This window comes from Clostridioides sp. GD02367 (assembly GCF_045900275.1).
In the GTDB taxonomy this organism is placed as follows: domain Bacteria; phylum Bacillota; class Clostridia; order Peptostreptococcales; family Peptostreptococcaceae; genus Clostridioides; species Clostridioides difficile_A.
In genome coordinates this window covers 288,358-403,700 of sequence record NZ_JBJODK010000003.1, presented here as the reverse complement: position 1 = coordinate 403,700, position 115,343 = coordinate 288,358, and the positions used below count along the sequence as shown (strand labels likewise).

Annotated in this window: 102 protein-coding genes, 1 riboswitch and 2 other annotated features (2 of these 105 only partly in view); of the genes, 84 read left to right on the top strand and 18 right to left on the bottom strand. The window is 27.6% G+C overall.

Translation table 11 applies throughout. From position 1 onward, the window contains the following. Positions 1-1,896, top strand: partial view of a cell wall-binding cysteine protease Cwp13 gene (locus tag Q3223_RS06155; RefSeq protein WP_407811775.1) — the 3' portion only. Its footprint begins 492 nt before the window's first position; only the last 1,896 of its 2,388 coding nucleotides appear in the window; its start codon lies beyond the left edge, outside the window; it ends in the stop codon at positions 1,894-1,896. Positions 1,897-2,111: 215 nt separating this feature from the next. On the opposite strand, the gene Q3223_RS06150 is transcribed toward Q3223_RS06155, so the two are convergent. Next, positions 2,112-2,345 (bottom strand): hypothetical protein, encoded by a 234-nt coding sequence (locus Q3223_RS06150; protein ID WP_054270232.1) that lies wholly within the window; start codon positions 2,343-2,345, stop codon positions 2,112-2,114. A gap of 277 nt (positions 2,346-2,622) precedes the next feature. On the opposite strand from Q3223_RS06150, the gene Q3223_RS06145 reads away from it, so the two are divergent. From Q3223_RS06145 to Q3223_RS06085, 13 genes are all read left to right on the top strand, one after another. Continuing rightward, positions 2,623-3,213 carry a TetR/AcrR family transcriptional regulator gene (locus tag Q3223_RS06145; protein ID WP_054276654.1) on the top strand — a complete coding sequence of 197 codons (591 nt, stop codon included), beginning with the start codon at positions 2,623-2,625 and terminating at the stop codon, positions 3,211-3,213. Between the two features lie 113 nt (positions 3,214-3,326). Further along, entirely contained in the window at positions 3,327-4,172 is an 846-nt protein-coding gene (locus Q3223_RS06140) for an ABC transporter ATP-binding protein (protein ID WP_407811774.1), read from the top strand. After that, positions 4,169-4,852, top strand: a complete 684-nt coding sequence (locus Q3223_RS06135) for a hypothetical protein (protein WP_054270235.1) — start codon at positions 4,169-4,171, stop codon at positions 4,850-4,852. Before Q3223_RS06140 ends, Q3223_RS06135 begins: the two co-directional genes overlap by 4 nt. Next, positions 4,849-5,565, top strand: coding sequence for a hypothetical protein (locus Q3223_RS06130; protein ID WP_054270236.1), 717 nt, complete (start codon positions 4,849-4,851; stop codon positions 5,563-5,565). Before Q3223_RS06135 ends, Q3223_RS06130 begins: the two co-directional genes overlap by 4 nt. A 96-nt stretch (positions 5,566-5,661) precedes the next feature. After that, positions 5,662-5,916 carry a helix-turn-helix transcriptional regulator gene (locus Q3223_RS06125; RefSeq protein ID WP_054270237.1) on the top strand — a complete coding sequence of 85 codons (255 nt, stop codon included), beginning with the start codon at positions 5,662-5,664 and terminating at the stop codon, positions 5,914-5,916. Continuing rightward, the gene (gene def / locus Q3223_RS06120) at positions 5,897-6,352 is read left to right on the top strand and encodes a peptide deformylase (protein WP_054270238.1); all 456 of its coding nucleotides are present in this window, start codon (positions 5,897-5,899) and stop codon (positions 6,350-6,352) included. The genes Q3223_RS06125 and def overlap by 20 nt, the downstream gene beginning before the upstream one ends. A 51-nt stretch (positions 6,353-6,403) precedes the next feature. Then, complete coding sequence (locus Q3223_RS06115) at positions 6,404-6,865, top strand: pyrimidine dimer DNA glycosylase/endonuclease V (protein WP_054270239.1); 462 nt, start codon at positions 6,404-6,406, stop codon at positions 6,863-6,865. Positions 6,866-6,918: 53 nt separating this feature from the next. Then, positions 6,919-7,821, top strand: a complete 903-nt coding sequence (locus Q3223_RS06110) for a radical SAM protein (protein WP_054270240.1) — start codon at positions 6,919-6,921, stop codon at positions 7,819-7,821. A gap of 353 nt (positions 7,822-8,174) precedes the next feature. Then, positions 8,175-9,005 (top strand): class I SAM-dependent methyltransferase, encoded by an 831-nt coding sequence (locus tag Q3223_RS06105; protein WP_054270241.1) that lies wholly within the window; start codon positions 8,175-8,177, stop codon positions 9,003-9,005. 249 nt (positions 9,006-9,254) lie between these two features. Beyond that, positions 9,255-10,481, top strand: a complete 1,227-nt coding sequence (locus Q3223_RS06100) for an RtcB family protein (protein WP_167640195.1) — start codon at positions 9,255-9,257, stop codon at positions 10,479-10,481. A gap of 19 nt (positions 10,482-10,500) precedes the next feature. After that, positions 10,501-11,262, top strand: coding sequence for an EFR1 family ferrodoxin (locus Q3223_RS06095; protein ID WP_074179392.1), 762 nt, complete (start codon positions 10,501-10,503; stop codon positions 11,260-11,262). 31 nt (positions 11,263-11,293) lie between these two features. After that, a complete protein-coding gene (locus Q3223_RS06090) occupies positions 11,294-12,076 on the top strand; it encodes a PhzF family phenazine biosynthesis protein (protein ID WP_407811773.1) in 783 nt (260 codons plus the stop codon). Positions 12,077-12,243: 167 nt separating this feature from the next. Beyond that, a complete protein-coding gene (locus Q3223_RS06085) occupies positions 12,244-12,663 on the top strand; it encodes a YjdF family protein (RefSeq protein WP_054270245.1) in 420 nt (139 codons plus the stop codon). Between the two features lie 101 nt (positions 12,664-12,764). Here Q3223_RS06085 and Q3223_RS06080 read toward each other — a convergent pair whose 3' ends face one another. After that, the gene (locus Q3223_RS06080; RefSeq protein ID WP_054270246.1) at positions 12,765-13,031 is read right to left on the bottom strand and encodes a DUF1294 domain-containing protein; all 267 of its coding nucleotides are present in this window, start codon (positions 13,029-13,031) and stop codon (positions 12,765-12,767) included. A gap of 225 nt (positions 13,032-13,256) precedes the next feature. Here Q3223_RS06080 and Q3223_RS06075 point away from each other — a divergent pair, with 225 nt between their 5' ends. The 23 genes from Q3223_RS06075 (at position 13,257) to Q3223_RS05965 (ending at position 41,833) form a co-directional block, all read left to right on the top strand. Further along, on the top strand, positions 13,257-13,958 hold the full coding sequence (locus tag Q3223_RS06075; RefSeq protein ID WP_054270247.1) for a B3/4 domain-containing protein: 702 nt from the start codon (positions 13,257-13,259) through the stop codon (positions 13,956-13,958). Between the two features lie 73 nt (positions 13,959-14,031). Beyond that, positions 14,032-14,640, top strand: a complete 609-nt coding sequence (locus Q3223_RS06070) for an NUDIX hydrolase (protein WP_243193745.1) — start codon at positions 14,032-14,034, stop codon at positions 14,638-14,640. A gap of 437 nt (positions 14,641-15,077) precedes the next feature. After that, positions 15,078-16,094, top strand: coding sequence for a type I glyceraldehyde-3-phosphate dehydrogenase (gene gap / locus Q3223_RS06065; protein WP_021384519.1), 1,017 nt, complete (start codon positions 15,078-15,080; stop codon positions 16,092-16,094). A gap of 385 nt (positions 16,095-16,479) precedes the next feature. Next, positions 16,480-17,649, top strand: coding sequence for a hypothetical protein (locus tag Q3223_RS06060; RefSeq protein ID WP_054270249.1), 1,170 nt, complete (start codon positions 16,480-16,482; stop codon positions 17,647-17,649). Positions 17,650-18,016: 367 nt separating this feature from the next. Continuing rightward, a complete protein-coding gene (locus tag Q3223_RS06055) occupies positions 18,017-22,270 on the top strand; it encodes an acyl-CoA dehydratase activase-related protein (protein WP_407811772.1) in 4,254 nt (1,417 codons plus the stop codon). A gap of 147 nt (positions 22,271-22,417) precedes the next feature. After that, a complete protein-coding gene (locus Q3223_RS06050) occupies positions 22,418-22,912 on the top strand; it encodes a methylated-DNA--[protein]-cysteine S-methyltransferase (RefSeq protein ID WP_407811771.1) in 495 nt (164 codons plus the stop codon). Positions 22,913-23,024: 112 nt separating this feature from the next. Next, a complete protein-coding gene (locus Q3223_RS06045) occupies positions 23,025-23,402 on the top strand; it encodes a C-GCAxxG-C-C family (seleno)protein (protein WP_054270252.1) in 378 nt (125 codons plus the stop codon). A 216-nt stretch (positions 23,403-23,618) separates the two neighbouring features. Continuing rightward, positions 23,619-24,062, top strand: coding sequence for a SufBD protein (locus Q3223_RS06040; protein ID WP_407811770.1), 444 nt, complete (start codon positions 23,619-23,621; stop codon positions 24,060-24,062). A gap of 560 nt (positions 24,063-24,622) precedes the next feature. Further along, complete coding sequence (locus Q3223_RS06035; RefSeq protein WP_054270254.1) at positions 24,623-25,930, top strand: hypothetical protein; 1,308 nt, start codon at positions 24,623-24,625, stop codon at positions 25,928-25,930. Positions 25,931-26,015: 85 nt separating this feature from the next. Next, positions 26,016-26,278: a binding site (T-box leader), on the top strand. A gap of 126 nt (positions 26,279-26,404) precedes the next feature. Beyond that, the gene (locus tag Q3223_RS06030) at positions 26,405-27,208 is read left to right on the top strand and encodes an amino acid ABC transporter substrate-binding protein (RefSeq protein ID WP_054270255.1); all 804 of its coding nucleotides are present in this window, start codon (positions 26,405-26,407) and stop codon (positions 27,206-27,208) included. Between the two features lie 37 nt (positions 27,209-27,245). Beyond that, positions 27,246-27,857, top strand: coding sequence for an amino acid ABC transporter permease (locus Q3223_RS06025; RefSeq protein WP_021384590.1), 612 nt, complete (start codon positions 27,246-27,248; stop codon positions 27,855-27,857). A 31-nt stretch (positions 27,858-27,888) separates the two neighbouring features. Then, positions 27,889-28,560, top strand: coding sequence for an amino acid ABC transporter ATP-binding protein (locus Q3223_RS06020; RefSeq protein ID WP_054270256.1), 672 nt, complete (start codon positions 27,889-27,891; stop codon positions 28,558-28,560). Between the two features lie 284 nt (positions 28,561-28,844). Next, positions 28,845-29,207 (top strand): arsenate reductase family protein, encoded by a 363-nt coding sequence (locus Q3223_RS06015; RefSeq protein ID WP_074179406.1) that lies wholly within the window; start codon positions 28,845-28,847, stop codon positions 29,205-29,207. A gap of 632 nt (positions 29,208-29,839) precedes the next feature. After that, the gene (locus tag Q3223_RS06010) at positions 29,840-30,541 is read left to right on the top strand and encodes a DUF4253 domain-containing protein (protein ID WP_231300889.1); all 702 of its coding nucleotides are present in this window, start codon (positions 29,840-29,842) and stop codon (positions 30,539-30,541) included. A 384-nt stretch (positions 30,542-30,925) separates the two neighbouring features. Next, positions 30,926-31,729 (top strand): ATP-dependent sacrificial sulfur transferase LarE, encoded by an 804-nt coding sequence (larE, locus tag Q3223_RS06005; RefSeq protein ID WP_407811769.1) that lies wholly within the window; start codon positions 30,926-30,928, stop codon positions 31,727-31,729. A gap of 53 nt (positions 31,730-31,782) precedes the next feature. Further along, a complete protein-coding gene (locus Q3223_RS06000; RefSeq protein ID WP_054270260.1) occupies positions 31,783-32,931 on the top strand; it encodes a class I SAM-dependent RNA methyltransferase in 1,149 nt (382 codons plus the stop codon). A 159-nt stretch (positions 32,932-33,090) separates the two neighbouring features. Continuing rightward, complete coding sequence (locus Q3223_RS05995; protein ID WP_054270261.1) at positions 33,091-34,470, top strand: hypothetical protein; 1,380 nt, start codon at positions 33,091-33,093, stop codon at positions 34,468-34,470. Between the two features lie 28 nt (positions 34,471-34,498). Beyond that, positions 34,499-35,197: a cell wall metabolism DNA-binding response regulator WalR gene (gene walR, locus Q3223_RS05990; RefSeq protein WP_054270262.1), complete on the top strand. Its 699-nt coding sequence runs from the start codon at positions 34,499-34,501 to the stop codon at positions 35,195-35,197. Positions 35,198-35,199: 2 nt separating this feature from the next. Beyond that, on the top strand, positions 35,200-36,633 hold the full coding sequence (gene walK / locus Q3223_RS05985) for a cell wall metabolism sensor histidine kinase WalK (protein ID WP_074179386.1): 1,434 nt from the start codon (positions 35,200-35,202) through the stop codon (positions 36,631-36,633). Positions 36,634-36,654: 21 nt separating this feature from the next. Then, positions 36,655-37,392 (top strand): tRNA pseudouridine(38-40) synthase TruA, encoded by a 738-nt coding sequence (truA, locus tag Q3223_RS05980; protein ID WP_054270264.1) that lies wholly within the window; start codon positions 36,655-36,657, stop codon positions 37,390-37,392. A 113-nt stretch (positions 37,393-37,505) separates the two neighbouring features. Continuing rightward, positions 37,506-37,713 (top strand) — a binding site (T-box leader). Positions 37,714-37,972: 259 nt separating this feature from the next. Continuing rightward, a complete protein-coding gene (locus tag Q3223_RS05975) occupies positions 37,973-39,172 on the top strand; it encodes an argininosuccinate synthase (protein ID WP_054270265.1) in 1,200 nt (399 codons plus the stop codon). 238 nt (positions 39,173-39,410) lie between these two features. Beyond that, positions 39,411-40,463 carry a BtrH N-terminal domain-containing protein gene (locus Q3223_RS05970; protein ID WP_407811768.1) on the top strand — a complete coding sequence of 351 codons (1,053 nt, stop codon included), beginning with the start codon at positions 39,411-39,413 and terminating at the stop codon, positions 40,461-40,463. A 206-nt stretch (positions 40,464-40,669) separates the two neighbouring features. Then, entirely contained in the window at positions 40,670-41,833 is a 1,164-nt protein-coding gene (locus tag Q3223_RS05965; RefSeq protein WP_074179384.1) for a MerR family transcriptional regulator, read from the top strand. 124 nt (positions 41,834-41,957) lie between these two features. On the opposite strand, the gene Q3223_RS05960 is transcribed toward Q3223_RS05965, so the two are convergent. The 5 genes from Q3223_RS05960 to Q3223_RS05940 all read right to left on the bottom strand — a co-directional run bounded on the left by Q3223_RS05960 (position 41,958) and on the right by Q3223_RS05940 (position 45,720). Then, complete coding sequence (locus Q3223_RS05960; protein ID WP_407811767.1) at positions 41,958-42,338, bottom strand: DUF4363 family protein; 381 nt, start codon at positions 42,336-42,338, stop codon at positions 41,958-41,960. Positions 42,339-42,340: 2 nt separating this feature from the next. After that, positions 42,341-43,000 carry a DUF421 domain-containing protein gene (locus Q3223_RS05955; RefSeq protein ID WP_054276677.1) on the bottom strand — a complete coding sequence of 220 codons (660 nt, stop codon included), beginning with the start codon at positions 42,998-43,000 and terminating at the stop codon, positions 42,341-42,343. A 107-nt stretch (positions 43,001-43,107) separates the two neighbouring features. Next, complete coding sequence (locus Q3223_RS05950) at positions 43,108-44,079, bottom strand: 3'-5' exonuclease (protein WP_243193748.1); 972 nt, start codon at positions 44,077-44,079, stop codon at positions 43,108-43,110. Positions 44,080-44,118: 39 nt separating this feature from the next. After that, positions 44,119-44,466 carry a hypothetical protein gene (locus tag Q3223_RS05945; RefSeq protein ID WP_054270271.1) on the bottom strand — a complete coding sequence of 116 codons (348 nt, stop codon included), beginning with the start codon at positions 44,464-44,466 and terminating at the stop codon, positions 44,119-44,121. Positions 44,467-44,763: 297 nt separating this feature from the next. Continuing rightward, positions 44,764-45,720 carry an L-threonine 3-dehydrogenase gene (locus Q3223_RS05940; RefSeq protein ID WP_407811766.1) on the bottom strand — a complete coding sequence of 319 codons (957 nt, stop codon included), beginning with the start codon at positions 45,718-45,720 and terminating at the stop codon, positions 44,764-44,766. A gap of 445 nt (positions 45,721-46,165) precedes the next feature. Here Q3223_RS05940 and Q3223_RS05935 point away from each other — a divergent pair, with 445 nt between their 5' ends. The 3 genes from Q3223_RS05935 to Q3223_RS05925 all read left to right on the top strand — a co-directional run bounded on the left by Q3223_RS05935 (position 46,166) and on the right by Q3223_RS05925 (position 47,556). Beyond that, positions 46,166-46,534, top strand: a complete 369-nt coding sequence (locus Q3223_RS05935; RefSeq protein WP_054270273.1) for a C-GCAxxG-C-C family (seleno)protein — start codon at positions 46,166-46,168, stop codon at positions 46,532-46,534. 414 nt (positions 46,535-46,948) lie between these two features. Then, a complete protein-coding gene (locus Q3223_RS05930; protein ID WP_054270274.1) occupies positions 46,949-47,194 on the top strand; it encodes a hypothetical protein in 246 nt (81 codons plus the stop codon). 98 nt (positions 47,195-47,292) lie between these two features. Beyond that, the gene (locus Q3223_RS05925) at positions 47,293-47,556 is read left to right on the top strand and encodes a DUF1883 domain-containing protein (protein ID WP_054270275.1); all 264 of its coding nucleotides are present in this window, start codon (positions 47,293-47,295) and stop codon (positions 47,554-47,556) included. Between the two features lie 315 nt (positions 47,557-47,871). Here Q3223_RS05925 and Q3223_RS05920 read toward each other — a convergent pair whose 3' ends face one another. Then, a complete protein-coding gene (locus Q3223_RS05920) occupies positions 47,872-48,819 on the bottom strand; it encodes a 4Fe-4S dicluster domain-containing protein (protein ID WP_074179382.1) in 948 nt (315 codons plus the stop codon). A gap of 2 nt (positions 48,820-48,821) precedes the next feature. After that, the gene (locus Q3223_RS05915; RefSeq protein ID WP_074179381.1) at positions 48,822-50,453 is read right to left on the bottom strand and encodes an FAD-dependent oxidoreductase; all 1,632 of its coding nucleotides are present in this window, start codon (positions 50,451-50,453) and stop codon (positions 48,822-48,824) included. 129 nt (positions 50,454-50,582) lie between these two features. Here Q3223_RS05915 and Q3223_RS05910 point away from each other — a divergent pair, with 129 nt between their 5' ends. Further along, on the top strand, positions 50,583-51,500 hold the full coding sequence (locus tag Q3223_RS05910) for a LysR family transcriptional regulator (protein WP_167641123.1): 918 nt from the start codon (positions 50,583-50,585) through the stop codon (positions 51,498-51,500). A 117-nt stretch (positions 51,501-51,617) separates the two neighbouring features. Here the strand turns inward: Q3223_RS05910 and Q3223_RS05905 are convergent, their stop codons facing one another. The 3 genes from Q3223_RS05905 to Q3223_RS05895 form a co-directional block, all read right to left on the bottom strand. Next, positions 51,618-52,199 (bottom strand): TerD family protein, encoded by a 582-nt coding sequence (locus Q3223_RS05905; RefSeq protein WP_054270279.1) that lies wholly within the window; start codon positions 52,197-52,199, stop codon positions 51,618-51,620. Positions 52,200-52,241: 42 nt separating this feature from the next. After that, complete coding sequence (locus Q3223_RS05900) at positions 52,242-52,808, bottom strand: TerD family protein (protein ID WP_074179380.1); 567 nt, start codon at positions 52,806-52,808, stop codon at positions 52,242-52,244. Between the two features lie 319 nt (positions 52,809-53,127). Next, positions 53,128-53,988 (bottom strand): YitT family protein, encoded by an 861-nt coding sequence (locus tag Q3223_RS05895; protein ID WP_054270281.1) that lies wholly within the window; start codon positions 53,986-53,988, stop codon positions 53,128-53,130. Positions 53,989-54,136: 148 nt separating this feature from the next. Here Q3223_RS05895 and Q3223_RS05890 point away from each other — a divergent pair, with 148 nt between their 5' ends. Together Q3223_RS05890 and Q3223_RS05885 are read left to right on the top strand one after the other, a co-directional pair. Further along, on the top strand, positions 54,137-55,027 hold the full coding sequence (locus Q3223_RS05890) for an MBL fold metallo-hydrolase (protein WP_407811765.1): 891 nt from the start codon (positions 54,137-54,139) through the stop codon (positions 55,025-55,027). A gap of 268 nt (positions 55,028-55,295) precedes the next feature. Continuing rightward, positions 55,296-57,053 carry a cell wall-binding repeat-containing protein gene (locus Q3223_RS05885; RefSeq protein ID WP_407811764.1) on the top strand — a complete coding sequence of 586 codons (1,758 nt, stop codon included), beginning with the start codon at positions 55,296-55,298 and terminating at the stop codon, positions 57,051-57,053. 84 nt (positions 57,054-57,137) lie between these two features. On the opposite strand, the gene Q3223_RS05880 is transcribed toward Q3223_RS05885, so the two are convergent. Next, entirely contained in the window at positions 57,138-57,740 is a 603-nt protein-coding gene (locus tag Q3223_RS05880; RefSeq protein ID WP_167641089.1) for a flavodoxin family protein, read from the bottom strand. A 623-nt stretch (positions 57,741-58,363) separates the two neighbouring features. On the opposite strand from Q3223_RS05880, the gene Q3223_RS05875 reads away from it, so the two are divergent. Then, positions 58,364-59,575: a diaminopimelate decarboxylase family protein gene (locus Q3223_RS05875; protein ID WP_407811763.1), complete on the top strand. Its 1,212-nt coding sequence runs from the start codon at positions 58,364-58,366 to the stop codon at positions 59,573-59,575. Positions 59,576-59,704: 129 nt separating this feature from the next. Here the strand turns inward: Q3223_RS05875 and Q3223_RS05870 are convergent, their stop codons facing one another. Next, the gene (locus Q3223_RS05870; RefSeq protein WP_074179376.1) at positions 59,705-60,184 is read right to left on the bottom strand and encodes a DUF2798 domain-containing protein; all 480 of its coding nucleotides are present in this window, start codon (positions 60,182-60,184) and stop codon (positions 59,705-59,707) included. 242 nt (positions 60,185-60,426) lie between these two features. On the opposite strand from Q3223_RS05870, the gene Q3223_RS05865 reads away from it, so the two are divergent. The 21 genes from Q3223_RS05865 (at position 60,427) to ftsH (ending at position 83,462) form a co-directional block, all read left to right on the top strand. Then, positions 60,427-60,624, top strand: coding sequence for a hypothetical protein (locus tag Q3223_RS05865; protein WP_021384623.1), 198 nt, complete (start codon positions 60,427-60,429; stop codon positions 60,622-60,624). 33 nt (positions 60,625-60,657) lie between these two features. After that, positions 60,658-61,629, top strand: a complete 972-nt coding sequence (locus Q3223_RS05860) for an MFS transporter (protein WP_407811762.1) — start codon at positions 60,658-60,660, stop codon at positions 61,627-61,629. A gap of 251 nt (positions 61,630-61,880) precedes the next feature. Further along, positions 61,881-62,441 (top strand): TetR/AcrR family transcriptional regulator, encoded by a 561-nt coding sequence (locus Q3223_RS05855; RefSeq protein WP_407811761.1) that lies wholly within the window; start codon positions 61,881-61,883, stop codon positions 62,439-62,441. Positions 62,442-62,711: 270 nt separating this feature from the next. Next, complete coding sequence (locus tag Q3223_RS05850; RefSeq protein WP_054270288.1) at positions 62,712-63,089, top strand: BlaI/MecI/CopY family transcriptional regulator; 378 nt, start codon at positions 62,712-62,714, stop codon at positions 63,087-63,089. Between the two features lie 1,612 nt (positions 63,090-64,701). Beyond that, positions 64,702-65,043 (top strand): LytTR family DNA-binding domain-containing protein, encoded by a 342-nt coding sequence (locus tag Q3223_RS05845; protein WP_054270290.1) that lies wholly within the window; start codon positions 64,702-64,704, stop codon positions 65,041-65,043. A 127-nt stretch (positions 65,044-65,170) separates the two neighbouring features. Continuing rightward, positions 65,171-65,608, top strand: a complete 438-nt coding sequence (locus Q3223_RS05840) for a DUF1653 domain-containing protein (protein ID WP_223195487.1) — start codon at positions 65,171-65,173, stop codon at positions 65,606-65,608. A 200-nt stretch (positions 65,609-65,808) separates the two neighbouring features. After that, positions 65,809-66,450, top strand: coding sequence for a histidine phosphatase family protein (locus Q3223_RS05835; protein WP_284181913.1), 642 nt, complete (start codon positions 65,809-65,811; stop codon positions 66,448-66,450). A 23-nt stretch (positions 66,451-66,473) separates the two neighbouring features. Beyond that, positions 66,474-67,727 carry an NAD(P)/FAD-dependent oxidoreductase gene (locus Q3223_RS05830; RefSeq protein WP_054270292.1) on the top strand — a complete coding sequence of 418 codons (1,254 nt, stop codon included), beginning with the start codon at positions 66,474-66,476 and terminating at the stop codon, positions 67,725-67,727. Positions 67,728-67,775: 48 nt separating this feature from the next. Next, on the top strand, positions 67,776-68,426 hold the full coding sequence (gene cmk, locus Q3223_RS05825; RefSeq protein WP_054276694.1) for a (d)CMP kinase: 651 nt from the start codon (positions 67,776-67,778) through the stop codon (positions 68,424-68,426). Between the two features lie 48 nt (positions 68,427-68,474). Continuing rightward, positions 68,475-69,071 (top strand): 1-acyl-sn-glycerol-3-phosphate acyltransferase, encoded by a 597-nt coding sequence (locus tag Q3223_RS05820; protein WP_054270294.1) that lies wholly within the window; start codon positions 68,475-68,477, stop codon positions 69,069-69,071. Between the two features lie 13 nt (positions 69,072-69,084). After that, the gene (locus Q3223_RS05815; RefSeq protein ID WP_065388390.1) at positions 69,085-69,924 is read left to right on the top strand and encodes a 4-hydroxy-3-methylbut-2-enyl diphosphate reductase; all 840 of its coding nucleotides are present in this window, start codon (positions 69,085-69,087) and stop codon (positions 69,922-69,924) included. A gap of 252 nt (positions 69,925-70,176) precedes the next feature. Further along, positions 70,177-71,322, top strand: coding sequence for a putative manganese transporter (locus Q3223_RS05810; protein ID WP_054270295.1), 1,146 nt, complete (start codon positions 70,177-70,179; stop codon positions 71,320-71,322). Positions 71,323-71,614: 292 nt separating this feature from the next. Further along, positions 71,615-73,312 (top strand): adenine deaminase, encoded by a 1,698-nt coding sequence (ade, locus tag Q3223_RS05805; protein WP_407811760.1) that lies wholly within the window; start codon positions 71,615-71,617, stop codon positions 73,310-73,312. Between the two features lie 272 nt (positions 73,313-73,584). Next, complete coding sequence (gene bcp / locus Q3223_RS05800; RefSeq protein WP_021384605.1) at positions 73,585-74,049, top strand: thioredoxin-dependent thiol peroxidase; 465 nt, start codon at positions 73,585-73,587, stop codon at positions 74,047-74,049. 9 nt (positions 74,050-74,058) lie between these two features. Then, the gene (gene yaaA, locus Q3223_RS05795) at positions 74,059-74,802 is read left to right on the top strand and encodes a peroxide stress protein YaaA (RefSeq protein ID WP_407811759.1); all 744 of its coding nucleotides are present in this window, start codon (positions 74,059-74,061) and stop codon (positions 74,800-74,802) included. A 125-nt stretch (positions 74,803-74,927) separates the two neighbouring features. Next, on the top strand, positions 74,928-77,585 hold the full coding sequence (locus Q3223_RS05790) for a calcium-translocating P-type ATPase, PMCA-type (RefSeq protein WP_407811758.1): 2,658 nt from the start codon (positions 74,928-74,930) through the stop codon (positions 77,583-77,585). A 53-nt stretch (positions 77,586-77,638) separates the two neighbouring features. Next, positions 77,639-77,741, top strand: a riboswitch (SAM riboswitch). 109 nt (positions 77,742-77,850) lie between these two features. Then, complete coding sequence (locus tag Q3223_RS05785) at positions 77,851-79,116, top strand: O-acetylhomoserine aminocarboxypropyltransferase/cysteine synthase family protein (RefSeq protein WP_054276698.1); 1,266 nt, start codon at positions 77,851-77,853, stop codon at positions 79,114-79,116. Between the two features lie 29 nt (positions 79,117-79,145). Continuing rightward, positions 79,146-80,036, top strand: a complete 891-nt coding sequence (locus tag Q3223_RS05780) for a homoserine O-succinyltransferase (protein ID WP_231300876.1) — start codon at positions 79,146-79,148, stop codon at positions 80,034-80,036. A 170-nt stretch (positions 80,037-80,206) separates the two neighbouring features. Next, the gene (locus Q3223_RS05775) at positions 80,207-80,839 is read left to right on the top strand and encodes a TetR/AcrR family transcriptional regulator (protein WP_054276700.1); all 633 of its coding nucleotides are present in this window, start codon (positions 80,207-80,209) and stop codon (positions 80,837-80,839) included. A gap of 330 nt (positions 80,840-81,169) precedes the next feature. Continuing rightward, positions 81,170-81,613, top strand: a complete 444-nt coding sequence (locus Q3223_RS05770; protein ID WP_054270302.1) for a MarR family winged helix-turn-helix transcriptional regulator — start codon at positions 81,170-81,172, stop codon at positions 81,611-81,613. 31 nt (positions 81,614-81,644) lie between these two features. Then, positions 81,645-83,462, top strand: a complete 1,818-nt coding sequence (ftsH, locus tag Q3223_RS05765; RefSeq protein WP_054270303.1) for an ATP-dependent zinc metalloprotease FtsH — start codon at positions 81,645-81,647, stop codon at positions 83,460-83,462. Positions 83,463-83,615: 153 nt separating this feature from the next. On the opposite strand, the gene Q3223_RS05760 is transcribed toward ftsH, so the two are convergent. Then, positions 83,616-84,398, bottom strand: a complete 783-nt coding sequence (locus tag Q3223_RS05760) for a MerR family transcriptional regulator (RefSeq protein ID WP_231300875.1) — start codon at positions 84,396-84,398, stop codon at positions 83,616-83,618. 110 nt (positions 84,399-84,508) lie between these two features. On the opposite strand from Q3223_RS05760, the gene Q3223_RS05755 reads away from it, so the two are divergent. From Q3223_RS05755 to Q3223_RS05665, 19 genes are all read left to right on the top strand, one after another. Then, positions 84,509-85,351, top strand: a complete 843-nt coding sequence (locus Q3223_RS05755; RefSeq protein ID WP_231300874.1) for an ABC transporter ATP-binding protein — start codon at positions 84,509-84,511, stop codon at positions 85,349-85,351. Between the two features lies 1 nt (position 85,352). After that, on the top strand, positions 85,353-86,006 hold the full coding sequence (locus Q3223_RS05750; protein ID WP_407811757.1) for a hypothetical protein: 654 nt from the start codon (positions 85,353-85,355) through the stop codon (positions 86,004-86,006). Positions 86,007-86,020: 14 nt separating this feature from the next. After that, complete coding sequence (locus tag Q3223_RS05745; RefSeq protein WP_231300872.1) at positions 86,021-86,692, top strand: DUF4097 family beta strand repeat-containing protein; 672 nt, start codon at positions 86,021-86,023, stop codon at positions 86,690-86,692. 274 nt (positions 86,693-86,966) lie between these two features. Then, positions 86,967-89,669, top strand: a complete 2,703-nt coding sequence (locus tag Q3223_RS05740) for a sensor histidine kinase KdpD (protein WP_074178141.1) — start codon at positions 86,967-86,969, stop codon at positions 89,667-89,669. A 34-nt stretch (positions 89,670-89,703) separates the two neighbouring features. Continuing rightward, positions 89,704-90,402, top strand: coding sequence for a response regulator (locus tag Q3223_RS05735; RefSeq protein ID WP_074178142.1), 699 nt, complete (start codon positions 89,704-89,706; stop codon positions 90,400-90,402). Between the two features lie 354 nt (positions 90,403-90,756). Further along, positions 90,757-91,713, top strand: a complete 957-nt coding sequence (locus Q3223_RS05730) for a CorA family divalent cation transporter (RefSeq protein ID WP_074178143.1) — start codon at positions 90,757-90,759, stop codon at positions 91,711-91,713. A 461-nt stretch (positions 91,714-92,174) separates the two neighbouring features. Further along, entirely contained in the window at positions 92,175-93,188 is a 1,014-nt protein-coding gene (gene aroF / locus Q3223_RS05725; protein ID WP_227832129.1) for a 3-deoxy-7-phosphoheptulonate synthase, read from the top strand. A 21-nt stretch (positions 93,189-93,209) separates the two neighbouring features. After that, entirely contained in the window at positions 93,210-94,274 is a 1,065-nt protein-coding gene (gene aroB / locus Q3223_RS05720) for a 3-dehydroquinate synthase (RefSeq protein WP_227832128.1), read from the top strand. Then, positions 94,274-95,587, top strand: coding sequence for a 3-phosphoshikimate 1-carboxyvinyltransferase (gene aroA, locus Q3223_RS05715; protein WP_227832127.1), 1,314 nt, complete (start codon positions 94,274-94,276; stop codon positions 95,585-95,587). The genes aroB and aroA overlap by 1 nt, the downstream gene beginning before the upstream one ends. Continuing rightward, complete coding sequence (aroC, locus tag Q3223_RS05710; protein WP_407811756.1) at positions 95,565-96,644, top strand: chorismate synthase; 1,080 nt, start codon at positions 95,565-95,567, stop codon at positions 96,642-96,644. The genes aroA and aroC overlap by 23 nt, the downstream gene beginning before the upstream one ends. Before the next feature lie 2 nt (positions 96,645-96,646). Then, positions 96,647-97,843 carry a prephenate dehydratase gene (gene pheA, locus Q3223_RS05705; protein WP_074178147.1) on the top strand — a complete coding sequence of 399 codons (1,197 nt, stop codon included), beginning with the start codon at positions 96,647-96,649 and terminating at the stop codon, positions 97,841-97,843. Positions 97,844-97,889: 46 nt separating this feature from the next. Further along, the gene (gene aroE, locus Q3223_RS05700) at positions 97,890-98,699 is read left to right on the top strand and encodes a shikimate dehydrogenase (RefSeq protein WP_219674020.1); all 810 of its coding nucleotides are present in this window, start codon (positions 97,890-97,892) and stop codon (positions 98,697-98,699) included. A gap of 11 nt (positions 98,700-98,710) precedes the next feature. Next, positions 98,711-99,244 carry a shikimate kinase gene (locus Q3223_RS05695; protein ID WP_074178148.1) on the top strand — a complete coding sequence of 178 codons (534 nt, stop codon included), beginning with the start codon at positions 98,711-98,713 and terminating at the stop codon, positions 99,242-99,244. A gap of 20 nt (positions 99,245-99,264) precedes the next feature. Beyond that, positions 99,265-100,104, top strand: coding sequence for a prephenate dehydrogenase (locus tag Q3223_RS05690; RefSeq protein WP_407811755.1), 840 nt, complete (start codon positions 99,265-99,267; stop codon positions 100,102-100,104). 261 nt (positions 100,105-100,365) lie between these two features. Continuing rightward, on the top strand, positions 100,366-102,543 hold the full coding sequence (locus tag Q3223_RS05685; protein WP_231300870.1) for an EAL domain-containing protein: 2,178 nt from the start codon (positions 100,366-100,368) through the stop codon (positions 102,541-102,543). Positions 102,544-102,575: 32 nt separating this feature from the next. Then, complete coding sequence (locus tag Q3223_RS05680) at positions 102,576-106,007, top strand: PAS domain-containing protein (protein ID WP_284181922.1); 3,432 nt, start codon at positions 102,576-102,578, stop codon at positions 106,005-106,007. Positions 106,008-106,023: 16 nt separating this feature from the next. Then, positions 106,024-106,770 (top strand): YdcF family protein, encoded by a 747-nt coding sequence (locus tag Q3223_RS05675; protein ID WP_231300868.1) that lies wholly within the window; start codon positions 106,024-106,026, stop codon positions 106,768-106,770. A gap of 1,045 nt (positions 106,771-107,815) precedes the next feature. Continuing rightward, complete coding sequence (locus Q3223_RS05670) at positions 107,816-111,694, top strand: hypothetical protein (RefSeq protein WP_407811754.1); 3,879 nt, start codon at positions 107,816-107,818, stop codon at positions 111,692-111,694. Positions 111,695-112,099: 405 nt separating this feature from the next. Further along, entirely contained in the window at positions 112,100-112,447 is a 348-nt protein-coding gene (locus tag Q3223_RS05665; RefSeq protein WP_054270322.1) for a cupin domain-containing protein, read from the top strand. A 130-nt stretch (positions 112,448-112,577) separates the two neighbouring features. Here the strand turns inward: Q3223_RS05665 and Q3223_RS05660 are convergent, their stop codons facing one another. The 3 genes from Q3223_RS05660 to Q3223_RS05650 all read right to left on the bottom strand — a co-directional run. Beyond that, complete coding sequence (locus tag Q3223_RS05660; protein WP_074178151.1) at positions 112,578-113,057, bottom strand: ABC transporter substrate-binding protein; 480 nt, start codon at positions 113,055-113,057, stop codon at positions 112,578-112,580. 58 nt (positions 113,058-113,115) lie between these two features. Beyond that, positions 113,116-114,621: a recombinase family protein gene (locus tag Q3223_RS05655; RefSeq protein WP_219674014.1), complete on the bottom strand. Its 1,506-nt coding sequence runs from the start codon at positions 114,619-114,621 to the stop codon at positions 113,116-113,118. Between the two features lie 196 nt (positions 114,622-114,817). Next, a protein-coding gene (locus Q3223_RS05650; protein WP_054270324.1) for an AraC family transcriptional regulator crosses the window boundary here: on the bottom strand, positions 114,818-115,343 show its 3' portion. 329 nt of this gene lie beyond the right edge of the window; the window shows 526 of its 855 coding nt (coding positions 330-855); the start codon falls outside the window, past its right edge; the stop codon is at positions 114,818-114,820.

Here is a 115,343-nt window from a genome sequence, read left to right as displayed (position 1 = left end):
TTAACATCTTGGTCAGGTCCTAAATTGGAAAAAGACATTCCATACAATGGTAAAGTATCTAAAGCACAAGGAGCTACAAAGCCAACTAATATGAATACAGCTCCAACTGTTTTTAATGTAACAGATGCTGTATGTGTAAGTAATGATATAAATTCTACAAAAAATGCTATATTGCAGTATGGAGCAGTAACATCTGGTTATTATGAAGATATTAAATATCAAAGTGAAAATCAAAATGCATACTATTGTCCAACCAAAAGTTTTAATACTAATCATGCTATTTCAATTGTGGGCTGGGATGATAACTATTCTAAAGACAGTTTTAATGCAAACCTTAAACCATCAAAAAATGGTGCTTGGCTAATAAAAAATAGCTGGGGAGATTATAATTCTGAGAATGGATATTTCTGGATATCTTATGAAGATAAAACACTTATGTCTGATATAGATAACTTTTCAATCAAAGGTGGTCAAAAGCCAAATGATGACGAAAAAATGTATCAACATGACTATGCAAGTATTGTTCCTTTAATTTCAAACAAAATAACAGCTGCAAATGTATTTGATTTTAATAGAGGTGATGAGACTCTAAAATCTGTAATGTTCTTAACTGAGAGTATAGGGGCTAAATATGAAGTATATTATGCTCCAGTAGTAAATGGTATACCTCAAGAGAATAATATGAAAAAGTTAAAAGAAGGTACTGCACAATATTCAGGATACATAACAGTTCCAATTGATTCTTTTGATATACCAGCAGGAAAAGGAGCAATTGTAGTCAGTATAGAGGCAAAAAATGGAGAATCAACTATAGGCTCTGAATCAAATGTACCAGGATACGATACATTTAAAGCAAAAGCTAATTTAGGTGAAAGTTACGTTATAGATAGTACTGGAAAATTCTTCGATATAAATAGAGATAGCAACTTCTATCCATGTAATTTCACTATAAAAGCTGTTACAGAAAAGTCTTCTGGAGAGAGTATACCAAATGAGTCTTTAATTGGTAGTGATAGATATGAAACTGCTATCAAAGTTAGTCAAAATGGTTTTAATTCTTCAGAAAACGTAGTTTTAGTAAATGGAGGTTCAATAGTGGACGCATTAGCAGCAACTCCTTTTACATCTGCTATCAATTCGCCAATACTATTAACACAAAAAGAAACTTTGAATTCAAAGACTAAGGCTGAGATACAAAGATTAGGTGCTAAGAAAGTATACTTAATAGGTGGAGAGAATTCTATAAGTAAAGAAATTGAACAACAATTAAAAAACTTAAACATATCAATAGAGAGAATATCAGGAAGTGATAGATATAAGACAAGTTTAATATTAGCCCAAAAACTAAATAGTATAAAAAGTGTTTCTCAAATAGCAGTTGTTAATGGAGTAAAGGGATTAGCTGATGCCATTAGTGTAGGAGCAGCCGCAGCAGAAAATAATATACCAATTATACTTGCAAATGAAAAAAGCGAATTGCAAGGAGCTGATGATTTTTTAAATTCATTAAATATAGATAAATCTTATATTATTGGAGGAACAGTATCTTTATCAAGTAATTTAGAGAGTAAATTGAAAAATCCAATTAGATTATCTGGTAGTAGTAGAGATGAAACTAATTCCAAGATAATAGATAATTTTTATAAAAAAGATACTTTAAAAAATGCATTTGTAGTTAAAAATGGAATTAAGAGTCAAAATGATTTGATAGATGGCTTGGCAGTTGGTCCTCTAGGGTCTAAAACTGGTTCACCAGTAATTTTAGTTGGAGACAAATTAGCTGATAGCCAAAAAGAAGTTCTTAAAAACAAGACTTTAGAAAAAGTAACTCAAGTTGGTGGTGGAGCAAATCAAAATGCATTTAAAGAGTTAGTAAAATTAAAGAGTGCTAAATAAGATACTTAAATATTAATATGTATTAGTAATTTTTATTAATAAGAGCTGAAAATAATTATTTTAAATTATTGATAAATAAAATAATCAATAATTATAAAATTTTATTTTCAGCTTTTAATTTGCATATTATACATTTAAAAACACAAATAAAAAGGGTTATTTTATACAGAAAATTTTGCATTTTATATATAAATAACCCATATATAATTAACTTTTTATAGTGTTCTAATAGATATTATTGAGCTTAATGGTAAATATAATGTGTAAGTTTCGTTTAAAGTTGGATTAGAGTCATCTATATATCTTGAGCAAAGTGTAATTGATAAGCTGTCTGCTTCTATAATTTCACCATATAGAGGACAACTGCTAAAATAAGAATGCACTTCAACATATTTATTTAAGTTTTCTTGTACATAATCTTGAAAACGGTTCTTTGTAGTAGTAGTCATGAAATCAACTCCTTTATTTTTTATTAAAAATGAAATTTTTAAAAAGATGAATATGATTACTTCTATTAGAAACTAAGTTAAAAAATAAGCAAATAGATATGAAAATTAGAATAATATATTATTTATACTTATATTATAACACTATAGAATAAAAAATGCTATAAAAAATTCAGAATTTTCGAAGATTTTTAAGTATATTAATAAAGCTATTGACAGTTAATAAAAAAAGTATTATATTGACTGTATAAAATATTTTAGTCAAAATGGAGGAGAAAAAATGCCTAAATCATATTCTGATAAAGAAAGAGAGTATATAATAAAAAGGCTTAAGGAAGAAGCAAGCTTATGTATGGAGCAATATGGTATCAGAAAGACTACTGTTGATGAGCTTGTAAGAAGGGTAAAAATACCAAAAGGAACTTTTTATTTATTTTTTCAATCAAAAGAAGTACTCTTTTTTGAGGTACTTAGAGATATACATGATTCTATACAGAAACAGATTCTGTACGAAATAGGGAGGATAGATGAAAATATTACATGTGAGCAATTGACAGAAATATTTATGAAATTTTATAAACTAGTTGATAGTACCTCGATTTTAAATATTATGGTAAGTGGAGAACTTGAAATCTTAATGCGAAAGTTACCAGATTCTATAATGGAAGAACATTTCAAACATGATGATTTTGAAATTGGAGAGATTATATCTTATATACCAAATGCAAAAAATAAGGATATAGAAAGCTTTAGTGGCGCTTTTAGAGCAGTTTTTCTTACTATGTTATATAAACGAGAAGTTGGAAGTGATTGCTTTGAAGATGCTTTAAGGTTAATGATACATGGATTAGTTATACAACTTATAAAGTAGAGTTTAACTTTTGTTTGCTAATTGTTTTTATAGAGAATAGTTAACAAACAAAAAAATTATCTTTTATTGACTATATAATTAAAATGGTCAAAAAGTAGAAAGGATGGTATAAAATGATTAAGGTTGATAATTTATCATTTAGTTACACAGATAGAGATTTTTTACAAAATATTAATTTTAAAGTAGGGAAGGGGGAAATACTAGGATTCTTAGGTCCATCTGGGGCAGGAAAATCAACACTACAAAAGATTCTAATTGGCATGATAACCAATTACAAAGGAAGTGTAGTTGTTAATGGAATAGAAAGTAAAAAATGTTCAAATAAATTTTATGAAAATATAGGTGTTGATTTTGAATTTCCAAGTTTGTATGAAAAATTGACTGCAATAGAAAATCTAAAATATTTTGGTTCTTTATATTCCCAAAAATTGCTACCTATTGATGAACTATTAAAATCAGTAGGTTTAGAAAATGAAGGAAATAAAAAGATATCTGAATATTCAAAAGGGATGAAATCTAGACTAAATTTTATAAAAGCTTTATTACATAATCCAGATATTTTATTTTTGGATGAACCAACAAGTGGTCTTGACCCATCAAACAGCAAAATTATGAAAGACATAATTTTATCAGAAAAGTCTAAAGGTAAAACTATTATCTTAACAACTCATAATATGCTGGATGCAACAGAGCTTTGTGATAGGGTAGCGTTTATTGTAAATGGAAAAATATCTGCATTAGATACACCACATAACCTTATCATGTCAAAAGGAGCTATCAAAATCAGATATACTTATTTTGATAATGGAGAAAAAACTTCTGAATGTTTTTTGAACAATACTAGTAATGACAAAAACTTGAATATGCTTATTAAAAAAAATAAACTTTTATCAATACATAGTAGCGAACCAACATTAAATGATATTTTCATTGAGATAACAGGGAGGAACTTACAATGAGACTAAAAAACCTTATAGTAGGAGATATAAAGTTTCAATTTAAATATGGTTTTTATTTTTTATATATTATTTTAAGTATTATATATATTTGTGTTATCAATGTATTTCCGACTTTTATGAGAGAAAAGATAGCCATAATTATGATTTATTCTGACCCAGCAGCAATGGGATTGTTTTTTATGGGGGCTATTGTACTTCTTGAGAAAAGTCAACGAGTTTTAAATTCTTTAACTGTATCTCCAGTAAAAGTGTCAGAATACATTTTATCAAAGGTAATTTCACTAGGAATAATATCTAGTATTGTTGCTATATTTATTGCCAGTGCAGTAAATTTAGATAACATTGTAATAATAATTATAGGAACTTTTTTTTCTTCTGTTATATTTTCTTTACTTGGATTGATGATTGCAAGTAGAGTATCTAGCTTAAATAAGTTTATTGTTTCAACTATTCCTATTGAGATTATATGTTTTATTCCACCAATACTCAATGTATTTATTGACACAAAATCATATATAGATTTTTATCCTTTTAATGTATGTATTTCTCTTATTAGTGGGGATAAAAGTTTTATAGTAATTAATATTTTAATTTTAATATTAATGATAATAATAACTTATTTTATAACCTATTATTTTATTTGTAGTAGTTGGAAAAAGGTAGGTGGAGTAAAATTATGATAAAGATTATAAATGCTTTTAAACAAGAGTTTGGGCAAGTTAAAAGAGATGCCATCCTTTTTGTAGTATGTGTTTCTCCAATACTGTGTGGAGTATTTATAAAATTTGGAATACCATTAATACAAGATATATTGTCTGATAAGTTTTACTATCAGTTAAATTTAAAGTCATATTTCTTGATGTTTGATTTGCTTATGGCTTTTATTACACCTTTTATGTTCTCCTTTGCTTCTACAATGGTCATATTAGGAGAGATTGATGACAATATTTCAAGGTATTTAATAGTAACCCCACTTGGTAAAACTGGTTATCTTATTTCAAGACTTGGAATACCAACTATTTTAGCATTTGTTATTACAGTAGTTTTATTAATGATTTTTTCTTTAACTAAAATCACTTTCTTGTCAAACATATTAATTTCTTTAATAGCTTTGTTACAAGCAACCATTACATCAATGTTGGTGATTTCTTTATCCTCAAATAAATTGGAAGGAATGGCTATTACTAAATTATCAGGTGTTTTTATAATGGGTATTTTAGCACCATTTTTTATTTTTAATAGAGTACAATATATTCTCTTTTTCTTGCCAACATTTTGGTTGTCAAAGGCGTTTAAGGAAAGTAATTATATATATGTATTTATTTCATTTTTTATATCATTAGTATGGATTTTTTTACTATTTAAAAAATTTAGTAAAAAAATAATCAAGTAAGACAATTTATAGAATGAATGTAAGGTTAATTTGACATTGAGAGTAAAAAATGTTACATTTGAAATGTAAGGTTAACATTACATGAATGGAGTATGTATGAAAAATAAAATAAAGATATTAAGAGAAAATTTAGGTTTAACACAAGAACAACTTGGCATATTAGTTGGAACGTCTAGACAGGCGATAAATGCTATAGAAACTGGTAAAAATGAACCTTCAATATGGTTAGCATATGATATTTCAAGTGTTTTTAATGAGCCAATTGAGAGTGTATTTTTATTTGAAGAAAGTGAAAGAAAATCAAGAGCACAGATAAGTAGGGGGGAACATTATGGCTCTAAGAGAGATTAGAACTTTTGATGATGAAATTTTAAGAAAAAAGAGTAAGTATGTAGAAAATGTAAATAATAAGATAAGAGAGATATTAAATGATATGGCAGAGACTATGTATAATACGCCAAATGGTGGAGGACTGGCTGGATGCCAAGTAGGAGTATTAAAACGATTAGTTGTTATAGATTTAGGAGAAGGTCTTATTAAGCTTGTTAATCCTGAAATTGTTAAAGAAGAAGGAGAACAAATTGTTGTTGAAGGTTGTCTAAGTTTTCCTGAAACATGGGGAAAATTAAAAAGACCGAAAAAAGTTACAGTACAAGCTTTAAATGAGTATGGTGAAAAAATAGAAATTAAAGGTTCAGGTTTTATGGCAAAATGTCTTTGTCATGAGATAGACCATTTAAATGGTATAGTTTTTACAGATAAAATTATTGAACATGTAAAGTTATAAGATATACTTAGGATTAAATTTAGAAAATATTTTATAGTGAGGAGTTAAATTATGAGATTATGGCATAAGGATTTAATTGATGTATTACCTAAAAATCAATTAGTAAGTCAATGGAGAGAACTACTTGCTATAAAAGGTTCTATAGATAAAAAAGGTACACCAAACCATCTATTAGTTAATAAGGTCTTGGATTATAGTATAGACGAGTTTAAGTTTTATACAAGAATTATACATGATGAAATGTTAAAGAGAAATTATAAGCCGAATGAACTCAAATACATAAGTATATTAAAGTGGGAAAACAACAATTTCTCAAATGATATATCTAAGGTGCATAGTTTAAGTTTAGAGAATCTATATAATTCTTGGCACAATAAAATATATTTGAGGCAGTGCTTATATAATTTAGAAGAAAAAGCGACCTGTGGAGGAATACCCATGGATGAATGGAAGATATTACTTTATAAATATGGTGAAGATTATAAATTATGGTCTGGAAATTACCTACTCTAATTAATTATTATGATTTAATATTGTGATATTATTATGTATAAAGAGGTGATTATTTGTATACTAAGGTAAAATATATTCCAATAAATTGTGAAATAGCTTGTAATAAATTAAAAAGAAGTATGCCCTATAAATGGGATTTAAATATTTATCGTGGATGCGAGCATGGATGTAAATACTGCTATGCTATTTATTCTCATAAATATATTAATTCTAATAATTATTTTGAAGAGATTTATGTGAAAACGAATATAGTAGAAAAACTTGAGAAACAACTTAGAAGCAGTAAGTGGAACAGAGAAGTAATTAATATAGGTGGTGTTACAGATAGCTATCAACCAATAGAGGAAGATTATAAAATTATGCCAGAAATATTAAATCTATTAATAAAGTATAAGACACCAGCTATTATTTCCACAAAATCGGATTTAATCTTGAGAGATTATGATTTGATTGACAAATTATCTAGGATTACATACATAAACATAGCATCTACAATCACAACAGTAAATAAAGATATACAAAAACTTATTGAACCAAATGGTGTAGATTCAATGAGAAGGTTTAATATGTTAAAAGAGTTCAGAAAAACTAACGCATCAGTTGGATTGCATATTATGCCAATTATACCGTATATCACAGATGATTTTGAGAATATAAATTCTTTATTTACATATGCAAGAGAATGTAATGTACATTACGTTTTGCCTGGGATATTGTACTTACGAGGGCTAACTAGAGGTGTCTTTTTTGACTTTGTTAAAAAAGAGTTTCCTGAATTATTTAATAAATTATCAATACTATATAGTACAGGCTCAGCTAATAGAGAGTATAAAAATCAATTGTATAAAATGGTCAATGAACTTAGAAACAAACATTATTTATCAAGTAGTTACTCTAAGGTAATGAATGAAAAATTAAAAAAAACACAAGATGTACAGTTATCTTTTTTTGATTAATTTCAGATATAAAAAATATTTTTAGAGAAATGATTGTGAAATGTTTAAATTAAATCTTATTGACAAATATAAATATTAAATATATAATTAATTCATAAAATAAAAATATGAAAGGATGATGTTGTTCGGTGATACTTGATATCATAAAATCGTTGATATAAGTATTTCTGGAAAAGAGTGAATAAAATCAAATTTAATAAGCAAACAAAGTTAAACTACAGTTTTATTGTTGTGCTTAAAAATATTTGGTTCTATTTTACTCTTATTTAAACTCATCTTTTTGAAGTTAAACCACAGAGTAAACTCTGTGGTTTTTTTATTTTAAAAATAAAAATTTTAAGGAGTGGTATGTTTTGTTAAACAAATTATGTATGTATTTAGAAAGACCAGAGCTTTACAAAAGAAGTGAAATTAATTTTTGGAATGACGAGTACATTTCAAAACAATTATTAAAAGCTCATTTAGATGTTGACTTTGAAGGAGCAAGTAGAAATTTTAACTTTATTGAGGATTCTGTAAATTGGATAGCTACAGTTGCAAGTCCAAAAGATTATCCTAAATTAATTGATTTAGGATGTGGCCCAGGATTATATGCAGAGAGATTTGCGCAAAAAGGATATAAGGTAACCGGAATTGATTTCTCAAAACGTTCTATTAAATATGCACAAAATAGAAATAAAGAAACGAATTTAAATATAAACTATTTATTTCAAAGTTATTTAAGTATGAATTACAATGAAGAATTTGATTTAGCTACTTTAATTTATTGTGATTATGGAGCTTTATCAACTGAAGACAGAAGATTGTTAATGGAGAAAATTTATAAAAGTTTAAAACCTGGAGGAAAATTGATATTAGATGTATTTACAATAAATAAATACAATGATTTTGAAGAGATTAAGAGCTGGGAAATAAATGAAGATGGGGGATTTTGGAGTAGCGAAAGATATATGTGTATACAAGATAATTGTAAATACAGTGATTATAATACACTTGAGCAAACCCTTGTGATGACAGAAAAACATGAAAATGTATTTTATATTTGGAATCACTATTTTTCAAAAGAAAGTTTCTTATTAGAAATTCAAGATATTGGATTTAAATCTGTTGAGTTTTTTAGTAATGTTAAAGGTGAGGCATATTCTGATGATAGTATGACTATGGGATTAGTTTTACAGAAATAATAAATATTTCTAAATGGATAAATAAAAACTTGAAACCGATAATAATAAAATAATATAAGAAAAGCACATATATTGAAAAATGGGAATTTTTATGTTACTTTTAATACATTATAAATTTACTTATACAAAAGTAAGAGTTAATATTTAGATTGTTATTTCTATATAAAATTTATTTAGATATCTTTTAAAACAATTAATGCTATTAAAAGTAACATATATCTCAAAAGAGCTAAAAAGGATGTGATATTGATGTTAGAGGTTCAAGGAAAGTGTAATAAAGCAAAAATATTTACAGATAATGTAGATAGTACAACTATAAGTCAGATAATAGAATTATGTAATCAGGAGTTTACAGCTAAGTCTAAGATAAGAATAATGCCAGATTGCCATGCAGGTGCTGGTTGTGTAATAGGTACTGTCATGACAATACAAGATAAAATTGTTCCAAATCTTGTTGGAGTTGACATAGGTTGTGGTGTTTTATGTGCAAATCTAGGTAAAATCGATCTGGATTTAAAAAAAATAGATGATTTCATAAGAGAGAAAATACCGCATGGATTTAATATAAATAAATATAGTAAGGCAAATTACAAAAAAGAAATAGAATCATTATACTGTTTAAAAGATATAGGAAAAGCAACTGAGGAATATAACAGGGCAATTGGGAGTCTTGGAGGAGGAAATCATTTCATTGAGTTAGATGAAGATAATGAAAAAAATAAGTATTTAATAATACACTCAGGTAGTAGGAATCTTGGAAATAGAGTAGCAAAATGCTATCAAAAAAAAGCTTATGATTATTATATCAGAGCCAACAATGAATTTGAAGACGATAGTAAAAGACTTATAGAGAAGTATAAAAAGGAAAATAGAGAAGATGAGATTCAAGATGCATTGATTAGGCTTAAAAAAGAGCATAACTTTACTCCTAAAATACCAAAAGATTTATGTTATTTAGAAGGAAGACTAATGGATGATTATCTTCATGATATGGATATTATACAGAGATATGCTGAATTAAACAGAGATACAATGGCTAAAAGAATAATTGAAGAATGCATAGGTCTTAAATTTAATGATTTAGAACATTTTCAAACTATACATAATTATATAGAAATTGAAAATAAGATATTAAGAAAAGGAGCTATAGCAGCATATGAAGGTAGAAAATTACTAATTCCTATAAACATGAGAGATGGTGTTATATTGGGAGTAGGCAAAGGCAATTTAGATTGGGTTAATTCTGCCCCTCATGGTGCAGGACGCATACTTTCAAGAGGAGAAGCTAAAAGAAATATAAATATGAAAGATTATGAAGAATCTATGAAAAATATATTTACAACAAGTGTAAATATTAAAACTATTGACGAAGCACCTCAAGCGTACAAACCAATTGATGAGATTGTAGAAAATATAAGAGATACGGTTGACATAATTAATATATTGAAACCTATTTATAATTTTAAATCAAATTAATAATTGTAGGAGTAAATCGATGTTAGGAATATATTTTAGTGGAACAGGTAATTCAAAATACTGTGTAGAAAAATTTTTACAAGAATACGATACAACAGCAAATTCTTATTCTATTGAAGATAGTGAACTTTTAAAATACATCCACAATCATGAGGACATTGTTTTGGGTTATCCTGTACAATATAGTAATGTACCTAAAATATTAAAAGATTTTATAGTCAATAATTCATCCTTGTGGAATGGGAAACATATTTTTATTATTGCCACTATGGCTCTGTTTAGTGGAGATGGTTCTGGTGTTTTATCTAGAATATTTAAAAAATATGGAGCTACTACTGTTGGTGGGCTACACATAAAGATGCCAGATAGTATAGGAGATGAAAAGGTATTAAAACATTCTTTGGATTACAATAGAAATTTAGTAATAAAAGCAGAAAATAAAATAAAGAAAGCTAGTAAAGATTTGAAGTATGGGATACCACCAAAAGATGGGTTAGGTTTTTTGTGTCATATTGTAGGACTATTTGGACAAAGACTATATTTTATTAATAAAATGAATCGATATACAGACAAACTAAAAATAAATGATGATAAATGTATCATATGTGGTAAATGTATTGATTTATGTCCAATGAATAATTTAGTAATTAAAAATGAGATGGTTGTTTCCAATAGTCAGTGTACAATGTGTTATCGGTGTGTAAATAATTGTCCTAAGCAAGCAATCACATTATTAGGTAAAATGGTTGTTGAACAGAGTAATATTGAGAAATACATATAAGAAAATTGAAATTAGGAAGTGAGTATAAGGAATGGAATACTACATAGTTGATGCATTTATAAGTAAATTATTTAAAGGAAATCCTGCTGGAGTTTGTGTACTTGACAAGAGGTTGCCTTTGGAATTAATGCAGAAAATAGCAGAAGAAAACAATCTGCCAGAAACTGCATTTATAGTCAAAAATAAGGAAAATTATGAATTACGATGGTTCACTCCTAAAGCAGAAATTGATTTATGTGGGCATGCAACTTTGGCAGCAGCTTATATAATATCAAATTTTATTGATAGTAATATTCAAAAAATAGAGTTTGTTACTCAAAGTGGAAATCTTAAAGTTACACGAAATGGGAATCTATATGAGTTGACATTTCCAAAACTAATGCCTACTGAAATAGAATTATCACCACAACAAATTGATTTGATAGGTTGTATACCAAGTGCTATTTACTCTTCAAGAGATTTAATTTTATTACTAAATAGTGAACAAGAAGTTATAAATTATGTACCTAATTATGCAAATTTGCGTAAATTGACAGATTGGTTAGGTATAATAATTACAGCACAAGGGAGTAATACAGATTTTGTTTCAAGATATTTTTGTCCAGAATTAGATTCAGAGGACCCTGTAACTGGTTCATCTCATTGTAATTTAATTCCATATTGGGCTGAAAGATTGGGAAAAAATAAAATGGTAGCAACACAACTGTCTAATCGAGGTGGTATAATTCAGTGTGAATTATTAGAAGATAATACTGTGAGAATTTCTGGTGAAGCAGTTTTATTTATGCAGGGAACAATAAAAATCGATACTTAGAAATTAATTGATATCAACATTGACAATGATTATTAAAAAAGATAATATTTAATTTATAAAGATAAAAACACAGTCTGGTTGGTAGTCCAGACGCAGCAATTGCTGTCAGTAACCTGCCTCCTTGGTTGTCCGTTCTTTAGAAAGTAACTAAATAGGAGGAACTAGCAATGGACAAAGTTAGTGGAAAATTGACAGTTTTATTTGAAGAGCCATTTTGGATAGGTGTATTTGAAAGACAAGATGGTAAGAAATATGAAGCATGTAGAGTAGTTTTTGGAGCAGAACCTAAAGAGGTAGAAGTATATGAATTTATACTTGAAAGATTTTTCTCATTAGATTTTGGTAGTATTAAGTTAGAAAAGAATATAACCAAAGACAAAGTTGGATACAAAAGAATGCAGAGAAAAGTAAAAAAGGAACAAGAAAAAGAAACTATAGGAACTAAGGCTCAAAATGCCCTTAAGCATCAATATGAAGAAAGAAAGCAGGATAAAAAAATTCTAGCTAAAGATAGGAAAGAAGAAGAAAAAGAAAGACTTTTCAATTTGAAACAAGAAAAGAGAAAAGCCAAACATAAAGGTCATTAATTTTAATTAGATGTTTTTTTATGAATTGCTAGAAAAAGGTGTATGAAATCAAAAGTTTCATACACCTTAATTTATTGGAAAAATAAAGTTTTGTATTTCAATTACTTTAAAATATAAAAATATATTAATAATAATTGTAGGAATATTATAAATGGTATCCCAAACGTAAATTTAATATGCTTAGTTTTATGTCTAAAAGAATACATACCAGTTATAGAACCTATACTGCCTCCAATTACAGCTATAGAAATAAGAGTGGCTTCTTTTATTCTCCATTCATTTTTAATTGCTCTTTTTTTATCTATATACATTGAAAAGAAAGCAATAAAATTAATAACTATAAAATATATCAAAATAAAATTTTTCATAATCTAACCTCCATAAAAATATATTATACATTATAAAGTAAGAGTTCTGTTTTTGAAAGTTAAATTTGCAATTAGTACATATAAGATATTTGGAAAGATTAAATATAATATTAATTGGAAAATTTAAAAAACTTAAACAATTGATAAATAGGGGGTATATTTATAAGACATAAAGTGATAAAATTTACTTAGAAAATAATGTAAATAACAGGAGGATAAGACAAAATGAAATTTATAGTAGAAAAAGAAGTCTTTGATAAATTAGAAAATGTATGTTTTGGGGTAGTAGTAGCAAAAGGGATAGATAATACTAAAGAAATTGAAAGAATAAGTAATCTTTTAGATATAAGTATAGATAGAGTAGAAGATTACTTTAAAGATAAAAAAGTGAAAGAATCAGAAGAAATCATACCATATAGAGAAGCCTTTAGAAGCTTGGGAATGAACCCAAACAAATTTATGAGTTCAATAGAAGCAATGACAACAAGAGTTGCTAAGAATAAGAAACTTCCTCATATAAATCCTATTGTAGATTTAGGAAATTCTATTTCTTTAAAATATTTACTTCCAATGGGTGCGCATGATATGGATTTTAGAAATGATGATGTATATGTTAGATTTTCAAAAGAAGGGGATAAATTTGTTCCATTTGGAGAAACTGATGTTGAGTTAATGGAAGAGGGAGAATTAATCTATTCTGTTGGAGATATGGTAAAGACTAGAAGATGGATATGGAGACAAGGAGAGGAAGGAAAAATAACTAATAGTTCAAAAAATATATTTTTCCCTATAGATGGTTTCACTGATGCTAATTTGGATAAAGTAATGAGTGCAAGAGAAGAATTAGCGAAGTTATTAAAAGAAATCTTTGATTGTGAGATTAAAGTAGGTTTTGTAGATAAAGATAATCCAGAAATGGAAATATAATAAGGTAAATATTTATTAAGGCATCATATTTATATTTGCTTGATGGTATTAAAAAAGAAAGGTCGTAGTAAATTTGAAAAAAACTATAATAAATAATGTAAATCCATTGATTGAAAATAAGTTTATAGGACTTTTTGAAATTGAGTATAAGAATAAATTGAATGAAGATAAGGTTTGGATGGTAGCATCAAGAAAAAGTCATGAAGAACTAAAACGCATTTATTTGAAAAATGAAGAAGATAGTGCAGATGCAGTTGTAATAGTGGGACTTCATAAAAGTAGTGGAAAACTGATTTTGATAAAACAATTTAGAGTACCTATCAATGACTATATATATGAATTACCAGCAGGGCTTGTTGATGAAGGTGAATCTATAGAGACTTCTGTTGAAAGAGAACTTAGAGAAGAAACAGGACTTACTCTTTTAGAAATCAAAAAAGATAAGAGTAAAGATAAAGTATACTTATCTCCTGGAATGAGTGATGAATCTGTTGCATTTATTTATTGTATATGTGATGGAGAGATAACAGATGAATTTTTAGAACCTGATGAAGACATTGAAGCTTTTTTAATCTCGCAAGAAGAAGCCAAAGAGATTCTAGCAAGTAATCATAAAATAGATACAAAAGCATTTTTAATTTTACAGATGTTTGTAAGCTTAGGAACTAAATTATTTGAATAGTTATAGAAAAGAGATTATAGATATGATTAAAGTTTATTTTAGTTATAGAAATTATAATCTCTTTTTTGTGTATTAAAGTTTAGAAGTTTATATATTTTTGGGCTAAATAATAATTTATCTGTTTTTTATTATTTTAAATTAAAAAAGAATATCTAATATAGTATATTTTATGAATAAGTATAGTTTAAAAATTCAAAAAAAAGATGGCGAAATATGTCCCAAGGGACATTGAGTAAAATAAATGACTTCAGACCTCACATGATAAAAAGTATATACTAAATGAGGGTTAAAACAGATAAAAATGATACACTAATTCTCTTTTGATAATAAAAAAACATAGAATTTAATTATTTAATCAAGAAAAAGTATTGAACAAATGATTTGTTTAGTGTACAATAATCATGTAAAAACATAGTAATGGAGGGAGACATTTCATAATGAAAATTAAGGTAGGAATGAACGGATTTGGAAGAATAGGAAGAGCTGTATTAAGAATAGCTCAAGAAGAATTAGGAGATAATATAGAAATTGTAGCCATAAATGCAAGAGCAACAACAGAATCTTTGGCACATTTATTTACATATGATTCATGCTATGGAACTTTTAGAGGTGAAGTAGAAGCAAAAGATGAAGATACTTTAGTAGTAAATTCTAAGGAAATAAAAATATTAAGATATAATGACCCAGAAGAATTACCATGGAAGGAACTTGGAGTTGATATAGTAATAGAATCAACAGGATTGTTTACACAAAGAGAAAAGGCAGAAAAGCATATTAAAGCAGGAGCAAAAAAAGTAATTATAACAGCTCCAGGAAAAAATGAAGATATAACTATAGTTATCGGAGTTAATGAAGAACAATATGATAATGAAAAGCACAATATAATTTCAAATGCATCTTGTACTACAAATTGCCTAGCACCATTTGCTAAAGTATTGGACGAAAAATTTGGTATAGTAAAAGGCTTAATGACTACAGTACATTCATATACTAACGATCAAAGAATATTAGATAAGAGCCATAAAGACTTGAGAAGAGCAAGAGCAGCGGCTGAATCTATAATACCTACCACTACAGGAGCAGCAAAAGCTGTGTCAAGAGTATTACCACAATTAGAAGGAAAATTAAATGGTTTTTCACTTAGAGTGCCAACACCAACAGTTTCACTTGTTGATTTAGTGTGTGAACTTAAAGAAAACGTTACAGTTGAAGAAGTAAACTCTGCATTAAAAGATGCTGCTGAAGGAGAATTAAAAGGAGTTCTAGGATATTGTGACAAACCACTTGTTTCTATAGACTTTAGAGGAGATTCTAGATCATCTATTATAGATGCTCTATCCACAATGGCTATAGAAGACAATATGGTTAAAGTAGTGTCATGGTACGATAATGAATGGGGATATTCATCAAGAACAGTTGATTTAGTAAAATATATAGCTGAAAAATTACAATAATACATAACTTTTTTAAAAAAAATTTAAAAAAAATTCCATAAAATTATCAAAAAAGATTATGAAAAATATTGAAGGAAAAATTTTTTCATAATCTTTTTTGTTTACTATAAAAGATACAAGTTACAACTTATAGGTGGATATTAGGTCGTTAGAGTAACATGTGTATAATTAGTAAGGAATCATACTTTTTCTAAAATGAAGGATAAGATGTCGAAAGCTTGCATAAATCTGAAAAATTTTTATTATTAAAATACTGATTTTCATTTTAATTATGATAAAAAAATGACAAATAAAGTTGCAAACAGTAATATTTATAAGTATAATTAAAAAAGAGAAAAGGTTTTGTTAAACTTTACAACAAAAGAAAAAGAAGGGATGATTCAAAATGGAGAAGTTAACAGACAGGAGACAGGTTAAGGCAGTAAGCATGGAAACTTTTGTTTTCTTAATATTACTAGTAGTTGGTTTTGGATATGTTGGTAGTATTATGGGAGCTGGAATGATGTTCAAAGTAATAATGAGTACAGCACATGCTTTACTATTAGAGACAGTTTTCTTAATTATGGCTATGGCAGTTCTTGCAGGCGCATTAAGCGCACTACTTTCAGAGTTTGGAGTAATAGCATTAATTAATAAAATTTTCGCTATATTTATGAAGCCTTTGTATGGATTGCCTGGTGCTAGTATAGCAGGAGCTATAACAACTTATTTATCAGATAATCCAGCTATTATACCTTTTGCTAAAGATAAAACATTCACACAGTACTTTAAAAAATATCAAGTTCCAGCATTATGTAACTTAGGAACAGCTTTTGGTATGGGACTTATCTTAACAACATTTATGATTTCACAAGGTACAGAATATGTACTTCCAGCATTAATTGGTAATTTAGGTGCTGTTATAGGTAGTATAGTAAGTGTTAGAATAATGTTGACATTTACTAAGAAATTTTATAAATACAATCCAGAGGAAGATAAAGCAACAGGGTCACTAGAGAAAAAAGCTGAATTTAGAGAAGTCAGAGAAGGAAATGTGTTCCAAAGAGCTTTAGATGCAATTCTTGAGGGTGGTAAAATGGGAGTAGATATGGGAATGGCTATAATCCCAGGTGTCCTAGTAGTATGTACATTAGTCATGCTATTAACTTTTGGACCATCTACAGACCCTGTTACAGGTCAAGAGGTTTATACAGGAGCTGCATATGAAGGAATAAGATTACTTCCAGTTATTGGAGATAAACTTGGATTTATATTAGAACCATTGTTTGGATTTACATCACCAGAAGCAATAGCTTTCCCTATAACTTCACTGGGAGCTGTTGGAGCAGCAATGTCTTTAGTTCCAGAATTTATAAAATCAGGAGCTATAACTCCTAATGATATAGCAGTGTTTACAGCTATGGGGATGTGTTGGAGTGGATATTTAAGTACACATATTGGTATGATGGATGCATTAAATGCTAGACAATTAGCAGGTAAAGCTATTCTTTCTCATACAATAGGTGGTTTATGTGCAGGAGCAGCAGCCCACTTCATATTTATGCTCGTAGGATAAGTATAGTTAATAAAATATAGTATATAAGAAATGGTTGTTAGTGTACAAGAAGAATTTGTACACTGGCAACCATTTTTTGATGAATGAAGATAATATATAAATATTAAGTAGATATTAGAGTTACGTTATATTTATGTAAAAAGTAACAAAAATCTGTAGAAATTTATGACAAAATTTAGTACACTAACTATATGTTCTTATTTAAAATTTAAGGTTAGGATTGGGAATTACCTAGTAGAGTAAGCTTGATTAATAAAATAATCATAAAATAAAAATATTAGTCATAAAGATTATAGAATAACTTACTTAAAATAAAGCCATAGAACTTACAAAAATTAAAAAAAGCATATAAGTATGGAGGGATACAATGGATGAATTATTTCATATAGGAATTGATGTAGGTTCTACAACGGTGAAGGTTGTGGTACTTAATAATAGTAATAATATAGTTCATAAAGAATATAGAAGACATTATTCTGATGTGAAAAAATCAGTTAAAGAAGTACTAAATGGTATATATGAAAAATTGGGAAATATAAATACTAAGATTGTAATAACTGGTTCAGGTGGAATTGGAATATCTAAAAAACTAGAAGTAAAATTTGTTCAGGAAGTTATATCTAGTACAAAAGCAATAGAATATTTCCATCCTGAAACTGATGTTGTCATAGAACTTGGAGGTGAAGATGCAAAAATAACATATCTGAGTGGAGGAATAGACCAAAGAATGAATGGGATATGTGCAGGTGGTACAGGAGCATTTATAGACCAGATGGCGTCACTTTTAAAGACAGATGCTAGTGGATTAAATGAGCTAGCAAAAGAGTACAATGTTATATATCCAATAGCTTCAAGATGTGGTGTTTTTGCTAAAACAGATATTCAACCTCTCATAAATGATGGAGCTAAGCAGACTGATATCGCCATGAGTATCTTTAATGCTGTTGTCGTACAAACTGTAAGTGTTCTTTCTTGTGGAAGAAAAATAGAAGGGAATGTAGCATTTTTAGGCGGTCCATTGTACTTTTTATCTGAGCTTAGAGAAGCATTTAAAAGAGTATTAGATTTAAAAGATGAAAATATAATTTTTCCAGAAGATGCACAACTTTATATCGCTATTGGAGCGGGATTATTATCAGTAGATGAAGATAGTATAAATTTAGAGTTTCTAATAGAAAAGCTAGATAGTATAGAGAATATCGAAGATGGAGAAGTAAATTTATTAGAACCATTATTTAGAGATAAAAACGAATATGAAGAGTTTTCAAGAAGACATGAAAAAGAAAAAATAAACTATGTAGATATAAATTCAATCAAAGGTAATTGTTATTTAGGAATTGATGCAGGTTCCACTACTACTAAAGCAGCTCTTATTGATGAAGAAGGAAGACTTGTATATTCTTATTATAATAGTAATGAAGGAAATCCATTAAAAACTACTATTAAAGTTATAAACGAAATATATGATATATTGCCAAAGGACGTTAAAATACTGAGCTCAGCTGTAACTGGATATGGAGAAGGTCTTATTAAAAAAGCATTAAAAATTGATAATGGAGAAATAGAAACTATAGCACATTATAAAGCTGCTAAATTTTTCAATAAAGATGTAGATTTTATACTTGATATTGGTGGCCAAGACATGAAGTGCCTAAAAATAAAAGATGGAGTAATTGACAATATAATATTAAATGAAGCTTGTTCTTCAGGTTGTGGCTCATTTTTAGAAACATTTGCAACTTCTCTATCTATGACAATAGAAGAATTTGCACATGAAGGGATTTATTCTCAAAGTCCTGTAGACTTAGGTTCAAGATGTACTGTGTTTATGAATTCTAGAGTAAAACAGTCTCAAAAAGAAGGAGCAAGTATTGGAGATATATCAGCAGGGTTATCTTATTCTGTAATAAAAAATGCTTTGTTTAAAGTAATAAAAATTAGAGATTTAAATGAAATTGGTAGCAATATTGTTGTACAAGGTGGAACATTTTATAATGATTTGGTGCTTAGAAGCTTTGAAAAATTAATTGAAAAAAATGTAATTAGACCTAATATTTCAGGCATTATGGGTGCTTTTGGTTCAGCACTTATAGCAAAAGAAAAGTATGAAAGTGGCTATCAAACATCTTTATTATCTAAGGAAGAATTGAATAATATAAAGCTAGAATCAAGTGTAACTAGATGTAAAGGATGCTCAAATCATTGTCTTCTTACTATAAATAAATTTTCTGATAATGAAATTTTTATTTCAGGAAATAGATGTGAGAAAGGTGAAGCTATCTATGGCGATAAAAAAATAGGACTAGAAAAGAAAAAACCAATAAATTTATTTAAGTACAAATATGATAGGATTTTTAGATATAAACCACTAGAAAAAGAAGAAGCAAAAAATGGAGAGATTGGGATACCAAGAGTATTAAATATGTATGAAGATTATCCTTTTTGGTTTACTTTTTTCAATTATATGGGATTTAGAGTTGTACTTTCAGATAGGTCATCAAAACGATTATATGAAACTGGTATAACTAGTATTGCTTCTGAAACAGTTTGCTATCCAGGAAAATTAGTTCATGGACATATAGAAAACTTAATTGCAAAGGGCATAAAAAATATATTTTATCCAAGCGTAACGAATGAAAATAAAGAGGATTCAAGTGCTGATAATTATTATAATTGTCCTGTTGTAATATCATATTCTGAAGTAATAAAAAATAATGTGGAAAATATAAGAAATAAGAACATAAACTATATAAATCCATTTATAAGTCTAAATGACAAAGAAAAATTGAAAAAAAGACTTTATGAAGAATTATCAAAAAGTTTTTCAGATATAAATATAACTAAAGAAGAAATTAATAATGCAGTTGATAAAGCCACTGATGAACAAAATTCCTTTAAAATGGAAATACAGGCTGCAGGAGAAAGAGCACTTAAAGAAATAAAAGAAAGAGATATGAAGGGGATTGTGTTATGTGGGAGACCATATCATATAGACCCAGAAATAAATCATGGTATGCCAGAACTTATAAACTCATTAGATATGGCAGTACTTACTGAAGATTCAATATGTCACCTAGCAAATATACAAAGACCTCTTAGAGTTGTAGACCAATGGGTATATCATTCAAGATTGTATAAAGCAGCAAGCTTTGTGAGAGATAAAAATTATTTAGAATTGGTTCAACTTAATTCATTTGGATGTGGATTGGATGCAGTAACCACAGACCAAGTTCAGGAAATACTTAATGAAAAATCAAAGATATATACTATCATAAAGATTGATGAAGGCAACAATTTAGGTGCTGCTAAAATAAGAATGAGGTCTTTAAAAGCAGCCATGTTTGAAAGAGAAAGCAAAAATATAGATGTTAAAAATATAAAGATAAATAGGATACAATATGCTAAAAATAATCAAATAACGAACAAACATACTATATTAGCTCCACAAATGTCTCCAATACATTTTCAATTTCTTGAAAAGGCTATGAATTTAAGTGGTTATAATATAGAGGTTTTAAAAGATACAGATAGCAATGTAATTGAAGAGGGACTAAGATATGTAAATAATGATGCATGTTATCCAGCTATAATAGTCGTGGGTCAATTAATAACAGCATTAAAATCTGGTAAATATGATTTAAATAACACCTCTGTTACTATAACTCAGACTGGTGGAGGTTGTAGAGCTACAAATTATATTGGATTCTTGAGAAAAGCTATGTATGATGCTGGATTTAAAGATGTTCCTGTAATAGCACTTAGTGTAAATGGAATAGAAGATAGCGGAATAATGGATAATATCTCACTAAAATTAATCAATAGACTTTTTATGGCAGTTGTATATGGAGATTTATTGATGAAGGTACTTTATAGGGTGAGACCATATGAAAAGGTAACTGGAAGTGCAAATACTCTATATGAGAAATGGGTTGATATATGTAAAACTTCTCTTGTCAAAGCAAAGATTTCTGTATTTACTAAAAATATAAAAGATATAGTAAAGGAATTTGATAACTTAGAGATACTTGATGTAAAAAAACCAAAAGTAGGTTTAGTAGGAGAAATTTTAGTGAAATTCCATCCAATCGCAAATAATAATTTAGTAGATATATTGGAGCGAGAAGGTGCCGAAGCAGTTGTTCCAGACCTTACAAATTTCTTCTTAAGTTGTGCATTCAATACTATTTATAAACATACTCATTTAGAGGGAAGTAGAAAGAGTAGAATTATAGGAGAAGCATTTATATACATAACTGGAATATACCAAAGGGTGTATAAGAAGGCACTTGATAAGAGCAAAAGATTTTATGCACCAGGGAACATAAAGACTGTTGCTAAAAATACAGAACCAGTAGTGTCATTGGGTAATCAAACTGGAGAAGGTTGGCTTTTAACTGGAGAGATGGTTGAGCTTTTAAATGAAGGTGTAGAAAATATTATTTGTATGCAACCTTTTGGATGTTTGCCTAATCATATAATTGGTAAAGGTTCTATAAAAGAATTAAAAAGATTGTATAAAAATGCAAATATAATACCTATTGATTATGACCCTTCTGCAAGTGAGGTAAATCAGCTTAACAGAATAAAACTTATGCTTTCTAAAGCTTTCAAAAATATATAAAAGTGATGTTTTGATATATTAAAAGTTAATAAATTAAAAAAATATTATATATTAAGCAGTTATAAAAGAAGAGTTATCCTATTTTTTAGGGTAACTCTTTATTAGTTAAAAAATTATATGTATACTAGAGTAAAGGGGGAAAGTTATATGAATCTAGTATATGATGTTTATCAATCTAAAATAGGAAATTTGTACATATTAAGTGAAGATGGTTTTATAGTCAGCATAGATATAGGAGATGAAAAGTTTAATAAATTAAAAGATGAATATATCAAAAAAGGAATTGACATAAAAAGAAACAAGGAAGATTTAAAAGAAGCTATAAATCAGATAGATGATTATTTTAAGGGAAAAAGAAAGGCATTTGATTTAGATATTCGTATTGAAGGGACTGAGTTTCAAAAATCAGTTTATAGGGAAATGTTAAAAATACCATATGGAGAGACTTTGTATTATTCAGATATAGCACAAAATATAAATAATCCAAAATCGGTGAGAGCAATAGGACAAGCAAGTAAAAGTAATAAAATTCCAATAATAATACCTTGCCATAGAGTGGTTGGTAAAAATAATATTGGTGGATATATGGGAAATCATTCTGATTTGAAAGAGATACTATTAAACTTAGAAAAAAGTATATAATCTAGAAAAAAGTGTTTTTGTTGTTAAAATTTGATATAATAATGTTAAAAACAAGTGTTTTTTACAAAAATATCAAAAAAATATTAATTTGTAAATATGAGGGGGAATTTTAATGTGTAATAAAGTTATAGCATCAAAATATCATGAAAAAGGTTTTAATTGTGCAGAATCAGTTATAAAAGCATATAATGAGGAATTTAATACAGACATACCAGTTTGTTTAGGAAGTGGACTAGGTTCAGGTTGTGGAGTTGCTAGTTTATGTGGTGCAGTAAATGCCTCAAATATAATAATTGGATATGTAAAAGGCAGAAATCATGAAGATGAAAGTACTAAAGCTAAAGTGTATGCTAAAGATTTGACTACAACAGTAAGAAAAGAGTATGGCTCAGAACTATGTATAGACTTAAAAAAAGATTTAGTTGCATGTAGAGAGATAATGGATTTTGCATATGATAGTCTAAAGGAAACTTTAAAAAAAGAATTATAAAAAAATAAGCTATCAAGTATAAATTATTTGATAGCTTATTTTTTTAGCCTATAATCAATAAGTTTATAATATTTTATGATTACTGTTTGTAAATAAATAGTAAGTGATTTTAGTAGAATTTTAGAATTTTTTTTAATATAGACATTTATTTATATCCATTTTTGGATATGTTATACTTTGTTTAAATAGATGTTTGTAATGAGGGAGATGAGAAGATTGGAAGATATAAATTTACTTATTAACAAATTATATTCAAAAAATCACAATGAAGCATATAAAACTTTTTTGTTTTTAGAAAATGAAAGTATGAAATCAAATATTACATATTGTTTTTTTGACTCATTTTTAGAGATGCTCAATAATGAAAGCTCATATGTTAGGATAAGAGGATTGTTATTAATAGCAGCAAATGCTCAATGGGATACCGAAAATAAAATTGAAATAAATATAGACTATATTTTAAGTCACATTGCAGATAAGAAACCCTCTGTTTCAAGAATGTTTATTAAATCATTACCTAAGATTACAAAGCATAAAAAAAATCTTATCCATCGTATACAAATGGAGTTAAGTAATGCAAACATAAGTATTTATAATAACAATATGAAACCATTAGTGGAAAAAGATATAAGTGAAGTTTTATATAAGCTTGAAGATTGATGGAAGTAAAAGACTATTAATATAATGATAAAGTTCTATACATCAAAATAGAATATTTTCAGTTTGATGGCAGTTTTGAAACAATAAATCAAAGCTGCCATTTTTGTTTAAAAAATTATTTAAAAAAAGATAAGAATGTTAGTTTTTTAACTAAATAATGTACATATGAGGTCTTATGTAATATGTTATAAGATATTTGATAAATTAAATGTTTTCTTTGACAATACATATATAGTGATGATAATATCTAAATGAATAAAAACAAAGGAAATAAATATATAATATGAAATTATAAAACTGTGCTATAATTACAAGGAAGGATGTAATAAACTGTAGAAATTGCAAGTAAGTAATATAAATTTTTAAAGAATTAAATTTAAATAAATTACATAATGTATTAAATAAACGATGATACTAGAATGACACTATTTTTATAGGAAATTATTAAAGTACATAAGTAATGAAATAATACGCTAAATTATATAATAGATTGAGTTTTACTAAATAAAAAAGAACTACAATCCCTATGTTATTATACAAAAGCAAAGGTGGGAATTAAAATGAAAGCAATTGATGATGCTATAACATCAGAGTATTTAAGCTATGGTATCAATGAAGATATTAATATCTATGAAGGTCGGTTTTGCATATATTTAGATAAAAAATATAGATGTAATGGAAAAATTTATTATAAAATGACACCTCCAATATCTATAAACTTTAAGGCAGATATAGGTTGTATTGAAGAAATAGATAATGATGATGATAATTTAGCTTTAGATTATGATAATGCTATTCTTGAAGTTCATGGTTATAAAATCATTTCCATAACAATAAACACTTTAAGCGATGTTACTATAGAAGGATATATCAATGATGACTGTATAAAATCCAAAAACTCTTATGTTGAACATGTAGATTTTAATATAATAAACTTAGATAAAATACCAGGCAAACTCATTAAATATAATGATAAAGTATATGCAGGTAGAATCGAATTTGATATAAATGATTATGTTGTGACTATAGATAAAAGATATGATTATAGAAAAGAACTTAAGTCAGATTTAAGGTCTAAGTCTGGAGCAATAATAACTCATATAGGTAGAGTTAGAAGAAAAGATGGTAGAATTTTTAGAACAAATAATACAATAAATCTTTTAGATAGAATATCAACAGCTTTGAGTTTTATGTGTGGAAGGTATGTTGGATTTTGTTTGGCCAAAGGATATAGAAGTGGAAATGAAGTCTATAGAATATGGAATGAAAATCAGATATCTCCATTTAGATATGTACCAACATGGTCAGATACACTTTCAAACTATCATAATATGGAGAAATATATAAGTCTTATGTGCAAAAAATTAGAAGATTTTTATTATGGTTCTGCCATAAAAAGTGTTACTGACTGGTATATAGAATCTCTTGGAAGTGTTACTATGGAAAATAACATAATATCTGTACAAATTGCACTTGAAACTCTATCATATGTAATTTTAGTAGAGCAAAATAAAATACTTACAGATGAAGCTTTTGATTGTAACTTAGCATCTAAAAATATAAGACTATTACTTGATACATGCAAAATACCATATGGAAAACATGAATTAAATATATTTGACAATACAATAAAAAACAAGTTTGATGATGGGGTAGATTTAGTGATTTATTTAAGGAATAGTATAGTTCATCCAAGCAGGAGAACTCATAGAGCTGTGTTAGAAGTTGAAGATATTTGGAATATAATCTCAATAGGAACAAGATATATTGAGCTTGTTTTACTCTTTATTTTGGGGTATAGAGGTGAGTATTCCAATAGATTAGTAGAACGATGTTATGGTGAAGTAGAAGTTGTTCCTTGGAATTAAATTTTTATATTTATTTTAAAATATATATTGACAGATATTGCCTTATGCTATAAAATCAATATCATAATAACAATTCAAAACAACATTAAATGCTAAGAAAAGAAATAGTAGAAGTAGTTAATCTTAAACAGAGAGTTTCCGATTGGTGAGAGGAGCAATAGATTTTACTTTGAACACATCTTTGAGCAGAACTCTGAAAGAGTAAAGATACTTCATTAGGAGCTTTCCGGAATCCTTGCACCCGTTATAGTGCTAGAGTATAATTATTTTATTGTACTTAAAGAGGTTAGTGTCGTGAGGCATTAATGAACAGAGGTGGAACCACGAGAGTCAACTCCCGTCCTCTAGCAGAAGCTAGAGACGGGAGTTTTTTTAATATAATTTTTTAAGCGCGCAGAGAATTATATTGCAACAGATATACTTTTTAAAAAATAATCAAAATATTTAAAAATTTAAAAGACGAGGGAGAATATTATGAAAAATATATTAAAAAAATTAGGAATATTTACAATTATGTTAGGATTAGTAAGTGGAATGGCAGGTTGTTCAAAATCAAATGATGAAAAGGGAAAAGATGCTTCAAAAGAAGCAAAAAAAGAAGTAATTGTAGGGTTTGATAATACATTTGTTCCAATGGGATTTTTAGATGAAAAAGGAGATACTGTAGGATTTGATGTAGAGTTAGCTAAAGAGACATTTAAGAGACTTGGAATGGAAGTTAAGTTCCAACCAATAGATTGGTCAATGAAAGAAACTGAGTTAAATGACTCAAAGACTGTAGATGTATTATGGAATGGGTACTCTATAACAGATGAAAGAAAGAAAATAGTATCATATACAGAACCATATTTACAAAATAAACAGATAATAGTTACTTTAAGTGATTCAAAAGTAAATTCAAAAGCAGATTTAAAAGATAAAGAAGTTGGAACACAACAAGGTTCAACAGCACTTGATGCAGTGGAAAAGGATAAAGATTTCATGAATAGCTTAAAAGGTGGAGCACCAGTTCTTTATGATACTTATGATAAAGCACTTAGAGATTTAGAAATAGGTAGAACTAGTGCAGTTGTTGGTGATGAAGTTTTAATTAGATACTATATGGGTCAAAAAGGTGAAGATAAATACAAAGTGTTAAAAGAAGATTTTGGATTAGAAGATTATGTTGTAGCAACTTCTAAAGAAAATCCAGAACTTTGTAAGAAAATAAATGAAACATTAAAAGAAATGAAAAAAGATGGAGCTTTTGACAAAATTTATGATAAGTGGTTTAAGTAAAAGATAGATTAGCTGTTAAGAAGGGGGCACTATAGGCATGTTACAAGGTTTAGAGATAGTTATAGCAATGTTTTGTATAACATTGATAGTATCAATTCCATTGGGGATTGCAGTTGCATTTTTAAGATTATCAAAAAATAAATTAATAAGTGGTATTACACAATGTTATATATTAATAATGAGAGGGACGCCTTTACTTTTACAGATGATAGTCATATTTTATGGCTTACCTCTTTTAGGAATTGTATTTGACAGATTTACAGCTGGAATAGTAGCTTTCTTCTTAAATTATGCAGCATATTTTGCAGAAATATTTAGAGGTGGAATACAGTCAATCGATAGAGGACAATATGAAGCTTCAAAAGTACTAGGATTTGATAAATTTACAATGTATAAGAGAATAATCTTTCCACAGGTTTTTAAAAGAATACTAGCACCTATTTCAAATGAAGTAATCACATTAGTAAAAGATACATCTTTGGTATATATATTAGGATTAAATGATATTTTAAGAATATCTCAAATAGCAATGAACAGAGAAGCGAGCTTATTACCACTATTTGAGGCAGGGGCAATATATCTTATATTTGTAGCTATACTTACTAAGGGATTTGAATTACTTGAAAAAAAATATTCTTATTATAGATAAAGTTACAATATTATAGGAGGAGGTTTTTTACATGCTGAAAATTAAAAACTTAAATAAATCATTTAAAAAAAATAAGGTACTTAAAGATATTTCTTTTGAGTTAGAAGAAGGTCAAATTGGAGTTTTACTTGGAAAATCTGGTGCAGGAAAGACTACAATATTGAGATGTATAAATGGTCTTGAAGAATTTGATAGTGGAGAGATTATAATAGATAATGAGATAATAAAAAATAAGAAAGATATGACAAAGATACGAGGAAAAATAGGTATGGTTTTCCAAAATTTTAACTTATTTCCTCATATGACAGTTCTTGAAAACATAATTGAGTCTCCAGTTAATGTATTTAAAGTTCCTAGAAAAGAAGCTGAAGAGAGAGCTAGAGAACTTTTAAGATTAGTTGATTTAGAGGATAAATTAAATTCATATCCATTTGAATTATCAGGAGGACAGCAACAGAGAGTTGCAATAGCTAGGTCATGTGCACTAATGCCAAAGGTTCTTTGTTTTGATGAACCTACTTCTGCACTTGATATTGATACTATTCAAAGAGTAGTCAATATAATGAACAGACTTAAAGATAAAGGGATGACTATACTAATAATTACGCATGATGTTGTTTTCTCAAATAATGTTGCAGATAAGATTATAAGTATAAAAGACGGTATAGTAGAGAATGTTCAAATCAAAGAAAAAATTGTTTAATATTTTATAAATGGAAGTTATAGGAACATTTATAATATAAATAGGGGCTAAGTAAAACAAATACACTATGCCCTTTTTTTATTTAAAAATTTAATCTAATATTGAGTGATTAATTAGGTTTAATATATTATAAAAGAATAATTTAAATATTTAATATAAATTAATGATTGTTTTAAAATAGAATAATTTTTTATATTGAAAGCTTAGGATGATTGTGATATAAATTGGTTATAATATGCAAATTATGGGTATAAAAATAAAAAATTAGAAAGGATTTTAATATGATGATTAAATTATATGGATATACAAAGTGTTCTACTGTTAGAAAAGCAAAAAATTGGCTTAAAGAAAATGATTTAGAATTTGAAGATATAGACATGGTTCAGAATCCTCCAAGTAAAGATGAATTAGAAGCAATCTACAAGACTAGTGGATATGATATAAAGAAATTTTTTAATACAAGTGGTATGAAATATAGGGAATTGGGTCTTAAAGATATTGTAAAGAGTGAATCTGATGATAAACTTTTAGAAATATTAGTAAGTGATGGAATGCTTATTAAAAGACCGTTGCTTTTTGATGGTGAAAATGTACTGTTGGGTTTCAAAGAAGATGTTTGGAAAAGTACTTTATTAAAAGAAGATTAGAAGTATGTAGGTGTATTGATTAAAATAATTGATACACCTATAAATTTATACATCAACTCTGATTTTTATATATAAATTAGCAAATATATCTATCTAATTATTAGATTCTATAGAATAGAAGAACTATATGAGATTATATATAAATATATTATCAATCTAAGTTCTGATTTTAATTTATTGATTCCTGCAATTTTATATGGGATTTTAAAAGACTACATTTAGAATCTAAGTATTACAACAAGATTTATTCTTTTAAGTATATCTACTAATATTAAAATATTATTCTTAACAGATTTAAACCCCAAAAACTTCATATCAATAAACATATTATTTCTTATACAAAGAATATCATTTATTTTACTTAAAATAGTATAATATACAACGAATTATTACAAAATCACTTATTATTAACCATGAACATGTGTTTTGTGCTATTATATTTATATAAGGGAATTGTCATAAAAAATATCTTATTTATGCAAAAAATAAAATTAACTTTTGTCTTATGTAAGTATATTTTATAAACTGCATCTATACTTATAGTTTTACAAATAATAATAGTATTTAAAAACTTGACAACAAAAAAAGAAAACTTTCAAAAGAATTAAATCTAAAAAGAATAGGAGATAAGTATGAGTATTGAAGATTTATATGGTTTTGAATGTGTTCCTGTGAACAATGATATTGATATTGATGATTTATTTGAAAAAATGAGAGAAGATGGAAAAGAAAATGGATATACACCGATTATAATTATTGATGAAAAAGTAGGGTTATTAAGAGAAAATATAGATATGATTAATAAAGAGTATGGTTCTCTTGAAAACTATGGAAAATATTGTTTAGAGAAATGTAATGAGATTGATGTAAATGAATTCTTCAATTCTAGAAAGTGTGAGATTCCAGAATTGCTAACAGAGTTAATGGGTTCTGAGGACACTTTTTATGATTATAAAAATTTTAGTCCAATTACAAACATAGATATATTTCAAGAAAATAACAAAGTTTACATAGCCAAAGTTCCAACAATTAAACCATATGAAGTATTTGCATATATACCAATTGGTGGATTTAATGATTGTCCTAGTGATGAAGAACATATAGCTGTTGCAAAATATTGGTACGAAAAATATGGAGCATTCCCAATTGCAATTGGAAGTGATACAGTTCAATATTCTGCAAAAAATCCAATTGAAGATAATAAAAAATTTGATGACTTGTGTATTGAATTAGTCCTCTACTGTGAAGACATTATTGTACAAGGATATGAAACATTAAAAGTTCTTAAAGAAGTACTACAGCGTTCTACAATATGGCTTTTTTGGTGGGATTAAGACAAATATATGTAAGCTATAAGTATTAAATTAAAAGTTTTAGAAAATTCATATGATAGTATCTTTTTTGTGATTTACAATTATAACTGATGGAAAAATAATTATCTTAAAACAAATTTGTGCATTCAGCCATGAGGATAGCTATTTCCACTTCATGGCTTTTAAACATATTACTATATTACACTATTTCATTTTTAGTATACAGTGTATTACAGTAATATGTTTAAATTATACAGATTTAAAAATTCTTTGATATTGTAATTAACGTGTTTAAATATAATTCTATTTTATAAAATAAATACTTTATATGTTATAATCATTAAGAATGTAAAAAATAATATAATATTTTATTGTTCATGTTTTTCTAGATATGGAGGTTGTTTTATGAATGAAGAAGAAAAATTAGAAAAATTAAAGGAAATACTACTTGAATTAGGAAGTGTTGTAGTTGCTTATTCTGGTGGAGTAGATAGTAACTTTTTACTTAAGGTAGCAAAAGATACATTAGGGGAAAATGTTATAGCTGTAACTATACATTCAATGATGCATTCAAGTAGAGAGATTGAAGAAGCTAAACAATATACTAAAAATTTTGGTGTTAAACATATCATCTTAAATATAGAAAACTTTGATTTAAAGGAGTTTAAAGAAAATGGTACTGATAGATGTTACCATTGCAAAAAATATATATTTTCTAAAATAAAAGAGGTAGCAAAAGAACATAATATAAAGTACATAGTAGATGGAACAAATATAGATGATTTAGGAGATTATAGACCTGGGCTTAAAGCATTGAGTGAGTTAGAAGTAATTAGTCCACTAAAAGAAAGTAGTTTGAAAAAAGCTGAAATTAGATTACTTTCAAAAAAATTAGGATTAAATACTTTTAATAAACCATCATTTGCATGTCTTGCAAGTAGAATTCCTTATGGAGTTCAAATAACAAATGAAAAACTAAGAATAATAGAAAAGAGTGAAGACTATTTATCTGATTTAGGTTTTTCTCAATTTAGAGTGAGAATGCATGGAGATATAGCTAGAATAGAGGTTGACCAGGAAGAATTAGGTAAATTTTTTGAAAATAACAATTTTAATAAAGTTGATACTAAATTAAAAATATTTGGCTTTAAATATGTTACACTAGATATGTCAGGGTATAAAATGGGAAGTATGAATTTAAATGTGTAGATTGTTTAAAAAATAAATAAGTTTTGTAATTAATATAGGAAACAGGAGGTTTTATGAAAAATTATACATTAATATCGCCATGTTTTTTTGGGATGGAAAAAATGCTGGCTAGAGAAATTACTAATTTAGGATATGAAATAATAAAAACAGAAGATGGAAGAATAACATATAAAACTGATGAGTTTGGAATAGCAAAATCAAATATGTGGCTAAGATGTGCTGAAAGAGTACATCTTAAAATTGCTGAATTTGAGGCAAAAAGTTTTGATGAATTATTTGAAAATACAAAAAGAATAAATTGGTCTCGATATATACCTTATGGAGCTCAATTTCCTATATCAAAGGCTTCTTCCATAAAATCAAAATTATACAGTACACCAGATGTACAAGCTATAGTAAAAAAAGCTATCGTAGAAAGCTTAAAGAAAAGTTACTTGGAAGAAGGTTTGCTTAAAGAAGATAAAGAGAAATATCCTATCTTTGTATTTATACATAAAGATAAGGTAACTATTTCTATAGATACAACTGGAGATGCTTTGCATAAGAGAGGATATAGAGAAAAAGCAAATAAAGCACCAATAAGAGAGACTTTAGCTTCTGGGCTTATTTATTTAACACCATGGAAAGCAGGTAGAATTCTAGTGGACCCTATGTGTGGTTCTGGTACTATATTGATTGAAGCCGCTATGATAGGTATAAATATGGCACCTGGTTTAAATAGAGAATTTATATCAGAAAAATGGAGAACTCTTGATAAAAAAATATGGTGGGATATAAGAAAAGATGCTTTTAATAAGATAGATAATGAAACTAAATTTAAGATTTATGGATATGATATAGATGCAGAATGTATAGATATAGCTAGAGAAAATGCTGAAATAGCAGGTGTAGATGAATATATAGAATTTAATATAGGAGATGCAACTCAATTTAAAAGTGAAGATGAGTTTGGATTTATAATTACTAATCCTCCTTATGGAGAAAGATTAGAAGATAAAGATAGTGTTAAACAATTGTATAAAGAGCTTGGTTATGCATTCAGAAGATTAAAAAATTGGTCGTATTATTTAATAACATCTTATGAAGATTTTGAATATGAATTTGGACAAAAGGCAGATAAAAAAAGAAAATTGTATAATGGTATGTTAAAAACTAACTTTTTCCAATATCCAGGTCCTAAGCCTCCTAGAAACAATAAATAGCTTTCATATTATTTATGGATAAAAAGTATAAAGTTTTATTAAAAAAAATATAAAGTTTTATTAAAATAAGTAAAACATTATAACGACTTGAAACGTCTAATTATTGTGAGGAGATTTTTGTGAGCAAAATTCAAGATTGATAGGATTAGGAGGAGTTAAATGAAAGTATTAAAACTTATTACTGTAGTAGCCCTAATGATGCTATTTGTTACTGGATGTAATATTAAAACTGAATCTCCAGAACAATTAGCAAAGATACCTGATTATGATGATACAAAAAAAGTACTGTATGATGGTATTGACCAGTTACTAAAACCAGATTCATCTATGATATTACCTTCTAATGCAAAAGAAGTAGGAAAAATAAATAAAGTGGATTTAAATGGTGATGGAGTTGATGAATTAGTAGTATTTGAACAAAAAGAAGATTTAAGTAATAATGTAACTCAGGTAGGGTTTGTAACTTTAAGTTATAATGGAGAAAAATATGTACTTGGTGACCATTTTTTAGAAAATGGTGAGTCAATAGAGTATGCTAATTTTTATGATTTGGATTCAGATGGATATAAAGAAGTGGTTTTACTGATTAAATCCAAAGATAAAACTAATATGCATATATATAAAGTAAAAGATAATGAAATAACAAAGGTGTATGATTTAGATGCGTCATGGCTTCCAAACAAAGACGATTTTAATGACATGAAAGTGAAAATTGGATATATAGATGGAGATGACAAATTGGAAATATTGATGCTTCATTTGAATAATAAAACTAATGAAATGTTTGCAAGTGTCGCGAATTTTGATGGGAATATGAAAATCAAGGATTATGTTAAGTTTGAAAATGTGAAGAATTTGAGTGAACTATATATAACTTTAGGTAATGTTGCTTCATCTATTGGAAATTCGTCTGCAGCCATAAAAGGAGCTGTGCTTGATATTCCTATATTAAAGGATAATAATTATATTACACAGATACTTTATATGAAAGATGGAAAAATTAAAAAAGCTTTTAGTGATTATGATAAAACTATTACTAAATCTTATTACATACCTGTAGATGATATTGATAAAGATAAGATTATAGAAATACCTATAGTAGCAGGAAACAATAGAAACACTTACAGTTCTAAAGCATCTGCAAATATAAGTTGGTATAGATGGAATGGAAAAGAAGATGCTAGTTCAAGCTTAATATTTACAAGTCAGATATATTATAACTATAAATATAATTTTAAATTGTTTATTCCAAACAATTTATTTGACAAAATACTTGTTGAACAAGAATTTGTTGGAGAAAAAGCAGTATTTAAATTTTATTATTTTGACTATTCAGATCGTAAGAATTTGTTTAATATAGTAGTAGAGAGTAAAAATAAACTTGAAGATAGAAAAAATCCAAATGCTCAAAATTCTATTGTACTTCAAGAGAGTGATGAATATACTTTCTTGCTAGTCATAAACAATGCAAATGAAATGGATAAGCTAGATATTACTATAGACGCACTAAAAGAATATTTCTCATTAATATATGGTTAATATTATACTCAATTGGAGGTTTTATTTTATGAAGGAAAAAATACTTATACTAGAAGATGAAATTGGGATTAGAAGTTTTGTTAGTATAAACTTAAAAAGAGAAGGTTATGAGATAGTTGAGGCAGGTACTGGGAGAGAAGCTATAGAAAAAATGACAACAGAAAGTGACATTACAATAGCTCTTTTGGATGTAATGCTTCCAGATATAAGTGGAATAGAGGTATGCAAATTTATAAGGGAAAATTTTGACCAAGTAGGAATAATAATGCTCACTGCTAAAGCACAAGAAGATGATAAAATAGAAGGATTTATTTCAGGAGCAGATGATTACATCATAAAACCATTTAGTATAAAAGAACTTTTAGTCAGGGTTTCTGCTCTTCTTAGAAGAGTAGCAAAGGATGATTCAAGTGTTAAGTCAAGTGAGATAGTTTCTCCTCCATTTATACTTGATATAGATAAGAGAAAATTATTTAAAAATGGAAAAGAAATTGAGCTTACTCCAACTGAATTTTCAATAGTGAAATATTTGATATCAAATGCTAAGCAGTCATTAAGTAGAGACCAGATACTAGATGAAGTTTGGGGAACTAATTATTTATATGATTTTAAAATAGTAGATGTAAATATAAGAAGGATAAGAAATAAAATAGAGGATGACCCATCAAAACCAAAATATATACAAACTATTTGGGGTTATGGATACTGTTTTAGAAAGGAAGAATAATAGTGTTACATTTTGAAGGTCTGAGAAAAAAAGTAATAAAAAACTACTTTATAATAATTATTATAATGGTTACTCTGTTTGAAGGATTGTTTATGTTTTATATACAAAACTATTACTATGATTCTGTCAAACAACTACTTGAATCTGAAATAAAATATGCTGATGAATATAACGCTATTACAATGGAGACTACAAGCTTTGAGAAAAAAGTAAAAAACATATTTGATAAGCAACCATTAACTAAGAATTCAGAATTTGGAATTTCAATAATAGATAAGGATAAAAATATTATATTAGACCAATATGGTTTTAAGAGTAAAGAAAAAGCAAATTATGAAGATGTTAATAATGCACTAAAAGATATAAAGACAAAAAACTTAACACCATATACCTATAGAATAGCAGATACTGGAGAACATGTTATGAGTATTTCTCTGCCACTTAAGGTAAATAATATAATAGAAGGTGTTGTTAGATATACAGTTTCATTAGATGCTATTGATAATGCAATATTAAAGCAAGCTACATGGCTTATATTAGCTGGTATATTTATACTTATTATAGCTATACTAATAAGTCTTAAATTTGCTGAGACTCTTATAAAACCATTACGAGAATTAAAGAAATTTGCAAATGAATTGGCTGTAGGAAATTATAATATAAAGTTAGAAAATATGAAAATTGTAGATGATGAGATTGGCGATTTGGCACAGACATTTGAACATATGGCACATGAGATTGATAAGAGTGAAAAATTAAAAGAAGAATTTATATCTTCTGTATCACATGAACTAAGGACCCCTCTTACATCAATAAAGGGATGGAGTGAAACTTTAGGTTATGAAAGTATAACAAGAGAAGAGCTAGACTTAGGTTTAGGTATTATACAAGATGAAACAGAAAGACTTATAAAACTTGTGGAAGAATTATTGGATTTTTCAAGACTTTCTTCAGATAGAATAAAACTTCATGTTGATATAGTTGATGTTGAAGGTTTAGTTGTAGGTGTTGTGAATCAGCTTAAAGTTAAAGCAGCTGAAAAAGATATAGCACTTTTGTTTGAATTTGAAAATGAGTTTATAGAGAATATTCAAGGAGATAAGAACAGATTAAGACAAGTTCTTATAAATTTAATACAGAATTCATTTAAATTTACTGGTCAAGGTGGTTACATAAAAGTTGTAGCTTCTCAAAATGAAGATATAACAACTATATCAGTTGAAGACAATGGCTCAGGCATAGAAAAACAAAATCTAAATAAAGTATTAGATAAGTTCTTCCAAGAAGATTACAATAAAGCTGGTAGTGGGTTAGGTCTAGCAATTAGTAATGAAATTGTAAAACTTCATGGTGGAAGAATGAAAATAGAAAGTGAAAAGAATGTTGGAACAAAAATAACTTTTAATATAAAAAATAAATTTGCTAAACAAGCATAAATTCTTAGAAAGAGGATTAAGATGAGAAACATAAAAATGATAGTAGCATATGATGGCTCAAGATATAAAGGGTACCAAAAACTAGGTGATAATAATATGACTATACAAGAAAAACTTGAAACTGTCTTAAGTAAAATGACAAATGAAACAGTTGAGATAATTGGTTCTGGAAGAACTGATATGGGAGCTCATGCTAGAGGACAAGTAATAAATTTTAGAACAAGTTGTACAGAGTCAGTAGATAAAATCCAAAAATACTTATATGAATATTTACCAGAAGATATAGTCGTAAAAACTGTTGAAGAAGTTGATGAAAGATTTCACTCAAGATATAATGTAAAGTCAAAGACTTATATGTATAAAATTGACAATAACAAATATCACAATCCTTTTATAAGAAAATATGCTACTCATGTAAGTAAAAAATTGGATTTAGATAGAATGATAAAAGCAAGTGAGTACTTAATAGGAGAACATGATTTTACTAGTTTTGCTTCTTCTAAATCTAAGAAAAAATCGAATATAAGAGAAATTTATTCAATAAATATAAAAGAAGATGATAATGTTATAGAAATATACATTGAAGGAAATGGATTTTTGTATAACATGGTAAGAATAATAGTGGGTGCTTTGATAGAAGTAGGTCTTAAAAGAAAAGCTCCACAAGATATTAAGTCTATGCTTGAATCTAAGGATAGAAGCCAAGCATCAGATACAGCACCAGCTAAAGGGCTATGTCTTTGGAAAGTGAGATATTAGTGAATAAAGTAGAAAATCTTCTTAAAATAAAAATAAAATAAATTATATAGTTGACATAAATGGAAAAATAAACTATTATATATTTTATAAGAGAGATATGAAAAACTTTATATTTAAATCCTGTGAGAAAGAGAGTAACTTCTATGCGTTTTATAGAGAGCTAAGGATGGTGGAAGCTTAGCAAATGAGTATTAGTGAAAAGAACTTTGGAGGATGCTAATTGAATTTAGTATGTTAGTAGGTAATCTCGCCTTAAGAGAAAGAGTGGATAAGTTTATCTTATCAATTAGAGTGGTAACGCGGATATATTTCGTCTCTTGGTTTTTCCAAGAGGCGTTTTTTAATATATTTAATTACTAATGTTTATTTAGTATGTTGAACGTTTACTAATTGATTAGCTAAGTTTATCAATAAGAGTGGTACCGCGGATATTTCGCCTCTTAGTATTTAAAAATACTGAGAGGCTTTTTTAGTATTAAAATGATTTTAAGTTAATTTAAATTCTTAAAATCATTCAATATTAAGAATTGCTATTAAACAAAAAATAAAAATCATAATTTAAAATTGGGAGGAATTAAAAATGAAGGAAAAAGTAGTATTAGCATATTCAGGAGGACTTGATACATCAATCATAATACCTTGGTTAAAGGAAAATTATGAAGATATAGATGTTATAGCTGTTTGTGGAAATGTAGGTCAAGAAGATAAAATGGAAGATGTTTATGAAAAGGCTTTACAAAGTGGAGCATCAAAAGCATATGTGGATGATATAAGTGAAGAATTTGTAACTGAAACTATATTCAAGGCTGTAAAAGCAGAAGCTAAATATGAAGGAAAATACTTATTAGGTACTTCTTTAGCAAGACCTATAATAGCTAAGAAACTAGTTGAAGTTGCTCATAAAGAAGGTGCAAAATATATATGTCATGGTTGTACAGGAAAAGGTAATGACCAAGTTAGATTTGAAGCTACAATTGCAGCTCTTGACCCAACTATAAAAGTTATTGCACCTTGGAGAATATGGGATATAAAATCAAGAGAAGATGCTATAGACTATGCAGAAAAGCATAATATAAAGGTAACAGCAACTAAAGCTAAAATATATTCAGTAGATGCTAACCTTTGGCATGTATCAACTGAAGGTGGAGATATAGAGCATCTACAAAATGAACATAAGAAAGATGTTTACAAACAATGTGTAGACCCAGAAGATGCATGTGATGTAGCTGAATATGTAGAAGTTTACTTTGAAAAAGGTGTTCCTAAAAAGGTAAATGGTGAAGAATTATCTCCAGTTGCATTAATTCACAAATTAAATGAATTAGGTTGTAAACATGGAATTGGTGTTATAGATATAGTTGAAAATAGACTTGTTGGTATGAAATCAAGAGGTGTATATGAGACTCCAGGAGGAACAATTCTTTATGAAGCACATAATATTTTAGAAAGTGCTACTTTAGACAAGGATACATTACATTTTAAACAAATGGTATCTTATAAATATGGAGAACTTATTTACAATGGATTATGGTATTGTAAGTTAAGAGAATCTATAGATGCATTTATGGAGCAAACTCAAGACAATGTTACTGGAACAGTAAAAGTTAAACTTTACAAGGGTAATATAAAACCTGCCGGAATATTTACTGAAAATGCTCTTTATGATGAAGGAATATCTTCTTTTGGAGACAGTGAACTTTATGACCACAAAGATGCAGAAGGATTTATTAATCTATTTACTTTACCATTAAAAATTAGAGCTATGAAGGCTGGAAAATAATATAATAAGTTGATTAAGAGTGTATAAAAACTGTTTCTAGTTTTTATATGCTCTTTTTTTATCTAGATTTATTATGTTACACAATATAATAAGATATAGTGTAATTCAAATAATTTAGTAATAGAAAAATGTAATTCCCTTAAATATAAATTTCATAGGAATAAAAGTTATTGACTCTCTCACTGTAAGAGGGCTTATACTAAATCTAATAAAAATTTATAGTAAGGAGAACGAATATATGAGAAAAATAATTGAAATTAAACATCATTCACATGATTATGAGTGCATGTGGAATGGTATAGAAGATTTATATATGAATAAAACAGGTGAATGCCTTCCAAATGATTTTTTCTTTTTATTATCAGGTTTTGGTTCCTTTTGTTATATGAAAACAGATAAAGCAGAATTGAAAAGAATGGTAGCTTTGGGAGATGGAAGAACAAAAAAGATGTATGAATTTTTAGCACCAATTGTTGGTTTTGAATACAAACATCATGAATTTAGAAGATATGAGCGAGCATTAAAAAAAGCAAAATATGAAATTGATAATGGGTATCCAGTTATTTTAGGAGCCTTAGATATGTATCACTTACCATATTATCAGAAATTATACCATAAAGAACATATTCCTTTTCATTACATATTAATGGTAGGATATGATGATGAAAAAGAAAGAATATACCTGTATGATTGTGGAAGGACTGAGTTATTATACCTATCTTATGAGGAATTACGCCAAAGTATGAATTGTAGTTATTTAGGATTGAGTAAGGCGAATACTATTTGCACAGTTAGAATGACTAGTTTAAAGAGTAAATATGAGATTGCAAGAGAAGCACTTACTATAAAGGGTAATATGTTTTTAAATCCACCTAAAGGATTTTTGGGATACAAAGGTTTTGAAAAGTTTATCAAAGAATTGCCGCAATGGAAAAATGAACTGGAAAAAGATGATTATGATAAGATATTATCTAATGTGGTTATGTTTTTTGGGACAGTACCAACCGTTCCAAATGCAATTAAGGGAATTAAAGAACCAGATAACGTCAAATTTAAAGGAGGTTTTGATAAAATGAGCAGAATGCTTAACCAACTTGGAGAAGAATATAAAAATGACACCTTCATACAAGGAGCTGAGATATTTGATAAAAGTGCTACTATGATTGAGATAATATCTAATATTATAATAGATTATTTAACTCAAAAGAGTGATGATACAGGACAACTTCCTTTACTTTTTTCTGAGATTTTGAAGAATATGAAAGAAGTATATTCGATATTAGATGTATAAAAAATATATATGTCTTTCAAAGGGTATTAACTTTACAGAAGATAGGCTAATTCATATTCTTTGTAAAATATTTTAAATGAATACAGTTGTTTATAATAAAGATATTTTTATTGACCCTGACATAACGTAATAGTGTAATATGAAAATATAGCATGGATGTATTAGTAAATATTGATAGCTATAAAATCAAGTTTTGAGGTGTTGATATGAGAACAGTAAAGCAGGTTTCAGATTTAACAGGAGTAAGCGTAAGAGCATTACACTACTATGATGAAATAGGTCTTTTAAAACCAAATAAAATTACAGATGTAGGGTATAGACTTTATGATGATGAAGCTATTAAGACTCTCCAACAAATTTTATTTTTTAAAGAGATTGACATACCTTTGAAGGAAGTTAAAGAGATAATGTCAAGCCAATACTTTGATAAAGTAGAAGCTTTAAAAAATCAAAAGAAATTACTCATTTTAAAGCGAAAAAGATTAGATGAATTAATAGAGCTGATAAACAAAACTATAAAAGGAGAGAGTACTATTAATTTTAAAGAGTTTGACATGAGTGAGTATTTTAATGTACTAGAAGAATTTAAAAAAGATCATAAAAATAAGATAATTAAAATTTATGGTAATGTAGAAAGATATGATGAACTTATTGAAAAAGTTAAATCTAGTGAGGAAAAAATTGCTAAAATGGCTATAAAACAATATGGAACTATTGAGAAGTTTGCAAAAGCTATAAAAACAAACTTTAGCAGTGATATATTGAGTTTAGGAGAAAAATTTGATATATATAAAAATGATTGTTTGAAAGAAAAACATCCTAAATTAAAAGAATTATATAGAGAGCTTGCAAAAGACTTAAGCAAGAATCCTTCTTCAAAAGAACTTCAAGAAATAGCGAGAGAGATAACAGATATATCTAAGAAAGATTATGAAATTTTTTACATGGATACTGGAGATGATAATTGGTACAGTATGGTACAAAATTATTTGGTAAATCCTATATGGATAAAAAATATAGATGAAAAATATGGAGATGGAGCAGGAAAGTTTATTGGACAAACCTTAGAGATTTATTTAGGAGATAAAAAGCCTAAGATAAATATCTTGCATGAAAAACTAGTATCAGATTTGAGTAGGGATTGCTCATCAAAAGAAGTTCAAAGTATTATTGAAGAAATAGACAATGAAATGAAAAAGAGCAATGAATTTTATAAAATAGATAATGGAGAGAGATATTTTGATTATATGGCAGAACTTTATTTATCAAATTCTACATACATAAAAATAACTGATAATAAATACGGTGATGGTACATCCAAGTTTATTGGAGAAGCTTTTAAATTTTATTTTGATAGTAACAATTTATAAGTAAAGTCAATAACTATTACAAACTTTGAAGTAAAAATCTATACACTTTGTTAAGATATTTAGTAAAAGCATTAAAACAAGGATATAAATTATCTTACTTTTATTTATATCCTTGCTTAAGTTGTTAAAATATATAGTTTACATCAAATTTAACACTTTCAACAATATTTCCTAAATATGTTTTTATACTTTCGACTTCTTCTAAAGACCTTAATTTATTTTCAGTGTAAATTGTCTTATCAAGAATATTAAACTTTAGACCTATTTCATCAAAGTACTCATGATTTAAAACTTTGTACCAATGATTTTTTTCTTTACTCCATCTTGTAGATATGGAATCAGCTTCTTTTTGAGCTTTTTCCCAATCCTCATTTTCTATATATTTTTCCAAAACAGACATATTATTTTTGTAGCCATCTGTAAAGTCGTATAGTTTATTATTGACATAAAATCCAAATAATAAGAATAAAATAGCCCATGTTATAACAAATGTTGTAGATTTCAATATTAATCACCCTTTTTATTTTGAATAAATATTTTGTCGTTTTCGTCTAAAACACAAATAAGAACATCTTTAAAAGTTTCTATGTGGTTAGATTTTAAGATACCCATTAACCAATTAGTATCTTTTTCAGCCATGTCTAGATTTTCATTTATTATTCTACCATCCAATATAAGTGGAATTGGTAAATGATTAAATGCTCTTGGAGGAGTACTATTATAACTTGATGCTGGTACAACACTTAAATTACCATCAGTCTCTAAAATAGCGTACTGTACATCCTTTAAATTGAAGTAACCCTGAATTCTCAGTTGTTCTAATAATTCATCTATACTAACTCTTTCTTTTTTTAGTTCTTTATATACAATTTTCCCCTTATCTATAAGTATAGAAGGTTTACCTGATAAAAATGAACTTAATTTTCTACTTTTTAAGGATAGGAATGAAATTAGGGTCTGCATAATTACAAGTCCAGTTATTGCTGCAACGCCATTTATAATTGGTATATTATTATTTTCCATTGGAACAGATGCAACTTCCGCAATTAAAAGTGTTATAACTAAATCAAAACAGTTCATTTCAGCTATCTCACCTTTTCCCATGACTCTAAGCGCAATTAGCACTGTTATGTATAATATAATACTTCTTATTAATACTACTGTCATATCTATCAATTACTCCTTTAAAAAATATTTGCATTTAGTTATTATGTCCCATATAAGAATTTTAATTCAAAATATAAAAAACACCTTAAGTAATTAAATTCAATTATTTAAGGTGTTCTTGATAATTTTAATATTAAATTTTTTATAGATTTTCTATTGCTCTTATTTATTTTAATGACAGATTCAGCGAAATTATTTTTGTCTCCTAATTTTAAAATAAAATCAGGATATTCTTCAAATTCGTTGAGTTTTATTAATTTAAAAGAAGAAGACAGATTTTTAAAGTTAATAATTTTAGAGTTATTTACTAGTACGCTTCTTTTTTTAAAATAGATTTCTTTTTTACTTATATTCAGTATATTTAATATTTGTTTGAGATAAATTATTATATCTTCTGGAGTTTTTTCGAATTTAAGTTCAAAATTTTCATCTTCGAAGTATGGAATATAATATAAAGGAGTTTTGATAGGAGGTAATTTATTATATAATTCTTCAAGAGTATTAATATCTTTAGGATAGTTAAGGTAAAAGCTTTTACATACCTTCATTAAATCCATAGCATCTGAAAGCGAGTTATGTTTAATTTCTCCTTCTACAGAAAAAATCTTTTTCATATTAAGTAAAGATAATTGTCTAGATAAGATTCTATTATTGTATGTAATGTGTTGAGATATAAAAGGTTGAATATCAATCATCATATTAAACAACTCTAAGCATTTACCAGTATATTTACATACCCTAAATGAATTTAGAAGACCAGCAATGTCAAAATCACCCCAATTGTATATTGTAATATCATTAAATTTGCAAAACCATCTATAAAAATCATCCATAACATATAAAAGGTTAGGAGCATTATCAATATCTAATTGATTTAGTTTAGTAAGCTTTTTACATTTATTTGAAAGTATTTCATTGTATTTTGGTTTAACCAAAGAATAATAGTCATCCATTATATTAAATTCATTATCAACTAAAACTCCGCCAATTGAAATTAATTCAGCTCCATTATATTCTAATTTATTTTTATTATCATCTAGCATATTAAATTCAAAGTCTATAAATAACTTGTATTTCATAAATATAAAGCACATCCTCATGTATATTATTTAGTGTAACTAGGCATCATAAGAATCAATCGATATAATGATTCTAAACATCAAAGGCTCATTACAACTTTTATTTATTTCATAATTTAATTCAAATAAATCTTTTAGTATGTAATTTATAAGTATTCTTTCCCAACCCATTTTTAAATTAACATTAGAGTTTAATAATGTGTTTTCTATTTTTTTAAATATTTCTATATTTGCTGGGATTATACTAAGTTCAATACTACTTTTAAATGGATTAGACTGTAAATCAGTTATAAGTATGTCTTTTAATTCCTCTGTAAGCTCAGAGATTAAACTATCACCTATATATTTTTTAATTATTTCCTCTCTAATTTCCCTTAAGTTTAGCAATATTAGTACCTGCTACTTACATTATATTATGAAAAGTGTAGTAAAATTCAATTAAATTTTTTATTACACTTAAAATAGTAGCTTTTCCTTTCATTTTAGTTTTTAAGATTATTTTGTATAATTAATACATGAAAAACTATCAATATTAGTGTATAAGAATAATAGGTTGTTAAATGTTTGAAATAAATTATATTTAGAATTCAGAGAAAAAGTATATAAAATAACATCTTATAGATTTAATTTATAAAAATAAAATATCTTATTCCCTGAATTCCTTTAAAATCGAGAGATTAGTTGTTATTTACCAATTCCTCTTTCTGATAATTTTTCTAACATATCTTTAGTCATTTTATCTAAATTATAATTAAATTTAAAGTTCCATTCCTCTACTGCACTACTGCTATCTAGAGAATCAGGCCAAGAATCAGCTATACTTTGTCTTACTGGGTCTACATCATACTCCATTAAAAAGTCAGGGATATATTTTTTTATAGAAGCAGCTATTTCCTCAGGAGAAAAACTCATAGCAGTAATATTGAAAGCATTTCTATGAATAAGTTTATCAGCTGGAGCTTCAATTAAATCCACTATTGCCTGAAGTGCATCAGGCATATACATCATATCCATTTTAGTGCCTTTTGCTATATAAGATTTATATTTCTTATTTTTTAATGCTTCATAATATATATCAACTGCATAATCTGTAGTTCCTCCACCAGGAGGAGTAACATAAGAAATAAGACCTGGAAATCTAACACCTCTAGTGTCTACTCCAAATTTTGAGTGATAATAATCACATAGTAACTCACCAGAAACTTTAGTTACACCGTACATAGTATTAGGTCTTTGTAGTGTATCTTGAGGAGTCATATTTTTTGGAGAATTTTCACCAAATGCGGCAATTGAACTAGGTGTAAAAAATTTACAATCTAGTTCTCTAGCTATTTCAAGTCCATTTATTAATCCATTCATATTTAAATTCCATGCCTCTAAAGGCTTGCTTTCAGCAACTGCAGAAAGTAGAGAAGCTAGATGAATTATAGTGTCCACATCGTATTTTTTAGCAATTTCAAAGAAGTGGTCTTTATCTGTAACATCTAATATTTCAAATATACCAGATTCACACACAGTGTTTCCATCTTTTATTCTTCTTGAACTAGCAATTACATTTTTATCTCCATATTCATTTCTAAGTTTTATAGTTAATTCTGAACCTATTTGTCCTAATGCACCTGTTATAAGTATTTTTTTCAATTTGACAACCTCCTTGGGGTTTGATTTATGTAGTATTGCTTATTTTTATTTTAGCAAATCTTTTGTTTAAATACAAAGGATTAAACTCAATAATATATTGTTTAATTTAATAGAGTTCAATTACTGTTTAAAAAAATAATATTCAAAGACGTATTACATAATACTGGTGAATTAGATTAAATTATTATAAATAGATATAGATTGTGTGACTAAGTCACAGAAATTAAAATAAATTTAAGATATAATAAAATCATATCATTTGAATATTTAGTAGAGGCAATTTCATAAATAAAAAGTAATTTAAATTTAGAAAGCTATAAACTTAGATATTGTAAACATAAGTTAGAGTTTATAGTTGTAGAAATGTTATATAACAATATTGATATTATTATAATATTAAACAGTAATAAAATATATAAAATAAAATCTGAAAGGAAGTATAAAAATGACAAGACCATCAATATATCATAGCCAAGGATACACTTGTGCAGAAGCGTTAATAAAGTCTTATAATGAAGAACATAACACAGATATACCCATTTCAATAGGAAGTGGTATGGGGGTTGGAATTACTGTTGGAAGTGTCTGTGGAGCTGTAAATGCAGCTATTGTCATAATCGGTTATCTAAATGGAAGAAAGAGTAATTTGGATGAAAATATGGCAAGAAAGTATTCAAGAGAATTAATGAATAGAGTAAGAGATAGATATAGCACAGAAATATGTGCATCCTTGAAGAAAAATAAAGTAAGTTGTGAAGAAATAATAAATTTCACATATGACGCTTTAAATGAAATGCTAGAAAGTCAAAAATAATCATAGAGAACAAGTATTTTATATTTAATAAAATACTTGTTTTTTTTATTATTTTCAATATATTATAATTTAAAAATTAATTTTATTATATTTTAATCGAAATAATTTACTTGAAACGATAATAATTGATAAAAAAATATAAATGTTGTAATTAAGAAAATGTAAATGATTTAATATTAAATGAGTTGTTATATTTATTAATATAAAGTGAAATAAACTAATGAGTAAATTTATAAATTATAAAGAAATGTATAAGAAAATAAAAGAGATAATTAATGTAATATAAAGTAAAAAAGCAGAAAAGTATATAATTTATTTATAAAATAAAGAAAAAATAGAATTTTAAGATAAAATGCAAAGATTATATCATAATATGGTATAATTAGTAAAAATATAGAGATTGGAGGAATTGATTTGTTTATAGAGGAAGAATTAGAAGGATATATATTAAAATGTAAAATATCTGAAGACTTTAAAGATAAGCCCGGATATAGTGATGAAGAGTTTTACGTTACGGTCTATAAAGATGAAAGTTCTGACTCTGGGTATTATGCTTTACTAGAAAATAAAGAAGAAAAAGTAGTATGGGATGGAGAAGTCGTTGCCAATAATATTTTTAATAAACTTTGGGTTGTAGTAGACAAAGTTAAAGCTGGATAATAATGTAATTATATAGTAATTATAATACTTTAAATGGATTTTTATATATATGAGATGAGTAAATAACAAAGATTATTCGATACTGGAGGGGTAGTTCAATGGAATATAGTTATAGCAAGATGAATCTAAAAAAAGGGGATATTGTAGAAGTAAATTTAGAGAAACAAGCTAATGTAATATTGCTAGATCATATAAATTATGTGAAATTTAAAAATCAAAAAAATTATGATTACTATGGCGGGTTTGCCAAGAAAAATCTATGTAGAATGAGAGTACCTAATACAGGAACATGGTATTTGGTTGTAAATCAAGATGGAAATAGTGGAATAGTTGGTTTTTCAATTAATACAATTCAAAATTAATTTGATTAAAAAATAGCTACACACACTCGTGATTTTAGTCGTGAGTTAGTAGCCAAAGAGTAGTCAGCATATAGGGAAACTTATATGTAGAGATAGGATATAATCTATCCAATACTACTTGAAAATATCAGAGATTATTACTTATTGTGTATTTTATATAATTAACATAAAATTAATAAATAGTTGTTATAAAATAATAATTTGTAAAGATATATTTGTATATACCTTTACAAATTATTTATAATACTTAATTTTTTATTGTTCTTAACTAAATTATACATATTAGTAAAATTTATACTATTAAAATATTTATTGTTAACATAAAGCTCCACCTTTAAGGTGTAGAGGAGCATCAAGAATGTCTTCTTTTCTTTCCAAAACATCATCTGATAAAAGCATATCTATAAATTTATCAACACCAATCCTGTCAATTGTTATTCCAAAGCGTTCTCCTGTTTTACCTTGTTCTCTAAATAAAAGAATTGCTTTTTCAATTAAAGTCATAAGTTCTTGTTTTGAAAACAATCTATCGATTTGTGTTCCAGGACGAACAGATTTTCCCCATTTTCCTCCTATATATACTTTATAACCAGATTCTTTTTCTTCAATACTGTCAAAATTACAACTTTCTATGCATTTTCCACAGTTATTACATAAATTACTATCTATTTCAAGTTTACCTTTATCTGTTAATTTAGCTGCTTTGACAGGACAGACTTCCATAACAGCACATTTTTTACAACCAACACAAAGCTCAGAGTCGTAATCAGGTACACGTTGACCAACAATTCCAAGGTCATTTAAGTCAGGTTTAATACAATTATTAGGGCATCCTCCGACACCAATTTTAAATTTATGAGGTAGCTTTACATCATACCAACCTTTGTAAAATTCTTGATGTATTTCAGCAGCTAGTGCCTGTGTATCAGTTAAACCATGAACACAAACAGTACCCTTACAAGCTACAACAGGACGAACTCTTGAACCAGTTCCACCTGTGATTAGATTTTCACTAGCAATAAATTCACTTAAAGCTTCAATGTCTTCAAATTTTACACCAGGTAACTCTACTGTTAATCTAGTAGTAAATGCTAACTGACCATTTCCGAATTTTTCAGCAGCTTCTGCAATTTTTTTTGCTTGAGATGTATTTATTACGCCATTTACAGTTATTATACGCGCTGCAAAATGTTCTCCATCTCTGCTTGGTAAAAAACCTCTACCTTTTAATTCTTTTTTTTGTTCTGCTGTAATATTACTCATAATTACTCCTCCATTACCTTAAGATTTGGATAAAATAGTATTCCACCTTCAAGAACTTTAGTATTTGTATAGCCAAAGCGTCTTAAACGATTTTGAGCCATATAACTATTTTTACCTTTTGCGCATATAAGAAGGATTTTTTCATCCTTAGAAAGACCTTCAATTTCTCCATTAATCTCCCCAACAGGAAGATAACGTAAGCTAGGAATAGAAGGAGCTTTTGAAACATCTATTTTAGTCCAACTATCAAAGTCTTCTATTTCATCAAGTAAAACACTATCAAGTTCTCCATTAAGTTTGTTTTGTAAAACATTTACTGCTACTACAAATGGATGAATAGCAGTTGAAAAAGGCGGTGCATATGCAAGGTCCATACTTTCTAATGAATAAAGGTCAGCTCCTAAAGTTATTGCAGTGGCAGATATATCTACTATTTTATCGACAGCTCCAGGTCCCATAACTTGAACACCCAATAATTTTCTAGTATCCTTTTCAGCAACCATTCTTATAATAAAATTAGATGCACCTGGATAATAGTGAGCTTTGTCATCAGTAGCTATAGTTACAGAACAAACATTATAACCTTCTTTTTCAGCAGTTTCTTTACTTAGTCCTGTTTTTCCTGCATTGAGTTCAGGTAATTTTACTACTGTTGTTCCAAGGACACCATTGTAGGTTTTAGATTTACCAGATATATTTTGTGCACAAATTCTACCTTCATGATTTGCAGATGAACCCATAGGTGACCATGTAGGTTTATTTGTTAAAGCATTTTTTACAAATGCACAATCTCCAACTACATATATATCTTTATCGTTTGTAAGCATATATTCATCTGCAATAAGTGTTTTATTTGGAGCAAATTCTAGACCTGTATCTTTTAGAAAGTCTGTGTTAGGGCGAATCCCAACTGACATAACTACTAAATCTGTTTTAATGACTCTATTTTTAGTACGAAGTTTTTCGACCTTATTTTGACCTTCAATGCCTACAACTTGGTCACCTGTAAAAATCATTATACCTTTATCAGCCATATGATTTTCAACATATTCAGCAAAGTCGGTATCAAATCCAGGCATAACATGTTCAGCCATATCAATAACACTTACACGTATGCCCATTGCAGAAAGGTTTTCAGCGATTTCAAGACCAATAAAACCTCCACCGATAACAACAGCTCTCTTAACACCATCTCCAATAGAATCTCTTAGTGTTATAGCATCATTTGGAGTGCGCATAAAGAATACTCCAGATAAGTCAATGCCAGGTATTGGTGGTTTTATTGGGTCTGCTCCTGTAGCAATTACAAGTTTGTCATAGCTTAAATTTTCTTCTTTTCCTGTTGAAATCGTTTTCAAAATTACTTGTTTTGTGGCTCTATCAATAGAGGTAACTTCAACACCACAACGAACTTCTGCTCCTGTTAGCTTCGAAAAACTTTCAGGTGTATTGACAATTAAAGATGATTTATCTTTAATTATATTGCCAACATAGTATGGTAGACCACAACCAGCATAAGAAATATCTTCACCTTTATTTAGAATTGTAACAGAGCAGTTATCACCCATTTCACGTTTTATTTTTGCAGCAGTCTTTGTTCCAGCGGCAACTCCACCTATAATCAATACTTTCACAATATATCACACTCCAATCTCTTTTATAACTCTATGCTAAAATTATAGTTCTTGACAATACATTTGTAAAATACTAAAATATTAATAAAATCATAAGTATTTACTAATGTTTGCTAAGGTTGTGATAATATGACTATTCGCAGTCTTGAGATATTTGTTAAGGTTGCCGAGTGTGGTAAAATGAGTGAAGTAGCAAGAAATATGTATATTACACAGTCATCAGTTAGTCAAGTCATTTCAGAAATAGAAAAAGAGTATGGAGTTAAGTTATTTGAAAGAATTTCAAAAAAATTATATTTGACAGAAGCAGGAAAAAAACTTCTTGGATATGGGAGGCATCTTTTATCTATAAATGAAGAAATGAATGATTGTATGAAACACTGTGCAAAAAATATTCGTATAAAAGTTGGAGCTACAGTAACTGTTGGAACATGTGTAATAAGCCCAATAATACTAGAGTTATATAAAGTAAATCCTTTGATAGAACCAGAAGTATTTGTAGAAGATACAAGGTTGATTGCAAAGAAACTACTTAATAGTGAATTAGATATTGCCATTGTAGAGGGCAAAATAAAGCATCCAGATATTGTTACAAAAAGCATTATTAATGACCATTTAGTACTTATATGTTCTAATAAGCATGAGTTTTACAAAAGAGATTACATAAACGTTTCAGAACTTTCAAATCAACCATTAATTATGCGTGAGTTGGGAAGCGGCACAAGAGCACAGTTAGAAAATCAGTTAAAGGAATTGAAAATTCCAATGAATATTAGATGGTCATGTTATAATTCTGAAGCTATATTGAGAGCAGTTGTAGATAATTTTGGTATTGCAGTTATATCTGAATTACTTGTTGACGATTATTTAAAAAAGCATCTTTTATGGTCTTGTGATATTGAGGGTATCAATTTACAGAGGACATTCGACATTGCATATCATAAAAATAAATTTTTTACAGAAAATATCTCATCATTTTTTGATATTTCAGTAGAGTTTGGAAAAAAGCAAATGAGAAAAAAGAATAAAAAAATGAATGTTTTATAACATATTAAAAATAAAATAGGAAATAAAAAAAGAGTATATTAATATACTCTTTTTTTATTCGCCTATGCTATTAAATAGATTTAGTTTAAAAAATATCTTTACTATTTTAAATTAATATTAACCTAAATTAACACCAAAGTTTCCACATAGTCCTGCAAGACCATCTTCGAAACCAGAACCTAAAGCATTGAATTTCCATTCTTCATTATGTCTATACAATTCTGCAACTACTATTGCTGTTTCTATGCTAAAATCTTCACCTAATTCATATTTAATAAGTTCTTCGTTAGTTTCTTCATTGTAGATTCTTATATATGAATTTTCAACCTGTCCAAAATTTTGTCTTCTTGTTACAGCTTCGTTTATAGTAACTGTAAATGATATTTTAGCAATGTCTTGTGGTATTTTAGATAAGTCTACATTTATTTGTTCATCATCACCATCACCAACACCTGTTCTATTATCACCCATATATTCAACTGCTCCAGAAGCATGTTTTAAATTATTGTAGAATATAAAGTCTCCATCATTTGTAACTTTACCATTAGCACCAGTTAAAAATGCAGAAGCATCTAAATCAAAATCAAAGCCACCATCATACTTATTAGTATCCCATCCTAATCCTACTACTACTTTTTTAAGACCAGGGTTAGTTTTTGTTAAACTTACTTTTTGTCCTTTTGCCAAAGTTATACCCATTTAAAACAACTCCTTGTTATAAATTTTTTATTGTAATTATTATTAACTATATAAATTAGTTAATTCACGAAGTTCTTCATTTTGACCAATACCTAAAGCATTAAATTTCCATTCTCCATTTCTTTGATAAATTTCACCTGCCAAAACTGTGACTTTACCAGAAAAATCTTCTTGAAGGTTATACTTAAATAGTTCTTGTTTAGAATTTGCATCAATTAATCTTATAAAAGAATTATTCATTTGACCAAAATCTTGATTTCTTTTGTTAGCTTTGTATATAGAGACTCCAAAAATTATCTTATGTACATATTCTGGAATACCATCTAAATTGACCATTATCTGTTCATCATCACCTTCACCTCTTCCAGTTAAGTTATCTCCAGTGTGTATAATAGCTTTAGAAGGATGCTTAAGATTCCCAAAATAAACTAAATCACTCTTAGAACTCATTTTATCTTGGCTAGTCAATGCTATTGCAAAAGCATCTAGGTCATAATTTTTTTTACCTAGTTTGTTCATGTCCCATCCTAATCCTACAATTACATTTTTTACAGGATTATTGTCTTTTACTAAACTTACTCTTTGTCCTTTTTGTAAACTAACACTCATTTTTAGTTCTCCTTTTTGTATTTTAAGTTTTATTGGTAGTTATAAGTGTAAGAATCATATTAGCTCTATTATATACATACTTAGACTAATTTGGCTATATCTATAAACTATTTAATTGTATAATTACGTAAATATTTTAGAATGTTATATTTAAGTTCAAGTATATCTAGAAAAATTTATATAAAGTCTGGAGGTAGTTATGATGGAAGTGTTTTGGATTATTGATAATAAAATAAAAAAGAAATTTAAAAGCAGACATAATTAACATATAAAAAGCTCTGTTTATATATGTTAATTATGTTTGCCATTTGTTTTATATTTATTCTATTTTTTTAAATCCATTACCCAAAGCTTCATGTATATCTGTAATTATGATAAATGCATTAGGGTCGACATTTTTTACTAATTTTTTTAATTCGACAACTTCTTTTTTCTCAACCACCACTAAGAGCACATTCTTATTTTCTCCAGTATAAGCGCCTTCACCCTTTAGGATAGTTGCACCTCTATCTAAATCTTCCATTATTTTTTTGCTTATATCTTTTGAAAGGTCAGATATGATAGTAAATGATTTTGAATAATTAAATCCTTCAATAAGTAAGTCACTGACTTTTACTAAAATGTATAAAGCTACAGTTGAATAAAGTGCAATTTCAACCTGTCTATTTACTATACCTGATAGAACTACCACAACACAGTCAACAATACCCATCAAAACAGGTATACTAAATGTAGGAAAATATTTATTTAGTAGGAGTGCCATCAAATCAGTTCCACCTGTAGAGCCATTTATTCTAAAAATAAGACCTTGACCAACTCCCATTAAAATAGAACCAGATATAATTGCAAGATACATATCATTTGTGATATCTAGTGTAGCCATATTTGCAGTAAGCTTAAGTGCTATAGTAAGAAAAATTATTCCTAAAACTGTTTTAAAGCAATCTTTCTTTGAAAGTATTTTGTAAGCAAATATGAATAATGGAACATTTAAAATTAAATTGACAATCCAAAGTTCTATACCAAATAGTGCGTTTAAAATAACTCCAAGCCCTGTTATACCACCAGCAGCGATTGCATGTGGATTAAAAAACATGTTAAGAGAAATTGCCATTAATATACAGCCTACAATTAATATTAAAATTTCTGAAAAAGTTATTATATCTTTTTTCAATAACATCACTCCTTATATATAGATTATAATATATATTATATAGTTTTTCCAATTTTTAATAAAAAAAATAAAAATATATTATAAAAATAATTTGATTGGAATTTTCTGAAAATTAATGCTATAATTAAAAATAAATTTAAAGGGAGGTTATAAAATGGCTAAATTAACTCTAGAACATATAAAAGGAAACACGTATTATATTCCACTCCCTACAATAGTAGGTGTATATGTAGATGGTAATGATGCAACTTTAATTGATAGTGGAAATAACAAAGATACTGCTAGACAAGTCTTAAGATTGTTAGAGGAGCATAATCTAAATCCTAAATTAATAATAAACACTCATTCAAATGCAGACCATATAGGAGGAAATGCATATTTGAAGAATCAAACAAAATGCAAAATTGCTACAACTAAAATGGAAGGATATTTTACAGAAAATCCAATACTAGAATCAGCATTTTTATATGGAGGCTATCCAAGTAAAGCACTGAAAAATAAGTTTCTATTAGCAAAAGAAAGTGAAGTTGATTATATTATACCTTCAAATGGAAAAATTGTAGATACAGAACTTGAAGCTATTTCTCTTCCAGGTCATTATTTTGAAATGATTGGTATTAGAACTCCAGATGATGTTTTGTTTGTTGCAGATAGTCTTACACCAGAAAATATAATTACCAAATATCATTTTTTCTTCCTATTGGATATAGAATCACAATTTAAGACATTAGAAAAAATGAGAAGTTTAGAAGCAGATTTCTTTGTTCCAAGTCATTCTGTTAAAACTAGAGATATAAAAAATTTAATTGATATTAATAAAAATAAGATGGAAGAAATAATAGATAATATTAAAAAAGTCTGTTGTGAAGCAATTACAATTGATGAAGTTATTGAAAAAATGTGTGATTTGTATGGTGTTAAACTTGATGCTAATCAATATGTATTAGTTGGAAGTACAATACGTTCTTATATAACATATTTATATGAGAATAAAATGGTTGAATACGTGTTTGACGGTGGCAAGATGTTGATAAAAACTGTATAAACATTAGTTAGAAAGTAATGATAAAAATTAAATTTACTATCAATTTATCACAAAAAATAAACAACAGTACCTCTAAAAGCTTATAAAAGTCTTAAATATAAATTTGTTTTTTACTTTATAACAAATAAATTTTATAATGAATAAGATAAAATAATTGGTATAAATTGACTTATAATTTTATAAAAATAGATGCTTGATTATAAAATTATGTTATAATTTGTAAATAAGAGGATAGATTATAAGCAAATTAAAGAATTTATAGGGGGAAATGGTAGAGATTATGAATAAAAAATTCAAAAAATTCAGTAAAAAAATAAGTATATCAACCTTGGCTTTGACTATGTTTCTTTTTAGTAATCTAACTGTAAACGCACAGTTTAGAGAGGATTCAATAATAGGAAATGACAGATATGAAACAGCAGGGCTTATAGCAGACAAGCAGAATTATGATACTGTAATATTAGTTAATGGAGATAAAAGTTTATCTGATGGACTTTCATCAAGTGGATTGGCTGGAGCTATTAATGCACCTATACTTTTAACTAAAAAAAATGAGATACCAAAAGCTACTTCGACTAGACTAGACAATAAGACTTTGAATACTGTAAAAAAAGTATATATAATTGGTGGCTACAATACTATTGAAAATTCAGTAGAAAAAGATATAAAAGGAAAAGGTATTGAAGTTGAAAGAATAAATGGAAATAATAGAATTGAAACTAGTTACAATGTAGCAAAAAAAATAAATGAAGTTGGTAAGGTAAAAGAAGTCATGCTGACAAATGGATTTGTAGGAGAGGCTGATGCTATGAGTGTAGCACCTGTAGCTGCAAAAAACAAAGGAGCCATAATACTTACAGATGGTAAATCAATTCCATTTGGCACTGAAGACTTAAATGTGTACGCAATAGGAGGCAAGTCTGCAATAAGTGAAGACTTAGTAAAGAAAACTAATGCAACTAGAATTGGTGGCAATGATAGGTTTGAAACTAATAAAAAAGTGATAGAGAAATTTTATAATGGAGCAACAGATTTTTACATAACAAAGGGGTATCAATTGGTAGATGCGCTAACACTATCTCCTCTAGCTAAAGAAAAACCAATCGTTTTAGTTGCTGATGGAAGTAACAAAGGTATTTTAAAAGGAGCTAAAAGCATAACAAAAGTTGGAGGAATTGATGCTAATACATACAAACAATGTCTAGATGTAGTGGAATATAATGATATGAACATAACTCCAAACATTGTAAAACACCTAACTTCAATTGAAGGGAATGAAGTTTCTGAAGTATCCATAGAAATAGATAATTTAGGTGTAGTTGTTGAAAAGACAAATACTGATAAATTTGAATTTGACTATGTAAGTGTGACTAATGAAAAAAATTGTACTTTTTCTGTGAATAAAGAGAGTTCTTCCAATAATGTGAAGGATGGAAAATTGTTTGTAAGTGCTAAGAAAAAAATAGAGAAGCAAGATAGACCTTCACAAGATATGAATGGCGATAATATGATAAATGCAAATAAAGATAAAATGGTAAATGTTATAAAAATTGGGATTCCTGATAAAGAGTATTCTAATTTTAATGTAGAGGTAGAAAGAGGAACAGTAGAACTTTATAATATTAAAGGTGGAGCTACAGTTAATGTTAATGATGGAATTGCAAAAATTGTCGATAATAGTGTTACATATCCATTTAATATAAATACTAATGATGGTATTTCAGCTGTAACAGCTGAAACTATATCATCTGAAATAAAGTTTAGGTCAAATGATGGAATTGTAGATATAACAGCTACGAATATAAGTGGAGATATAAGCTTGTATGGAAAAGATGGCAAAGATAACTTTGATGGAATCTTTAAATTAAACTTGAAAAAAGAACCATCAAATTTACACTTGAAGTTGATAGGCAATGGGTTAAATAAGTTACCTGATGGTTGGTCTAAAGATTATATTTTAGGAAATGGGCATCCAGTTATTGAGGTTAAAAATAATGGCATAAACAATATAACACTTGGTGAATAAAATATATGAAAATAAAGCTTATATAATTTTTAAATTATATAAGCTTTACTTAATTATCAATATTTTACTTGTGGCATTATGTACTTAACAGTTGTCTACTTTAGTTGAATTATCTAAGATATTATAAATTTGTTTTGCGAATTGACGAGAATGTTCTTCTTTTTCTCTATCCATGAAACTAGGTTTACCTAAGTCACGCTCAACAAGCATTCCGATATATTTTAATTGAGAATGTTTACAATATCTCTTAATACCGTTTTCCCAGATGTCAGCACCTTTTTCAGGTTTATATCCACATGTTGTAATAAGTGCTAATGATTTTCCTTCCCATAATGCAGGTCCTTTTTCATCACCATAGTATTTGTTCATTCCATACACCAATCTATCAAGTAATGATTTCATTGGTGAAGTGCAGTACCAAGAGTAAATTGGAGTTGCAAAAACAAGTAAATCACACATAAGAATTTTTTTGAAAATTTTCTGAACATCATCTTCATGATAACATCCAAATTCAGAAAAATTTTTCTGACATGTCTTACATGCAGTACAAGGTTCTATCTTACAATCATATAACCATATTACTTCAACATTTGCATTATAATCTTCTAATTCCTCAATAAAAGGTTTTAGAATAGCAGCAGTATTACCTTTTTTCTTAGGACTTCCCATGAGAATACATACTTCCATATTGACACCTCCACAGTATTTTAAAATAGTTTTTAATTCTATAGCAATGTTTGTATAATAAACTTTTAAAGACAAGCTACATAGAATGAAGTTTATTTTATCATAATATCTTAAAATCAATAGTATTATATAAGTGATTTAAAAAAAACAGCTATATTTGTAACTATATAGAATGATAATAAAATTAAAATCATCCATATAAAAATATGATTCTTATATGGATATACCTTATTAAGTTTTTTCCCAATACGCACAAGTAAAATGTACATCAAAAAATATACTAAAAAACCATTAAGAATTTCATAAATAACCTCACAATTTTAAAGTTTAATATAGTTTTAGGATACTATTATAATATGATAACAACAATATCCTTTTTAAGTTTGTAATAAATTTGAAATAAATTATTTAAAAAAGTAAGTAAAAATGACTATAAATTTATAGAGAATACTCAAATAATGTTTTTAAACCATATCTTTTAATTAAAGGAAATCATTTACAGTATAAAGAACTATAGTTAATTAGATATATATAGTATTTAATTATGATAATATATAGTAGAATATATTATAGGAATAGAGTTATCTAATTTATGAATACATTTATAGGCTTGGAGGTAAAATATGTGCTTAAATGAAGAAATTCAATTTATAGAAGAACATGCACCTTGTTACATATATGATGAGACTAGTATAATCGAAAAGTGTAAAGAACTAAAAAATAATATTTTAGGTTTTGATTTTTTATATTCTATAAAAACAAATCCATATAATGAAATTGTAAAAAGTATTGTAGAACAAGGTTTTGGAGCAGATGCTGCATCAATTAATGAGGTTATACTTTCATCAAAATGTGGAGTTGCCAAAGATGATATATATTATTCATCACCAGGCAAAACAGAATCTGACATAGAAATAGCTTTAGATAAATGTATAATTATTGCAGATAGTATCACAGAAATAGAACTTATAAATAAAATCTCAAAGAAAATCGATAAGAAAACTAAAATAGGAATCAGAATAAATCCTAATTTCACCATGGATGATGATAATACTATATCAAGTAAATTTGGTATTGATATAGAAGATATTGACAGTGTCTTTAAAATGCTAAGCATTTGTGATTATATATCTGTAGTTGGAATTCACATACATATTAAATCTCAAGTATTGGATTTTAAAAAGTTGGGTTGTTATTATGAAAAATGTTTTCTTATAGCTTTAAACCTAAATAAAAGTAAATATATTAATATCGAATTTATAAATTTTGGCAGTGGGCTTGGAGTAGTGTATGATAATCTTAGAGAGAATCCTGTTAATCTTAAAGAACTTTCAAGGTTAACTAAAAAGATTGTCTTAACTAATTCAAATACATTGAAGGCAAGACTTCTTATTGAATCAGGACGCTTCATAGTCTGTAAAGCAGGTAATTATTATGTTAAGATTGTAGATATCAAAGTATCAAGAGGGAAAAAATACCTTATTATAAAAAATGGACTTAATGGATTCATGAGACCAATTATTTCTAATCTAGTTGAAAAGGTTACTTATGGGGTAGAATTAGAAGGTCAAGAACCACTATATACATCAAATAATGCATTCTCTGTTTCAGTATTAAATAATATAAAAGAAGAAGAGTATGTAAATGTTGTTGGAAATCTTTGTACTTCATTAGATGTAATAGCGAATAATGTTAAATTGAAAAAAGCAAATATAGGAGATTTGATTTCTATTAGTAATGCTGGAAGTTACTCATATTCATTATCTCCACTATTATTTTCTAGTTATGAGATTCCAAAACAATATTATAAGAGAAAAGACGGATATATTGAATAAATTATGTTTTAAATATTTAATCTAGAATAGATATAAATTTTTAGGTATAGTGATGGCTACAAATATAGTTTTAATTTAGAGCGATAAAAGGTATAGAGAGTATAATAACTCTTTATACCTTTATTTATTTTAAGAATTTACTATTTCAACAATTGTACCTTCTGGAAATAATGTTCTAAAAATAAATCTAACTAATGGCCCTGCAATTAACAGTTGTAGTGGTAATGCAACAATAAAATTGTTGGCTATATTTATAATCCATATAGTGATAAGTGTATTAGGACCCCCAATTGATTTAATAGCTCCAAATAAAGACATACAGATGACCATTCCACAAACCATACAACTCGATATAACAATAGCTTTTATAATTTGTTTAGCATCTGGATTTATAATACGAAATGCTATTTTTTTTGCGATATTAGAAACAATAAACCAGTCAAAAATCATAGCTATAACATATGTAGTTGGAAAATCCAACCAAGCACTTTTAAACGTATCTAATGAGAATTTATCATGTATAGAAATATTGTAAACGCTCATAAAAAATACCATAAAGGCACACATAAGTACTGTAAATATTAAACTTTCTTTTCTATTTTGTGGCATATTCATTTACCTCCAAGTGTAATTTATTTATATTAGGATTATACATGAAGAAAAATTTTGTCGTAAGTAAATTTTTTAAAATTTGAAATTTATTTTTTGAAATAGACATAAATGAAAATAAAAAAATTTTATTTTTTATAGTTATCCATGGAAATTGGTTTTTTTAACTTTATAATTAATAATATAAGGTAATAAAATTATAGTGTTGCCAAAAAATCAAAATATAGGGGGTGTAGTTCTATATGGAATTGTGGAAAAGAAATTTATTTGTATGTTGGATAGGGATGTTCTTTAGTTCTATAGGTATGAGCCAAATAGCACCTATACTTCCACTATATATTAAACAGTTAGGTGTAACTGATGTTGGTTTAATACAACAGTATTCAGGTATAATTTTTGGATGTACTTTTGTAGTAGCAGCATTTTTTTCACCAATTTGAGGTAAAGCTGCTGATAAATATGGAAGAAAGTCAATGCTTCTACGTGCAAGTATTGGTATGGGAATAGTGATATTTACCATGGCATTTGTACAAAATGTTTATCAGCTATTAGGATTAAGGATTCTCCAAGGCGTTTTTACGGGTTATGCTACTGCATGTACTACACTGATTGCAACTCAGACAGATAAAAATCACTCTGGTTGGGCTTTAGGTACACTTGCAACAGCATCAACTACTGGTTCCTTAATTGGACCAACAGTAGGAGGATATATAGAATCAATTTTAGGGCTTAAAAGTGTTTTTATTATAACTGGAGGATTATTATTTGTATCATTTATCATATCTATTCTATTTGTAGTAGACAATTTTAAACCTAAAGAAACAACAAAGTCAATTTCTATAATTAAAGAACCATTAAATCCATTGCCAAATAAATTTTTAATTGCATCAATTTTTGTAACTACATTTATTACTCAGCTAGCATTGTATTCTATAGAACCGATTGTAACAATATATATATCACAGCTTACAAATTTTGCATCAAACGTAGCTTTAATAGCAGGATTAACATTTTCTGCATCAGGATTGGCAAACTTATTAGCGGCTCAAAGGCTTGGAAAAATATCAGACAAAATAGGGCCTCAAAAGGTATTACTGATTTCACTTTTATGGGCAGGAGTTATATTTATACCACAAGCTTTTGTAAGAACTGCATGGCAATTGATGTTATTGAGGTTTTTATTAGGATTATCAGTAGCAGGGCTTAATCCTTCTGTAAATAGTTTATTAAAAAAAATTGCACCAGAAGAATATGTGGGGAAAATATTTGGATATAATGCATCTGCTCAGTATATAGGTTGTTCATCAGGAGCTTTTTTAGGGGGACAAATATCAGCACATTTAGGTATTAGGACAGTATTTTTTTCAACAAGTTTATTGTTATTTGTGAATGCATTTTGGATGTATAAATTTACTGGTTTATTTACTAAGAATGATGTAAAATAAACTTTAAATTTTGATGAGTAGATAAGACATGCTTCAGTATTATATAAAAAACTAATTAAGATTATATATAAAAGAATTCATTTTTATGAATTCTTTTGTTCTTATTAACCTAAAAGTTGTGCTTTGATAACTTCCTTGTGGCATTTGTTTGGCTGTTGTATAATGATAGAAATTATAAAAATATAGACTTCAATATATTTGAAGTAAGTGTTTCATTATATTTTTAAAAAACGATATGGAGGAATTTAATAATGCAAGTTGATAAAAAAAAATCTATCGCAGAACAGTCGAGAATATGTCTAATTGAATCTTTATTATCTTTGATGTCAAAAAAAGATTATAGCAGTATAACTGTAACAGAAATTGCAGAGAATGCCTTACTATCACGAAGAACATTTTATAGAAATTTTAACAGTAAGAGAGAAATACTTGAAACATATTGCCAAAATTTATGTCAGGAATATATTGAATGTTTTAAGAATGAGAGTGATTTATCATTAAGTAATGTGACAGAACTATATTTTTCATTTTGGCAAAAACATGTTGAATTTTTAACTATGCTAAATAAAAATCATCTAATGTTTTTTTTATTAGAAAAGTATAACGAGTTTCTTCCTATTATCTATAAAATCTATAAAGGAGATGATAATAAGTTTAATATTCAAGAAGAAGTTACATATGCTATACTCTTTGTTTCTGGAGGATTTTGGAATATACTATCTGAATGGCTAAAAAACGGATTTACCCAGACACCCAAAGAGATGTCTGAGATAATTCTAAAATCTATGAATTTATTTATAGAAGGTAAATAATTATAATATATAAACTAGAGCTGAAATTTTGTTCATGAAAACCTTCCTTCTAGGATATTACATTTGTGATATAAAATATGTTTTACTATAATCCACATAATTTAATTTCATGATGTAGAATAAACGATTCTTATGTAATTTATTATAGAATTATATCAAGAAATAGCTTATGGTAAAAATTGGAAAATATTATTATCGACAAAATCTTTGACTTAAAAACTATATTGCGATAGTATTAATTTAATAAAAGTATGAGAGGGGCGTTAGGCTATGACAATTTCAAAAATACCACAAGCAGAATTAAAAGTTATGAAGTTTATTTGGGAAAAAAATGATACAGTAACATCAAAAGAAACTATTGAAGCTATGGAGCAAAAATATGGATGGAAACAAACAACTACATTAACACTTTTATCAAGACTTGTTAAAAAACATTTTTTAAATGCAGAAAAAATAGATAGATATACTCATTACACAATAGTTGTTGGCCATAAAGAGTATTTAAGCGTTGAGACAAAAGATTTTTTGAGTAATATACATGATAATTCTTTACAGAGCTTGATTTCAGCATTACATGATGATGAAGTTATTGATAAAGATGTACTAGATTTATTTGAAAGTCATTTTAAAAACTTAGAAGAGGAGTAATTATATAAGTTAAAATTCTAAGTTTTTAATAGATGGCTGAAAAAATCCATAAATGGTATTATTTAATCAGTTACTCACTATTCATAAAGTAATATTAAATAGGTCCTAATTTAGTAGAGTACCTAAAACAATTGGAATAGGGAGTATCAAATTAAATGATACCACTTATCCTAGTAAATATCGATTTTTTAACATTTAAAATGATTTTATAACATATCAATATTCCTAAGTCTAAGTTATTATTTTTATTCAATCATATTAAAATCTACTTTATTATTTTTAATTGTTTAAAAGATAAATTTGTTTTTTCTTATTTATATATGAGGTAAATGTAAGAAATACTTTTTATATATTTTAAATTTATTGTTATTAATTAGATTATTAATACATCACAACTTATTTTAAAAATTTATTAAAAAAATTAAGTAATTATACCAAATCTAATTGTATCTTTGTGCTATAATTAGTATGTATTTTTTATTATATTATTTTATAAAAAAATATAATTTAATTATTACTGAGGATATTATTATGTTAGATACATTTATAACACTTGTCTCTTCCATTGTAGAAATATGGGCATGTAAAAAAATTTTTGATTATACAAGTAAAGCAAAAATTAATTTTAAAAAACTAAATATATATTTCTTAATTTCTGTTTTTATTATTATTTCTTCTTTCTATATAAATATTGGAGCGGATAATAGAATTTGGATATGCATACTTATAACTGCTATCTTTTATAAGCTTAATTACAAAGTCAATATATATAAATGTCTAGTAATTTCTTTTTTTTATTGGTTGGTATTGATAGGTATAAATGCATTAAGTATGTTATTAGTAGTATCCATAAATAATTTGGATAATATGAATATTTTACTTAGTGGAAATTTATATAGGTATGAAGCTATATTCTTAGGGAAATTAATCTTAGTTACATTGCTTTATGTTTATAAAATTTCTAGTAAAAATTTTATAATTAGTAAAAAAGAGATATACATATGTGTTCCCATTATAGCAAATTTATTGTCATTTTTTATACTCTATGATTATATTATCAATCTTGTGAAAATTTCTCCAGAGAAAAGAATTGCTTTTTTAGCAATAGTTTTCTTATTAATACTATCTAATATTTCAATATTTGTATTAATACGTATAATACTTAAAATTAAAGTGAAAAAAATAATATAAATTATTTACATAAAAAGGAGATAGCAAATATATCCAAATGCTATCTTCTAACATAATCCATTTCAACTAAAAATTCACTTATAAATAGATATATTGTATAAACAAATTAAGCTACCAATTCAAATATAAATTCTAATAAAATTCATTTAGAGAAAAAGTTAATAATTACTTTTTTATGTATAATTTTACATGGACTTATAGAAAGGTTATTTTATTAAAGAAAGATATAAGTATAAGTAGAAATATAATTTAAAAAAGTGCTTTTAACTTTAAAAAATAATGTTAAAAAGTAAACATATACCATAACCTAAAAAGCAAGATTTTAAATCTTTTAAATGAGTCAATCTTACATATATTTCCGATAGATTATATTGATAAAAAACACTAAAATTAAATTAATAAAGTACTTGGAGGGATGTAAATGAAAGATGAAAATTTTATTAATATTGAATACGAAGATAAACGTTTTTCAATTAATATCAAAGAGATTTTGTACATAGAGAAACAAGAATATGAATCAAAGATTTATACCGAAAATGGTAATTACGAAGTTGGAGAAAATGCTCCTAGTATAAAAAAATTAATGAAAGAAGAAAATTTTTTCAAATGTAGTAATAGTTATATTGTAAATTTAGATAAGTGCGAGTTTTATCTTAGCAATAATTGTATTTTTGTAAATAATAATTTTATAAGAATTTTGGGTTCAGAAAGAAAAAAGAAGTTAAAAAAGAAATTAGAGAAATTATATGATTATGAAGATTAATTTTGAGAGGCTGTATTTTATACAGCCTCTTTATTTATTTATTATTAATAAATTTCAAGTTATGATAAAATATAAAACAAGTAACTTATTTAAATATAAAATTCTTTTTAAGAGAAAGGAAAAAGATATGGGAGATTATAATAAAATAGTTGAATCAAAAGATGATGTAGATACGAATAGAAGAAAATTAAAATATCCTTGTATCTATAAACATTTTAAAGGAAAATACTATGCTACAATGGGGCTTAGTAAGGCTACCAACAATGATGATATAGAAAATATTTGTAAATTATACAGCAAAGAAGATTTAAATAAAAACGAAAATAAATATAAGATAGTTATTAGGCACACTGAAAGAGAAGATGATATCTGTGTATATATAGATTTAGATGGAAAGTTTTATCATAAGGAAGAAAAAGACAAAAATGATTTAGTTCTATATAAGACTTTATACGATGATACAGGTATATTTGCAAGACCTTTGGATATGTTTTTATCAAAAGTAGATATAGATAAATATTTTAATCCAATCCAGAAATACAGATTTGAAGAATTCTATAAGTAATATGTGAAAATTATTTTTTATAAATTTATAAAAGCTCTATTATAGAACAATAACTTGTGTAAATATAAAAGAGATTTATTGAAGATAATATACTAGATTAAATTATAAAATAGAACAAAGTAAAGTATTATATGATATAATTAAGTTTTGAGAAGTACTAATTTATATTTAATAAAAATGGGCATATATTAGGAGGGCATATGGGAAATACTTTTTATATAGTAAGACATGGACAAACAGATTGGAATCTTTTAGGGAAAACACAAGGACATGGTAATTCGGACCTTACTCCTCAAGGGATAGAACAAGCAAAAGAACTTTCTGAAGATATTGGAAAATATTCGATTGATTATATTTTTAGTAGTGACTTAGGAAGAGCAATGCAAACAGCTCAAATTTTAGGGGATAAACTTAACCTTGAAGTTCAAAAAACAGAAGCACTTAGAGAAATGGGTTTTGGAGTTTGGGAAGGACTTTTAATAAAAGAGATTCAAAAAGATTATTCAGATATATATTCAACATGGAGAAATGAACCACACTTAGTAAACATACCAGAAGGAGAAACTCTTAAACTCATAAAAGATAGAGTAGATGCTTTTATAAAAGAATTAAATGAAAAATATGATAATAAAAATATAATTCTTGTCACTCATTCAATCACATTAAGAGTTATGTTATTATCATTTTTAGAATCAGGTATGGAAAATATATATAGAATCAAACAGGATAATACTGCTTTAAATATAGTAGAATTTAAAGATTATGGTCCTGTTATAATAAAAATGAATGATACAAGCCATATAAAAAATCATGTAAAGATAAATAATTCTGCATTAGAGTAATAATCAATTATAAGGAGAAGTTTATGAGTAAAGTTATAGTAGTTGGTGGAGGTGCTTCTGGAATGATGGCAGCTCTATCAGCTTCGAAAAATAATAATGAAGTGATACTAATTGAGAGAAATGGAGAATTAGGAAGAAAACTAAGAGCTACTGGTGGAGGTAGATGTAACTTTACCAACAATAGAGAGATAGAAGATTTTTTTGATAAAGTTGTTAATAATAAGAAATTTCTCTATAGCAGTTTCTACTCATTTACAAATAAAGACCTCATTTCGTATTTTGAAAGTAGAAATTTAGAATATAAAATAGAAGAAGAAAATGATAACAAAGTATATACTAAAAATGATAAATCCATAGAAGTGATAGAAGTACTAAATAAAGATTTAATCAACCACAATGTTAAGATAATGTACAATAAAAAAGTTATAGACATTATAACTGAAGACATAACTTCAGAAAATGATTCTAATAAAGACAAATCAAAGTGTCTAATAAGAGGAGTCATTTTAGATAATGGAGATAAGATATTAGGAGATAAGGTCATTATATCAACTGGAGGAGTGAGTTATTCAAAAACTGGTTCAGATGGTTCAATGTATAAGATTCTTCAAAATCATGGGCATACATTAAATAGTCTATATCCAGCCTTAGTTCCACTTACAATAGAAGAAAAATGGATTAAAGATTTACAAGGAATATCTATGAAGAATGTGGAAATATCTTGTAAGATTAAGAAAAAGAAAATATCAAAGACAGGAGACATGTTATTTGCACATTTTGGAATAACAGGACCCTGTGTGCTTATAATGTCATCTTATATTAATAAGACTATTGATAAAGAAAAGGTAGAATTAAATATAGATTTCTTACCAAGTTTAAATGCTGATGAAATCTCTAGTATAATCAGAGAATTTCCAAACAAAAATATCATAAATAATCTTAAACAAATACTACCTCAAAATTTCTTAAAAGAAATTCTTACGCTATTATCTTTAAATGATAAAAAAGCAAGTGATTTATCTAAAGTGGATGAAATTAAAATCATTGAGTATATAAAAAATATGAAGCTGACTTGTAATGGAACTACAGGTATAAACACTGGTATGGTTACTTCTGGTGGAATATCAGTTAAAGAAATTAACTCTTCCACTATGGAGTCTAAATTAATTAAGAATTTGTTTTTTACAGGTGAAGTAATTGATATAGATGCAGAAACTGGAGGATACAATTTACAAATAGCTTTTTCAACTGGATATCTTTCGGGTATTAGTGTATAAGTGTAGTTTTTAACTAACAATTAAATATGAATAAATAGAGGTGTATATATGGGTAATTTAGTTATAGCTGTAGATGGTCCAGCAGGAGCTGGAAAAAGTACAATAGCTAAAATAGTAGCAAAAAAGCTAGATATAAATTATATAGATACAGGTGCTATGTATAGAGCAGTTACTTATAAGTGTTTAAAAAGTAATATTGATGTCAATAATGAGAAAGAAGTTATTGAGATAGCTAAAAATTCGGATATAGATTTTAAGAATAATAATATTTACTTGGACAAAGAAATTATAAATGAAGAAATAAGAACAATAGAAGTAAGTAATAATGTTTCTGCTGTAGCCAAGATAAAAGAAGTAAGACAGTTAATGGTTGAAGTTCAACGCAGAATAGGAACAAAAAGTTCAGTAATATTAGATGGTAGAGATATAGGTTCATATGTTTTCCCAAATGCAGATTATAAATTCTTTTTAGTAGCTACTCCAGAAGAAAGAGGAAGTAGACGTTATAAAGAACTTTGTGATAAGGGATATAATACTACTTTAAAGGAAGTAATTGAAGATATAATAAAACGAGATGATATTGATTCAAACAGAGAATTTGCTCCATTAGTAAAAGCTAATGATGCACTAGAAATAGATACTACAGGGAAAACCATAGAAGAGGTTGTAGCTGAAGTTGTCTCTAAAATAAATCTTTAGTTTGATGTATCATAATAAAATATAATGTAGTATTGAAGGGAGATAAACGTGAATTTTTATAGATTTGCAATAACTATTTTTAAAGGTTTTTCTAAACTGTTTTTTAAGTATGAGGTTATAGGTGCTGAGAATATTCCAGATAGAGGAAATATAGTAGTAGCCTCAAATCATAAGTCTAATCTTGACCCTGTATTTTTGGCTGCTGCTATAGAAAATAGAGAAATAGCTGCAATTGCAAAAAAAGAATTATTTAAAATTAAGCCATTAGGATTTTTATTAAAAAAATTGCATGTTATGCCGATAAATAGAGAGAAGCCAGATGTATCTACAATAAAAACTATTTTGAGGTCTATTAGAGATGGTTATATATTAGGTATATTCCCAGAAGGGACTAGAATTAAAGGGGATTCTTTTGGTAAAGCTAAGGCAGGTCTTTCTGTATTTACAATAAAGAGTAAGTCTAAAGTTGTTCCAGTATCGATAATATCTAAATATAAACTATTTAGTAAAGTAATTGTATATATTGGAGAACCGATATCGTTTGAAGAACATTTTAAAGAAAAATTGAGTAATGATGACCATGAAAGAATATCACAAGAGATTTTAGAAGTAATAAAACAAAATTACTTTAAATATTCAAAATAAGGGGGGAAAACCTGTGAATGTAAAAATAGCAAGACATGCTGGCTTTTGTTTTGGAGTTAAAAGAGCAATGAAAATGGCATGGGATGAAGTAGAAAAAAATAATTCTGGTATATATGCTCTAGGACCTCTTATTCATAATAAACAAGCAGTAGCAAAATATGAAGAAAAAGGTCTTAAAACTGTAGATGAAATTGATATAATACCAAATTATGAAAATATGATAATCAGGTCTCATGGAGTTCCTGAGAAAATATATAAAGAGGCAAAAGATAAAAAACTAAAAATAGTAGATACTACATGTCCATTTGTAAAGAAAATACATACAGTAGTAAGCGAGTATCATAATAAAGGCTATGAAATAATAGTTATTGGAGATATGAAACATCCAGAAGTAATAGGCATAAATGGATGGTGTGAAAATTCAGCAATAATAATAAAGACTGTAGAACAGATGGAAAATATGGACTTGGATAATTCAAAAAAATACTGTCTTGTGGCACAGACTACAATAAATCCAGATTTATATTCAAGTATAGTTGCTAAACTATCAGATAAACTGGAAAAAATTGTGTTTAATGATACTATTTGTTCAGCTACAAAGACAAGACAAGAATCAGCTAAAGAGTTGGCTAGAGAAGTTGATTGTATGGTAGTTATAGGGGGCAAACATAGCTCTAATACTCAAAAATTAGTAAAAGTTTGTGAAGATTTAGTTCCAACTTTTGCAATAGAAACTAAAGATGAATTGGATGTAGATATGCTTAAAAGATATAAAACATTAGGCATTACAGCGGGAGCATCTACACCTAATTGGATAATAGAAGAAGTTGTAACATTCATTGAAAATTTATAAGTTCAGTAAATAATACAGCATGTGGACATTGTTATAACATAGAACTTATCTATTTATCATATGTGATTTCATACTACATGTGATAAATAGATAGCCTAATATCAAAAAGTGTGTATCTTAATGTATGAGAAATTAATAATATAAGATGCGCACTTTTTAATATTAAGAATATAAAAGATAAATTGATATTGATTATCAATAACAAATAAAATATAATATAATTATTGTGAAATTAGGTAAGGAGGTAAATTAATGGAAATGCTAATATCTGCTTCTGAAGAAGCATTTTTACATGTAGGTTCTATGATTGGATTTTTTATTTTGTTATTTGGATATATTAATTATAAAACTAGTGGGAATTTTACTAATATAATATCAAAAAACAGAAAACTTCAACCTTTGATAGGGGCTTTAATTGGAGCTATACCAGGTTGTGGGGGAAGTTTAGCAATAATGCCATTATACATAAATGGGAAGTTGAGCTTTGGTGCAATAATCGCAAGTTTAATAGCTAGTATGGGAGATGCTGCATTTGTACTTATCTCAGCGAATATTAAGATGTATTTTTTTGTTACAATAGTTAGTACTATTACAGGAATAATAACTGGGCAGTTAGTAGATTGTTTTAAACTTGAAGAAAAATTAGGATTAAAAAAGCGAAGAGAATTGGATAAACACAGTATAAATAAAACCAACTCTAAAGAAGCACATAATCATGATGAAATAATATTGGACAATCTTGCTAAATCTCATGGCAACACAAATAGACTTGCATTTATAATAACACATGGGAAAGGATATAAAATTTATATAGGAATTGTATTAATAGGTTTTATATTTATGTTGCTTGCTCACTCTGGGCTTAATCTACCTATAATTGAGAAGCTACATTCCTTAGAAGAAGCAATTGCAGTTATTGGAATATTATTTTCAATAATTTATATGTGGTGTTTTAAAAAAGTATTTAAAAATTCCAACCAAAAAGAAGAGGAAAATAAAAAGATTTCTCTAAGAGAAATGCTTATACACTCTGTTGGTGAAATATCATTTGTAATTACATGGATTTTTATTGCATATCTTATTTATGATTTGATAATATTAATTTTAGGTGGAGATGAATACTTAGTCAAACTAGTATTATCAACTGGCGTAATAAGTGTATTTATAGGTGCAGGTCTTGGACTTATTCCAGGGTGTGGTATACAAATTGTGCTTATGTCATTCTATTTGAAGGGAACTATACCACTTGGTGCAGTTATAGCCAACTCTATCTCCCAAGATGGAGATGCACTTTTTCCACTTCTAGCAATGGATAAAAAATCGTCTTTATGGGCCATGATTATTACCACTATACCAGCAATACTTGTAGGTATGATAGTTTATGTATTTTTAGGATAAAGATGATTATATACAGATAACTAAGAATGAATAATACAAGTTTATAAATTTATATTTCAAGATTAATAATAAGCAAGTGTAAAGTGAAAATTTAATATGACTGAGCTATTAATGAGAACATGAGGGATAATATTATTTCTCATGTTCTCTCTGTTTAATTAAATGAATATTGGAACAAATTTCAAGTGATACTTTTTATTAAAACTCATATATAATATATATTAATAAATTAAATTATAATATGTAATACAACAAGTATATTGATATAAAAAACTTAAGAGGAGTTGTAAAAATGAGTACTTTAAAGAAAAAGTGTGATGTAGCAAGTGGAAGAGATAAAGCTGACATTGTACTTAAAAATGGAACAATCATAAATGTATTTACAGAAGAATTGATAGTGGGAGATGTGGCAATAGTGGAAGATACTATTGTTGGTATTGGGGATTACAATGGTAATGTAGAAATTGATTGTAGTGGTAAATATATATCACCTGGCTTTATTGATGCACATATGCATATTGAATCTACAATGGTAATGCCAATTGAATTATCAAAAAAATTATTGAAATCAGGTACGACAACTATCATCGCTGACCCACATGAATTGGTTAATGTAAAAGGAGCAAATGCAATAGATTTTTTATTAGAAGCGACAAAAGATATACCACTTAATGTATATATCATGATGCCTTCATCTGTACCTGCGACAAGATTTGAAACTAATGGAATCGGTAAATTTTGTGCAAAAGACATGGAGAAGTATATACAGAATCCTAGGATTTTAGGATTAGGAGAGGTAATGTGCTTTAATGATGTTATAGATTCTGAAAAAGAAATCTTAGATAAATTAGAAATTTTTAAAAGTAAGATTGTAGATGGACATGCTCCAAATATAAGTGGGAAATCACTTCAGACATATGTGTGTGCAGGAATAGAAAATGACCACGAATGTATAACTTTTGATGAGGTATATGAAAAATTGAGAGCAGGTCTAAAGATTTTAATAAGGGAAGGTAGTGCAGCGAAGAACTTGAAATCTATAGTAAAGGGATTGTTAAATCATAACTTACCAATTGAAGAATTTATGTTTTGTACAGATGATAAGCATTTAGATGATATAGAAAAACAAGGTCATATAAGATGGAATATAAAATGTGCAATTGATTTAGGTATGGAACCTATCAAAGCCATAAAGATTGCAACATATAATTCGGCAAAAGTATATGGGTTAAAAAAGATTGGAGCAATAGGAGCTGGTTATAAAGCTGATATTGTTGTGTTGAATAGTTTAAATGAAATGGAAGTGGAGAGTGTTTATAAAGATGGTAAATTGGTAACTAAAGAAATGTTCTCTAATTACAATTATGAGATTAAAGACAAAGAGTTACTCAATACAGTTAAATTTAAAGAGATTAGTAAAGAGAAAATACAGTTAAAATCAAATGAAAAAAATTATGTGATGGAAATTGTACCTTATCAAATTTTAACAAATAAATTGTATGAATCCATACCAAATGTAGATGGATATTTTATTCCAAATAAAGAGTATTCAAAGCTTTGTGTTGTTGAGAGACATAGAATGACTGGGAATATATCAATTGCACCACTAAAAGGCTTTGGAATAAAAAATGGAGCAATAGCCACTACTGTGGCTCATGATTCTCATAATATAATAGTTGCAGGAGATAATGATGATGACATAATAATTGCAATAAATTATTTGAAAGAAATTCAAGGTGGTTATGTAATTGTATCAAATGGAAAAGTTATTGCACACCTGAATCTTCAAGTCGCTGGATTAATTAGTACTCTTCAAGCTGAAGAAGTACAGGAAACGACTGACAATATGTTGGAGATAGCAAGAAATATGGGAGTGCCAAGATATGTAGACCCTTTTATTACGCTTTCTTTTATGGCGCTTCCTGTTGTTCCACAAATAAGACTTACTGATTTAGGCTTGTTTGATGTTGAAGAATTTAAATTTATATAGATTATAATATTATAAAAATAACAATAAACAGACAGTATTTAATATATATTGAATACTGTCTATTTTAATTAGTCTATTATTTAAAGAGATTTTAAGTTTGAATAATAGACTTAAAGTATTTTTACTTATTTTTAGTATATAAATATATGAAAATTATATATTGATGAATTTTTATACATAAAAAATAAAATATTTTATTTACGAACAGATATATGGGGTAATAATATATACATAATATAAATTTATCAATAAAAACAAAAGGAGAGATATATATGTTGAGTATAGGAACAAAAGCACCAGAATTTACATTAGAAGATAAAGATGGAAATAAAGTAAGTATGTCAGATTTTAAAGGAAAAAAAGTAGTAGTATATTTTTATCCTAAAGATAATACACCAGGTTGCACACGCCAAGCTTGTGCTTTTAGAAATGCGTATGATGGGTTTAAAAAGGATGATGTACAAGTTATTGGTATAAGTAAAGATAGTATAAAATCACATCAAAAATTTGCAGAAAAACATGAACTGCCATTTATTTTACTTTCTGACCCTGATTTAGTTGCTATTAAAGCCTTTGATGTATGGAAAGAGAAAAAAATGTATGGAAAAACTGCATTGGGAGTTGTGCGAGCAACATATATCATAGATGAAAATGGAATTATTGAAAAGGTATTTGAAAAAGCAAAGCCAGATACAAATGCACAAGAAATTCTTGAATATTTGGAAAAACAGGAGTAATAGAAATTTATGATTGTAATGTTATCACCAGCTAAAAATATGAAGCATGTAGAAACATTTGATAGAGAATTAAGTTTGCCTTGTTTTATAGATAATGCAAAAGAAATAGTGGAGAATATAAAAATATTTAGTATAGAAGATTTCAAAAACAAAATGAAAATCAATGAAAAACTAGCTACATTAAATAAAAATAGATTTGAGAGCATTAAGTTTGATAGACTTGGGAGTCCTGCAATCTTAACTTATGATGGAATGCAATATAAAAACATAGAAGCACATAGTTTTACAAAGCAAGATGAAGAATTTGCAGATGGTTGTATTCGAATCATAAGTGGATTGTATGGAGTTATAAAACCATATGACAGCATATATGAATATAGATTAGAAATGCAGACAAAATTACAGATACAAGAATTTAAGAATTTATATGAATATTGGGGAAATAGCATATATAAAGAACTAATTAAAGAAAAAAAGGCTATCGTCAATCTGACATCAAATGAATACAGTAAATCCATAGAAAAATTTATTAAAGATAGTGATACATATATTACATGTACTTTTAAAGTAAGTAAAAATGGTAAATTGAAAGTTGAATCTACACAAGCAAAGAAAGCTAGAGGAATGATGGTAAAATATATTGTAAAAAATAGAGTAGGAGATATTGAGGAACTAAAGAAGTTCGATTTAGGTGGATATAAGTATCAAGAAAAGCTATCTGATAGTGGTGAATATGTATTTGTAAAAGAGTAGATAGTTTTAAATATTAAATAGTATTGTTAAATTTAGGTAAAATATGCTTATTGTGTATTGAATTGAGCTTAATTTTAAAATATAATTATTCTTAAATCAAAAAAAGAAAGGAGTGATCTTCCAAAATGGAAAATCACAAACAGATGCCTTGGCATTCAAGAGCAACACATGAAATTTTAGAAAGTCTAGATTCATCAGAAGAGGGGCTCACCGATACCGAGGCGGAAAAACGGATTAAAGAGAATGGTTTAAATGAACTGAGAAAAAAACCACCTAGAACAACTTTACAAATGCTTTGGAGTCAAATTACAGATGCTATGGTTTTAATCTTAATAGGTGCAGCCATATTATCTTTGATATTTGGAGAATTTACAGAAGCTTTTGTAATACTAATAATTGTAACAGTAAATGCAGTTATTGGAATCGTTCAAGAGAAAAAAGCAGAATCATCACTAGAAGCACTAAAAAATATGAATTCACCTATAGCTCGTGTTATGCGTGAGGGTGAAGAAAGTGTTATTCCAGCAAGTAATCTTGTAGTAGGAGATATTGTTTTTTTAGAAGATGGGGCGATGGTTCCAGCAGACCTTCGTTTAATAGAGACATCAAGTTTAAAAATTCAAGAAGCTTCATTAACAGGAGAATCTGTTCCATCAGAAAAAGACTCAGATACAATCTTATCTGAAGAATGTGTATTAGGAGACCGTAGCAATATGGCTTATACATCCTCAATCGTCACATATGGTAGAGGTGTAGGTGTTGTAGTTGCAACTGGTATGGATACAGAAGTGGGTAACATAGCGCATCTTTTAGATTCACAAGATGATTTTGATACTCCTATAAAACGTAAACTTAATACTGTTGGAAAGACATTAAGTGTAATAGGTATTATTGTATGCGTTGTTATATTTGCAATAGGTGCATTTTATCAGAGACCTCTCTTGCCAATGTTTATGATTGCAATTTCCCTTGCCATATCAATTATTCCAGAGGGATTACCTGCAACAGCTACTATTGTAATGGCTTTAGGCGTACAACGTATGGCTAAAAGAAATGCTTTAATTAGAAAATTACCTGCTGTTGAAACACTAGGAGGAGCTACAGTAATATGTTGTGATAAAACTGGTACATTAACTTTAAATAAGATGACTGTTACACATATTGCTGTAAATGGAGATTTTGAATCTGGGAAAGTTACATCAATAGATACTGCATCTGAAAAACATCCACTAGTATATAAAGAGATTGTTTATGCTGGTGCACTTTGTAATGATGCATGTATTAATCCAGATAAAACAGATGAAATATTAGGTGACCCAACAGAGGGTGCATTAATTTTTATGGCTAACAAATTTGGAATAGATCAAGAAGCTCTTGAAGAAGAATATCCACGTGTATTTGAACAGCCTTTTGATTCTGATAGAAAATGTATGACAACTGTTCATAATATAGATGGAAAGATTACTGCTTATACTAAAGGTGCAGTAGATGAAATTCTTGACTTATGTACTAAAATATTAACATCAAAAGGCGAAAGAAATATTACCGAATTGGATAAAAAAAATATACACGAATTATGTCTTACTATGTCTAAAGATGCATTGCGTGTACTTGGTTTTGCGAAGCGTGAGATTTCATCTATACCAAAAGAAGATAATGAAAATATAGAATATGATTTGACATTTATAGGTATGGTTGGTATGATTGACCCTCCAAGAACTGAGGTAATTGATGCAGTAAATACTTGTAAAGAAGCAGGTATAAGAACTATAATGATAACTGGTGACCATAAAGTTACTGCCACAACAATAGCTCATGAATTAGGAATATGGAATGAAGGAAATACTGTTATATCTGGTGATGAACTTGATAATTTAAGTGATGATGAGCTAGATGAGGCTGTTAAAAATGCTACAGTATTTGCACGTGTGTCCCCGTTTGATAAACTTAGAATTATACAATCTCTAAAAAGAATTGGAGAAGTGCCAGCAATGACTGGAGATGGAGTAAACGATTCTCCTGCCTTAAAATCTGCTGATATTGGTATAGCTATGGGTATAAGTGGTACAGACGTTGCAAAAGATTCTTCTGATATGATTTTAATGGATGATAGCTTTACAACAATTGCTTATGCAATAAAAGAAGGTAGACGTGTATATAGAAATATACAGAAAGTTATACAATTCTTACTTGTTGGTAATATAGCAGAGATACTTACATTGTTTGTTGCAATATTATTAAATTGGGATACTCCACTTCTTGCAGTTCATATTTTGTGGGTAAACCTTGCAACTGCTACACTTCCAGCCCTTGCGCTTGGAGTTGACCCACCAAGTAGAAATATAATGAAGCATCAGCCAGTAAAATCAACAACCTTATTTGAAAAAAATCTTATACAAAGAGTAGTTACTCAAGGTATATTTGTGGCAATAATGACTATTTTAGCATATAAAATTGGTCTTAATATAGAAAATCATGCTGTAGGTCAAACAATGGCATTTTGTGTATTAGCATTTTCACAAATGTTAAGAGCATTTAGTCAGCGTTCAAATACAGATTCCATGTTTAATAAAAATAATGGTAAGAATCCATTTCTTTTAATTTCATTTTTAACTTCTGCATTATTAATAGCAGTAATACTATTTGTACCTGTCTTTAGAAATGCATTCAGTTTAACTATTTTAAATGGTTCAGAATGGCTCATAACAATCATTCTAGCCACAATGTCTGTAGTTCAAGTAGAAGTTGGAAAAGTTATTAAAAGAAAAATTTTAAAAAAATAGTTGACAAAATTAGGAAAAATATATAAGATATAAAACATAGAAAAATTAAATAAATCTTATCCAGAGAGGTGGAGGGACTGGCCCTATGAAACCCGGCAACCAGTATATTTATATACATTGGTGCTAAATCCTGCGGCGAAAGCTGAGAGATGAGTATAATTAAGCTTATACAGAGCCTGAGTTATATACTCAGGCTTTATTTATTTTAAATCTCATCTGGTAAATAGTTTAATTTTTTTTACTAAAATCTAAGGGGGATACAAAAATGTATAACAAAGAAACAATATGTGTACAAGGAAATTATAAACCAGGAAATGGAGAACCAAGAGTCTTACCTTTATACCAAAGTACAACTTTTAAATATAGTAGTATAGACCAACTTGCTGACCTATTTGATTTGAAAGTTGATGGACATATGTATTCAAGAATAAGTAATCCAACTGTTCAAGCCTTTGAAGAAAAAATAAGTTTGTTAGAAGGGGGAGTATCTTCTGTAGCTGTATCATCAGGTCAATCCGCAAATATGTTAGCTGTTTTAAATGTATGTAAATCAGGAGATAGTATACTTTGTTCTTCAAAAGTATATGGAGGGACATTCAATTTATTGGGACCTAGTCTTAAAAAATTTGGAATAGATTTAATATCATTTGATTTAGATTCAAGTGAAGATGAAATAGTAAAACTTGCAAATGAAAATACTAAAGTTGTGTTTGCAGAAACACTTGCCAATCCAACTCTTGAAGTTATAGATTTTGAAAAAATAGCAAATGTGGCTAAGAGAGTTAATGTTCCATTTATAGTTGATAATTCACTAGCATCTCCAGTGCTTTGCAATCCTCTAAAATATGGTGCAAACATAGTTACTCATTCTACTACAAAGTATTTAGATGGGCATGCTTCAAGTGTTGGGGGGATTATAGTAGATGGTGGAAACTTCAATTGGGATAATGGAAAGTTTCCAGAGTTAGTTGAACCAGACCCAACATATCATGGAATAAGCTATACTCAAAAATTTGGAAATGCTGCATATGCAACTAAGGCACGAGTTCAACTACTTAGAGATTATGGAAATTGTTTAAGCCCATTTAATGCATATCTTACTAATTTAAATGTTGAAACACTTCACCTTAGAATGGAGAGACATAGTGAAAATGCCCTTAAAATAGCTAAGTTTTTAGAAAAACACGAAAATGTAGATTGGATTAACTATCCAGGACTTGAAGATAATAAGTATTATGAGAATGCCAAAAAGTATCTATCAAAAGGATGTAGTGGAGTTTTATCGTTTGGAGTAAGAGGTGGATTAGAAAATGCCAAAAAATTTGTGGAAAAATTACAGATAGCATCTTTAGTTACACATGTTTCAGATGTAAGAACATGTGTTATACATCCAGCTTCAACTACTCATAGACAGTTAACAGAAGAACAATTAATTGCATCTGGAGTATTACCTTCACTAATAAGATTGTCCGTTGGAATAGAAAATGTAGAGGATTTAATAGCTGATTTAAATCAAGCTTTAAATTTCTAATAGTCTAAGAGAAAGAGAAGTGAAAAGATATGGCTTTAATACTACCAAAAGGATTACCTGTTATTAATAAATTATTGGATGAAGGAATAGATGTAGTTTACAAAGAAGATTTTAATAAAGAATTAAAATATGAAGAGAATATAGATACAAAGATAGCTATATTGAATCTAATGCCTATAAAGATGGATACAGAATTAGATTTACTTAGAAGAATAGATAAAACAGGATTTAATGTATCTGTGGAATTTATTAAAATCTCAACAAGAGAAAGTAAGAGAGTATGCAATGAGTATGTTAAGGATTTTTATAAAACATTTGATGAAGCCAAAGAAGAACACTTTGATGGTTTTATAATAACAGGAGCTCCAGTTGAACAAATGGAGTTTGAAGAAGTTGATTATTGGGATGAACTAGAAGAAATTATGGATTATTCTAAAAGAAAAACTAAATCTACATTATATATATGTTGGGCAGCTCAAGCAAGTCTTTACAAATACTACAATGTAAAAAAACTTCCATTAAGTCAAAAATGTTTTGGGGTATTTAAGCATAAAGTAGATAAAAATAGTAAAATAGTAGATGGATTTGAAAAAGAATTTTTTGCTCCACATTCAAGACACACTACTATAAATACTGAAGCTCTAAGAAATAATAAAGAATTGAGTATTGTAAGCCATTCTAAAGAAGCTGGTCCTTATATAATTACAAACTCAAGAGATGTATTTGTAATGGGGCATGGTGAATATGATAAGTACACTCTTGATAAGGAATATAAGAGGGATATAGACAAGGGAGATGAGATATCAATACCTCAAAACTATTATACAAATGATGACCCTTCACAAGAGCCAACTGTCAAATGGAAAAAACATTCTGAGTTATTGTTTAGAAATTGGATAAAAAACTATCTACTACAATAAATTTGAGATGCTATATAAAAATAATTAGATAAGATATAGAAAATGATAGGTATAGAGATAGTCTTAATGATTCTTTATACCTTATTATTTTTTAAAAAATTTGACATTATAATAGTAGTTTTATATAATAAAACTAAACCGACTGACGGTCTATTGAAAGGAGAAAACATATGAGAATTGTAAAAGACCCTGAAGAACGTAAAGCTGAAATATTAGATACAGCTGAAATGCTTTTTTGTACTAAAGGTTATTCGAAAACTACTATAAATGATATTTTAAATGAAATTGGAATTGCAAAGGGTACTTTTTATTACTACTTTAAATCCAAAGAAGAAGTAATGGATGCAATTATAACTAGAATTATAGATAATGATATAAATGTGGCAAAAAAAATTGCTTTAAATCCAGAAATTCCAGTGCTTGAAAAATTCTTTCAGATATTGATGTCTCAGAGACCTAGTGTTGGAAATAATAAAGAAAAAGTAATTGAACAATTCCATTTACCAAACAATGCAGAAATGCATCAAAAGACAATAGTTAAAACTATTCTAAACTTTACACCAATCTTAGCAGAGGTAGTAGAACAAGGAGTAAGAGAAGGAGTATTCAATACAAAGTATCCAAAAGAAACGATAGAGTTTTTGATTGCTTCTTCTGAGTGTATATTTGATGAATCAATGTTCAATTGGAATAAAGATGAAATGTTACAAAAAACAGAGGCTTTTGTTTATATTATGGAAACAACCTTAGGTGCAGATAAAGGTAGTTTTGATTTTGTACATGATATGATAATAAAGAATTAAATTTTTGCACTATTTATTATTATATTTTGATTTTTAGTCATACTATATTTGAGATAATTAGTTGCAATGGGATTAAAAAGTGGGAAATCGGTGTAAAATATATACATCGATTTTTCATTAAATTTTATTAAAAATATATTATATCAAATTAGATATCAATAAGAAATGATATTTATAACTGAAGTTACAATATTGTAATTGACAATAAATACTTAATACTATAATATTTAATACATTAAATATTATAGTATTAAGTATTTATTAGTGAGATACACTTAAGCCTAAGGTTAATATTCAGTAAAATAAAGCATTTTTGTAGGGAGAGTTTGTATGGATGAGATAAGTTTTAAGAAAGAGTTATTGGAATTGACTAGAGATATAAATATTAAATTTGCAACTTTATTGAGCCAATTTTATCAACCACTTGGTATTACAGCAGTGCAAGCTTTGATTCTGTCAGAACTATGTGAACATGGAGAGAAAAAAATAAGTGATTTAGGAAAAAATTTAAATATGACAAACAGTAATGTATCAGTAATATGTCAGAGACTTGAAAAGAATGGTTTTTTAAATCGTATAAGAGATATGGAAGACCAAAGAATTGTAAAAGTAAGGCTTACAAATAAATCACTAGATATACAGGAGAGTATTTCAAGCAGTATCTTTGATGATTATTTTGAAAATATGACTAGTGAAAAATTGCAAGATATGGAAGATATAATAGAAGGTTTAGAGAAGTTAAATAAGCTTTTAACTTACATTGATTGCAAATAACATAAAAAATAATTTAAAGGAGAATAAAATTATGGATGAACATAAACCACAGAAAAGGTCTGGTCTCTATTATTATACAATAATAATAATAGTAGTAATGTTTTTAAATGCTTTAATATTTCCAAGTCTAATGGATAAAAAAATGGTTGAGATTGACTATGGAAAGTTTCTTACGATGTTGGATACAGGAAAAGTAAAATCTGTTGAGATAGAAAATAATAGAATAGCAATAAGTCCATCTAGTAGTAAAGATAAGAATATATACATAACTGGTAGAATGGATGACCCAGAATTGGTAGATAGATTGAAAAATGCGAAAGTAGAGTTTAATAAGGTTATTCCTAAGGAAAACTCACCACTTTTAAGTATTTTACTTACATGGATAATACCTATAGGTATTCTTATGCTATTTGGTAATTTAATGATGAAATCAATGCAAAAGCGAATGGGTGGCAACAGTATGCAGTTTGGAAAGAGCAATGCCAAAATGTATGTATCTGCTCAAAGTGGAAAAAGATTTAATGATGTTGCTGGTCAAGATGAGGCAAAAGAAGCTTTAAGTGAAATAGTAGATTTCTTACACAATCCAGAAAAATACAAGAAGATAGGAGCACAAATGCCTAAAGGTGCGCTTTTAGTAGGGCCTCCAGGTACAGGAAAGACACTTCTTGCAAAAGCTGTAGCAGGAGAAGCAGATGTTCCATTTTTCTCAATATCTGGTTCTGAATTTGTTGAGATGTTTGTAGGAATGGGAGCATCTAGAATTCGTGATTTATTTAAACAAGCAAAAGAAAAAGCTCCATGTATAGTCTTTATAGATGAGATTGATACTATTGGGAAAAAGCGTGATAATGGAAGTGGATTAGGTGGAAATGATGAACGTGAACAAACTTTGAATCAGTTGTTAAGTGAGATGGATGGTTTTGATGGTGGAATAGGTGTAGTAATACTTGCTGCTACAAATAGACCTGATAGTCTTGATAAAGCATTACTTCGTCCAGGAAGATTTGATAGACGTATACCAGTTGAACTTCCAGACCTTGGAGGACGTGAAGCTATATTAAAGGTGCATGCTCAAAATGTAAATGTAAGCTCAGATATAGATTATAATGCAGTTGCGAGGTCTACATCAGGTGCTTCAGGCGCAGAACTTGCAAATATTGTTAATGAAGCCGCACTTTTAGCTGTTAAATCAGGAAGAGATATAGTAGAACAACAGGATTTTGATGAATCTGTCGAAACTGTAATTGCTGGATATCAACGTAAAGGAGCTGTAATTTCAGATAAGGAAAAGAAAATTATAGCTTATCATGAAATAGGTCATGCACTTGTTGCTGCTATGCAAAAACATTCTGCTCCTGTCCATAAGATTACTATAATACCTAGAACTTCAGGTGCATTGGGTTATACTATGCAAGTTGCAGAAGATGAGAGTGTACTTATGTCTAAAGAAGAAGCAATTGATAAAATAACTACATTTACAGGAGGTCGTGCTGCTGAAGAGGTTATTTTTAATACTTGTACATCAGGAGCCTCAAATGATATAGAGCAAGCTACAAAAATTGCAAGAGCTATGGTTACTCGTCTTGGTATGAGTGAAGAGTTTGATATGGTTGCTCTAGAGACAATAAGTAATCAATATCTAGGAGGAGATACTTCTCTTGCTTGTTCTTCAGACACTGCTGCCAAAATTGATGAAGAAGTATTTAGAATAATAAAAACTTGCCATAAAAATGCAACTGAAATTTTAGAAAACAATATTGAAAAACTTCATGAACTTGCTGAATATTTATTAGAAAAAGAAACTATTACAGGTGATGAGTTTATGGAAATACTTAATTTACAATAAAATAATTATTTAATGATTTAGGATAAAATCATTTTAGATTTACTAAAAAGTGGTATAGCACTTATAACTGTTATACCACTTTTTAATATGGAAAAATCTTATTTAATATAACTAGTTTTTATTTTATATTGTATAAGTTTTGAATAAGCTATCTTAATTTAGCAATATCTGTATTTGATAATTCCATTGTAAAATTCCAGTTACAGATATGATGTGTACAATTACATTTGGGCATATATTAGATTCTGTTTTTAATTTATGTAATAATTCTCTTAAAACTATATCTTTATTTTCTTCTGTACAGTTTGCACATAGGTAATCACCTTCTGGCAATATAGTTAATTCTTCTACAGAGGGATACTTTAAACAAATTGCAAACAGTCTAGATTTTTCTGGAGTTGTAATCATACCAGCCATATCTTCAAATAAAAATTGCGATTCTAATGATGTATCAAGTTGATTATAGAAATGTTCATGATAGTTCCATAAGTTTTTTAATGAGGCATGTTCCATATTATTGGAAATAAGAATAACTCTTTTGGGAATATGCATTACAAAAAAATTATCTTTTTTAGTATCAATATTATTTAATTTGTTTTCATAATCTGTGTAAGCACGTTTAATTTTTTCTTTTGCATATTGGAGATAAGCTATTTTCTTATTTGCATTTTCTTCAGCTTGTTTCAGAGCTTCAATAACTTTGTGTAGGTTATCAAGTTGTAATATGTCTCCAATTTCTGTTAATGTAAAATCCATTGATTTAAGTAATGCTATAGTTTGTAATTTTACAAGTTCTTGTTCAGAATAATATCTATAACCAGATGATTCATCTCTGTAACAAGGTTTTACAATACCAATACGGTCATAGTGACGTAGTGATTCACTAGTCATACCTACAATTTCTGCAGCTTGTTTAATCGAAAAGTAATTTTTCATTCATTCACCTCTTGACTTTTTTGTAACACAAAAGTTTATAATACATTATATCATCTGTTGACATAAGTCACAATGATATAAAAAAGAAAGATTAGAGAGGATAACAAGTTATGATAGAATTAAAAAAAGTAACGAAGAAATACAAAGAAGCAGTTGTTTTAAGAGATTTTACATGTACAATTCAAGCAGATGGAATATATTGCTTGTTGGGAAGAAATGGTGCAGGAAAAACTACACTTTTAAAATCTATTGCAGGTTATCAGAATATTTCTAGTGGAAGTATTTATGTGAATGGAGGTTTTATTAGTACAGCAACAATGGATACTAGTGTCAGTTATATTGATAACTTTGCAAAACATTTTAATCTTCCTGTAAAAAAACTTATTAAAATTGCAGGAAAATTAAATCCTTCTTTTGACAATCAATTTGCCATTGAGATGATGGAACGCTTTGAATTGGATGGAAGTAAAAAGTTCAATAAACTCTCATTGGGAATGAAAACTATGGTTTCTACTATTATTTGTCTTTCAAGTAATAAACCAGCAATTCTTTTAGATGAACCAGTACTTGGTTTTGATGCAATTATGCGTGCAGAGTTTTACTCTTTATTAACAGAAAGTTTTTCTCGGAAACCAAGAATTATTATTGTTTCTACTCATATAATAGATGAAATTGCAAAAGTTATGCAAAAATTGATTATTATTGATAGAGGAGCATTATGCTTTTTTGATACATTACAAGTTATTAAGGATAAAGCATATAGTGTAAGTGGACCAAAACAAGAGGTAGAAGAAGCTACTAAAGATTTGAATATAATTGGAAATGAACAAGTTGGAGGTTTTTTGACAAGGCACATTTTTGACGTACCTATTAATTCTGAGAGTCTTAATATAGAAGAAATGTCTCTCCAAGATTTCTTTATTTATATGGTTGGAAGAAAGGAGGTAATTTAATATGAATCCAGTTTTAACAATTGTAAAACGTAATTTTTCGAGTAGCTTTATTGGATTTATTATTACAATTTTAGTAGTATTATTATCCAGTACATCTAGTGCTGCAAAAATAGCCATAAGCCGTGGAAATTATACTTATCTTTATATATTAATAGTTCCATTTTTTATTGTATATTTTAATTTCAGCAAGCTGATATATTTAAATGCAACTAAAAAATATTACTTTTGGGGAAGTATGATAACATATATTATTACTGCTCTAGCAGTATCTCTCATAAATACTTTCATTCATCTTGTAATAGACCCGATTAATCAAACTCAAACAGTAATAAATTTATTAGAACTATGTGGTTGGTGGCAAAATGGACCATTTCTTGCTTTTTTCCAGCAATTTACCTTCCTATTGTTAGTATCTATATTTTTACATTTATTATTGTCTATGCAAACTTATTGGTATGGATGGATAACTGACATCGCTCTTATAGCTATCATATGTATATTTGTTCCTATACAGCATTTGCGTGGCATACTGGTAGAGTTTTTTAAGCTTATTATGTTCAATAGCAATCCACTGTTACATATTGGAATTTGTTCAATAGGTAGTTTCCTATTAGCATATCTTTGTTTGATTGTATTGAAGAAGAAAGCTATTTAACAAGGAGATTACAAATGAAAAAAAACTTTAAAAAATTATTTAGTCTTTTAAGTATATTAATTGTATTATCAAGCACTTTAGTGGGGTGTTCTTCTACAGATACTACTTATGAGAAAAAACAATACTCTATGTTATATATAGATAATATAGAAGTTGACATAAAAGATAGAAAAATTGAGGTTTTTCCATCTTCAGATAAAAAAATTCATATTTCTTATTATGACAGTGAAAAAGAGTATTATATGATTGATTTATTCGAAAAAAATAGATTGTCAATTAAATATATTACTAATAAGGGTTGGAGTGATTATATAGGTGGAAAGACTTCAATAGAAAACAGAACAATAAAAATGTGGATACCCAATGAATCTTTAGAAAATCTAAACTTAAAAACATCTAATGGAGATATAGAAATATCACAATTATCATTTTTAAGTTCAGTAGATATAAAGGTTAGCAATGGAAATATTGAATTAAAAGAGCTTGATGCAAGAAACTCTATAGAACTTGAAACGAAAAATGGTAATATAGGTGGAACACTAATAGGTTCTTATGATGATTTTTTTATATCAAACTATATAAAAAAGGGAAAAAGTAATTTGCCTAATGATAAACATAATGGTTCAAAGAAACTTACAACTTATACAAATAATGGAGATATTCTTTTGGACTTTATTAACGATTAAAGCCAAACCTATTAAAATAAAACTGCAAATAAAGCAAAACACATACCATTCATTTGTAGTGTTTTGCTTTATTTTTTATGTATAAAATCCGAATCGTGTATATGAAATCTCTAAAGTTATTTGCTACTTGTATTTATTAAGTATTTTTATTATTTAGTTAATAGTACATATTTAAATCTTTACATAATCTTAATCATTAAAAATACATTTTAACTACAATTTTATGCCAAAATTGATAATATAATAATAATGAAAGGTGTAAGGAGGTTGTTTAATGGACAGACCAAACCCTGATATACTGTTAGAAAAAATTAAAAATGAAGAAAATAAATTGAATAGAGGTCAATTAAAAATATTTTTTGGCTATGCAGCAGGAGTAGGGAAGACTTATTCTATGTTGGAATCTGCACAAAATTTGAAAAAAGTAGGTGTAGATGTAGTAGTTGGATATATTGAACCACACACAAGACCAGAGACATTAGCTTTACTTGAGGGATTAGAAATTCTTCCTGTAAAGGAGATAGAATATAAATCTATAAAACTAAAAGAATTTGATTTAGATGCTGCTTTGGCAAGAAAGCCAGACGTTATATTGGTAGATGAGTTTGCACATTCTAATGTCACTGGGCTAAGACATACAAAAAGGTGGCAAGATATAGAAGAATTATTGTTAGCAGGTATAAATGTATATACCACTGTAAATGTTCAACACTTAGAAAGTCTAAATGACATTGTTGAAATAATTACAAATGTATCAGTTAAAGAAACTATACCAGATAAGTTTTTAGATACTAATACACAATTGGAACTTATTGATGTTGAACCTGATGTACTTCTTGAAAGATTCAGTGAAGGTAAAATATATAAGAAAGAACAAGCAATTAGAGCAAAAGATAATTTTTTTATAAAAGATAATTTAGTTGCCCTTAGAGAGATTGCCCTTAGAAAAACAGCAGAACGAGTAAATAAAGAAGTACAAATGACTAGATTATCAAAAGGTGATGTAAGCGTAATACCTACATCAGATACATTGCTTGCATGTATAAGCCCCTCTCCATCCTCTGCAAAAGTCATTAGAACTGCATCTAGAATATCAGACAGTACATTTGCAAAATGGATAGCTTTATATGTTGAAACTCCAAATACAGCAAGATTACCTTTACAAGAGCAAAAACAATTACAAAACAATTTAAAACTTGCCAAGAAATTAGGTGGTGAAATAATTGTTTTACATGGTGAAGATGTAATTGAACAGATACTTAGGATTGCAAAGCTTAGAAATGTAACAAAAATTGTAATAGGTAGAAATCATTCAAATAATAAAAAACTTAATAAGAAATTTAAAAAAGATATAGTTGACAAATTAATAGACGAAGTGGATTATATAGATATACATATAATACCTTATAAATTTGCTTCAGAAGTTAAATATAAACCTAAAAAAGATAAACTATCAATAAAATCAAAATTTAAAATTAGTAAGGTTGATTTTATCAAACTTATGATTGTTACTTTAATGATAAGTATCTTAGCATATGTAGTACAAAGTCTTGGATTTATAAGAGAAAATATACTGCTAATATATATGTTAGGAGTAGTTTTAGTTTCAATGTGGACTAAAGGATATAGCACAGGTATAGTGAGTTCTGTGTTAAATATAATCCTGCTAAATTATTTTTTTACAGCACCAATATATACATTATCAATAGCTGATTCAAACTATATAGTTACATTAGTTGTATTTTCGATAGTTGGTATAATAACTAGTACACTTACATCTAAGGTACAACATGAAGCAGAAACAGCTGCTAAAAGAGAAGAAAATACAAAAATGATATACCAAATAATAAAGGGATTTTTGAGGTTATCAAATAAAGATGATATAGTAAATAAGGGGATAGAGCTTTTATCTCTTAGTTTGAGTAGAGATGTAGTTTGTTATTTAAGTGTAGATAAGCATAAAAAATCAAAGTTATATAAAAAAAATGCTTCTAACAAAGATAAAAATGATTTAGATAGTGACGATGAAAAAGCTGTTGCAAGTTGGGTTTTATCCAATTCAACAGTGGCAGGTAGTGATACAGATACACTTCCAGGTTCAAAGGGGTATTATATACCAATAGTAGGTATGAATTTAACTTTAGGGGTTGTTGGGATATCATGTATTGATTCGAAATTAGATGCAGAAGACATAAATTTAATTGAAACAATAATAGCTCAAATGGCAATAGCTCTTGACAGAGAAATTCTATCAGAAGCAAAAGAAAATACCAATCTTGAAATAGAGAGAGAAAGATTAAGAAGTAATCTTCTAAGAGCAGTTTCCCATGACCTTAGAACTCCATTAGCAGGAATATCTGGAGCAGTAAGTACGATTATAAAAAATAAAGGTACTATAGGTCAAGATATAATAGATGAATTACTTAGTGGTGTATATGAAGATACTCAATGGTTAATTAGACTTGTTGAAAATTTACTTAGCATGACTAAAATAGATGAAGGAAAATTAGAAGTTAAAAAACATTCTGAACTTGTTGAAGAGGTTATCTCAGAAGCATTGCAAAAAATTAAAAAAAGAATTGAGAATGCAATTATAGATATTAATATACCAGAACAAATACTATTTGTTCCTATGGATGCAAAATTGGTAGAGCAAGTTTTAATTAATTTGATAGATAACTCTTTAAAATATTCAAAAGAAGATTGTAAGATAAATATAAATGTATATGAAGAAGAAGATTATGTTTGGTTTGAAGTATCTGACAATGGCCCTGGTATATCAAAAGAATTGAAAAAGCATGTTTTTGATAGATTTTTTACAGGAGAAGAAGGTTCTAAGGATTCTAGAAAAGGTGTTGGACTTGGATTATCAATTTGTAAATCAATAATTCAAGCTCATAAAGGTGAAATTATGGTAGAAAATAATAGAGATAAAGGTTCAACTTTTAAATTTAGTTTGCCTAAGGAAAATGAATAATGTCAAATTTTGAAATTTATTTTTGGAGGAAGAAATGAGTAAAAAACTTATATTATTAGTAGAGGATGATAAGACAATAAGAAAATTTATATCTACTGCGCTTTTGACACAAGATTACGATGTCAAGGAAGCTATAACTGGTAAAGAAGGAATATCGATTGCTGTTTCATATTCTCCAGATGTCGTTCTTTTGGATTTAGGGTTAGAAGATATGGATGGAATAGAGGTAATAAAAGCTATTAGACAATTTTCAAAGATACCAATAATTGTAGTTTCCGCAAGAGAACAAGATAGAGAAAAGGTAGAAGTATTTGATGCAGGAGCGGATGATTATTTAACAAAACCATTTTCGATAGTAGAATTATTGGCTAGAGTTAGAGTAGCACTTAGACATTCACAGATAGAGTTACAACAAAAAGAAGAAGTTAAATCTACTTTTGAAGTAGATAAATTATTGATTGATTTTGATAAAAGAAGAGTTATAGTTGATGATAATGAAGTCCATTTGACACCTATTGAATATAATATTCTTTCATTACTTGCAAAACATCATGGAAAAGTACTTACTCATAATTTTATAATAAAAGAGATATGGGGTAGTATTATTGGAAATGAAACTAAGTCTTTAAGGGTTTTTATGGCAACATTAAGGAGGAAAATAGAAAAGCAACCTGCTGACCCAAGGTATATAATTACAGAGGTTGGTGTAGGATATAGATTAAATGATGAATAGATGTTATGTATATTAATTATCAGATTGAATATTTAATGTATATTATAATTATATAATTTAGTTAAAAATAAGAATGAAGTGTATATGCTATTGTTAGTTTAGTATATGCATTTTATTTTTTATTTTTTAAGTATCAATAATTTTTTAGTATTAATAATACGAAATATGATTTAAAATAAATACATGGTATAATTTGTGGTAAAGATTTTAATTAAACAATAAAAATATTTAACCCTTGTCTTATAATAAATTTAACATAAATATTAAATAATAATTATTAAAATAGTGTAAAATAATTACAATAATCATTATAGAAAGTTTTTGAAATGTAAATTGAAGTTTAGGAGTAGATGTATGTATATACTGAATTTAAATACAAGAGAAATTATTGAAGATTTTAGTGAAAAATTTTATACAGCAGAAAATTCTTATCTTATATTAAGTGCTCCAAAAAATTTAAAATTGCTCAAAGAAATCTTGGATATAGATGAGATAACTTTTAATGATTGTCTTAAGTTTGATGAAATAACGAAACTTGATTTATTTGATAATTACGATTTTTTGAGTTTAAATACATTTGAATTAAGAGATGGAGAGGCTATTATAGAAGAAGTAAATATGTATTTATCAGATAATTTTATATTAGTTGTAGTAAATGAGGAACATTTTTTATTTGAATTTGTAAAAAGTATTATTTTTAAAAATTCTCAACTTGAAAAAAACCCAGTTATAAATCTATTTAAAATAAACTATTTAATTTTTAGAGAGGTTATAAAAAATGGTTTTGAGTCTTTGGAAAAAGTTGAAGAATTAATTCTTCAAATAGAAGATGAGATGATGGATAATATTCATAAAAATCATGTATCTAGAATAAGTGATGTAAGGGGTCTAACAAGGACTATAGTTAAGAATACGAGACCTCTTTTATATATTGGTGACAGAATAGTAAAAGAAAATATAAGGTATTTGAAGTATTCCAATGTAAAAAAATATAATCTTGAAAATTTTCAAGGTATAGATTTTGGAATTGATAAATTATATAATTTTGCATTATCAACACGAGAATTAGCTGATAAACTATTAGATATATACTCTTCTAGAGTAGGTGAAAGAACAAACCATCTAATTACAAAATTAACTTTACTAACAGCTATATCTGCACCACTTACAATTATAACTGGTATATATGGAATGAACTTTAGATACATGCCAGAATTAAATTGGGTCTATGGATATCCAGCAACTTTATTCTTTATGCTATGTATAATTTTTGTTGGAATTGTAATATTTAAAATAAAAAAACTATTGTAAAGAGCAGATGATTTTTAAATGATTTTGTAAAAATACAGCAATTAAGAAACTAATTTAAGAAAATGAAAAAATATTTTAAATTGAAAATATTTATAGAAAATATTGACAATTATATTTTCTTTGTTATAATTATTAAACAAGAAGAATAATAAATTATAAAAATGGAGGAGAATACTATGAAAGGAATATTAAAAGAACTAACAGCAAAACTTTATAGCTTTTATTACTTTATGTTCTGGGGCTTTTATTTTAGCGCTGGCTATTTCTTTTACAAAAATACATGCAATTCCTTTCTGGTGAGGCCTTGTTTTAATGATTTTGAGCATAAGTAAATTTTATAAAAATTGTTGTTTTGTATATTTATATAAGATTTAATGCTTAATAGATTATTTTAGAGAACTCATTAGTGAGTTCTCTTTTTTATTTTAAATATAAAACTATAATATTGGGAGGTAGTAAAAATGATAGTAGTATTAAAAATGGGAGCAGATAAAAGTGAAGTTAAGAAGTTAATAGAAGCTATTGGAAGAGAAGGAGTAGAAGTTAATCCTATAGATGGGACAGAACTAACTGTTTTAGGTTTAGTTGGAGACACTAGTAAAATAGATGCTAAAAGAATAGAGGCAAATAAAATAGTTGAAAAAGTTATGCATGTAGTAGAGCCTTTTAAAAAGGCAAACAGAAAGTTTCATCCAGAACCTTCTATAATAAATGTTAATGGGATGGAAATTGGTTCAAAAAAAATTGCTATGATAGCTGGACCTTGTTCTGTTGAAACAGAAGAACAAATAGTATCTATCGCTGAAGATGTAAAAAAATCAGGAGCAGGATTCTTAAGAGGAGGAGCATTCAAACCAAGAACATCACCATACGCTTTCCAGGGATTAAGATACGATGGATTAGATTTATTAAAGAAAGCAAAAGAAAAAACAGGGCTTCCTATAGTTACAGAAATAATGTCAACACAAGATATAGATATATTTGAAGAAAATGTAGATGTAATTCAAGTTGGAGCTAGAAACATGCAAAACTTCGATTTATTAAAAGAATTAGGAAAAACACATAAAACAATACTTTTAAAAAGAGGATTATCTGCTACAATTGAAGAGTGGTTAATGTCAGCTGAGTATATAATGGCTGGAGGAAATGAAAAGGTAGTACTTTGTGAAAGAGGTATAAGAACTTTCGAAACATATACTAGAAATACTTTGGATTTAAGTGCAATTTTAGCTGTAAAGAAGCTTAGTCATTTACCAGTAATAGTTGACCCAAGTCATGCAGCAGGAAAATCATGGATGGTAGACTCTCTATCTAAAGCAGCAATTGCAGTTGGAGCAGATGGGCTTATAATAGAAGTTCATAATGACCCAGCCCATGCACTTTGTGATGGCAAACAATCAATTAGACCAAATGAATATGATGAATTAATAAGTGAATTAAAGACTGTCGCATTAGCAGTTGGAAGAGAAATATAATCTATAAAAGGATGGTTAAGTGTGGAAGAAAAATTATTAGTAAATTTAAAAGAAAATAGCTATAACATATTTATTAAAAAAAATATATTAAAAGATATAGGTAAAGAAATAAAAAAAATATATTCTGGAAATAAGATTTTTATTGTAACTGATGAAAATATAGCGAAATTATATTTAAGTGAAGTAAAAAATAATTTAAATGAATCTGGATTTGAAACTAAAGCTATAATATTAAAAGCTGGTGAAGAAACAAAGTCATTTAATACTCTTCCTAAAATATATGATAGTTTACTCGACTTTAAGTTGACTAGAAAAGATTTGATTATTACTTTAGGAGGAGGGGTAATAGGAGATTTAGGTGGATTTGTAGCAGCAACTTTTCTAAGAGGTGTAAATTTCATTCAAATTCCAACATCTTTGTTAGCACAAGTTGATAGTTCTGTGGGTGGAAAAGTTGGAGTTGACCTTGAAAGAGGAAAAAATTTGGTAGGAAGCTTTTATCAACCTAAAGCTGTGTTTATCGACCCAAATGTACTGTTGTCACTTCCTGAAAAATTTTATAGAGATGGAATGGCTGAAGTTATAAAATATGGATGTATAAAAGACAAAACTTTTTTTGATAAGCTTTTAAGTTTAAAAAATAGGGAAGAAGTAATGCAACATATAGAATACATTATACACAAATGTTGCTTTATTAAAAAAACAGTGGTTGAAGCTGATGAAAGAGACTTCGGAGATAGAATGCTTCTAAATTTTGGGCATACATTAGGTCACGCTATTGAGACATATTACAATTTTTCTGGCTATACTCATGGAGAAGCTGTTGGCATAGGGATGTATAAGATAACTTTAGAAAGTGAAAAAAAAGGAATCACAAATGAGGGTACATCAGAGCTTATAAAATCAATTTTAATAAATTATGATTTGCCTTATGAAATTGAATTAAGAGATAATAAGTCTATAATAGATGCAATATCTCTTGATAAAAAGAATCTAGGTGATACATTAAAAATAATACTTTTAAAGAACATTGGAGAGAGTATTATATATAATACTACTTCTAAATTTTTTCAGGAGGTAAAATGATGGGAAGTTTAAAAATATATCCAAGTAGATTGTCTGGAGATGTAAAAATCCCACCATCCAAAAGTATGGCACATAGAGTAGTTATTTGTTCATCTTTAAGTGATGGAAAAAGTAGAATTTCTAATATAGATTTTTCTGATGATATTATAGCTACTATAAGAGCAATGACATCACTTGGAGCTATTATAGAAAAGAAGGAAGATATTTTAGAAATTACGGGTATTTTTTCTAAAGAAGCAGTTTTGAATAAAGAAAATCAATTAAATCAATCTAAATTGACAATAGATTGCAATGAATCAGGTTCTACTTTAAGATTTTTAGTACCTATATCACTAGCATTTGATGGAATAAAAAGATTTGTAGGTAGAGGGAATCTTGGGAAAAGACCACTTGATACTTATTATGAAATTTTTGATAGACAAAATATAGAATATAGCTATAAGGAAAATCAACTGGATTTAGTAATATCAGGAAAACTTAAACCAGATGAATTTAAAGTAAAAGGAAATATAAGTTCTCAGTTTATAACAGGTTTATTATTTATTTTACCAACATTAGACAATGATTCAAAAATAATAATTACAACTGAGCTAGAATCCAAAGGATACTTAGATTTAACTCTTTCAACTATGAGAGATTTTGGAATAGAGATTGTAAACAATAATTATAAAGAATTTATTATAAAAGGAAATCAAATGTATAAAGCTAGAGATTATAAAGTGGAAGGTGACTATTCTCAAGGTGCATTTTATTTATCAGCAGATGCTATTGGAGGAGAAATTAATATACTAGACCTTAAAGAAGATTCTCTTCAAGGTGATAGTGAAGTTATTGATATTTTATCTAGAATGGGTATGGATATTTTAAGAGAAGATGAAAAAATAAAAGGTATAGTTAATTGTTTAAATAGTACTCTAATAGATGCATCTCAGTGTCCAGATATAATACCAGTTTTGTCAGTAGTAGCAGCTTTAAGTAGAGGAAGAACTACAATAATAAATGCTGGAAGGCTTAGAATTAAAGAATGTGATAGACTTCATGCAATAAATGTTGAGTTGAGTAAACTTGGAGCAAATATAGAGGAAAAAGAAGATAGTTTAATAATTGATGGGGTAAGTAAGCTAAATGGTGGAGTAGAAGTATGGAGTCATAAAGACCATAGAATTGCAATGACACTTGCAATAGCTTCTTGTAGATGTGACAAACCGATAGTATTAAAAGATTTTGAGTGTGTATCTAAATCTTATCCACATTTTTTTAAAGATTTTGAGATGTTAGGAGGGCGAATTGATGAGTGGAATATGGGGAAATAATTTGAAAATCTCAATTTTTGGAGAATCTCATGGAAATGCTATAGGTATAAATATAGATGGTCTTCCTTCTGGAATTGAACTTGACTTTGATAAGATTGATAAAGAAATGAAGAGAAGGGCACCTGGAAAAAATTCTATATCTACCTCAAGAAATGAAAGTGATATACCAGAAATTCTAAGTGGATACTTTGATGGTAAAACTACAGGAACTCCACTATGTGCAATCATAAGAAATAATGATACTCGTTCAAAGGATTATGGGGAACTTAAAAATTTAATGAGACCAGGACATGCAGATTATACAGGGCATGTAAGATATTCTGGATTTAATGACTACAGAGGCGGAGGTCACTTTTCAGGGAGGATAACAGCTCCATTAGTATTTTGTGGTGCTATATGTAAACAAATTCTATCACAAAAAGGAATAGAAATAGGAGCACATATAAAAAAAATTAAAGATATAGAAGATATTAGCTTTGATTATGCAGATATATCAAAACAACAATTAACAAATTTACAAACTTTAGAGTTACCTTTACTTGATTTATCAAAGGAAGACACTATGAGAGATACTATTATAGATGCAAAATATCAAGGAGATTCAGTTGGTGGAATAATTGAATGTGCAGTAGTGGGAATTAATGTAGGCATTGGGAATCCATTTTTTGATTCTGTTGAATCTACTCTATCACATTTATTGTTTTCTGTTCCATCTATAAAAGGTGTAGAGTTTGGTTTGGGTTTTGGACTTACAGATATGTATGGTTCTCAAAGTAATGATGAGATGTATTATGAAGGTAATCAAGTTAGGAGTAAAACAAATAATAATGGTGGAATTATTGGAGGTATTACAACTGGAATGCCAATAATTTTCAAAGTTGCAGTAAAACCAACACCATCGATTAGTGTTCAGCAGAACACAATTAATATAAAAGATAAAAAAGATGATATTTTATCTATTAAAGGTAGACATGACCCTTGTATAGTTCAAAGAGCAGTACCTGTAATAGAAGCAGTAACGGCTATTGGAATTTTTGATTTGGTGAAAGGACGATAATAATGGAGGATTTAACAAGATATAGAAATGAAATTGATGACATAGATAAAGAGCTTATTCAATTATTTGAAAAGAGAATGAATACAGTTCTTGAGATTGCTAAACATAAAATGAAAAATAACACTACTATATTTCAAAAAGATAGAGAAGAAAAGGTACTAAGTAAAGCTGTAGATAATTTGGATAATAAAGGGTATTCTCAAGAAACGATACAGTTTTTTAATTCTATAATGGAAATTAGTAGGGGATTACAAAAGAGAATAATGGATGACGATAAAGAAGAAAAATCTGAATGTAATCTAAATTCATCAAATGAGAAATTTGATTTGTCAAACATAAATAAATATAAAACTTTAAAATATGAAATTAATAAAAAAAATATCCTAGTAGGATTTCCTGGTATATCAGGCTCATTTACAGAAGAAGCCTTAAATAAATTCTTCAACAAAAAAATATCCAAAAAACAATTTAAAGAATTTGAAGATGTTTTCGTAGCACTTAAAAATAAAGAAATAGATTATGGAATAATACCTATAGAAAATTCATCTACAGGAGCCATTTCTGAAACTTATGACCTTTTAAGAAAATATGGTTTCTATATAGTTGGAGAAGAATGTATAAAAATAGACCAAAATTTAATTGGAATAAAAGGTACAAAACTTGAAGATATAAAAGAAATATACTCTCATCCACAAGGGATAGGGCAAAGTAGTGAGTTTTTAAAACAGAATAGTAATTGGAAGCTGATACCATTTAATAATACAGCAACAAGTGCTGAACTTGTAAAAAGACTTCAAGACAAAACAAAAGCGGCAATTGCAAGTAAAAAAGCTGCAAATATTTATGAACTAGAAATAATAAGCCCTTGTATAAATGATATTACGAATAATTACACTAGATTCGTGGTAATCAGCAATCAGATACACATTGATGAAGAATCAAATAAAATGAGCATAGTATTTTCTGTTGAACATGAAGCAGGAAAACTATATAAAGTACTTGGGTACTTTGCTGAAAATAATATAAATATGACAAAAATAGAATCAAGACCTATGAAGGATGCTTCATGGAGATATTTCTTTTATATAGATTTTGAATGCTCTCTTTATAATCCAAGAGTGTACAATTTATTAGAATTAATAGAACATAATACAGCATATTTTAAATTTATAGGTGTATATAAGAATAAAATTGAATAGGAAAATAGAATTCTTTATTTAATTTTAATTATTAGGAGGTGCAAAGATGAATTTTTTTGGTCTAGTAGGTGAAAAGCTTTCTCATAGTGTTTCACCTCATATCCATAAGAGAATATTTGAGATACTAAATATTGAAAGTGCATATAAAAACTTTGAAATATCAAAAGAAGATATATCCAAGTTAGAGAGTGCTATAAAATTATTAGGGATACAAGGAGTAAATGTCACTGTGCCATATAAGGAACGCATTATGAAATATTTAGATTTCATATCACCAGAAGCAAAACGAATAGGAGCAGTTAATACAATTTTACTTAAAGAAAATATATTATATGGTTATAATACAGATTACTTTGGGCTTGATAGTATGTTTAAAATGGCCAATATTAATGTTCAAGGAAAAGTCGCTGTTATATTAGGAACTGGTGGAGCATCTAAAGCTGCTCTTACATATCTCCTTGATTCTGGAGTAGATAAAGTTTATGTTTCAACTAGAAAAAAGGATAATAAAAAATTATTAAATGATAAAGCTATATTAATAGACTATGAAGAACTTCAATTTATAAAAGGAGATATAATGATAAATGCTACACCAGTAGGAATGTATCCTAATGTTGGAATATCACCAGTACCAAAATCAATTATACAAAATTTTGATACTTTAGTGGATTTAATTTATAATCCTGGAGAAACGGAGTTTTTGAGAATTGGTAATGATATGGGTAAGAAAACTTGTGATGGTTTATATATGTTGGTAGGTCAAGCAATAAAGTCTCAGGAAATTTGGCAGAATAGAAAAATAAATAATGATATTTTAGATGTTATATATAATGAATTAAAATTAGAGTTTTTGTAAGGGGGATTATTATGATAAATAAACCAAAAGAAAAATTAATATTAATAGGTATGCCAGGAAGTGGAAAAACTACAATTGGTAAACTTCTAGCTCAAGAATATAATTGTAGTTTCTGTGATATGGATGATTATATAAGTGAAATATCACAAAAAAGTATAGCAGAGTTGTTCTCAGAAGGAGAAGATGTTTTTAGAGACTATGAAACTCAAGCATGCAAAGAACTTTCTATTAGTGATAAAACAGTGGTATCTACTGGTGGTGGTGTAATAAAAAAAGATGCCAATATGGAGATATTAAAAGAAACAGGTATAGTTATTTTTATTGATAGACCTGTACAAAAAATTTTAGAAGATATAAATATTAATTCAAGACCTTTATTAAAGAATGGCAAAGATAGATTGTACAATCTTTATGATGAGAGAATAAGTCTTTATAAAAAGTTTTCAGATATTGAGATTTTAAATGATAAGTCATTAAGTAATGCTATATATAATATTACGAATGCAATCAGTGATAATTTTAAATTTGAGTTTAAAGAAAAATAATCTAGGGGGAAATGAAGATAATGAATATTGTTATTGTGGGGCTAGGAGTTATAGGAGGTTCTTTTGCTAAAGCACTAAAAAAAGCAGGATATGAAAATGTATTTGGAGTGGATGTAGATTTAGAAACTTTAAAGAAAGCAGAAGAATCAAAAATCATAAAAAAAGGAAGTACTACAGGTAAAGAGCTATTTAAGGAAACTGATTTAATTATATTATCTATATATCCTAGATTAATTGTAGATTTTTTAAATAATAATAAGCAATTCTTTAAAAAAGGAACTATAATCACTGATACTACAGGAATAAAAGAAGCACTTATCAATGATGTATTAAAAATAATTCCAGATGACATAGATTTTATATTTGGGCATCCCATGGCAGGAAGAGAAAAGAAGGGAATTGATTTTGCAAGTGAACAGGTTTTTAAAGAAGCAAATTATATAATTACTCCAACTGGTAGAAATAATATAAAAAATTTAGAATTGGTCGAGAATTTAATTTTGGAGATAGGATTTAAAAGAGTAAAAAAATTGACTTCACAGAAACATGATGAGATTATAGCTTTTACATCTCAACTTCCTCATGTTATGGCAGTTGCTCTTATAAATAGTGATGAAGAAGATAGAGATACAGGTAAATTTATTGGAGACAGTTATAGAGACTTAACTAGAATTGCAAATATGAATGAAGATTTATGGAGTGAACTTTTTTTAGGAAATAGAGATAATTTACTAAAATCTATAGAAAATTTTGAGTCAGAAGTAAATTTGATAAAAGATGCTATTTTTAATAATGATAAAAATAAATTAATAGAATATTTTAAAAAATCTTCAACAAGAAGAGAAAGTCTAGAAAAATAAAGATTGTTATTTAAGCTATATGTCGATGGGTATAAATATAGGCGATAGCATATTTAATTGTATTAGTATCTATGGATTTAATATAATTAAATATGTTATTGATGTATTTGTACCCTTAAATATTGTTACTTTATAAATAATATTTTAAAAACTAGTTTTTGTTAACAAATTATAAAACTTAATTGTAAAAAGGAGTTATTAATAGTAAAATAAAATGAATCAATTAAATTATAGTTGTTAAAGAGGGAGAGGTGTATCTACTTGAAAAATAGTAGGCCAATATTGAAAAATATGTTAATCGCATTTATAGTGCTATTCTTTTTTAGTATATTTGCTTTTTTTTATGTGAGTAATATGGATAGTGCACTAGAATATGAAACACAAAAATATCTGTCTGAAATTAGTACAGAAAGTAAAATCGCAATAAATAGTAAATTGACAAGTAATTTAGATAAATTAGAGAGCATTTCTAAACTTTTAGAGACAGAGGATAGCTTTAATTTAGAAAAAACTTTAAAAATTCTAAAATCTTATAACAAAGACAGTAATTATAATAATATTGGTCTAATTTTACCAAACGGGAAAGGTTATGCTGAAACAATTTTTGGAACAGATTTTTCAGATAGAGATTATTTTAAACTTGCAGTTAAAGGTAAATCTAATATATCAAAACCATTAATAGATAAAACTACTGGAAAACTTACTGAAACATATGCTGTACCCTTATATAATAAAGGAAAAATTGTTGCTGTGATTGCAGCTGATTATGATGTTGAGTTTATATCTGAATTCTTATCAATTTCTACATTTAATGGGGAAGGTTTTTCACTTATATGTGATAGTGATGGTAATATAATTATTCCATCGTATCATAAAAATTTAAACTCAGATATTACAAACCTATCTCAAATTAACTTTGAAAAAAGGTTTACTTTTAAAAATATGAAAAAGTCAGACCAAGGTGTAGTGCAAGTTGAAGAATCAGATAAAAAGTTTTACATGGCATACACATCTTTAGGAATTAATGATTGGTTTATAGCATCCTTTGTTCCAAAGATGGTTGTATCTAAAAAGCTGAATGATTTGATGATAGTTACAATTATTGGGTGGATTATACTTTCATTTTTATTTTTAGGTATTATAATGTACATATTATATTCAAAGACAAAAAGCCAAAAAACTATAGAAAAGATAGCATATACAGATTTTGTAACTGGTTATTCAAATTGGAGAAAATTTGAATTGGATGTTATAAATTTATTGAAAAAATCTTCACAAAATAATAAATATGCAATGGTTATATTTGATATAGATAAATTTAAAGCGATTAATGATATATATGGTCATAAAAAGGGAAATTTAATTTTAAAAAATATAGCTAGTACTTTAGATGAACTAACCAATAATAATGAAACTTTTGCTCGTGTAAGTGCTGATAACTTTAATATATTATTAACATATGATGAAAAAGAAGATATAGTAAATATCATCAAAAAGATTATGGCAAATAATGAACTTGTAAACTTATCTTTTGGAATTTATGAAATTAAAGATAAAACTCTAACTGCAAGTGTATATAGTGATAGAGCTTCACTTGCAAAATCTTCAATAAAAAATAATAGTGATGTGAACTTTGCTTTTTTTAATGATAAATTAAGAGATAAACTATTACTTGAAGATAAGATAGAAAAAGAAATGGAATATGCACTTGAAAATGGTCAATTTGTAATGTATTTACAACCAAAATATAATATTAGATTAGATAAATTTTGTGGAAGTGAAGCCTTAGTAAGATGGCAATATACAGAAAATGAAGTAATATATCCAGGAGATTTCATCCCTATATTTGAAAAAAATGGATTTATTAGAAAAATCGATATGTATATATTAGAACAAGCTTGTAAAGAAATTAGGTTTTTATTTGATAAAGGTATTTCACCATTGCCCATATCTGTAAATTTCTCAAGAGTTGATTTTTTAAAAAAAGATTTTATTTCAAAGATAGTAGATGTATGTGATAAATATAAAATACCATATAGTTTAATAGAAATTGAAATTACTGAATCTAGTATGTTTGGAGATACTGATATTCTATTTGATGTAAGTAGGAATTTACAAGATATTGGTTTTATAATTTCAATGGATGACTTTGGTTCAGGATATTCCTCTGTAAATATGCTTAAAAATATACCATTAAATGTAATAAAATTAGATAGAGGATTTTTTATAGATGATAAAGATGTTGATAAGAGTCAAATTGTTATAAAAAGCATAGTTTCTCTCATCAAACAATTAGGAATAAGTGTCGTTGCAGAAGGAATAGAAACTAAAAGTCAAATAAAAATGTTAAAAGAAGCAAATTGTGATATTGTTCAAGGGTATTATTTTTCAAAACCATTACCAGTTAAAGAATTTGAAAAATTAGTCTATAAAATATAGTCAATAAATCTTAAATGGGAGGTGGTAAATAAATGATAAGAGCAAAATCTTTAAAGAGCATATTGAGTATTGTTTTAATATTTTTATTTACAATAATTTCATTTTCTGACTTTGCATTTAAAACTAATGTTCAAGAAGAAGAAAATAATAAAGTTAATTTAAAAGAGATATCTCTTCAAAGTTCTAATGCTATAAAAATAAAATTGGATAGTTCATTATCATTCATTAAAAGTGTATCAAATATGGTTTCATATTTTGATACTATAGATAATCAAGAAATAATTCCATTGTTATCTAGAATAGCAAAGGAATCTGATTTTCAAAGAATATCTATTGTATCTCCTAAGGGGATAAGTCATACTAGTGATGGAAAAACTATTGATGTATCAAATTATGAATATTTTAAGAAAGCAATTAGAGGAGAAAGTAATATATCTGAAATTTTAAAATCTCCAGTTGATGGGAAAGATACTTTTGTTATAGCTACACCTGTGCTTAAAAACAATAAAGTAGTTGGTATTTTGTATGGTTCTTACTACAATGATAAACTAGCTGAACTTATAGATATAACGAGTTTTAATAGTGATGGATATATACATATATTTGAATCTAGTGGACGATTTGTTTTAAAATCTTCACATACAAATAATCTTATTAAATCCAGTAGTAATATATATGATATATTTAAAAATGCCTCTTTTGATGAAGGTTATAGCTATAAAAAAATATACGAGGACACAAAGAATAACAAAAGTGGTTTTACATCATATGAATATAAAGGAGAGAATAGGTATGCCACTTATACACCAATTGGTGTAAATGATTGGTATGTGCTTTCTGTTATACCACAATATACTGTAAGAAAAAATATTGATAAAATAAATCAATTAGCATTTTCTCTAATTTTTAAAGTATTCTTATTATTTATTATACTTATAATATACATCTTTTATAAAAATAATAAATCTCAAAGACATATATTAAAAACAAACAAAGAAATATCATCTATTACAAATAGCATTCCTGGAGGAGTACAAAAATGTACGATTGGAGAAAGGTATGAATTTAATTTTTTAAGTGATGGATTTATAGATTTGTTTGGTTATACAAGAGAAGAAATAGAAACCATATTTAATAATGACTTTTATAATCTAATACATAAAGACGATGTAAAAAGAATAAAAGAGGAGATTTCTGAACAGCTTCACAAAAACAAAACTATTGAGCTAGAATACAGAGTTATAACAAAAAATTGTGATGTAGTGTGGGTTTTAAATAAAGGAGAAATTATAACAGAACCTGATGGTAAAGAGTATCTTTGTTGTGTAACAGTAGACATTACAAAAACGAAACAATTAGAAAAAGAAATGGAACAAAAAAATCTAGAACTTGAAATGGTATCAGAAAATATTTTAGGTGGCATACTTATAACAGACTTTAATGAAGATTTTACTATACAATACACTAATGCTGGTTATCTTTCAATGATTGGATATACTCGCAAACAACTAGAAGAAGAACTTCAATACAAGGCATGTACTCTCGTTTTTTACGATGATAGAAAAAAGACTCTTAAAAGTATAAAGCATCAGTTAGATAAAAAAGGTATAGCTGAATATGAACATAGAATAATAAGACGAGATGGTAATATTATCTGGGTTTCTGTAAAAGGAAGACTAATTGTTGATAGCGATGGAAGTAAAAAAGGTATTTGGATTCTGACTGATATAACTGATTTGAAAAATGTAGAGCAAAAACTTAAAATCAATGAAGAAAGAGTTAGAATTGCATTAAGACAAACATCAAACACTATATTTGAATATGATATAGAAACAAAATCACTTTTAAATACTAATAAAGAACTTGATAAGTACAACATTCCTAATATTACTGAAAATGTTCCATATTCTTTAGTAGAATCAGGAATAATTCATAAAGATTTTAGTGATGATTTTATAAATATGTACGAGAAAATAATGAATGGAGCAAAGATAGCAAATTGTATAATTAAGATAAAACTTCCAGATAAAAGTTACGTATGGAATAAGGTTACTTTGACCACAGTTTTTGATGAAGATGGGAAACCTGTAAGAGCAATTGGTATACAGGAAGATATAAGCGAACAAAAAGAGGCAGAAATAAGATATAATCAAGAAGGTAAATATCATTCAGCTATATTATCGGAAGCAATGATAACTTATGAGATAAATGTATCAAAAGATACTTTTATAAGAGGAAATGAAAATTGGTATAAAGAATTCGGAATTAAGCCTAACAATAACTACTCAGAGATGGTAAAAAATATAGCAAAGAATATTATCTATAAAGATGATAAAGATGTATTTTTAAATACATTTTTGTGTAAGAATTTGTTAACTGCACACAAGAATAATATAAGTGAAATAAAATTAGAATATCGAAGAATGAATCAAGAAAATAAAATGATTTGGGTTATTTGCACGATGCACCTGATAAAAGACTCTATTACGAATGATATAAAAGCTCTTGCTTATGTTAAAGATATTGATAAACAGAAGAATGAAGAAATTAGATTAAAAATAAAAGCAGAAAGAGATACCCTTACAGGATTATATAACAAAGGGACTACGGAAAAACTAATCAATGATTTCTTAGACTCTGAAGAGTCAAGCTTAGGAATACATGCATTTTTAATTGTTGATATAGATAATTTTAAATCTGTAAATGATAATTTAGGACATGTATTTGGAGATAAAGTATTATTTGAGGTTTCTAAACATCTAAAACCTATATTTAGAAAAGATGATATAGTGGGTCGTATTGGTGGAGATGAATTTATAGTATTCTTAAAGAATATTCAATCTTTTGGTAATGCTAAAAAGAAAGCTGAAAAAATATGCGATATATTTAGAAACTCTTATACTGAAAACAAAAAGACATATAAAATATCAGGTACAGTTGGAATTTCATTTGTTCCAGAACATGGAACTATATTTGAAGACCTTTATCAAAAAGCAGATATAGCACTTTATTATGCAAAAAGTAAAGGTAAAGATAAATATGCACTTTACAATGATTATGTCTATCAAAATGAAGTTGGTAATATAGATTACGAGAGTATAGAAAAAGTAAATAAATATGAAAAATCTAAACCTGTACTTAAGGAAGTCCTTGATTCCATTGATAATTATATATATATAGTAAATCCAAATACTTATGAACTTCTCTTTATCAATAATAAGGTATCAAGTCTAGATTTAGAAATAAAACTAGGTGAGACTTGTTATAAATCATTATTAAAATCTAATAAACCTTGTGATAATTGTCCTCTTAATGGATTGGAAGAAAATAAACACTCGAAATTCAATATGGAGACAAATACATTTGGTACAAATGTAAGTATAGCAAGTTGGATTAATTGGATAGACGGAGAATATAACTGTCTCTTAGAGTGTATAGATATTTCTTTGTACAAAAATAAATAAAAAGGATTATGAGAATATGTTAAATAGTGTTAGTTTAATATTGGGCATAGTATTTGCAATTTACTATTTTTATCTTAAAATAGTTTTTGGAGGTATTTCATTTAGTGAAATTTTCTTAGTTGTAGGAATCCTATTAATTGTTTATCAAATATTTAAGAATAAAATTAAAGAAAAGAAGGTTTTTTATAAATTGCTAAAGATAATAATTAGTGTTTTTCTAATAGTGTTCATAGTTACTGAAAGTTTGATTATTTTTTACCCCAAAAACAACTTTGAAGTAAAGAGTGATTATCTATTGATTTTAGGAGCTTCTGTAAAGAAGAATACACCAAGTACAACCTTAAAGGGAAGATTAAACACAGCCTTAAAATATTTAAAGGTTAATGATGATTGTTATGTGGTTGTATCAGGTGGTAAAGGAAATGGAGAAAATATAACTGAGGCAAAAGCTATGAAAGATTATCTTACAAAAAATGGTATAAATAAAAATAGAATAATAGAGGAAGATAAATCTACTAATACTTACGAAAATTTTAAGTATTCAAAGTTAAAGATAGAAGAACATAGCAAAGGAAAATTAAAAGACTTAAAAATAAAAATAGTAACAACAGATTTTCATGTTCTTAGAAGTAAAATATTGGCATATAGAAATGGATATAAAAACACCTCTTTTTATGCTAGTAAATCAAAACTTTCATTTATACCTACTTATTATACAAGAGAATTTTTTGCACTATGGAAAACAATTGTTTTTGATATATAATAAATTAAGAAGACTGGATATAAATTATAAACCTATATCCAGTCTTTTTTTATATGATAAACCAAAAGTTATAAAATTATCTTTTCTTTTAATTCTAATCCATTTCTCATCTTTACAAATCTCCTTGGCATTTTATATTAATATCATGAACGTAAATAAAATATTCATAATATTAATACAAATCAATATAAAAATAGTTTCAAGATTGTACTAATTTTTATAAATATAGATAGAATTTTAAAAAGACTTTTTAGTTTACATAATAAAAATAAAGTTAACTAAAATTCTTAATTTTAGCTTGAGGCGTATAATTAGACGTTTAAATAAATTCTAAGCTTATTTTATCCTCAAAGGTATAAAACATCAATAAAAAATATATAAACTACTTAAAAACTAAAATAATAAGTCGTTATTTTAGGCAAGATTACGAAAATAATTATAATAAAAAATACGAAATAATCAAAGTCAGTAAATGTTATAAAATTCAACTAGATTTCAACGTGTATTTTGAAGTTACTTTTAATTTGCTATTATTATTAAGTGAATAAAATACTGAGAATTTTATGATTAAAATAGAACATAAATAAAAAATGAGATGTATATAGTTTAATCCGAAAAATATCTTAAGTGATTAAATTTGATTTTTTTAAAATAGTTTGTTTGATAGTTTAGAATATAAAAGCATGGTTTTTAATTTATTTAAAACTAAAAAAAGAGAAAAAATAATAAAAAAATTACTGACATTTTACTGACAAAATACAAATTTATCTTGTTATATATATTGAAAATACTGGATTAATAAAAAATGGCATAAAATAGTATATTTTATGCCATTTTTTATTTGTATGATAGTTTTTAAAAATTATAATCTAAATAGTTTATCTACCACAAAAAATACGCTATCAAATAGATTGGGGATTATGGAAAGAAAAAAAGAATATTATAGAAAAAAAGCATGCTTATTGAATGAAAATGTCACATAAAAGTATTTAAAAGAATAATATATTATGAACACAAAATTTTATAATTTCAAAGGAGTGATAATATGGCAACAGTGTCAGGCCAAATAATTTTTGATAGAGATAGAAGTGCTACTATCAACACTGGAGACACAGGAATAGCCAATGTACCAGTTGTGTTACAAAATATAACAACTGGAGCTAGACTTGTAGTTCTTACAAATGCTACAGGAAATTATGTGTTTACTAATGTTCCAAATGGTAACTATAGGATTGTAGAGGCTTTTGGAACTCCAGGAGGAATACCGACACCAGGAAATTTTGCAACAGCAGTAGTAGGTCCAGTTCCAATTGCCCAAGCACCACCTATTACTTTTGTAACAAATCCACCTGCAGGTTCAACAAACTTAGATTCTACAACACCTAATACATTACTAATAACAGTGACAGGTTCTGATATAACAAATCAAAATATATTAAATGGACCTGTAATTTATACACCTATACAAAATATATTGGACCCTTGTGTATCTGTATCTGATATAAATCTTATTACAGATGCGGATAATGGTACATTTGGTTTTTTCCAACCAGGCACACCAAGTAATACAGGTCCTGCAATAGAACCTTACCCAGGTGTAACGCCAGATTTTACGTATGTGGTACCAGACCCGACTAAGTTTACACCTATAGATGGAGAATACACAGTACAAAACATTATGACAAATGCGATGAGCAACGTTATAGGAGCTTGGTGGCGTATTGCTGACCATACTACAGGAAATGAAACAGGTAGAATGATGGTAGTAAATGGTTTTGATCCAGGCGCTGTATTTTTTAGATCAACAGTATCTGTTACACCTAATACTAATTTCCTATTTAGTACATGGATTTTAAATCTTTTTAAGGTAACAGGATATCCACCACCACAATTAGGCGTAAGAATACTTGACCAAAATAATAATATATTGTATCAGGCAACATTAGGAACTCAAATTCCAGTTAATACAAACGCACCAGAATGGAAAGAAGTAGGTACTATCATTAATTCTCAAAATAATAATCAACTTACAGTAGAATTTTTTAGTGAAGGAGAAGGTGCTGTCGGAAATGATTATGCTATAGATGATGTTTCTTTAAGAGAAATTGAAATACCAACATTTACTCCAATAAAAACAAGCAATACAACGGCTGCAAATGTAGGAGATATAGTCACATACACAGTTAGACTAGATAATACTTGTAGTAGTCCTTTAACTAATGTATTTTTTAGAGATATCGTTCCAAATGGTTTGTTATTTATACCTGGAAGTGTAACAGTTAATGGTGCATCTATATCAGGAGTAGACCCTAATATAGGTTTTACATTGCCAAATGTTGGAGGAGGGACAAGTGTTGAAGTAACCTTTGATGTAAGAGTAGAAGGTATTCCTAATCCAAATCCAATTAATAATATAGCAACTATAGATTACTCTTATACACCTGTAGAGGGAGGAATACCAAATGATTTTTCAGTAGATTCTAATCCAGTTCCACTTTTGGTAATAACAGCAGATATTGAAGTTACAAAGATGTCTGAGCCTGATGTTGTGAATCCAGGGGAAGAACTGATGTATACTATAAAAGTTATAAATAATGGACCATATCCATCTGAAAATGTAATCTTAACAGATAATATACCTCCTTCCATCTTGAATCCAGAGTATTCATCAAATGGAGGAATAACTTTCCAACCATGGACTGGAAGTCTTAATATAGGTACTTTAGGAGTAGGAGAAGTAAGAGTTATTATAATTAGAGGGGTTGTAAATCCATCAGCAATAGGTACTATAAGAAATACAGCTATGGTATCTTCATCTACAGCAGACCCAAACCCTAGAAATAATACGTCTACAATAGATACAGAAGTAAGTCTGTTAGCAGACCTTTTAATAGTTAAGACATCAGAACCTAACTCAGCAGTTCCAGGTACTTTATTAAAATATACTATTGAAGTAGTAAATTTAGGGCCATCAAATGCTGAAAATGTAGTACTAAATGATGATATACCAGATTCTGTTTTGAATCCAGAGTATTCAACAAATGGTGGGGTAACTTTCCAACCATGGACTGGAAGTCTTGGTATAGGAACTTTAGGTGCTGGAGCTTCAGTAACAATTTTAATACAAGGAATAGTCAGTTTAAACGCTACAGGAGATATAGTAAATACAGCAACAGTCGTTTCATCTACACCTGACCCAGATTTAAGTAATAATATATCAACTACTATTACACCAGTTAATCCACAAGCAGGCATTTCTATTATAAAAGTAACTGATGAAGATGTAGCTGTTCCTGGAGAAGAACTTGTATATACAATTGGAATTTTTAATGAAGGACCATCCAATGCTACGAATGTAGTTTTAACAGATAATATACCTGCTGCTATTTTAAATCCAGAATACTCAATAGATAATGGAGTAACTTTCCAACCATGGACTGGAAGCCTTAATATAGGTACAGTGGCACCAGGGCAATTAATAAGAATTATTATAAAGGGATTAGTAAGTTCAACAGCCACAGGATATATTACAAATACAGCAGAAGTAAGTGCAAATGTACCAGAACCAGTTGTAGATTCATCAACAGTGACAACTCCTATTATTGCATCAGCAGATATAGGTGTAATAAAGACTAACAATATGGATGCAGCAGTTCCAGGAGAAACTTTTAGCTATACTATAGTAATTACAAATGCAGGACCATCAGCTGCACAGAATGTTATTTTAACAGATAATATACCAAGCTCTATTCTAAATCCAGAGTATTCAGTAAATGGAGGCGTAACTTTCCAACCATGGACTGGAAGTCTTAATATAGGAACTTTAAATTCTGGAGAGATAAGAAGTATTATAATAGAAGGGATAGTAAGTCAAACAGCAGTAGGTATGATTGTAAATACTGCAACTGTAAGTTCACCTACACCTGATCCAAATCTAGACAATAATACTTCGACAGCAGAAATAGAAGTAAGTTCATCAGCAGATATTTCTGTAATAAAAGAGAATGAACCAATTGCTGTACCAGGAGAAACATTCATTTATGTTGTTGAGGTTTCAAATGCAGGACCATCAGCTGCACAAAATGTTATTTTAACAGACAATATACCAACTTCTATTTTAAATCCAGAATACTCAATAGACAACGGAGTGACTTTCCATCCATGGACTGGAAGACTTAATATAGGTACTCTAAATGCTGGAGAAGTAAGAAATATTATAATAATGGGAACAGTAAGCCAAACAGCAGTAGGTATTATTGTAAATACTGCAACTGTAAGTTCAACTACGTATGACCCAAATCTAAATAACAATACTTCAACATCAGAAGCAGAAGTAAGCTTATCAGCAGATGTTTCCGTAATAAAATTAGTAAATAAAAAAGAAGTTTGTGTAGGAGAACGATTAGAATTTTTAATAAAAGTATCAAATGCAGGCCCAGCAGATGCTCAAAATGTTATTTTAATAGACCATGTGTCAAATAAACTTGGTAGAGCAGAATTTTCATTGGATAGAGGTATAAGTTTTAAACCATGGACTGGAAGTCTTGATATAGGTACATTACCAGCAGGGTCTTTAAGAGTTATGCTATTGAGAGGATTTGTAAAACCAACATGTAATGACAAACTAATAAATACTGCAAAAGTAACTTCAACAACACCAGATTCAAATCCCAACAATAATATATCAAGAGTGAAAGTGAAAATTGAACAGTGTTGTTGTGATGACTCATGTTGTAAAGATTGTTGTTGTGACGACCCTTGTTGTAATTGTTGTAAAGATTGTTGTTGTGGCGATCCTTGTTGTAATTGTTGTAAAGACTGTTGTTGTGATAAACATAGTTGCAATTGCTGTAATGATTGTTGTTGCAATGAACACAGTTGCAATTGTCACAATGATTGTTCTAAAAATAAGTCTAAATATTAATTTGCCACAATAATTTTATCCTAAATAAGATAAAAAGTAGATTTACAGTGTATGAAGAAAATATTTTATATTAATTAAAAAATATTAACCTTTTTATATTTGATAAGGACTAACTTCGCAGTGCTATTGCCTAAAGCGAAGTGGTCCTTATATAGTTTTGTTTTTTAATAAAAATTATTCATATCTTTTACTTATCTAAATTTATATAGCCAAAAATAATTTAAGATTTATCACCTCAGGCTATTTTTATATTCATAAAGGTACATTTCTTTAAGTACATAGGTAAACTTTACTGCATTTTAAGAATAAAAGAATTTTATTCCTATTGTTGAGGATGAGAATACTATTTTTTTATATTGGAATAATAAGAGTAAATCTATAATACAGAAAAGAGGTATTTCTAGTATGCATGAAAATAAAAAGAATCTATTAGATGGAAGCTTAGCTCAATATAATGATACAGCTGTTCCAAAAATACCAGTATTCGCTGGTAGTGATATAACTTCAGAAGTTTATTATTTTAAACCTAATCAAGTTCTTAATGCTCATAGACATCCTAATGGTGAGCAAATATTTGTGTTTCTAAAGGGCGAAGGTAAAATGAAGCTTGGTGAACATGAATGTGATGTAAAAGATGGTGATACTGTCTTTGTACCAACAGGAGAATGGCATGAGATTACTAATGGAAGCAAAGAAGAAATGGTAGCTGTTCAAATCACAAAAATCAATGCTGGAGCAGAATATAGAGGATAGATATATAAGTACAATTAGTACTTTAATTTCTATTTTATTATATAAACTTTAATCTCAAACTGTAAAAAGAGGCTATCTCAAAATAGAGATAAGCCTCTTTTTCATTGTTGAAATGATGAACATATATTCTTTATTTTATATTTTTTATAGCATTCTCAGCAAACTCAGTATTTACAATATCTTTATAAGGTGCTTCTTTGTCTAATTCTTTGGCCTCTTTCATAACAGACATTAATTTGTTCAATCCTTCTTCTTTTAATACAGGATTTTGAGACCATGCATCTATTGATTTGTATCTATCTACAACTGTTGTTAAGTCTTCTAAAGATATATCTTCAAAGAAAGGTTGCATAGCTTTAGCTATATCCTTACTAGGTGCTTGTTGAACCCATAGTTGACCTTTATAGACAGCATTTGTAAATCTTTGAATTAAATCTTTATTATTTTTCATATATGATTTAGTAGTGGAATAAGCTGTAAATGGTATTTCTCCAGAATCTTTTCCTATAGATGTAACTATATATCCACTACCTTCTTTTTCCATAGCTGTTGCTGTAGGTTCAAAAGCTGTTGTAAAGTCTCCTTCTCCACCTGCAAAAGCTCCTGCCATTACACCAAATTGGTAATCAGTCTAATTATAACACTAAAATATGTATTTAATTTTTTGATTAATTTCTTGAGATATTGGGGTAGAGTGTTAAAGAAAAATCATCAGACTTCTGACTAGCTTCTTTTTTATATACAGCATAATTAATTACAGTTTTAAGTAGTATGTTTTTTAAATAGGGTTCTTTCTCTTCTGTATATTCACTTAGAATTCTTTCGAGTTGAGGAATAACTTGCGCTTCAACTATTTTTCTTTCTTTTTCAATTTCAATATTTATATTTGTTTTATTTATAGCTTTTCTTATATCTTCTATACGAGATGTAAGTATATTTGAACGTTCTAGAAATGTATCACTGTCATAAATCCCTTGTTCTAAAAAATCATGTAGTCGCTCTTTTTGTTTTTCTAGATTATTAAATTCTTTATTTAAACTTGCTAAAGTATTTTCTAAATTATCCTTAATTTTAAAACTATCTTTTTCTTCTTTTAAAGATAGTTTATAATCTATTACCCATTTGTTTAAAACTGATAAAATTTTATTTTCTAATATGTATAATTTTGTAGCTTTATTTTTACAATTAGTACAAACCATATATTTCTCATGACCACTTGATGTAGTATTGGATTTAGCTACTAAAGTATGATTACAGTATCCACATTTTACAATCCCAGCTAGTGGATTAGTTATTTTATTGTTTGATGTGGGAGAGTTACTGCGTTTTTTTCTTATGTTCTGTGCTTCATTCCATATATCTTCGCTTATTATTGGTTCGTGTTTTCCTTTTACTTCAATCTGTTCTTCGATTCCTCTTGTTCTACTAGAATTTCTTTTTCTCTCAACTTTATTCCATACTATATAACCACAATACACTTTATTTTTTATAATATCTCTAACTCCTTTTTCATACCAAGTCCTACCTGTTGTAGTTTTATAACCAAGTTCATTTAGATAACTAGATATTTTACATGCGCCACCTCCCTTTAAATACATATCAAAGATTATTTTAACAACAGTTGCTTTCTCTTCATTTATTATAAGTATTCTTTCTTTATTATTTAAATATTTAATATCATATCCATAAGGCGGTGCTTGAGCTATAAATTTACCTTCTTCAATACTTTTAATTTTTCCTCTTTGCATACGTCTAGATATTAATTTTAATTCTTTACGAGCCATAAAAGCTTCAAATTCGGAATATTCTTCATCAAATTCATCATTTAAATCATAAATTTTTCTAGGAGTAATAATTTTTGTTTTAGATTTTTTAAATGTATCCAATATTAATCCTTGGTCTTGCATATTTCCACGTCCTAAACGGTCAATATCCATTACTAAGACTGCATCATAGTCATTATTTTTAACCTCATCTAATAGTTCTATCATCTTAGGTCTGTATTTTATACTTTCACCAGAAATAAGTTCTTCTTTAATATTAATAACATTTAAATTTTTCTCTTTTGCTAATTTTAAAAGAGTTGTCTTATGTCTACTTAGTGTTTCAAATTCACCTCTATGTTCTGCTTCTTCATCAGCTCTGCTTTTGCGTAAATAAATTGCGACATTCATTAAATCACACTCCTTGAATATATTATATTCAACAACAAATTGATTATATTTAAAATATAAAAAATAAACCCTTAAAAATACACGATATATTTTTAAAGGTTTATTTTTATATAGTAATTTCTATAGTCCATTTAAAATCTCATACTTTAAGTAATGTTCATATTGTTATCTTTATACCTTAGCTATAAATTTTACGCTATTTTTTTACAACAGGTATCCATACTTCAAACTTAGCATTTTGTGGGTCTGGATTTAAGTAAAGCTCAATATCAGGACCATTGTCATATTCATATCCAGAAGTAGGCAACCATTCTGTTACAATACGCTTTTCTAGTTCTTGAATTGCTTGTGGGCATTGGCCTTCTCCAGAGAATATAGCCCAAGTAAAAGCTGGAATAGTGTATTCGTCTAATGTATTATCTATAGATTTTGTACTTGAAACTGATATAAAATATCTCCATTCTTCTAAATCATTGCAAATGCTTATACCTAATACACCTTGAGGTTGACTATCCATCATAGGTATTAATTTTTGAAGAGTTCCATCTAAAGCAACTTTTTGCCACATTTGAGGAACAATTTCAAAATTCTTTTCTAATTCAGTGTGAAGTGGCTGAGATACACCAACTATACGAAATGCTTCTTTTTTTTCGACTCTATAATTCATTTCTTCGGCTCCTTTTATACTAATTTTGAAGCTGATTGGTGGAAAGGCCTTCAAA

Bases quoted from the DNA above. Each gene is read 5' to 3' on its own strand.
- Q3223_RS05755 (WP_231300874.1), top strand. From the start codon at position 84,509: ATGATAGAATTAAAAAAAGTAACGAAGAAATACAAAGAAGCAGTTGTT.
- gap (WP_021384519.1), top strand. From the start codon at position 15,078: ATGAAAATTAAGGTAGGAATGAACGGATTTGGAAGAATAGGAAGAGCT.
- Q3223_RS05780 (WP_231300876.1), top strand. From the start codon at position 79,146: ATGGCTTTAATACTACCAAAAGGATTACCTGTTATTAATAAATTATTG.
- Q3223_RS05860 (WP_407811762.1), top strand. From the start codon at position 60,658: ATGCTTCTACGTGCAAGTATTGGTATGGGAATAGTGATATTTACCATG.
- pheA (WP_074178147.1), top strand. From the start codon at position 96,647: ATGGAGGATTTAACAAGATATAGAAATGAAATTGATGACATAGATAAA.
- Q3223_RS06130 (WP_054270236.1), top strand. From the start codon at position 4,849: ATGATAAAGATTATAAATGCTTTTAAACAAGAGTTTGGGCAAGTTAAA.
- Q3223_RS05925 (WP_054270275.1), top strand. From the start codon at position 47,293: ATGGAATATAGTTATAGCAAGATGAATCTAAAAAAAGGGGATATTGTA.
- Q3223_RS05660 (WP_074178151.1), bottom strand. From the start codon at position 113,057: ATGGCAGGAGCTTTTGCAGGTGGAGAAGGAGACTTTACAACAGCTTTT.
- Q3223_RS05750 (WP_407811757.1), top strand. From the start codon at position 85,353: ATGAATCCAGTTTTAACAATTGTAAAACGTAATTTTTCGAGTAGCTTT.
- Q3223_RS05885 (WP_407811764.1), top strand. From the start codon at position 55,296: ATGGTAGAGATTATGAATAAAAAATTCAAAAAATTCAGTAAAAAAATA.
- Q3223_RS05675 (WP_231300868.1), top strand. From the start codon at position 106,024: ATGTTAAATAGTGTTAGTTTAATATTGGGCATAGTATTTGCAATTTAC.
- Q3223_RS06080 (WP_054270246.1), bottom strand. From the start codon at position 13,031: ATGAAAAATTTTATTTTGATATATTTTATAGTTATTAATTTTATTGCT.
- Q3223_RS05905 (WP_054270279.1), bottom strand. From the start codon at position 52,199: ATGGGTATAACTTTGGCAAAAGGACAAAAAGTAAGTTTAACAAAAACT.
- Q3223_RS05745 (WP_231300872.1), top strand. From the start codon at position 86,021: ATGAAAAAAAACTTTAAAAAATTATTTAGTCTTTTAAGTATATTAATT.
- Q3223_RS05920 (WP_074179382.1), bottom strand. From the start codon at position 48,819: ATGAGTAATATTACAGCAGAACAAAAAAAAGAATTAAAAGGTAGAGGT.
- Q3223_RS05735 (WP_074178142.1), top strand. From the start codon at position 89,704: ATGAGTAAAAAACTTATATTATTAGTAGAGGATGATAAGACAATAAGA.
- Q3223_RS06055 (WP_407811772.1), top strand. From the start codon at position 18,017: ATGGATGAATTATTTCATATAGGAATTGATGTAGGTTCTACAACGGTG.
- Q3223_RS06025 (WP_021384590.1), top strand. From the start codon at position 27,246: ATGTTACAAGGTTTAGAGATAGTTATAGCAATGTTTTGTATAACATTG.
- ftsH (WP_054270303.1), top strand. From the start codon at position 81,645: ATGGATGAACATAAACCACAGAAAAGGTCTGGTCTCTATTATTATACA.
- Q3223_RS06100 (WP_167640195.1), top strand. From the start codon at position 9,255: ATGTTAGAGGTTCAAGGAAAGTGTAATAAAGCAAAAATATTTACAGAT.
- Q3223_RS05770 (WP_054270302.1), top strand. From the start codon at position 81,170: ATGGATGAGATAAGTTTTAAGAAAGAGTTATTGGAATTGACTAGAGAT.
- Q3223_RS06015 (WP_074179406.1), top strand. From the start codon at position 28,845: ATGATTAAATTATATGGATATACAAAGTGTTCTACTGTTAGAAAAGCA.
- Q3223_RS06000 (WP_054270260.1), top strand. From the start codon at position 31,783: ATGAAAAATTATACATTAATATCGCCATGTTTTTTTGGGATGGAAAAA.
- ade (WP_407811760.1), top strand. From the start codon at position 71,615: ATGAGTACTTTAAAGAAAAAGTGTGATGTAGCAAGTGGAAGAGATAAA.
- Q3223_RS05680 (WP_284181922.1), top strand. From the start codon at position 102,576: ATGATAAGAGCAAAATCTTTAAAGAGCATATTGAGTATTGTTTTAATA.
- aroC (WP_407811756.1), top strand. From the start codon at position 95,565: ATGAGTGGAATATGGGGAAATAATTTGAAAATCTCAATTTTTGGAGAA.
- Q3223_RS06145 (WP_054276654.1), top strand. From the start codon at position 2,623: ATGCCTAAATCATATTCTGATAAAGAAAGAGAGTATATAATAAAAAGG.
- Q3223_RS06045 (WP_054270252.1), top strand. From the start codon at position 23,025: ATGTGTAATAAAGTTATAGCATCAAAATATCATGAAAAAGGTTTTAAT.
- Q3223_RS05655 (WP_219674014.1), bottom strand. From the start codon at position 114,621: ATGAATGTCGCAATTTATTTACGCAAAAGCAGAGCTGATGAAGAAGCA.
- Q3223_RS06090 (WP_407811773.1), top strand. From the start codon at position 11,294: ATGGAATACTACATAGTTGATGCATTTATAAGTAAATTATTTAAAGGA.
- Q3223_RS05730 (WP_074178143.1), top strand. From the start codon at position 90,757: ATGTATATACTGAATTTAAATACAAGAGAAATTATTGAAGATTTTAGT.
- Q3223_RS05670 (WP_407811754.1), top strand. From the start codon at position 107,816: ATGGCAACAGTGTCAGGCCAAATAATTTTTGATAGAGATAGAAGTGCT.
- Q3223_RS06150 (WP_054270232.1), bottom strand. From the start codon at position 2,345: ATGACTACTACTACAAAGAACCGTTTTCAAGATTATGTACAAGAAAAC.
- Q3223_RS05845 (WP_054270290.1), top strand. From the start codon at position 64,702: ATGAAAGATGAAAATTTTATTAATATTGAATACGAAGATAAACGTTTT.
- Q3223_RS05695 (WP_074178148.1), top strand. From the start codon at position 98,711: ATGATAAATAAACCAAAAGAAAAATTAATATTAATAGGTATGCCAGGA.
- yaaA (WP_407811759.1), top strand. From the start codon at position 74,059: ATGATTGTAATGTTATCACCAGCTAAAAATATGAAGCATGTAGAAACA.
- Q3223_RS05835 (WP_284181913.1), top strand. From the start codon at position 65,809: ATGGGAAATACTTTTTATATAGTAAGACATGGACAAACAGATTGGAAT.
- Q3223_RS05950 (WP_243193748.1), bottom strand. From the start codon at position 44,079: ATGAAATACAAGTTATTTATAGACTTTGAATTTAATATGCTAGATGAT.
- Q3223_RS05810 (WP_054270295.1), top strand. From the start codon at position 70,177: ATGGAAATGCTAATATCTGCTTCTGAAGAAGCATTTTTACATGTAGGT.
- truA (WP_054270264.1), top strand. From the start codon at position 36,655: ATGAGAAACATAAAAATGATAGTAGCATATGATGGCTCAAGATATAAA.
- Q3223_RS05965 (WP_074179384.1), top strand. From the start codon at position 40,670: ATGAGAACAGTAAAGCAGGTTTCAGATTTAACAGGAGTAAGCGTAAGA.
- Q3223_RS05995 (WP_054270261.1), top strand. From the start codon at position 33,091: ATGAAAGTATTAAAACTTATTACTGTAGTAGCCCTAATGATGCTATTT.
- Q3223_RS06050 (WP_407811771.1), top strand. From the start codon at position 22,418: ATGAATCTAGTATATGATGTTTATCAATCTAAAATAGGAAATTTGTAC.
- cmk (WP_054276694.1), top strand. From the start codon at position 67,776: ATGGGTAATTTAGTTATAGCTGTAGATGGTCCAGCAGGAGCTGGAAAA.
- Q3223_RS06095 (WP_074179392.1), top strand. From the start codon at position 10,501: ATGTTAGGAATATATTTTAGTGGAACAGGTAATTCAAAATACTGTGTA.
- Q3223_RS06020 (WP_054270256.1), top strand. From the start codon at position 27,889: ATGCTGAAAATTAAAAACTTAAATAAATCATTTAAAAAAAATAAGGTA.
- Q3223_RS05900 (WP_074179380.1), bottom strand. From the start codon at position 52,808: ATGAGTGTTAGTTTACAAAAAGGACAAAGAGTAAGTTTAGTAAAAGAC.
- Q3223_RS05970 (WP_407811768.1), top strand. From the start codon at position 39,411: ATGAGAAAAATAATTGAAATTAAACATCATTCACATGATTATGAGTGC.
- aroE (WP_219674020.1), top strand. From the start codon at position 97,890: ATGAATTTTTTTGGTCTAGTAGGTGAAAAGCTTTCTCATAGTGTTTCA.
- Q3223_RS06010 (WP_231300889.1), top strand. From the start codon at position 29,840: ATGAGTATTGAAGATTTATATGGTTTTGAATGTGTTCCTGTGAACAAT.
- larE (WP_407811769.1), top strand. From the start codon at position 30,926: ATGAATGAAGAAGAAAAATTAGAAAAATTAAAGGAAATACTACTTGAA.
- aroF (WP_227832129.1), top strand. From the start codon at position 92,175: ATGATAGTAGTATTAAAAATGGGAGCAGATAAAAGTGAAGTTAAGAAG.
- def (WP_054270238.1), top strand. From the start codon at position 5,897: ATGGCTCTAAGAGAGATTAGAACTTTTGATGATGAAATTTTAAGAAAA.
- Q3223_RS06030 (WP_054270255.1), top strand. From the start codon at position 26,405: ATGAAAAATATATTAAAAAAATTAGGAATATTTACAATTATGTTAGGA.
- walR (WP_054270262.1), top strand. From the start codon at position 34,499: ATGAAGGAAAAAATACTTATACTAGAAGATGAAATTGGGATTAGAAGT.
- Q3223_RS06075 (WP_054270247.1), top strand. From the start codon at position 13,257: ATGAAATTTATAGTAGAAAAAGAAGTCTTTGATAAATTAGAAAATGTA.
- Q3223_RS05665 (WP_054270322.1), top strand. From the start codon at position 112,100: ATGCATGAAAATAAAAAGAATCTATTAGATGGAAGCTTAGCTCAATAT.
- Q3223_RS05790 (WP_407811758.1), top strand. From the start codon at position 74,928: ATGGAAAATCACAAACAGATGCCTTGGCATTCAAGAGCAACACATGAA.
- Q3223_RS05840 (WP_223195487.1), top strand. From the start codon at position 65,171: ATGGGAGATTATAATAAAATAGTTGAATCAAAAGATGATGTAGATACG.
- Q3223_RS06135 (WP_054270235.1), top strand. From the start codon at position 4,169: ATGAGACTAAAAAACCTTATAGTAGGAGATATAAAGTTTCAATTTAAA.
- Q3223_RS05760 (WP_231300875.1), bottom strand. From the start codon at position 84,398: ATGAAAAATTACTTTTCGATTAAACAAGCTGCAGAAATTGTAGGTATG.
- aroA (WP_227832127.1), top strand. From the start codon at position 94,274: ATGGGAAGTTTAAAAATATATCCAAGTAGATTGTCTGGAGATGTAAAA.
- Q3223_RS05890 (WP_407811765.1), top strand. From the start codon at position 54,137: ATGGCTAAATTAACTCTAGAACATATAAAAGGAAACACGTATTATATT.
- Q3223_RS05775 (WP_054276700.1), top strand. From the start codon at position 80,207: ATGAGAATTGTAAAAGACCCTGAAGAACGTAAAGCTGAAATATTAGAT.
- Q3223_RS05740 (WP_074178141.1), top strand. From the start codon at position 86,967: ATGGACAGACCAAACCCTGATATACTGTTAGAAAAAATTAAAAATGAA.
- Q3223_RS05690 (WP_407811755.1), top strand. From the start codon at position 99,265: ATGAATATTGTTATTGTGGGGCTAGGAGTTATAGGAGGTTCTTTTGCT.
- Q3223_RS06140 (WP_407811774.1), top strand. From the start codon at position 3,327: ATGATTAAGGTTGATAATTTATCATTTAGTTACACAGATAGAGATTTT.
- Q3223_RS05785 (WP_054276698.1), top strand. From the start codon at position 77,851: ATGTATAACAAAGAAACAATATGTGTACAAGGAAATTATAAACCAGGA.
- Q3223_RS06115 (WP_054270239.1), top strand. From the start codon at position 6,404: ATGAGATTATGGCATAAGGATTTAATTGATGTATTACCTAAAAATCAA.
- Q3223_RS05880 (WP_167641089.1), bottom strand. From the start codon at position 57,740: ATGGAAGTATGTATTCTCATGGGAAGTCCTAAGAAAAAAGGTAATACT.
- Q3223_RS05955 (WP_054276677.1), bottom strand. From the start codon at position 43,000: ATGACAGTAGTATTAATAAGAAGTATTATATTATACATAACAGTGCTA.
- Q3223_RS05850 (WP_054270288.1), top strand. From the start codon at position 62,712: ATGACAATTTCAAAAATACCACAAGCAGAATTAAAAGTTATGAAGTTT.
- Q3223_RS05865 (WP_021384623.1), top strand. From the start codon at position 60,427: ATGGAATTGTGGAAAAGAAATTTATTTGTATGTTGGATAGGGATGTTC.
- Q3223_RS05875 (WP_407811763.1), top strand. From the start codon at position 58,364: ATGTGCTTAAATGAAGAAATTCAATTTATAGAAGAACATGCACCTTGT.
- Q3223_RS05870 (WP_074179376.1), bottom strand. From the start codon at position 60,184: ATGCCACAAAATAGAAAAGAAAGTTTAATATTTACAGTACTTATGTGT.
- Q3223_RS05975 (WP_054270265.1), top strand. From the start codon at position 37,973: ATGAAGGAAAAAGTAGTATTAGCATATTCAGGAGGACTTGATACATCA.
- Q3223_RS06085 (WP_054270245.1), top strand. From the start codon at position 12,244: ATGGACAAAGTTAGTGGAAAATTGACAGTTTTATTTGAAGAGCCATTT.
- Q3223_RS06035 (WP_054270254.1), top strand. From the start codon at position 24,623: ATGAAAGCAATTGATGATGCTATAACATCAGAGTATTTAAGCTATGGT.
- Q3223_RS05855 (WP_407811761.1), top strand. From the start codon at position 61,881: ATGCAAGTTGATAAAAAAAAATCTATCGCAGAACAGTCGAGAATATGT.
- Q3223_RS06060 (WP_054270249.1), top strand. From the start codon at position 16,480: ATGGAGAAGTTAACAGACAGGAGACAGGTTAAGGCAGTAAGCATGGAA.
- Q3223_RS06125 (WP_054270237.1), top strand. From the start codon at position 5,662: ATGAAAAATAAAATAAAGATATTAAGAGAAAATTTAGGTTTAACACAA.
- Q3223_RS05935 (WP_054270273.1), top strand. From the start codon at position 46,166: ATGACAAGACCATCAATATATCATAGCCAAGGATACACTTGTGCAGAA.
- Q3223_RS05910 (WP_167641123.1), top strand. From the start codon at position 50,583: ATGACTATTCGCAGTCTTGAGATATTTGTTAAGGTTGCCGAGTGTGGT.
- Q3223_RS05830 (WP_054270292.1), top strand. From the start codon at position 66,474: ATGAGTAAAGTTATAGTAGTTGGTGGAGGTGCTTCTGGAATGATGGCA.
- Q3223_RS05895 (WP_054270281.1), bottom strand. From the start codon at position 53,988: ATGTTATTGAAAAAAGATATAATAACTTTTTCAGAAATTTTAATATTA.
- bcp (WP_021384605.1), top strand. From the start codon at position 73,585: ATGTTGAGTATAGGAACAAAAGCACCAGAATTTACATTAGAAGATAAA.